Source organism: Varibaculum cambriense, from assembly GCF_022133705.1.
Taxonomy (GTDB): domain Bacteria; phylum Actinomycetota; class Actinomycetes; order Actinomycetales; family Actinomycetaceae; genus Varibaculum; species Varibaculum cambriense_A.
In genome coordinates this window covers 1-99,656 of record NZ_JAKNHJ010000010.1, presented here as the reverse complement: position 1 = coordinate 99,656, position 99,656 = coordinate 1, and the positions used below count along the sequence as shown (strand labels likewise).

Genomic DNA, 99,656 nt, shown 5'->3' with positions numbered 1-99,656 from the left:
CCGCCCCCCCCCCCCCCCCCCCCCCCCAAGCGCCAATTCCATTTTTTAGTGCGTAACCCATCCAAGGCTCCCCGGCAGGGCTAGGAAAGGAAAAATAAGTGCAACCGCTCCCGGTAGATCAGCAAGTGGCTTCGGCCGCTGATGACCTGGATCAACGGCACCTAAAATCCGATTCTGACCCCAAAGAACAGAACCTGGATGCTCAGGGAACTTCGCGCCGTCAGGACTCGGCCTCCGCATCTGGCCAAGCAACCGGCACCCCGGAGGGTGCTAAGCGATCACGAATCCCCGATCTTGCCTTCATAGCAGTATTCTTGGGCGGCATGTTGGTGTTCTTTTACCCCACTATCAGTAATTACTGGAACACCCTGCAACAAGGCCGCGCAATCGCGGAATACACCCAAACCGTAAATAAGATGCGCCCCGGAGAAATCCAGCAGACCTGGGATGAGGCCGAAGCCTATAACCGGGAACTGCTGTCCAACCCGGCGCGCTACCATCTGTCCCACTCGCAAATGCAACGCTACCTTTCCCTATTAGATGTGGGGAAAACCGGGATGATGGGTCATATCGAAATCGAAAAACTAGGGGTAGATCTACCCATCTACCACGGCACCGAGGACTCGGTACTACAGGTAGGGGCAGGGCATGTGCCCGGCAGTTCGCTACCTACCGGCGGAGCCGGCACCCACACGATTTTGTCTGGGCACCGAGGATTGCCCAGTGCCAAACTATTCACCAATCTTGACGAGCTAGAGGAGGGCGATCGCTTCGTGTTACACGTACTAGATCGTGACCTGGCTTATCAAGTTGACCAAATCCGGGTAGTCGAACCCAAAGAACTATCGAATCTAAAAATTATTCCTGGGCAAGACTACGCGACTTTAGTAACCTGCACGCCCTATGCGATTAATACCCACCGGCTACTCGTTCGCGGTCACCGGGTTCCCTATGGAGGGGACGCCGGTTATGTGGCTGCCGATGCGGTCGCTATGGATCCGGTGATGGTTTCGTTAGCCATCTCGGTGCCAGTGTTAGGAATCATTGTGGCGATCACCGTGACGCATCTGCGGCGTCGCCGAAATCAAGCGGGAGGAAAGACGGAAGCACTATGAGCAAAGCAATTAGTTTCAACCGCTTATTAGGGACGCTGGCTGCGACGCTTTTGGCCACGCTGCTGGGAATTGGGATGCTCACTCCCGCCGCCGCGCACGCTGCACCCCCGGCTGGTCCCTCAGGCACTGGTGGCGAAACCAGTGCATCCTCCGGCACTACCTCTCTGGATTTAGTAAATCTAGAAAAGATTGATCAAAACGCAAAAGGCACTATCACTCTCGATTTTCACTACGAGGGCGCGCCTTTAGCGGGGGTGAAAGTCTCCGCCTATCGGATAGCCGAGGTGAAGCGGCATTTCCCTGCACTGCCGGCCTATCAGCAGTATTTACAAGCATTAAAGTGGAATGACTTTCAAGATAAAAGCGGGGCGATTCCCGCGGGTAGCGTTGACGCCAGTAAATGGGCGGACTTCGCGGGCAACCTCGCTAACCATATCCATGCTGACCAGGTAGCGCCAGAGGCGACGGCGACCTCGGATAGCAATGGGAAAGCCACCTTTAATAACCTGAAGGTAGGGGTTTATCTGTTGCTGGCGGATCCCTTTACCAATGCGGGTGCCAGCGGGGAAACCTATGTTTTTAATCCCTCGCTAGTTACTGTGCCGAGCCTAGTTGACGGAAAACTGCAATACGACGTAAACGCAGTGGCGAAGCTAGAAAAAGTACTGCCCAAGCCGGCGCAATACCAGGTGGTTAAACATTGGCAGGACGGCGGCAACCAAACCGCGCGTCCTAAAGCAGTAAAAATACAGATTTTGCGGGACGAAAAACTATTCCAAACCATCGAGCTAAACAACGCAAATAACTGGACTTACCGTTGGGAAGACAGCGAAGGACATCGCTGGGCAGTAGCCGAACAGCTGGGAAACAGCCCCTACACGGTTAGCTACGAAAAGATTGGCCAGGCTTTCACAGTTACCAATACTTTAGTTCCCAAAAATCCCCCCAAGCGTCCTCCGTTATCAAAGACGGGCGCGAATCTAAATTACTTATGGCTAGCCCCCTTGCTGATGGTTTTAGGGGCAGGCGGAATTGCTGCGCGGCGTCGGCAAGTAGCGACGGCAGGCAGCAGTGATTTCAAATCGGAAAGCGCGACCAATTCTAAGCAAAACCGCGCAGATAGGGAGGCGAAATAGTGTTTAATCAACTCTATAAAGACCGCACTCGGCTGCTAGCTATCCTGGCGGCGCTTTCTTTCCTGGTAACCACGCTGTTACTGGCGATTCCTTCCTACTCTTTAGGCATTAAAGAGGCCAATAATCTGGGGGCAACTAACGTTTCGCGGCCGATGCGGGCGCCGACCTCCTGCCAGGTTGAACCCGGTACGGTAACTACTGAACTGTTAAAGGCCGGCGATGGAAAGGTAGCGATAGTAAATACCCAGCCCGGCGAAGATAATCCCGAGACTGAAAAGGCCGAGGCGATTACCTCGGAGAACGTTAGCCAGCGTTGGACTGGGGAAGCCTTTAGCCAAAACATCGGGATCTCCAACACGGCAGCCGCTAAAGCCAAAGTTTATCGGGTCTATTTCCGCTTTACCGCCAAAAAACCCCCTGCCGCTCCCGGCTATGTTTTGGGCGGGGAAGCTGACACCAAACTGGAGGTAGGCAAGACCTACTATCAGGCGGAGGGGGATAAGAACCCCTACACCTTTAATCAGGTGCAAGATGATGACGGTAAAGCGGTAGCTGGCTACTATTACATCGAGATTGCCGGTTCTGAAATTGGGGATGCATTCACACTCCCGGTGAAAGCCAAGCATGATTCTCCCACTTCCGCCGGTGGGGATCTGAAAGTTTGGATCGAGGAACTTACTCCCGAGGACAAAGCAGCACTGGGCAAGAAAGGCCAAGAACCCAGCTGCCAGGTACAGGAAAATACTTGGGATACTATTCGGCAAAAATATGAAGCTAAGAAAGAGCTGCTCAACAAAGACCCGCTTGATTGGTTGGATAAACCGATACCAGACGTGGTTTGGGGATCGGCGACTGACCCCAGTATTGCCTATGACCAGCAAAGCGGAAACTATTATATTAAGAACCTGCGTTACACTTTCCGCAATACCCCGGTAACCACCGAGGGAATGCCCAAAGCCAAAGTTGGTCAGGATCCCGCTGTTGATTCTACCTATGTAGATACTTTTACCCTGCCCGAAGGGGTGGAGTTTAACCCCGAATACCTAAAGAAGGTGGGGAACACTGGCTCAATTCGCGATTGGTATACCCAGATCCCAGGGTGGACAATCAGACCAGGGGACAAAGATAGCAACGGCCAATATATAACCTTAAATATTGATAATAATGGTGAAACAGTCCCGTTATTCGCCCTGCGCGGTTCCAATATTTACCTAAGTTCCCTTAGTTACCAGTTCGATCCTGCGAAGCGCACTCTAAAAATTACCTACGATGTGGGGGCAAGACAGAATAAACCAAATCTGGTTGATCGAAATGTAAAAATTCGGTTTGGTGACAACTTCTTGCTGGTGAAGGATCCAAAGCCGAATCAAACCTACAATTTGCACAATGAGTTTGCGGCAACCACCGAGTACACCCACACTGATCGCGCTTCATCTAAGGCAGCAGTCACCAACCCGGTGACCATGCAAGGCCCGGTTCCCGAGGTAACTAAGACCCACGAAGGCGGAAAAGGGCAAAGCTTCTATCGGGGCGACCCCATTGACTTTACGATTACTGCCACTAACAAGGGATCTGGCCCCTGGAAGATTAAAGAAGGTAAGGATGACGAAGGCATTATTGCCGATCACCTGCCCGAAGCCTACTACCTTGCCCCCGCGCAAATGGCCAAAATGTTTAGTGAGGACGGGGATGGCCTCACGATTAACATCACCGGCGCCCAGATCTGTGAAAACTATGTACCCGCAAAACACACCACTACCAGCGGTAAAGAGGGTACGGGGCAGGTGCATCTAGATTGCGCTAAGGCTAAGCCCGCAGATTTGAAACTAGAGAAACAAGCCGATGGGAAGATAGCGATTACCCAGGCGGGAGCGACTAAGACAGTTGATAGCACTGCGGCCGCCTTGCAGGATGCCCTAAAAGACTTGATAGTAGTGCAAGCTACTCGCTATCAAGTGGCTTGGGAAGTACCGAACCACGTGATTTACGGTGGAGACAGCATTAAACACGTGGTAAGGGCGACCGTTAAAGATGACTTTATGGCCGGGAAAGATTTTACCGAGCAGCAAACCACTAACAAAGTGAATCTGAACGATCAAGACGTTCCAGATACGGTAACTACGGTCAACTCTTTCGAGGTTAAAAAAGCCGCCTATGTGAAAAATGAGAAGGTAGAACAAAACGGAAAGCCAATTCCAGTGGGAACCGTGGTTAAATATCAACTCTCCCTAGAACGTAAAGGCGGGAAAGCCGAATATAACGCCCTGCCCTTTACCGATAAGCTCTCGGGAGCGCAAGTACTGTTAGTGCCAGTTAAAGGGGATAACGCAACTAACCCGGATCTGCAAGGGCTGAAGAAATACAACTATGACGGACAAGATTATTACCTGTTAGATAAACCAGGGACTTATAAAAATGTTCATTTCAGTGCTACCGAAAAGGTAGGCGATTCCTCTTCAAGCAAAGACTTCATTGCCGATCGCATCGAAGTGAAGAAACTTGATAACGGGGCGGGTATCGCCACCTCGACCTATTGGTATATGGCCAGCCAAGATTTTGCCAACCCGTCTAAGGTTAGCGTGGACTACCTGACCCTCACCGATCCGGAAAAGACCGGATATACCAAGGTTAAAGACGGGCACCCCGATGCGCTAAATATTGGGGGAGTCGAGTCGCCGAAATACAGCATTACCGATAAGACCGAGATGAGTATCTCCAAGCTGGGGGCAGACAAGCGGATAGTCACCAAGCGGGGCGCTACTTTTGATGAAGACTCTTTACTAAGCCAAAGCCCCCTGAATGCCGGGAAGAAGGTTACCTATCGCCTGGCTCTGTCAGTGTTTGGGGATGATCCTTTTATAGTAACTGGCAAGGACATATATGATGCGCTGCCCCCCAGTTTGCCGGGTAAACCCTGGACCAAAGACCAGTTATCCCTGGAGATTCCAGAGGGGCAAAACGGGCTAAAGGTCACTGCCGGCGACCTCAAGAACTGGAAGATTACCGATACGAACCCGGCCGATGCCTCTTCCAGTGACACCCAGCAATACCTTGTTTGGGATCAGGATCTGCAACTGGAAGTATCCGGCTCGGTATATATGTATGTAACCTGGCAGCTACCTGAGGGAGCCGACTGGGATAACTATCGCAAGAAATACCAGTCAGACACCCTATTTAACACTTGGCATGTAAAGAATGACTCCTATTCGGTAAGCCACTACCTGGGCGGAAAAGCGGGAGCTACCCTGCAAAAAGGCGTAGCTGACACCGGGGTAGTTGCGAAACAACGATATAAGTACGAAAAAGAGACCCGTTATCCGTGGGGCGGTATCGGTACCAGCAGCGGTTCAGATAATTACACCGTACTCCGACCCGATGATACTGCCAGCGGCCGGGTTACTTACACCAACTCGGCGCAAGATGAACAAACTAACCTGTACAAATATGTGCGCTACTATAACGTTTTGCATAACGACGGGGAATCGCGCCTGTACATTAATGACATTCAAGACGTCTTGCCTGAAGGCTTCCATTTCTTTGCCGGTATTGATGACCAGTCATATATGAAAAATGGTCAGTGCCACAAGAATGAAGAAGGAAACGACGTCTGCACCACCTATAAAGACTACGATACCGGTAAACCGGTGCCAGATGGGATTGGTATCAAGCTGGAATTCAGAGATGACGTCTATTACACCGGGCTATTCCCCGAAGAACAGCCCCGAGACGAAGGGTTGCCAATCCGCAAAACCTGGAGATCTAGCGCTGAAAACACTCCCGTGGATTTCCCGGGAGAAAAACCCAAAGTAGCTTCTTTGCGGGCGATAGTAGATGCGCAAAATCCGCGCCATGTAACTTTCCGCCTAGATAACTCTAAGGCCGGTTCCAATCTGGGATATGACGCCGAACGGGATAAATACTATTTGAACCCCGGGGAAACCGTGGGGTATAGCTACCTGGTAGCAGTTGCCGAAAAAGTCAAAACCGAAGATTTAAGTCGTAACCAGATCGCTATGCCCTATGACAATCAACAGGGGCAAAAAATACAAGTCAATCCCGACATTGAGATCACCTCACAGCCCTTAGGGCAGGCACCAGCCAATGACGGGGATCGCCAGATAATTGACACCAACAACGCTAACCAAAAGGGTTTTGTAGGTGGAGACGATAATACCCAGTGGCTATCCTCCCAAGTGGATCTGACTCGCGGAGCAATCTTGCCGGGAGTCTCTAAAAAGTTAGTCGCTAAAAAGAATGCGGCTGGTACCACTACTAAAGATCCCAAGGCCGCTGGATACCCGGATACTTTAACTTGGGAAGTAACCGCCCACAATGACGGAAAACAACCGATCACCGACTATGTAATCAGTGACCGTCTGGATCCCAACTATGTCTTTACCGGTACGGTTACTTACACTTGTCATCCTCCGAAGCTGGACAACACTAGCGGTGGCGGCTGGGGAAGCAATGACTGCGATGAAGGATACCAGCTGCTTACGTTCCTCGACGACTGGAAATATGACGCACAGGGGAACCCCCAGAGCGTAACCGTTCGATACCGGAATCCCGCTTATTTTTCGACTACAAACACTTTGACAGTCAACGGTGAGCCTCTGGCTGTGTTGGGGAATAGAACCGTGTTCCATGTGTCTCTCACCTCGAAAGACGGGAAGCTGCAGCTTAATGTACGGGTTGTTCCCGGTACCGATGGGCAAAAGACCCCTGGGCAAACAAGATATTCAGTTCCGGGTAATCCCCTATTGCCGGAAGGCACCGCTACTTTGCAGCTTTCGAGCAAGAATCCGAAACAAACGGGTGATTATCGGATGGTGTTCAACAATGCCTATGTGACTCCGATTGGCGAATCTTTCGACCAGGGAGCTCTTAAGCATGGTTCGAACGCTACTCAAGATCTGAAGCTATCCACCACTACCAGTGAAAACCTTAATGATCCGGGACAGCCCGATTCTACGGTTAATCCCTATTATTGCTGGAAGGACAATGCTAAAGGCGACGTGTGTGCTAGCGAGAACAAGACTAATCTCCCCAGCGTACAGGCTGACGCGTTTGTGCCGATTGCCCAAGATGCCTATACCTCCTCAATAAAGAGCGTAGAAGAAAAGGCGAAGCCGGATAACAAAGTTACTTCCACGGACGAGAAGAACTATATTTCGCTGCCCGGTCAAAGCTCATTATTCACCTATACCTTAGAGGTGAAGAACAATACGGATGACTCGATTCCGCGTATCACCCTGATCGATAACCTGCCGCAAACTAACGATAACTACACCTTTACGGGTGCCCCCGAGCGGGGATCACAGTTTAAGGTAGGTTTTGCGGATGAGCCCAATCTGACGGTAGAGGTTAAGGACGCGAATGGAACCTGGACAGCAGTAGATCCCAGTAAATACACGGTGGAATACTCCGATAAAGCTATCGGGTTCACCGAAAAAGATTGGAACGGTAGTGCCACTAGCGATTGGGGAACTGAACGAAAGGCAAGTTCCCGTTCCCTGCGCGTTAATTTGAAGGACAGCACCGATATCCTCAAGGGAGGCGCCTCCCTGCGGGTACGCTTTGACGCCAAGATCGCCGGTGGGGCAAACCCCAAGCCGGGCGACATTGCCTGGAACACTTTCGGCTACAACTACCGTGCACCCGGAGCCGGAGACTTGGACTTAGAGGCCATCCCGCTCAAAGTTGGGGTGAAAGTACCAGCCGAAATGCAATTGCTAAAGCAGGTACAAGACGAAAATAAGGAGCCGTTGCAGCTAAGCAAGGCAACGGTATATAACTTCGTGGTCTACACCGGGGAAAAACTAACCCCCGAAGAAATGACCGAGAAAACCTTGATCGAAAACCTCAAGAAAGCTGGCCGCTCCTATATTGAGGTGAAGGTACCGGTAGCCAAAGGCGCCTCGTCCTCGGAAAAGATTTCCCTGACCGCCCTGGCAGGCAAACCCGCCAGTCCCTCGGGAACCTGGACGTGGAAGAACGGGGAACGCTACACCCTGGCGGAGCTACCTCCCACCGACGGAACGAAGTTCTCTAAGTACCAGGTGGCCACGGGCAGCACTGAGAACCCGGTTGAACACCAGGGAGAATATTCCTTCAGCTATAACTCTGGCGAAAACCTTACCGTTATCGGTATAAACATCCGCAGCAAGTGGGAAATCAACCTGTTTAAAGCAGATGGAGATAACTGCGGCGAAGATGGTGCCTGCACAAACGGGCTTGCTGGAGCGGTATTCGGGTTGTATTCCCCGGATCAGTCCCAGCAGATCAGCGCCGACAAGCTGCAGGAGGTCGGCCTCGCAGGCCTAGCTGACAGTGATAAGACGGTCAAGCAGGGAGAGAAGACCTATTACCTGTCGCGCGTAGTTAAGACTACTGACAACGGCAAAGTTGTGTTCCCGGACTTAAGTGAAGCGGAATACTTCGTAAAGGAACTGAAAACTCCCGACAACTACACCGCCACCTGGAACGGACAGCTATTCCAAAAGCCGGCTCCCGGCGTGGCTGGTGAACAGCCAGGCAGTGCCGAGCATCCGGTCACGGTCAAGAACTACCAGCCCTATGAGCTGCCGAAGGCGGGAGGCGTCGGTACCCTGCCCTTCACCCTGTTCGGCCTAATGATCTGTGGGGTAGCAGTCTATGGCTGGATGCGTTATCGCCGCCGCGGGTAAAACCCGCCGGGCTCGCTGGGTGCGGTGGATACAAGTCATTTGTATCGCGCTGAGCTTGCTGCTAGTGGCGCTGCTGGGATACTCCTGGTGGCAGGGGCGTACCGGTGATAGCGAAATAGATGGCCTCCTGATTAAAACCCAGGAGGTTATCCCCAGCTCCCGCCAGGTGGGAGTAATCGCTACCCAAACCCCGGAAAATGCGAAAGAATCCGGGGCGTCCTCGGGGAAAGCAGCTGGTAAGGGGCAGGGCGGTACTGCCGATACCACTGCCCCGGGCGGTGCCAGCCCCTACCTCGAGACAGTGAACCTGTCCGGATATGAGGTAACCGGGATCTTGCAGATCCCAGATCTGAACCGCAGCTGGCCGATTATCGCAAGCGGCGATGCGGCGGCGACCGCGAAAATCCCGAGCATCTATGGGGGCAATCCCGCCAGCGGGGATCTGGTGATTGCCGATGGTGCCGACAACCAGCAGTTTTCAGGACTCAAAGATCTGCCAGACGGCTCCGAAGTAGTGTTTACCGATATTTCCGGACACGAATACCGCTACCAGCTAGCAACCGTAGAAACTGTTCCGAGCAGCAAGTTATCCGCAATTTCCCGCCACCGGGAAAGATGGGACGCGGCAATCATTACCCCCAACTTTTCTGGCCGCAGCCAAATAGTAACCCGCCTAGTAAAATCCGAAAACAACTAGGCGACTGCGTACTCTGGGCGTAGCTTAGATAAGAACCAATCCGGACGCTACCTCGGTATGAGCTGGAAAATAAGGGGTGACTACTTGTAGTCATTTTGCTATGCTGGAGGAAGGAGGGGGGGTAATAATGGTCGCTACTTCGGTTCGCATGAGCGATACGACTGCAGAAAAGCTTGATAAGTTATCGCGCCTAACTGGACGCTCAAAGTCGTATTATCTTCGTGAGGCTATTGAATCCTCCATTGACCAGTTGCTCTATGAGTACACCTTACTAAACGAAGTCGAAGAAATTCGCGCTGGTAAAGCGAAAACTTACTCCCTTGAGGAAGTGAAGGCGGAACTTGGCCTGGAAGATTGAGCTCAGCGCCCGGGCGGGTGAGGAAACTTACAGCACAAATAGGGGTGCGAACTTTCATTTGCCTGCACCTTTGCACTAAGCTGAAGGGGTTGCGTTCCGCCCTGGAAAGTCACGGCAGAGACCTGGTGACCTGCAAAAGCAGAGCATTTTGAGTCTGCCACTTTCGTGGCCAACTGGGGAGCCGGCCTCGCCGGGCAACAGGAAGAAACAACCTAAGGGGTGCATTGTGCCCAGTTTTAGGAGAACACGATGATTCAACAAGAGTCGCGACTGAAGGTCGCCGACAACACGGGTGCAAAGGAACTGCTTTGCATTCGCGTGTTGGGCGGCTCCGGGCGGCGCTTTGCAGGTATCGGTGACACCATTGTCGCCACTGTAAAAGACGCTATTCCCGGCGGCAATGTCAAGAAAGGCGAAGTTGTTAAAGCGGTAATCGTGCGCACTCGTAAAGAGCGTCGCCGCCAGGATGGTTCCTACATCCGCTTTGATGAAAACGCCGCAGTTATTATCCAGCCCAGTGGAGAACCGCGTGGCACGCGTATCTTCGGCCCCATCGGCCGGGAACTGCGTGACAAGAAATTCATGCGCATTATCTCTCTGGCTCCGGAGGTGCTGTAAATGGGAGCGAAAATAAAGAAAGGCGATCTGGTAGAGGTCATTGCTGGCCGCACCAGTGACGAAAAGAAACTGGCCAAGCGCAACGAACGTCGCGCCGAAAAAGGCCTGCCCGCCCTAAAACCGGGGGACAAGGGCAAACAAGGTCGGGTACTAGAGGTATACCGCTCCAGTGACCGGGTACTGGTCGAGGGCGTAAACATTCGTACCCACCACTCTCGCCAGGGGCAAAACCAGCAGGGACAGGTAACTGGCGGTATCGAATACCGCGAGGCACCGATTCACGTTTCCAACGTGGCGCTGGTTGATCCCAAGACTAAGAAGCCTACGCGAGTTGGGTTCCGTGAGGAACAGGCAGAACGTGGCGGCCGTCTCCGTACGGTTCGGGTGCGTTACGCGAAGCGTTCCGGGGAGGACATCTAATGGCTGAAGCAAAAACTGTGGCTCCGCGCCTAAAGGTGCGCTACCAGGAAGAAATCCGTAGCTCCTTAGAAAAAGAGTTCGGATACAAGAACGTAAACCAGATTCCCGGCCTCGAAAAAGTGGTTGTGAATATGGGTGTCGGTGAAGCCTCGCACGACTCCAAACTGATGGAGGGCGCGATTCGTGACCTGACCGCGATTACCGGGCAAAAACCGGTTGTCACTAAGGCACGTAAATCTATCGCGCAGTTCAAACTGCGTGCCGGCCAGCCGATCGGTGCGCATGTGACCATTCGCGGAGACCGGATGTGGGAGTTCGTAGATCGTCTGATCTCGACCGCTCTGCCGCGTATCCGTGACTTTAGGGGACTAAGCCCCAAACAGTTCGATGGCCGCGGGAACTACACTTTCGGTTTAACCGAACAGGCCATGTTCCACGAAATCGATCAGGACTCGATCGATCGCGTGCGGGGCATGGATATTACCCTGGTTACCACTGCGAACAGTGATGAAGAGGGGCGGGCGCTCCTGCGCGCGCTGGGCTTCCCGTTTAAGGAGGAACGTTAATGGCGAAAACGGCGCTTAAGAATAAAGCGAAGCGTAAGCCGAAGTTCAAGGTGCGTGCCTACACCCGGTGCAACCGGTGCGGCCGTCCTCATTCGGTATATCGCAAGTTCGGACTTTGCCGTGTCTGCCTACGTGAGCTCGCTCTGCGGGGCGAACTTCCGGGCGTCACTAAGAGCAGTTGGTAAAACTACTACGTTGCAGGTCTGAAACAGAAACCGCAGCGAGGAAGGGTTAGAACCCCAAAATGACTATGACAGATCCCATCGCAGACATGCTGACACGTCTGCGTAACGCCAATGCGGCGCATCTGGACAAAGTGTCTATGCCTTCATCGAAAATGAAGGCGGGAATCGCGAAGATTCTCGAAACCGAAGGCTATATTGCCAAAAGTGAAGTCAGTGATGCCCGCGTGGGCAAGACCCTCACTTTGACCCTAAAATATGGAAGCAAGCGCGAACGGGCAATCACCGGTTGCAAGCGGGTTTCCAAACCGGGTCTGCGTAAATACGTAAAATCTACTCAATTGCCCAAGGTCATGGGAGGCCTCGGGGTGGCGATTCTGTCCACCTCTTCCGGTCTTATGACTGACCGTCAGGCACAAGACAAGGGTGTAGGCGGGGAAGTCCTAGCCTACATCTGGTAAGGGGGAATAAGGATGTCACGTATTGGCAAGAACCCGATCTCCCTACCCTCCGGAGTAGAAGTAAAGATCGACGGTCTGAACGTTTCAGTTAAAGGCCCCAAGGGTCAGCTGGATCGCACTTTTACCGGACCGCTGAAGATTCGGGAAGAGGACGGCAAAATCCTAGTGGAGCGGGAAGTAGAATCCCGGGAAGCTCGCTCTTTGCACGGCCTTACCCGCTCGCTGATTTCCAATATGATCGAGGGCGTAACCAACGGTTACTCCAAAGAAATGGAAATCGTGGGTACCGGTTACCGCGTGTTGACCCGCGGCAGCGATATTGAGCTGCAGCTGGGCTTCTCACACCCGGTACCGTTCAAAGCTCCCGAAGGTATCGAATTTAAGGTTAATAGCGCGCTATCTTTCACTATCTCTGGCATTAGCAAAGAGCTAGTGGGCGAAACCGCTGCGAAGATCCGTAAGATTCGTCCTCCGGAACCCTATAAGGGCAAAGGTATTCGTTACAAGGGCGAATTCGTTCGTCGCAAGGCCGGAAAGGCGGGTAAGTAAATGTCGTATACCCCTAAAGGTAAAGGCAAATTCGTCGCTCGCAAACGCCGCCATATTCGGGTTCGTAAACGCGTATATGGTACGGCGCAGCGCCCTCGTCTGGTGGTTACTCGGTCTAACCGCCACATGGTTGCCCAGGTTGTCAATGACGACTTGGGGCACACCTTGGTTTCAGCTTCCACCTTGGAAGCGGAGCAGCGAGGCGAGAAGATGAAGAAAGTTGATGCGGCTCGCCTGGTAGGTGAACGTATCGCGAAGCGTGCCCAAGAGGCAGGCATCACGGCTGTCGTGTTTGATCGCGGTGGCAACAAATATCATGGTCGCGTTGCCGCGGTGGCTGAAGGTGCCCGCGATGGCGGTCTGAAGCTGTAGAGGAGAGGGAAAATAATGGCTGAAGAAAATAAAAACGCCGATTCCCGGGAATCCCGTGGCAAAGGCCGCGAAGACCGGGGGCGTAAGGGCCGCCGCGACAATCGTCGTGAGCAGGAAAAGAACCAGTATTTAGAGCGCGTAGTTACCATTAACCGTGTTTCTAAAGTAGTTAAGGGCGGACGTCGTTTCGCTTTCACCGCACTAGTAGTAGTCGGTGACGGTGAAGGTATGGTCGGTGTCGGATACGGCAAGGCTAAAGAGGTTCCCCAGGCTATTTCCAAGGGCGTGGAGGACGCGAAGAAGAACTTCTTCCAAGTACCGATGATTGGGCGGACTATCACCCACTTGGTACAGGGTGAAGAAGCTGCCGGTATTGTACTTTTGCGTCCGGCTTCTCCCGGTACCGGGGTAATCGCCGGTGGCCCGGTGCGTGCAGTTATGGAATGCGCCGGTATTCATGACGTGCTAACCAAATCTTTGGGTAGCGCCAACGCTTTGAATATCGTGCAGGCCACGATAGCTGCTCTAAAGATGCTGCAGCGTCCGGAAGAGGTCGCGGCGCGCCGCGGACTGCCCGTTGAGCGGGTAGTTCCGGAAGCGATGCTGCGGGCTCAAGCGGAGGCACGGGCAGAAAAAGCCGAGAAAGCGAAGAAAGACGAAGCGGAGAAAGCCGCCGCTGGTGTCGCTGAAGAGGTGAATGCCTGATGAGTAAGCTCAAGATCACCCAGGTTAAAGGCCTGGTTAATACCAACCAGAATCAGCGCCGCGTTATGCAGTCGTTGGGTCTGCGCAAGATTCACCAGAGTGTGGAACACCAGGATAACCCGGCTATTCGCGGGCAGATCCGCAAGGTTTCCCACCTGGTGCAGGTAGAGGAGATTGGTTAATGGCTGAAGATACTAAGGTAACCGAAGCAGAAGACACTGCTAAAGAGGACGTAATCCGCTTGCATGATTTGCGTCCGGCTCCCGGCTCCAATAAGCGCCGCAAGCGCGCGGGTCGCGGTGAAGGATCGCAAGGTAAGACCTCCGGTCGCGGTACTAAAGGCACCGGCGCTCGCAAGAATGTTCATCCTCGTTTCGAGGGCGGGCAAATGCCTTTGCATATGCGTCTGCCGAAACTGCGCGGATTCAAGAACCCCTTCGCTACCGTCTATCAGGTAGTGAACCTGGATCGCCTGCAAGAACTATTCCCCGAAGGCGGAACGGTCACGGTTGATGATCTAGTTTCCAAGGGAGCAGTTCGCAAGAACTCTTTGGTGAAAGTTCTAGGTACCGGGGAAATCTCGGTGAAACTGGAACTGATCGTAGACGCTTGGTCTGCTTCTGCTAAAGAGAAGATTGAAGCTGCCGGCGGTTCGCTGAGCAAGCGGGAGCAAGACTAGTTTGCACCCAGCAGTCTGACTGCAGCTGAAAAATCTAGATAGCTAGAAAATCTCGGGCGGGGAGGAAATCTCCCCGCCCGAGACTTTTACATTTATAGCCACCACAATATTGCAGCTAACTCGGTTTTCAAGTGGATTAGGTCACCAGGTTTGACATTAAACGTCGGCAAACCGCTATACTCATAATAGATTTGTTACAAAAACGTTATATGCGGGTGTCTTTACAGTGATATCCGTCCCCAAAGCTCAGGAGATATCGTGAGAAAAACCTGGTTGATGGCACCAATCGTGGTTATGGCAGCATTTGGGCTAGTAGCTGCAGATTCTGTACATCCCTCAGTAGCAGCAAACGTACCTACAGTTAACGTTTCCCAGTTAGCTAACAATATGCTGCAAGAAAATCTTTACAACCAGGCAGTATCGGTTGATGAACAGGTAAAAGTAGCTACGAATAAGGTAAGTGCTTTCTCTGCAGGCGCTTCCCCCGTTACCTCCGCGAAGAGCGAAGATGCTTCTCCGCTTGCGGCCGCCGAAACTCCCAATTGTGCCCCTCCCAGCGGGGATAGCGGGGTGCAGCCCTGGCCGCGTCAGGTACGCACTATGATTACTCAGCGTTTCGGGGTAACTAATATTGGCGGCTTGCGTCCCGGAGATCCGCGCGATCACGGTAAAGGCCAAGCTTTGGACGTAATGGTACCGGTATCCAGTGGACTTGGAGATTCCATCGCCAATTGGGCAATCGCCAATAGCGGGGATCTAAACATTAAATACGTGATCTGGAAACAAAAAATCTGGATGCCCGGGCGCAGCTGGAAAGGTATGGAAAATCGCGGTTCGATTACCGCCAACCACTTCGATCACGTACACATCAGCTTCAACAGCGGATCCGGCCGCTGCCTGTAGACACCGCCCCTTGGGAACCCCAAGGCGCAATCACGCCGCGGCCGCGCCCCAAAGGTAAGCCGCGTCTGGTGCACAGGTGCGTAGGGCGCTTCACCTTGACGACCCGAGGCACGTCCTCGGAACCAGGGGAGAAGACAAAAAATCGCTGAACCCGCGTGAACATTACCCCAAAAAGTATCTGCATGTGCTATTGCGAAGCTAAATTGTGTAGGCTTTTAAGGGTTAAAGAATTATCTTTTTTGCCGTAAACAACACAGATTGCTGGAGGCAGCTTGCTAAGCGTATTCGTACAGGCGTTCAAAACGCCCGATCTCAGGAAAAAGCTCCTGTTCACCTTGGCGATTATGGCGCTATATCGGGTCGGATCCCATATCCCCTCACCGGGGGTTAACTATCCGAACCTACAGGCCTGCCTAAAGAATAATGAACAGAATGGTCTGCTCGACTTGGTGAACCTGTTCTCCGGGGGAGCCCTGCTGTCCCTGTCAGTGTTCGCCATGGGGATCATGCCTTACATTACGGCCTCGATTATTATCCAGCTGATGCGGGTAGTGATTCCTCGTTTCGAAGACCTGCACCGGGAAGGGCAAGCCGGAAAAGCTAAAATGACCCAATACACCCGCTACCTGACCATCGGGCTCGGGGTATTGCAGTCAGTGACCATTATTTATATGGCGCGTTCAGGGCAACTGCTGCAAGGCTGCGCCCCCAGTAAACCGATTATCCCCGACCAGTCAGCGCTCAACTACTTGATCATGATGGTCACCATGACCGCTGGCACCGGACTAATCATGTGGCTGGCCGAGCTCATCACCGAAAACGGCATCGGTAACGGCATGTCCCTGCTGATCTTCACCGGGATCGTGGCGAACATGCCCGCCCACTTGCAATCGATCGGGGCTTCCGGCGGAGTCTGGAAAGTACTGGTAATCATTGCTTTGGTTGCATTGATTACCCTGGCGATCGTATTCGTGGAACAAGCCCAACGGCGAATCCCGGTACAGTACGCCAAACGGATGGTAGGCAGGCGCATGGTGGGTGGCTCTACCACCTATATCCCCATGAAAATCAATATGTCCGGGGTTATCCCGGTGATTTTCGCGGCCTCGCTACTAGCCATGCCGCAAATGATTTCCCGCTTCGGTAAACCAACCGCCGGCTGGGTCAAATGGATAAACGATAACTTCCAACACGACTCCCTGCTGTATCTGATTTGTTATGCGCTACTGGTGCTTGGCTTCGCCTTCTTCTACACTCAAATCACCTTCAACCCGGAGGAAATCGCTGACAATATGAAGAAGTACGGCGGATTTATTCCCGGGATTCGAGCGGGGGCTCCCACGGCAGACTATCTGCACTACGTAATCAGCCGGATTACCACTGCGGGCGCGATCTACCTGGTAGTGGTAGCCATGGTGCCGATCGTAGCGTTGATTCCTTTGAAGGTAACTCAGATGCCCTTCGGGGGGACTACCCTGTTGATTATGGTGGGTGTGGGTCTGCAAACCGTACAGCAGATCGATGCTCAGCTTCAGCAACACCACTATGAAGGATTCCTGAAATGAAAAAACGCCTGGTGATTCTGGGCGCCCCCGGTGCTGGAAAGGGCACCCAGGCGCACCAGATCTGCGAACTGCTGGATATTCCCACTTTTTCAACCGGCGCGATGCTGCGCGCGCAAATGCAAGCAGGCACCGAGCTCGGTAATAAAGCGAAAGAACTAATCAACCGGGGAGAGCTAGTTCCCGATTCGGTGATTAGCGCCCTGGTAGAAGCAGAACTCAAAACTGGTCGTTACCGCGGCGGTTTCTTGGCTGACGGCTACCCCCGCAACCTGGAGCAGGCACATTTCCTGGATCAGGTGCTCAAAGATATGGGAACCCAGCTGGATGCGGTTATCAACCTGGACGTCAATTTAGAGGACGTGGTGGGCAGGCTACTAAAGCGCGCCGAGATTGAACACCGCTCCGATGATACCGAACCGGTGATTCGTCGCCGCCTGCAGGTTTACCATGAACAAACCGAGCCGCTAGTGCGCTATTATCGCGAGGCCGGTCTGCTGATTAATATTGACGGTAACGGCTCTATCGAACAGGTTTGGGAAAATATTGCGGCCCAGCTGCAGTAATCAGTTAACCGCATCGGGAAGAAGATAGGTAGCCATGCTATTTGGGCGAGGCATCGAACTAAAGAACCGGACCCAATTGGGTTATATACGCCAGGCTGCCCTCATCGTTAATCAGATTCATGAGGCCGTCTGGGAGAATGCGCGAGCCGGGGTCACTCCCCGGCAAATAGATGAAATATCGGCGCAGGTAATCGCCGATGGAGGCGCTCACTCCAACTTTCTGGGATATTTTGATTACCCCGCCACCATCTGCATCTCGGTCAATGACACCGTAGTTCACGGCATCCCCGGTGACGTTCCTTTCGAGGTCGGAGACTTAGTTAGTTTCGATTGTGGCTGCTATCTGGAGCGAGACGGGAAACAGTGGCACGGAGACTCGGCGTTCTCGGTGATTATTGGGGAGGAACCAGCGCCCAAGCCGGATCCATCGATTTCCGCACACGCCTACCCCACGTCCTCAGAAAAAGAACAACTTTTAGAGATAACTCGCTACAGCACCTGGGCAGGCGTGGCGGCTATAGCTGGTCCGCGAGCCCGCGTAAATGATATTGGCGCCGCGATCGAGGACGCAGTTGAATCCTTCAGCGAACGTTTTGGTTGGACGGCGGGAATCGTAGAAGAGTTCACCGGACATGGGATCGGGACTGCCATGCATCAGGCACCAGATGTTTTTAACTTTCGGGAGGCCGGCCGGTCAGCGGCGATTAAACCGGGAATGGTGCTGTGCGTGGAGCCGATATTGACGCGCGGATCTAATCGGGTTACCACCTTGGCCGATGATTGGACAGTGAAAACCGTAGATCACGCCCTCGCCTGTCATTGGGAGGCGCAAGTTGCGGTATTGCCGGAGGGAATCTGCGTCCTCAACCAGCCGGATTTTGGGCAGGCGGCTTTGGCACCTTTCGGAATAAAACCGGTCAAACTATAGATCGTTACCGGAAATATCTCCGCCGCGCTCGCCCTCGAAAATCCTTTTGCCCCGCTTTTGGGGATACCTTTTACTGAGCGCTACCCCCTGGGTGCCTGATAGAGTCGGTTTTGAAAAGGAGGCGAGCCCATGCGTATTCCCTTCCGCAAACTAACCCGGATGATATCGCTGCTCGGGGGCAGTCAGCTCGAACAAGCTACTTCCCACCCCAATCGCCGGCGCCAGCAGCAAAAATATGTGCGTCCGGCTGGGCGGGCACGTTACCTGAACAAAGGCGATAAGATTCCTCCCTTTGCCTATGACCCGGATACCGGGAATGGAGCCGCCGACCCTGGTGAAGTGATTTGGTGTTGGGTTCCCTATGAGGAAGAGGATGGGCGCGGTAAAGATCGCCCGGTGCTAGTCATGGCGGCGTTAGCAGATGCAGTTATTGGATCCCAGTTGACCAGTAAAGATCATGATAAAGATGCCGAGCAAGAGGCGCGTTGGGGACGTTACTGGATGGATATCGGCGCTGGTGCTTGGGATTCTAAGGGGAGGGAATCTGAAGCCCGCTTGGATCGGTTGTTGCTGATTCCTCGCCGGGAAGTACGCCGGGAAGGGGCTCGGCTAGATCGCGAACGTTTTAACCAGGTAGCCGCGGCTATCCGCAAACAGCAAAGACTGAAATAGTAGGGAGCAGACAAGGGGCGTTTCGAGAGGGCGCAGAACTTAGTTATTAAGGACAGGATTTGCAACCTGCGACACGCTGATAACAGTAGAAAAGGTAAAGGCGTGACCGATCTAACCCCGTATCAGCTTTAGGTTAGTCCCGCAACTAACGTAAAGTTGACTATTGGGTTTGTGACTAGAGGGGAATAGTATACCCGCTAGTCATCCTATGTGAACAAGGTTAGTGAAGGATAGATGGCTAAAAAAGAAGGCGTTGTAGAGGTCGAAGGTACCGTAGCAGAGGCACTCCCGAATGCATATTTTCGGGTGGAACTGGAAAACGGTCATAAGGTGTTAGCGCACATCTCGGGCAAAATGCGTCAGCATTATATCCGGATCTTGCCAGAGGATCGTGTGGTAGTAGAGCTCAGTCCCTACGATTTATCGCGCGGCCGAATCGTTTATCGATACAAGTAAAGCAGCGGACAGCGAAGAAATTCGTCGCAGCTAGAGGGAAGTTATGAAGGTTCAACCCAGCGTTAAGAAGATCTGTGAAAAATGCAAGGTGATTCGTCGCCACGGCGTTGTCATGGTGATTTGCGAAAACCCTCGGCATAAACAGCGTCAAGGCTAGCCGAGAACAATAATAAGCGTGCTACCAGCACCTTTCAGATACGGAAGGTGACCCCAGGTCCGGAGGCCTGGGCCGGGAAAACGGAAGGTGGCGCGACGGCCTCCGGAAACAATGTGGAGAGAAAATTAATGGCAGCACGTATTGCCGGTGTTGATCTTCCCCGCGAGAAGCGGCTGGAAGTGGCACTTACTTACATTTACGGCGTAGGGCGCACTCGCGCTCAAAAAACGCTGCAAGAAACCGGGGTTAGCCCGGATGTACGCGTAAAAGATATTTCTGAAGAAGATCTGATTAAAGTTCGCGACTTCATTGAATCGAACTACAAAGTAGAAGGTGACCTTCGTCGTGAGGTCCAAGCCGATATTCGCCGCAAGATTGAGATCGGTTCCTACCAGGGTCTGCGTCACCGTTTCCACTTGCCGGTGCACGGTCAACGGACCAAGACCAATGCGCGTACCCGCAAGGGACCTAAGCGCACGGTTGCCGGTAAGAAGAAGGCTGTATAAGTAAGCGCAGGCACCACCTGCTGGATCTGAGAAAAGAAGGAAGATATGGCTGCTAGTTCTATTAAGAGCCGTAAGCCGCGTCGGGCTGCGCGTAAGAACGTTGTTCAGGGAAAAGCGTTCATTAAGTCCACATTCAATAACACTATCGTTTCGATTACCGATCCGTCCGGAGCCGTTATTTCCTGGTCTTCTGCTGGCCAGATGGGCTTTAAAGGATCCCGTAAATCCACTCCTTTCGCTGCACAGATGGCTGCTGAAGCTGCTGCTCGGCGGGCTCAAGAACACGGCATGAAGAAAGTTGACGTGTTCGTGAAAGGACCGGGGTCGGGTCGCGAGACCGCTATTCGTTCCCTGCAAGCTACCGGCCTCGAAGTCGGTTCCATTCAGGACGTTACCCCGCATGCCCACAATGGCTGCCGTCCTCCCAAGCGCCGTCGCGTATAAGGCGCGTCCTAACTGAAGTAGAAAAAAGAAGATAGTAAAACACTTCTGTGAGTCTCCAGGCCGTCATTTGGGAGATTTCGCAGTCTTGTCTCTAAGGCTGACCTTTGGTCAGGACGTCCGTTCCAGTCATATGGCGGGCTGGGCGACAGAAAGGACAACACGTTGCTTATTTCACAGCGACCCGTGCTATCAGAACAAGCGGTTAACGATCAGCGTTCCCGCTTCACTCTTGAACCCCTAGAACCCGGATTTGGACACACTCTAGGTAACAGTTTGCGGCGTACCCTACTTTCCTCCATTCCGGGAGCCGCAGTCACCTCGATCCGTATCGAGGGGGTGCCGCATGAGTTCCGCACTATTCCGGGAGTAATGGAGGACGTCTCCGAGATCATTCTGAACATTAAACAGATTGTGCTTTCTTCGGAGAATGACGAACCGGTAGTTATGTATCTGCGTAAAGCAGGTGCTGGGCAGGTTACCGCTGGGGACATTACCCCTCCGGCAGGCGTAGAGATCCACAACCCGGATTTGTATCTGGCCACTTTGAACGATTCTGGAAAGCTAGAAATTGAGCTGACGGTAGAACGCGGTCGCGGCTACGTTTCTGCTGATCAGAACAAGTCTGATGGGCACGAGATTTCTCGGATTCCCATCGACTCCATCTATTCTCCGGTGGTTAAAGTCCGCTACAAGGTAGAGGCTACTCGTGTAGAGCAGCGCACGGACTTTGACCGTTTGATTGTGGATGTGGAAACCAAGCCGGGACTAGCACCCCGGGATGCGCTGGCTTCGGCGGGCAAAACCCTGGTAGAGCTGTTCGGTTTGTGTCAGGAACTCAATATTGAGGCCGAAGGGATTGAGATTGGCGCTCCGCAAACGGATCAGGCGCTGGCTCAAGATCTGGCCCTGTCTATTGATGACCTGAATCTACAGTCTCGTTCCTACAACGCTTTGACGCGGGAAGGAATCAACACGGTGGGGCAACTGGTTGCTCGCTCCGAGGCCGATCTTTTGGATATCCGGAATTTCGGCGCTAAGTCAATCGAAGAGATTAAAGCGAAGCTGGCGGAAATGGGGATGGCGTTAAAGGATTCTCCGCTGCCCTCCTCGGTCAATCTAGATGATCTGACCAACTCCAGTTCGTTGCAGTTCTCTGACGACTAAGTCGGGTTTTCTCGGCGCTGAAACAATAAAGTTTTTTAGGAAAGTAAAGGAAGAAACATGCCTAAGCCATCTAAAGGTCCGCGGCTAGGAGCCGGCCCGGCACATGAGCGTAAAATCTTGGCGAATCTGGCGAAATCGCTGATCGAACACCGTTCGATCCGCACTACTGAAGCGAAGGCTCGCCGCCTACAGCCCTACATTGAAAAGCTGATCACCAAGGCGAAGAAGGGTGATATCCACAATCGCCGTATGGTTGCCCGCAAGCTGAGCACCCAGGTAGATAAGTACACCCGCGGATTCGATGCGGTATATACCCTGTTTGATGAAGTAGTTCCGGATCTGGATCCCAACCGTCAGGGCGGGTACACCCGGATTGTAAAACTGCCTGCTCGTCGGGGCGATAATGCGCCTATGGCCGAGATTTCTTTGGTCACCGAAAAGGTAGAGTCGAAAGCCAAAGTGCAGCCGACCAAGGACGAAGCTGATAAGCCTGAACAGCCGGAGGAATCCAAAGAGGCTGAAAAGGCCGAAGAAACTGCTTCGGAAGAGGCAGTCGAAACTTCGGACGCCAGCGAAGAGAACGCGGAAGCTGAAAAAGCTGAAGACGCGGACGAAGCGGCAGATTCTGAAGAATAGTTCTTTGCACTTATCCGTCACTAGCTGACGTGGTAAGTTGTGATAACTTGATGCGGGCAGTTGGCATAGATAATGCCAACTGCCCGCATTATTTATTGGTAGCAGATTTTAAGACCTGGTACTGAATCTTAGCGGTCAACCAGATCGGCAAGTAATAATCTGCCGGTAAGCTTAGAACATGGGAAAAGAGATGAGAACCCCTCTGACCTTGTCTGTTGATTGTGGCGGAGGCGGGATCAAGGCCTCGGTACTCGATAAACGCGGCACCATGGTGGCGCCTTCCCTGCGAGTTCCCACCCCCTACCCGTTGCCTCCGGAAAAGTTAATCCAGATTGTAGAGGATTTCCGCACTGAATTTAAGGCGGAAACCGATCGGATCACCGTAGGTATGCCCGGCATGATCCGCCACGGAGTAGTCATTTCCACCCCCCATTATGTGTGCCGGTCTGGGCCGCGTACCCGGGTATTACCCGAAATGGTACAGGCATGGGAAAACTTTGACCTGGCAGGTGCGTTAGAACAACAAACTTCGTTGCCCTCCCTAGTTTTAAACGATGCGGAAGTGGCGGGAGCCGGGGTTATCTCTGGTACCGGCATGGAAATGATCATTACCTTGGGAACCGGGCTCGGGAATTCAATTTGGGATGGAGGACGCCTGGCTCCCCATATGGAACTTTCCCATATGGTCGCCCGCTGGGGCTTGCTCTTCGACGATTACGTGGGAGAGCCCGAACGGGTACGCATGGGGGATGCCCACTGGTCACGGCGGGTAAGACGCGTAGTAGGGGTGCTACGCGATGCAATTATGTGGGATCGGCTCTACCTAGGAGGAGGAAACTCGGCGCACATTGTGGAATCGGTACGCAAAACCCTCGGTGAAGAAGTGGTGATCGTGCCTAATGATGCCGGTATTCGCGGCGGGGTGCGGGCTTGGGGGCTGACCACCTGATGGACGGCTCGATTCGTTTGCGCCTAGACCTGGCCTATCGCGGCGCACCGTTTCACGGTTGGGCACGCCAACCGGGTTTGCTGACCGTGCAAGGTCGCCTGGAAGAAGCGCTGAGTCTGATTACCCGCCAGCCGGCGCAGCTTACCGTCGCCGGGCGCACCGATGCGGGGGTGCATGCCCGCGGACAGGTTGCCCACTTGGACGTGACGAAAGACTTTTGGCTTTCCCTGTCCCGAGGGCGCGAGGAAAACGACCAGGTGCGAGGGGAACGGCTCCGGGCTCGTCTAGAAGGCCTCGCGGGACGCGGTTTGAACGGAGCTTTGGCAATAAAACAGGTCAGGGTGGTATCTAGGGACTTTGATGCTCGTTTTTCGGCGCTTTCTCGCACCTACCGCTATCTGATTTGTGATGATCCCCGTGCCCAAGATCCTTGCCGCTTGGATATCGCCCGCACCTCCTCGCCCCTGGAAGAGACAACAATGCAGGTGGCAGCGCAGGCGTTATGTGGCGAGCATGATTTTCTACCTTTTGCGAAACCTCGGGAGGGCGCGACTACAGTGCGCACGCTTCATTCCTTTAATATTTCCCGTCCTGGTGCCGGAATCGTACAAGCGATGATTCGCGCCGACGCGTTTTGTCACTCCCAAGTCAGGTTCATGATGGGAGCTTTAATCGAGATTGGGCGGGGTAAATACGAACCTAACTGGGTAGGGGAGCTGCTGGCTGCCGGAGTACGTGACCAGCGGGTTCCGCTTGCCGATGGGCGGGGGCTGACTCTTTGGGAGGTAGCCTATCCTCCGGAGGACGAATACGCCTTGCAAGCCCAAAAAGCCAAAGTAGTCCGTACCCTGCCCGAAAACTCGCCCTCTTAAGTGACCCAAAGCCGTAAGGTACCAAGCTAAAGACAGCTGCCCTTATTTCGCTAAAATACGATCGGAAATTCGCTCTGTTGGGTAGAGCCAGGGGGCAAAATCAACCACTTCATTTCCGCTACGGAATTTGAAGCGAGATATCTGTTTGACTGAGAGCGGCATCCTAAATTCCGTGCAAATTTCTCTTACCTGGTTCTTTTCGGAATCAGTTAGCCAAGAGTATGGATCAGAACAGCTAAAATTACCGCATACTCTTGCTAGATTCTGGGTAAACTCATTCGCTTGGGGGCTCAGGAGAGAACCTCGCGAACGGGTAAACGCCACATCAGGATCTAGCGCTACCAGGGGCTTCAACCAATAGCGAGACAGCGAGTTTAAAGCCGCATTGCGGACAGCTGGCCCGGAGGGATCTTGTTTACGTTCAGTGTTATCCCAATAAGGAGCGGTATCAGGTCCAACCCGCATTCCGTCGACTAGCCCTAAAGACGGTCCGATCAGTGCGCCTGAGGCCATTAGGTACGCATCTGGGAGTGCTTCACGTATTGTTTTCAGTCCCTCCTGGTAGGCGTATTCCCTTGAAACTGTTCGATAACGCCGTCCTACTATTGCAGCAGCGTTCAGAAAGTCCAGTTTGAAATACCTGAATCCCCACTCATAAATAGTTGTAAGGATTTCTTTGAGCCAAGTTTTCGCCCCTGGGTGGGTGCAGTCTAATCCGTAGTAGTAATCTCCCCAGTTGTAGCCAGCAGGTTCCAAATTTCCGGAAAAATCATGAATGAAATATTCTGGGTGCTCTTGGACGATTGCACTATTACCTGAGGCAATAAAAGGTGAAACCCAGATTCCGGGTGTCAGGTCGTTGTTTCTTATCTTATTTGCCAAAGCCTCTAAGCCGGAGGGAAATTTTGCGTTAGGTTGCCAATCTCCTATCCCTTTCTCCCACCCGTCATCTATTTCAAGTACCTGATATCCGCTGCGTCCAGCTGGAATGATTTCGGCTTCAATAGTTTCTTCGCTGATCTCTTCAAACCAGGAATACCAAGACGACCAAATAGTCCCTGGGTAACGGTTGAGTCGTTTGTCTTTACTACCTAGAGATTTTCTAAGGGCAGCGGCATAGGCCTGAAAAACACTCAGTTCTGTACCAATCCCAACCCACCACGAGACGTAGCTATCTTTATCGCATTTTGATGGGGCAGGATGCGCAGAATTGTCGGTTTTGTCTGGTAACTTTCTTGCGGTTAATAGATGTTCTCCAATCTCAAAATATCCAGATTTCCCTCCTAAGGATCCGATAAGCATGATGAGTTCCTTTTCCGGATCTACCTTGATTGCAGTTAATAGATACGACTGATGAACTTTGGGATCATCAGAATACGCGTCTTCGGCTGTTAGTGAGCGAGGGGGATTGTTCCAAACCCGGTAAGGAGGTTTAGTTACCGACCACCACGAGGTCGGGGACCAAGAATTCCAGCCATGTCGATAGAACTCAACATTTTTAAGGTCAGGATAGGATACCTGAATTTCCGCGCAGGTTACTGAGACACCGCTGCCGGTGGGAGGCTGTTGATTAGTTGCGTCACCAACTTGTCCGCAAGAGATATTGGCAGCTGAGCTAGAAATCTGTTCCGGAAAAATAAATTTTCCGTGCTGGTATTTTATCTTCATGATCCCGTTCCTCGTGGTGGGGGAGTAGTGTTTTACTTTTCTGCTAAGAGCTCGTTTATTTTCTCGTTCAACTCTGGAAGCGCTTTAGCGGGGTCTTCGCTTCCGCGCTCAATTCCTTCAAAAACCTTGTTTGCTTCAGAGTTAATTTCTTCAGCCTTAAAAGTGATCGGATAGTAGACCAGGTTCTTGGGGTCTTTGGTGATATTCAAGAAGGCGCTGACGTCGACTCCGTTGGCTTCATGGGCTTTAGCTGCTGCCTCTGATTGACTGGTAATTGAGGGGAACACTATTGCTTTCTTCGCAACAATGCTCTGACATTCCGTAGATGTTAAGAATTTGACCCACTGCCACGCTTTGTCTTTATCTTTGGCATTCTTGGTTATAGAGGGCGCGAGACCATTGATTATGGTTTTTTGTCCCATAGGCCCTTTGGGAAGAGGAGCGAACTTGAACTTTTGAGTCTTTGATTGAGACCAAGTATTAATTCTCCAGGAGCCGTCAGGTACTATAGCTGCTTTATTTTGTTCCATCATAGGTTCTAGACCAAGGTCGCCTGCCTTCTCAACCGGGGTAACATATCCGGCCTGAATCTGCTGCTGCCACCATTTCATGGCTTCAATCAGTTTGGGAGAATCTAAGTTGTAATGGCGACCAAACGGATTCTTATCTAAGTAGTTGAAACCGTTAGAAAGGGCGAACCATGACCACGGGCCTTGACCAACTACTCCAGAATTAGTTTCCAGTCCCCAGCCGTAAGTTTCAACATTGTTCTTGTCAAACCCGGCCTCGTCCCCGCGTTTTCCGTTCTTATCTATAGTCAAGTGAGCTATAGCTTTGCCAAAACTACCGCCATCTTGGGGATTCCAATCTAATTTCTGCAAACTAGCTTCATCAATTCCGGCGTCTTTAACGTCCTTTACGTTATAGACGAGAGCTATAGTGTCCCAGTCTTGTGGAATCCCAAAAGTTTTATCTTCGTAATTCCACAGGGATGCCAAATCGCCAGTGTATTGACTCATGTCAATCTTATCTTTTTGGATATATGGTTTAAGATCGGTCAAGACCCCTTTAGCTGCTAGTTCAGGGTATTGAGCTACGTGATTGGTAATGACGTCCGGCGCCTCTCCTGAAGATAATTGGACAGTCAAATTCTTCCAGTAATCGTCCCACCCGGTTTGCTGAATGTCGACGCTAATCCCACTTTTCTTTTTAAACTCGGCAGCACAAGCCTCGTAAGCTGGTTTTTGGTTGGGATCCCACAAACTGTAGGTGACCTTACTATTATCTGTGTCGTTTCCCTTTGTTTCCTGTGGGGCGCACCCCGCTAGACCTGCTGTGGCAAATACAGCTACACCGCAGGTCAATGCGATTGTTTTTTTCATTTCATTCTCCTTAGGGACGGCTCTACTTCGCCGAAGTAAGACCGATTGAATTAACTAGTTTCTTCCCGACTACTAAAAGTAAGATCAACATAGGGATTGTCTGCAAGGTTGCAGCTGCCATGAGACCCGCCCAGTCTGGTTTAGTAGAGGGGGAAGCTTGTTGAAAGGTAGCCAGAGCGACATTGAGTAGTCGAACGGCGTGTTCTTTACCGACCAGTTGTGGCCATAAGTATTCGTTCCACGCAAAAACTGCCTGAATAATTGCAATTGTAGTGATGGGTGATTTGCAGATAGGGACTACTACCTTGCTAAATATCGTCCATCGGTTCGCCCCATCCAGAAGGGCAGCTTCTTCTACCTCGCGAGGAATCGATAGAAAGAATTGTCGCAAAAAGAAAATGGCGAAAGGTGAAACTAGAACATAGGGTGCCAAGAGGCCGGTGAAAGTGTTTAGAAGTCCCAGATTTTTTATTAATACAAAGTTCGGTAGCACGATAAAAATCGGGGGGATCATCATTCCTGTGAGTAGGATTGCGAAGATTTTATCTCTTCCGGGGAAATGTAAACGGGCGAACGCGTATGCGGCCATTGTGGAGGTTACTACCTGGCCGAGCACCAGGATGGCGGTGAATATCAAAGAGTTACGCAGGTAGAGCCAAAAATATATCTTTGCTCCCGATCCTCCCGCGGCTAAGTCTTCTTCAGTGGTCGCAAACCCGAGTACCCGCTTGAAATTTATCCAGCTGGCATCGGTCGGGATCAAAGAATAGTCGCCGTTGAAAATTTGGGAGTTTGGAGTTAGGGCTGTGCGGATTGCCCATACGAAGGGGAGTAAGGTGACTATCAATATAAGTATTAAGGTCGTCCATCCGAGTACCTTTTCCGTGCTCAGCTTGCGCAATATATTTCTGTTTTCCATTGTTTTCCCCTCAAGTTATCCCAAGTCCGATTCGCTAGCTTTCGTTAAACGCAATTGGACGAGAGTCATAACTAAAATGATGATTAGTAAGATGACGGCCATTGCAGCGGCATATCCCATTTGGCCTTGTTGAAAGGCTTTCTCGTAGATGTAAAAGTAGATAACCCGAGTGGAATCCAGTGGTCCACCCTTAGTTGCTACGGCTACAGTGTCAAAAATCTGGAATGAGCCAATCATAGAAACCACTATCACCATCACGAGGATGGGGCGTATCAGTGGCAAAGTTATCGAGAAAAAACTTCTTGTAGTGCTAGCTCCATCTATTTTTGCGGCGTCGTAAATCATGTTTGGAACTATTTGCATTCCCGCGAAAATCAGTAGGGCTGTATATCCCATGTTTCGCCAGGAGTTAACGAGTGCAACCGTAAAGATAGCGATATCAGGATTGCCATAAAAAGCGATGGGTTCGCTGTGAACCAAAGTCAATAGATGGTTTACGAGACCTACATTGGGGTCTAGTAAAAACAAGGTGATTACCGCAATAGTAACGTTTGGTACTAGCCAGGGAACCAGTAAGAGCGAACGAACCAAGCTGGATTTGCTGATACGTTGCATTAGTACCGCTATTCCTAAACCAGCTATGGTTTGGGTAGTGATATTGACGAGGACGTAGATGACAGTCACTACCAGTGCATGAGCAAAGTGATGGTCGCCCAGTAACTTTTGATAGTTCGCAAATCCTACGAACTTTGCAGGAGAAATTAAATCCCAATCTGTAAAACTTATGGCTAGACCTCTTATCATGGGAACTAGATAAAAAACTAGGAATCCGATTACGGCAGGGGCTATGAAAAGGTATCCGGCGCGCTTCTCTGCCAGCTTTAACTTGCTAGGCTTTCTACCTGAAAAGTTCAGGGTATTAGTCTCTTTTGTTTCAGACGTACTGGTCTCTGCAGCGTCCTTGCTATTTATTAATCCGGTAGCAGTCATCCGCGACTCCTCAGCTAGTAAGACTTGCGTCACAGCAATTATTACGTTAGTTTCTTTAGTAAGTCAAGCATTTTCAGTAAATGGGGGTTTACCATTGTGAATGCTCAACGAAGAATTCAGCGGCGTACCAATATGGAGGCTGCATTACGTTACCTGACAGGCTGCTCAGATACCGTTGCCAATGTTGCAAAACAAATTGGAGTAACTCGCCCAGCGGCTGAATCAATTGTTTCTGACCTGGTTAAACTGGGATGGGTAGAAGATATGCCCGCCCCTGAAGGGGTAATCGCAATGGGTAGACCGGCTACCTACTATAAACTCTCTTCTCAAGCGGGGCATGTCCTTTCCTTAGATATTGGAGCTCATCACGTCAGTGCGCTCACAGCAGATTTAAGTGGGCATATTCTTGCTGAAAATACAGAAGATTTAGCTGAGAACACCCCTACCAAAACGCGTATAGCAGCTGCATTAACTGTTAGTAAAAAAACTTTGGAAGATACCAAGTGTGGTAAAACCTGGGTTTGTGTGACCGGAAGCCCGGGCGTTCAGTACCAGGGAAAAGTTGCCTATTTTGGCGGCAAAGGAATGCCGGGCTGGCAGGGGCTGCAACTTGATCAGGTACTTTCTGAGGAACTTGGAGTTAAAGTCACTACTGTTGGGGACTGTGCCCTAGGGGCTCGTGGGGAATCCTGGGTTGGTGCGGCTGCCAAACGTAACGACGTAGTGTTTATCCTAGCTGGAATTCGCACTGGTGCGGCAAGTGTCCTTGACGGAAGGGTGCGGGCGGGGAGTCGGGGAGCCGCAGGTTTAATTGGAGAAATTCCGCAACTAAGGTGGCGGGAGCTAGAAGCGGAAAGTTTCGCAAAAAGTATTTACACTCCTAACCAGCCTCCCGATCGAGAAACCATGTTTAGACAGGCTCGGGAAGGCAATAAACTAGCGATTGCCGGCGCAGCGAAATTCGGTGAGATATTAGGGCTGGGAACTGCCAGTATGATTGCGGTTATTGACCCTGAGTGTGTGGTGCTAGGGGGGCAATTTTGTGAATATGCGGATCTGTTTTTGCCGCAAATGGAGCAGACCATCAGAAAACTGTGTCCATTTGCGCCCTCGATTGTGGTATCCACATTAGGGAGGCGGGCTGTAGCTCTTGGGGGAATTCGATACGCCCTAGATGGTGTTTGGGATCGGATCAGGGTACATGCACTGAACTCTGATTATTTCCCAGCTGTTGATTCCGATAAATTTTGGCAATAATTTAAATAAGGAGCACTAATGATTGCAAAATCAATGAAGATTTTTCTAACTTTCGTGCTGATGATGGCACTTACATGCTACGCTGCTCTACCGGCTGTGGCTGATACGGATTTACCGGCTGAGGTTACGCAGGTGACAGATCCAGATACTCCGTCAAAACCTGGGTACTTATTGACTGCATCAGATGAGTTTAATAATGACGATATTAATCGTCGACTTTTTGCTGATAAATATTTGGAACATTGGTCAAAATCGCCAGGGACAAAAGCAAAATATGAAGTTAGTGATGGAACTTTGAAGTTAAAGATCTTGCCTGATCAGCAACCATGGGATCCAACCTATGATTCCGATACTAAAGTTTCTTCGTTGCAGACATACGAGAAGGACTACATTCACAAATGGACGGATTACAAAGACATAGCACAGTCCGTCCCCCCATTCCGAGGATTTATTCAAAAATATGGTTATTTCGAAATTAAGGCTAAAGCTGCTCTAGGTGGAGGAGTTCATTCCGCATGGTGGATGACGGGTGTAAATCAAGATCAGCCCGAGGGAAAAAATGCGAAATCTAGGGAGACAGGAGAAATAGATATTTTCGAAATACTAGGTCGAAATGGTGCTACTACTGCCCAGACGGCAATACATCCATGGGGAGACTGGCCGAATCTATGGTCTTACACATCCCGTTTTGACGATGGTAAAACTAATCTTGCCGAAAGCTTTCACGTGTATGGTTTTGAATGGGATGAAGATTTTATAAAAGTTTATATGGATGGCAAGCAAGTCTTAGCTAAGAAAGCGTCTCCAAATTATCCCATGATGACTTACTTGGGTGTGTATGAGAAACAGGATGCTTCTTCTTGGACTGGACCGTTTGATAATAGCGTGCCATATCCGAAGACCTTCGAAATTGATTACTTTCGTGCATACCAGAGAATTCCAAAGTCACTGCCTGAAAAATATAAATTATGTGATGGTGTCGTACGAGGTAAATCTATTTGTGCCAAAGAAGAAACTGTGCGTTGGGTTGGACTGGATCGGAATGATGTAACCCTTCCTCATGTATATGCCCCTACAGATGGAGAATACTGGCTAAATTTGCAATATCGAAGTGAAGAACACAGAGATTTATCAGTTGATGTTAATGGGCATCCGGTCGCTGAACTAACAAATCTAGCTAGCGGTAGTTTCAGCGGAAGACCTGCTTCCGTTGAGTTTCTGACGCATCTAAAAGCGGGTTGGAATTCTGTCCGATTCTATAACAAGCAAGATTACGCTCCCGATTTGACGCAACTCACGGTACTACGCAAGCGATAGAGTGAGTTTTAGGATCTCCTGTCAAAGTGAAATCCTCCTGACGGCTTATGTTGGTTGGAAATCCAAAGAGCCTATGGCTTATAGCTGTGCAAACTGTACATGACGTCATCAACCTATGCCTATGTGTGCAGTTCAACAGGGTATTACTTTGACCAGGTAGCCGCGGTTCCGTAAAATACTAAATGTTGTGTGTCCTGGAACAATCCAAACACGGGTGCTCTACCTGGGGTTTTGGCAAAAACAGGACGCTAGACGGAAAGAAATACGAAGTCGGGTGAAGACACTTCGGCGGCGTCCGCAACATTTTTAGGCAGTTCCTGCCATTCTGTTGTCGCGCTCTCAAAGTTCTCGCCCCCAAAGAAGAAACGAAGGCTTAAGCCCGTGCGAACTTATAATCCGAAAGCCGGTGACACCCAGGACAAGAAATGGTATGTCATCGACGCTGAAGACGTCGTTCTCGGACGACTGGCGGCCGTAGCCGCCAAGCTGCTGCGTGGCAAGCATAAGCCGACCTACACTCCCAACGAGGATATGGGCGATCACGTAATTATCGTGAATGCCGCCAAGGTCGGACTTACCGGCAACAAACGTCAGCAGAAACGCGCCTACCGTCACTCCGGATATCCGGGTGGCTTGAAATCTGTAACCTACGGTGACTTGTTAGCTAAGAAACCGGAAGTTGCGGTAGAAAGAGCGGTGCGCGGCATGGTTCCCCACACTCGGTTGGGACGTGCCCAGATGAAGAAGCTGCATGTATTCGCGGGTGCAGAACACAACCACGCGGCGCAGCAGCCAGAACCTTACGAAATTAAGAAAATCGCCCAGTAGCCCTGAGCCAAAACCCTGAGGAGAATTGTGGCTGATACCACCGAAAACGAAGAGCTGTTGGAGGAGAATGCCCCCAGCTCTTACACCACGGAAACCCAGTCGGAGTCGACCGGCTCCGGACAGTCCGTGACCGCTCCCGGCATTGGGCTGGGACGCCGTAAAAGCGCAGTTGCGCGTGTCCGGTTGGTGCCGGGCAGCGGCGAATGGAAGATTAACGGCCGGACTTTGGAGAACTATTTCCCGAACAAGCTGCACCAGCAGCTAGTGCGGGCTCCGTTTACCCTGCTAGATCTCGAGGGACGTTTTGACGTTATTGCTCGAGTCTCTGGGGGCGGCACCTCCGGTCAAGCCGGAGCGGTGCGCCTCGGCATTGCCCGCGCACTAAATGAAATCGATCGGGAAGCGAACCGTCCTGCCCTAAAGAAGGCAGGATTCCTAACCCGCGATTCACGCGCTGTTGAGCGTAAGAAGCCCGGCCTCAAGAAGGCGCGTAAGGCTTCGCAATACTCTAAGCGCTAAGCTTTCACGCTTATATATTTTGCCCGGTAAAGGCGGTTTATTCCGTCCTTACCGGGCAAAACTATATCAAAATAATGCGGTCCGATCGTAGGGCAGAGATTGATATAAAAGCGAATATTACTTGCTAGTGTTTGCAAAACTCTATACATTAGCCTTCTTCTGGTGTTAATCTGAACTCGAGAATAGGAAGGTAGAAATATGGCGAATACAGCAGCTGTTTATGCTCGCATAGACCCAGAGCTTAAAGCAGAAGTAGACGACATTCTTTCACGCCTAGGGGTCACGCCCTCTTCGGTGGTACAAATGCTCTACAGTCAGATCAAACTAACTAGAAGTATTCCGTTCGGGATAAAACTTCCTGCAAAAGCGCCTCTTTCGCTGGCGGAACTCACTACTGAGCAGCTAAGTGCCGAACTGCAGAAAGGTTACGATTCTCTTCTCGCGGGAAAATCCTATTCCGGAGAGCAAGTAGATGAACTCTTAAGTAAAGAGTACGGAATCTAATGGCTAACTATCTGATCATTTATTCAGATGAGGCCCTGCAAGATTTAAGAGAAATCTTTGAGTACATTGCTGGAGAGCTGCGGGAACCGGCGATAGCGGCTGCTCAAATAAACCGGATTCGCGAGCAGGTACGTAGTCTTGGACATTTCCCTGCTCGCAATAAAAAGGTCGCCTGGGAACCCTGGCGCAGTATGGGAATGCGACAGATGCCGGTCGATAATTTCATTGCCTTTTATACCATCGACGATACCCAACCCGCAGTTCAGATTGTTCGTATCTTCTACGGTAAACGAGATATTCAGAGCTATATTCGACAGCCGTCCGGATGACTTAGATCTTGCGGAGGTAGACGTTTTCTAGGCGATGCTGGGCGTCTTTACGCAGGATTAGCGTCGCCCGCCCTCGGGTAGGACGAATCTGTTGCTCCAGGTTGGGCAGATTTATGGAGGTCCAAATATCGAGGGCGATCTGGCGCGCCACCGAATCCGAAATGCCGGCATAAACCTGGAAATATGAGTTGGGATCAGAGAAGGCCGATTCCTTTAACGACAAGAAACGCTCCACAAACCACCGTTCAATATCCCGGGTGCGGGCATCAACATAAATCGAAAAATCAAAAAAATCACTGACTGCCAGGGATTTGTGATCATATAACCCGCTGCGTCCATCATCTTGATCCAGCTTTTTCTCCAGGTTAGGCAGATCTTGATGTCCCCGGTAAAACCAAGCGGGCTGCAGCACGTTGATCCCTTCTAGGATCAAAATATCGGGGCTGGCAACAGTCACGTATTTATCCGGCACCACATCATAGGTGACGTGCGAATATACCGGCGCTTTCACCTCCGGCTCCCCAGCTTTTACCTGGGTAACAAAATTCAGGAGGGCGCGGCGGTTATAGGACTCGGGGAATCCTTTCCGGGCTACTAGCCCCCGCCGCTCCAACTCTGCGTTCGGATACAAAAATCCATCGGTCGTTACTAAAGCGACCCGCGAGGTTTCCGGCCAGCGGCTAAGCAGGTTTTGCAGAATCCGGGAAGTGGTGGATTTCCCGACAGCCACGGAACCAGCAACCCCAATAATGAAAGGGATTTTTCGCTTCCGGGGCCGCCCGAAGAATTCTTGCTGATCGCGTCCCAGGGCGCGAGAATGTAAAACCCGGTAACGCAGCAGCGCTGACAGGGGGCGATATACTGCGTCTGCCTCCTCTAAATCAATCGGATCACCCAACGCTGCCAGGGAACGCAAATCGGCCTCGGTAAGCGGCATCGGGGTTTTAGCGGCGAGGGCGCGCCAAGCGTCCCGATCAAATTGTTCATAAATGGATTTTGCTGGCATAACTATTAGGCTCCGCTAGGTTGGATCCGCTCAAAACTTGCGTCGATTCGGTGTTTCCTGCCTCCCGCCAGTGCCCCTCCAAGAAAAGCCCTGGCGAGACGCAGAACATAAAACTTACAAAGACAGACGCTCTTTTACCACCCCAGCTAGGTGCTCACAAACCGCATCGGCTTGTTCTTGGGTAGCGGCCTCTACCATTACCCGCACCAGCGGTTCGGTTCCCGAGGCACGGAGCACTACCCGCCCGGTATCGCCCAGCTCTTCCTCGGCTTTAGCGATTTCTGCCCGCAACCCGGCATCATCGGTGCGGGTCTTGTCCACGTTCGGTACGTTAATCAGGGTCTGCGGTAAGCGTTTTACGAACTCGCAAATCTTCTCTAAAGGTTGACCAGCGTCTTTAACTGCCCGGGCGATGCATAGCGCGGTCAGAATCCCATCCCCAGTGGTGGCGTGGTTACCGTTAATCACGTGACCGGACTGTTCCCCGCCCAGGACGAATCCTTGTTCGCGCATTTTTTCGAGGACGTAACGGTCACCAACAGCGGTCTGTACGGTGTTGATGCCTTTTTCTTTCATCGCCAAAATCAGCCCCAGATTCGACATAATCGTGATCACTAGGGTGTTTCCGGTTAGCTCGCCTTTTTCCTTGAAGTAGGCGGCTAACATTCCCATGATTTTGTCGCCATCGACCAGGTTTCCTTGGGAGTCAACTGCCAGGCAGCGGTCGGCGTCACCATCGAAAGCCACCCCGAAGTCACATCCGGCAGCTACCACTTGGCTCTGTAACTGTTCGGGGTGGGTAGAACCGCAATTGTCGTTAATATTGCGTCCATCAGGGGAGGCGTTGATTACTACGGTGTCGATTCCTGCCTCTTGTAGTGCCTCGGGACCTAGATGGGAAGCCGCACCATTGGCGCAATCCACGGCTACACGCAGGCCAGAAAGATCCCCCACTGCCCGCACCAAGTGTTTAATATAAAGCTTTTCGGCGCTTTCCCGCTCTTCTTCAATCTCTCCGACCTTATCGCCGGTGGGGCGGTCAGTATCCTCACCCAGCAGCTGTTCGATCTGATCCTCGATTGCGTCAGGGAGTTTATAGCCGCCCCGGGCAAAAAATTTAATCCCGTTATCTGGCATCGGGTTGTGAGAGGCAGAAATCATGACTCCCAAGTCGACGTCAGCTTTCGCGGTCAGGTAGGCGACGCAAGGAGTGGTTACGACTCCGATGCGGTTAACGTCCACGCCCTCGGAAGCTAGACCCGCCGAGATCGCGTGGTCCAGAAAATCGCCGGACATGCGAGTGTCCCGGGCAACGATTGCCCGCAATTTTTTGCCCTTCGGCGCATCTTTGCGTACCTGTTTTGCAGCGGCTCGTCCCAGTTCCAAAGCCAATTCTGGGGTTAAATCTCTATTTGCTAGGCCGCGCACTCCGTCGGTCCCAAAAAGTCTGCCCATTTTACCTGTCTTTCAACTAGCAGAATCTGACTTTCTCAGCCTACCCCACCAAGCCGGGATGGTTTTGTCAAGCAACCAACTGTCGGCGATAATTCGTATTTACACTGCTTAGGCGCGCGAGATAGCAATGAGGAACAACTCGTGAAAAAATCTATCTCATGTGTGGAATCTTAGGAATGGTAGGGCGAGAGCCCACTAAAGATGCAGAAGAAGTGATTATGGGGGGTCTGTCCCGCCTGGAGTATCGCGGATATGACTCCGCGGGGATTGGACTAGCTACCCCCGGTGGTATCGAGATTCGTAAAAAGAGCGGAAAGCTCGCGAATTTGCGGGCAGATTTGCAGGAAAATCCCCTGCCGGAGGCTTTCGCGGGGATTGGGCACACTCGCTGGGCTACTCACGGCGGACCGACAGATATTAATGCCCATCCCCATGCTTCTTCCGACGGGCAACTCGCGGTAGTACATAACGGCATTATCGAAAACGCCGATAACTTGCGTCGCGTCCTCGAAAATCAGGGTTTCAGTTTCGTTTCTGAAACCGATACGGAAGTAATCGCGAATCTGCTGGCAGCATCCTATTTAGCTGACGAGGGCGCGGGTACGTCTCTCGGGGAGGGCGCAGCTGAGGTACCTGCTCCGGTGCTAGATAAAGCCCAAGTTTCCGCGGAGGTCGCTGGCGGGGCGCACTTGGCGGCGGCGCGGCTATCAAGGGCGCTACTAAAGACTATGGCGCAGCTGAAAGGGACTTTTACGATTTTGGCGATTCACCGGGATGCCCCCGGCATGGTGGTTGCCGCACGGCGCTCCTCGCCACTGGTTATCGGGGTAGGCGAAGACTGCAACTACCTCGGTTCGGACGTTTTAGCTTTCGCCGATCACACCAAAGACTGCCTAGAAATTGGGCAAGACGAACTGGTGATGGTGACCGCCCAACAGGTGCGGGTAGCCGACAGTGCCGGCAAAGAGGTTACTCCCAAGCAATTCACCGTGGATTTTTCAGTAGACCGCACTTCTAAGGGCGGGTGGGGTACTTTCATGGAAAAAGAAATCCATGAACAACCTCAGGCAGTTACTGCCACTTTGCAGGATCGAACCGATGCGCAAGGCTACCTGACGCTAGATGAGCTGCGTATCAGTCAAGACGTGTTGCGGCAAGTAAACAAAATGGTGATTATTGCTTGCGGCACTTCCGCCTATGCTGGACAGGTTGCCCGCTATGCGATTGAGCATTGGTGCCGGATTCCGGTAGAGGTCGAGCTGGCCAGCGAGTTCCGTTACCGTGACCCGGTTGTTGACCAGCGCACCTTAGTGGTGGCGATCAGCCAGTCCGGGGAAACCATGGACACCATTATGGCGGTGCGGCACGCGCGCGAACAGGGCGCGAAAGTGCTGGCGATCGTGAACACCCCCGGTTCTACGATTCCTCGCGAATCCGATGCGGTGCTGCTAACCCATGCCGGCCCAGAAATTGCGGTAGCTTCCACGAAAGCATTCACTGCTCAAATCACTGCCTGCTACCTGCTGGGGCTGTATTTGGCGCAGGTACGTGGCAATAAATATATTGATGAAATCGCGGATTACCTGGAAAAACTGGCGGCAGTGCCCCACAAGATGCAAACCCTGCTCAATCAAATAGAACCGGTAGTAGAGGTCGCTAAACGCTATGGCAGCGAACTTAAATCCACGATTTTCTTAGGGCGGCATGTGGGCTATCCGGTAGCCATGGAGGGAGCGCTAAAACTAAAAGAAATCGCTTATGTACATGCGGAAGGCTTCGCCGCCGGAGAGCTCAAACACGGCCCCATCGCCCTAATCGAGCCGGGACAGTTCGTGTTTGTGGTAGTGCCTACCCCGCGCCGTCCCGAGCTGCACCAAAAAGTGCTTTCGAATCTGCAGGAAGTACGCGCTCGCGGCGCGATAACCTTGGTAGTAGCGGAAGAGGGCGACGATAAAGTCGACAAATACGCTGACCATATTTTCCGGGTTCCCAGCACCCCCACCCTCTATCTGCCTTTGCTAACGGTGATTCCGCTGCAAGTATTTGCCTGTGAAGTAGCCAAGAGCAAGGGCTACGACGTAGATCAACCGCGCAACCTAGCCAAATCGGTGACCGTGGAATAGTCAGCAGGAAGGAAATCTGGCGGCATGATTGAGGCATTCGAGAAACAGACAGTAAGGGAAGCTGAAGCCAAAGTAGTAGCCGAGCATCCACAAGGATCACTGATGAAAAAGGCGGCTGGCGAAGTCAGTGATACTACTGTCGAATTTCTACTTGCCCGCGGTGCCAAAGTTGAGGAGACCCGGATTCTGGGTTTAGTCGGCGGCGGCGATAACGGGGGCGATTGTCTCTATGCTCTGTCCTATCTGGCGAAACTGGGGTATCCCTGCCTCGCGTTACTGCTGACAGACAAGCCGCATGAAAAAGCGCTGGCAGCGGCAGAAAAAGCGGAAGTAACTATCGAGCGGGTGGATTTAGCGGGCAGTAGCCGCCAGATTGCGCGCCTTACTTCCCGCCGCGCCCGCGCCGCCCAGGTATGGATTGATGGCCTGGTAGGAACCGGGGTAAACGGTAAATTACGCGAACCCTTAGCGCAGGTAGCGCAGGAATTGAATCGCTTATATGAAACTCGGCGTTTAAAAGTGCTGCGGGTGGCGATCGATATTCCCTCCGGGATTTTCACCGATGACGGGCGCCTGCCCGGTCCTTTCCTGGCAGCTGACGTGACCGTAACTATGGGAGGACGCAAATCCTCCTGCCTGCTTCCTCCGGCCGCCTATCAATTCGGGCAAGTCCGGCTGGTAGATCTGGGTTTGCCAATGAAAGAGGCGCGGCTAGCCCGCCTGGAGGCAAGTGACGTGGGGGCTTTGTGGCCGGTTCCTGGCGCCGAAGACCATAAATATACTCGCGGGGTAGTACAGGTAGTTGCCGGTTCTTCCGCCTTCCCCCTAACCGGGGTGATGTGTGTTGAGGGCGCGGGCAGAGCCGGTGCCGGGATGGTGCGCTATGTGGGGCCCGAGGATGCGGCCTTCGCAATATTGTCTCGTTTCCCGCAGGCAGTTTCCGGTGCCGGCAAGCATCAATGCCTGCTGGCAGGGCCAGGTATTGACCCTAAAGATTCTGCCCGGGTACGCGAAGCGATTAACCAAGCGGTACAGGCTGCTACCAGCGGAATTCCCCTGGTGCTGGACGCGGGCGCTATTGATTTTTATCCCCAAATTGTGGCGCAAGTTCCCGGGGGGCAGCTTAGTCACCGTGCGGTGCTTACCCCGCACGCGGGGGAGGCGGCGCGTCTACTTTCTACCCTAGGAGCCGGAGGAGGACGTGGCGGGGTTACTCGCGCCGAGGTGGAGGCCTCTCCGGCTGCCTGGGCGCAGTTCTTAGCGGATAAAACCAGGGCAACAGTATTGCTTAAAGGGGCAGTAACTGTGATTGCCAGTCCCGAAGAAACTATGTTTAGCCAGGCCGGGGCGCCTTTTTGGACGGGCACTGCCGGTTCAGGTGATGTACTTGCGGGCATCACCGCGGCAGTATTAGCCCAACACCAAGCCCGCGCAGAGCAATCGGGGCGCCGCCTGACTCCTTCCCAAATGTCAGCCGCGGTTGCCTCGGCTGCCTGGGTACATGCCATGGCAGCCCGCAAAGCGGCGGGACTTCCGTTTACCGGTGACGATCTGTCCGGCGGGGCGTCTTTGGGAGCACCGATAGTGGCTACCGATATTGCCCGCCAGGTTCCCCGGGCTATCGCCTATGCTTTGAGCCAAGCCTAGAGCGGTATAGTCATGGTCATGGATACTGATTTTCCGGCGCGCGCGATTATTGACCTGTCGGCACTGGAAAAAAATCTGCAACAGCTGGGCAAATGTGACCCGAATGTGCAGGCAATGGCGATTGTAAAGGCCAATGCTTACGGGCATGGAGGCGCGCAGATTGCGCTTGCCGCCCTTAAGTTCGGGATCAAATGGTTTGGGGTGGCGCAGCTCGCGGAAGCAATGCAATTGCGCAAGGCACTGAAAGATTTTCCGCAAACCCGCATTTTTACTTGGATTTTTAGTCCCGATGCGGATTTGGAAGCCGCGATTAAAGCGGAGCTGGATATTGCGGTTTCTAACCCTGAAACCCTACTGCGCGTTGCCAGTGCCGCCCGGGCTGCGGGTAAGAAAGCCCGCATTCACCTGGCGGTGGATACCGGGATGGGACGCGAGGGGGCACTGCCTGAAAAGCTCGCTCCATTACTTTCGGCGGCAGCGCTCGCCAGTGAAGAAGGCACCGTAGCAGTTAGCGGGATCTGGTCGCATTTAGCGCGCGGAGACGAAGCCGGAGCGGGAGAAGAAGCAACTGCGCGCCAGCTGGCTACCTTCCAGCAGGCGTGCGAACTTGCTTTCCAACGCGGTTTTACGCAGCTAGTTCATCACCTCTCGGCTTCTTCGGGACTGCTGTGGCATCCGCAGGCACATTTTGACCTGGCGCGCTATGGGATCGCCATGTACGGCCTCACCCCGAATCCGGAACGTGCCACTACTGCCAGCTTGCAGCTCACCCCGATTATGCGTTTAGAGGCCGATTTGATCAGCGTCAAGAAACTGCCTGCCGGGCATCCGGTTTCCTATGGGGGAACTTGGGTGGCGCCCCAGGATACCTATATCGGGATTGTGCCGTTGGGATATGCGGATGGAATTGACCGCCATGCCTCGGGAAAAATCTGGGTCGCCGCCAACGGACAGAAATACCCACAGGTAGGCCGGATTTGTATGGATCAATTCATGGTGGATTTAGGTAGCGGCGAGGAGGACAAACCGCCGCTGGCAGCCGGCGCGACGGTGCGGGTGTGGGGAGATGGCTCCCAAGGGGAACCCACCGCCGACGATTGGGCGAAGGCCGCCGAAACCATAAACTATACGATTGTTACTGGCCTTAATCCTCGGGTGCCGCGAGTCTATATCTAGGAGGAAACATGTCCTTTACTATCACCGTTAATTCTTCCGAGCAGACGCGCGCCGCGGGAGAGCTCTTAGCCAAAAACCTCCGGCGTGGTGATTTAGTGATGCTCTCCGGAGGGCTAGGAGCTGGTAAAACTACTTTTACTCAGGGAATAGGATCTGGACTGCAGGTTAAAGGGCGGGTTTCTTCCCCCACTTTTATCGTTGCCCGGGTACACCCGTCCCTGACGGGAGGACCGGATCTGATTCATGCCGATGCCTATCGGATCAAAGATTTAACCGATCTAGAAACCCTCGATTTGGACTCCACTTTGGATCAGGCGATTACCGTCATCGAATGGGGAGAAGGCAAAACCGAACAGCTGTCGGCTGATCGCCTGGAGATCGAGATTCATCGGGAACAAGGAGGGATCGCTACCAGCAGTGATGGGGTAGTAGATCTGGCGGAAATGGATGATGGGAAACGGACAATCACTATCCGCCCGCTGGGGAAGCGCTGGGAAGGAACGGACTGGGAACAGATTTTTTCCGCGTTTGAGGACGGACAAGAAAAGTAGGTAATAGTATGCGGATTTTATGTATTGATACTTCGCTGGGTGCTTCGGTTGCCCTGTGGGATAGTGAAGCCAAGACCCCGGTGTTAGCTAGCCGGTCTAGCCAAGATTCCCGGTCTCATGCTGAGCATCTTTCCGAACTGGTAAGTGAGGTAGTGCAAGAAGCTTGCGGGTGCGCCCTCGCGAAAGCCGGTATTGAGGCGGTGGCAGTAGGACGCGGCCCGGCTCCTTTTACCGGATTGCGTTCCGGGTTGGTTACTGCCCGCACGATTGGTTATGCGCTGGGAGTTCCGGTGATTGGGATTAGTTCCCTAGATGCCCTGGCACGCGCAGTATTAGATCTGGTTCCGCCCACGCAAGAAGTCTTTGTGGCTACCGATGCGCGCCGTAAAGAGGTTTATTGCGCCCAGTATCGCGCGGACGGCCCCGATGATGTTTGCTGCCTGTGGGGACCGGAAGTGGGCAGACCCGCTACTTTCGCTAACCGAGCGGCGACTCCCGAGCTGATTGTGGCAGGAGCAGGCGCGAGGCTTTATCCCCAAGACTTGGCGTTAAATCCCGGGCTCCCTACCGAGGTAGAGGCGGCAGTCCTCGGCCGGATCGCGCAGGTACGCTTGGCTGGGAAGTCAGCTGATGAGTTACTCGATACGGTATCTCCCCTGTATTTGCGCCGCCCGGACGTGCAGCCTCCAAATAAGGGAAAATAGGGGTTTTGTGAGTAGCTGCGTTTCTTTAAGTCTCGAGGACGTGCCCGCGCTGCTCGCCCTGGAGAAAGCCTGTTTTGGGGGAGAGGCTTTTACTGACACGCAACTGCGGCAATTGTTATCGGCCCGTTACGGGCTAGCCATGGGAATTTGGGAGGATTCTCTGTTGGTGGGGGCAGCTCTCCTGGAAGTGTTAGTTCCCGAATCTGAGTTACATTCCCTGGCAGTGTTGCCCGGAAAGCGTCGCCGCGGACTGGGAGCCGCCCTCTTAAAATCTGCTCTCAGCGCTGCCCGCAAACGGGGAGCAACTGAAATGTTTTTGGAAGTGCGTCGCTCTAACCAGGCTGCGATCGCACTTTATGAACGCGCCGGTTTTGCGGCCTTGAGTGTGCGCCGCGGATATTATTCCCATCCCCGCGAGGATGCGTTGGTAATGCGTAAGCGCTTAGCGAGCCCGTCTCCCGGGCCGATCGGCGTAGAAATAACCTCCCCTTAAGCACCAGGGAAATGTATTTAACAACTTCAAGCTTTCTCAATTGTTTAAAAAATCCCTGCTTCTATTATTTTCTTGCTGGAAATCCCCACCTGGTTTTTCCTTCCTCACCCCGTCGATTATTCCCCGATCTTTGCAGGTAAACCCGGAATAGGGTGCTAGTTCTTATTTGGTTTTTTCGCGGCTTTTTCTCTATCTAGCCCCAAATTCCTAAGTCTTAGAAAACCGGTGGGTTAGCCTGTGAATCGTGGCCAATACAAAAGAAATTCAGAAGAGGCGAAGCTGGAACACCCTGGTCTTCGCGAAGCAGTGCATGGCTGTTACCGGCATATTTTTTGTACTGTTTGTGTTAATGCATTCCTACGGCAACCTGAAGATCCTGGCGGGGCCTGATGCCTACAACGGCTATGCCCACCATCTACGGGTCTTCGGTGCCCCTATCCTGCCTTATGAAGGTCTGCTTTGGATTCTGCGCGTACTGCTACTTGCTTGCGTTGTTATCCATATGATCTGTGCCTTCTACCTCTGGCATCGCGCCAGCAAGGGACGAGGCTCTCAGAAGTACGTAGTCAAACAGAATGTGGTTAACAACTACGCGACCCGAACCGTACGTGTCGGATCCGTATTGTTAGTGCTGTTTATCTTCTTCCATATCTTCCATTTCACCACGAAGTGGGTGCAGATTGGCGCAGCTGATGCATACAGCTCTGCCACCTGCAAGGTAGACGGGGTAATGATTCCGGTAGCACCGTGGAACATGATGGTAACCACGTTCTCGCCAGCTAACTGGTGGACGCTGATCATTTACCTGGGTGCGGTAGCGATTGTGGCGCTGCACGTGGGGCACGGCGTTTGGTCCGCCCTGCAAACTATGGGTTGGATCCGGGAAAACACGCATAAAGCGACCGTTTATATTTCCGGGATCGTGGGGCTATTGCTGTTCGCCATGTTCGCCATCCCACCGCTGTATCTGGTAATCACCAACCCCGCTCCGGTGGCGTGTTAGTTAGGGAAGGATGCGTAAGATGACTGAACAACAAAACCTAGTCGACGGTCTGTACACCGTTGGCGAACCGATTGCTGACCAGAAGGCACCGCTCGAGGTGCCGATTGAAAAATGCTGGAAGCAGCGCCAGTTCAATGCGGCGCTGGTTAACCCGGCTAACCGTCGTAAAATCAAAGTGATCGTGGTAGGCACCGGCCTGGCAGGGGGCGCCGCTGCTGCTTCGCTAGGCGAAATGGGCTACCACGTCGATGCTTTCTTCTACCAGGATTCTGCTCGTCGGGCGCACTCGATTGCGGCTCAGGGCGGGATTAACGCGGCGAAGAATTATCGCAACGACAACGACTCTGACTATCGCCTGTTCTATGACACGGTTAAGGGCGGAGACTACCGCGCTCGGGAAACTAACGTTTACCGGCTGGCGGAAGTATCTGCCAATATTATTGACCAGTGTGTAGCGCAGGGAGTACCTTTTGCCCGCGAATACGGCGGCCTGCTAGATAACCGCTCTTTCGGTGGGGTGCAGGTATCCCGTACTTTCTATGCGCGGGGTCAGACGGGTCAGCAGCTGCTGATCGGCGCCTATCAGGCGCTGCAGCGTCAGGTCAACGCGGGCACCGTGGTATCTCACTCCCGTCACGAAATGGTAGAACTTATCGTTTCGGACGGTCGGGCGCGCGGGATTGTGGCTCGCGATATGGAAACTGGTGAACTGGAAACTTTCACTGCCTCGATTGTTATTTTGGCGACCGGTGGTTATGGGAATGTTTTCTTCTTGTCCACCAACGCTATGGGGTGTAACGGTACTGCTGCTTGGCGGGCTCACCGTAAGGGTGCCTATTTTGCTAACCCTTGCTATACCCAGATCCACCCGACCTGTATTCCGCAGCATGGTGATCAGCAATCTAAACTCACTTTGATGAGTGAATCCTTGCGTAACGATGGACGTATTTGGGTTCCCAAGAAGAAAGAGGATTGCAAGAAAGACCCGCGGGAAATCCCGGAAGAAGATCGTGACTACTACCTAGAGCGTATCTATCCCTCTTTCGGTAACTTGGTTCCTCGCGATATTGCGTCGAGGCAAGCCAAGAATATGTGCGATGAGGGTCGCGGGGTAGGTCCGGAGATTGACGGCGTTGCTCGCGGTGTTTACTTGGATTTCGCGGATGCGATTGAGCGTATGGGTAAGGAAGCTGTTTCTGCCAAGTACGGCAACCTGTTCGATATGTATAAGCGGATTACCGATGACGATCCTTATGAGGTTCCGATGCGGATTTACCCGGCGGTGCACTACACCATGGGTGGGGTTTGGGTTGACTATGACCTAGAGACCACTATCCCGGGGCTGTATGTGGGCGGGGAAGCTAACTTCTCTGATCACGGTGCTAACCGTCTGGGTGCCTCTGCTTTGATGCAGGGTCTATCTGATGGTTATTTCGTGTTGCCGAATACGGTAAATGACTACCTGGCTCATACCTTGGATTGGCAGGATTTGCCGCAAGACCATCCTGATGTGGTAGCTGCCAAAGCCCAGGCGCAAGAGCGTATTGACCGCTTGATGGCGATTGAGGGTACCCGTTCGGTGGACTCTATCCACAAGGAACTTGGCCACATTATGTGGGAGTACTGCGGGATGTCCCGTACCCGTGAGGGGCTGCAGAAAGCTATCGGCTTGATTCGGAACCTGCGTAACGAGTTCTGGACCAATGTACGGATCCCGGGCAAGAAGAGCGGCGAGATGAACCAGTCGCTAGAACGCGCCGGTCGCTTGGCTGACTTCCTAGAGCTAGGCGAGCTGATGTGTATCGATGCGCTGCATCGTGAAGAATCCTGTGGCGGCCACTTCCGGGAAGAACACCAAACTCCGGAAGGAGAGGCTATGCGTGACGATGAAAACTTCATGTATGTAGCCGCTTGGGAATGGAAAGGTGAGAATCAGCCCCCTGTCCTGCACAAGGAGGATCTGATTTACAACAATATCGAGGTCAAGACAAGGAGCTACAAGTGAACATCACTTTGCGAATCTGGCGTCAGGCTGGCCCAGACGCCGAGGGAGCTATCCACGAATATCAGCTCCACGGAGTTAGCGAGGATTCCTCTTTCCTGGAAATGCTGGACATCCTCAACGAGGATCTATTTGCCCGCGGGGAAGAGCCGGTCGCCTTTGACTCGGACTGCCGCGAGGGAATTTGCGGTATGTGTGGCCTGGTGATTAACGGGGTTCCGCATGGAAACCATTCCCCGGATCCGAAGGATAACGCCACCACCTGCCAGCTGCATATGCGTTCCTTCAAGGATGGGGACACTATTACCATTGAGCCTTGGCGCTCTAAGGCATTCCCGATCATTAAGGATCTGGTGGTTAACCGCAACGCTTTGGATCGTATTATTCAGGCGGGCGGATACATTTCGGTTAATACCGGCGCCGCTCCGGATGCACATGCCACCCCGGTTCCCAAGAAGGATGCGGATCGGGCTTTCGAGGCCGCGGCCTGTATCGGTTGTGGAGCGTGCGTGGCTGCCTGCCCGAACGGTTCGGCGATGCTATTTACCGCTGCGAAAGTGACTCACCTGGGTCTTTTGCCGCAAGGTAAACCGGAGAATCTCCGGCGGGTTACCCAGATGCTTAACCGGATGGGTGCTGAAGGATTCGGTGGATGCACCAACTTTGGTGAATGCTCGGCGGTATGCCCCAAGCAGGTTCCGCTGGACTTTATCGCGGTGCTAAACCGGCAGCTCGGCAAAGCTGTTCTATCTGGAGTTTAAATCTGCAGTTAACAGTTAAATAGCCGTTCTTTTGCATGGCCAAGGCGGGCTCGGAGATTTTCTCCGAGCCCGCCTTCCATATATTTGAGGATCTGCCCCTGTAGCTAGCAGTAAAATCGCTGCATCTTTTAGCCCCGTATACTATTAGCTACCTGACTTAGCTGACCGTCCTCCTATATTGCAGCTGAAGCGGTACTTACCTTTTCCTTTGCCTTTCACTTTGGTGATTAGGGACGCACCCAGGAGTTTTCGCAAAAGTTCAGAGGCCGGGGAGGGGGTTATCCCCAATATCTCCGTTACCTGAGAACGCGAGAAAACGTCCTCGTTCCCGAAGAAATCGTAGAGTTTTTGGGCGTGCCGAGCCGAGACTGGACTGAGCCCCTTCCAGGCAATGTCCTGATTTTTTAATCTAATGTCCTGATTTTTGACCTCAATGTCCTGTTTTTTGGTGAAGCCCCATGCCTTGAAGAAGCCATGTCCGGATGCTGTTCGAAGAGAGTTACTACAGCTAGAGGCGATATCGTTAGGCCGAGAATCTGGGGTATGGGTAAAATGGGGACTATGAGTGAACCGCTGATCCTGGGAATCGAGTCTACCTGCGACGAAACCGGCGTGGCGCTGGTGCGCGGGGGAAAACTACTGGCAGATCGCACTGCTACCTCGATGGACGAGCATGCTCGTTACGGGGGAATCATTCCCGAAATTGCGTCCCGGGCGCACCTGGAATCTTTCCTGCCCACTTTGCAGGCTGCCTGTGAAGAGGCCGGGGTAGCGTTAAGCGAGGTAGACGCGATTGCCTGTGCGGCAGGTCCCGGACTTGTGGGGTCGCTAACCGTGGGTATTTCGGCGGCTAAAGCCCTGGCGCTTTCGCTAGATAAACCGCTGTACGGCGTAAACCATGTAATCGGACACCTGGCGGTAGATGCCCTGGTAGAGGGGGACTTTCACCCACCCTTTATCGGGCTGATCTGCTCGGGGGGACACTCGAACCTAGTACTGGTGCGCGACCTCGCCACCGATATTACGGAACTGGGGGGCACACTTGATGATGCCGCCGGGGAAGCTTTCGATAAAGTAGGGCGCCTGCTGGGTACCCCTTATCCGGGAGGTCCGCACGTAGACCGCTTGGCGCAGGCGGGGGACAAGAAAGCTATCCGTTTCCCGCGGGGACTCGCGGCCGGAAAAGACAAAGAACGTCACCGCTATGACTTTTCGTTCTCCGGTCTAAAAACTGCGGTTGCCCGCTATATTGAGGGGCTAGAGGCTACCGGGGAAACTATTAACCGCGAAAACATTTGCGCCGGATTCTCCGAGGCGGTAAATGATTCCCTGACCAAGAAAGCGGTACAGGCAGCTCAAGATTTTGATTGCCGCGAAATCGTGGTAGGTGGCGGTTTTTCCGCGAATTCGCGCCTGCGTGAGCTGCTTGCGCAACGCGCCGAATCTGCGGAGATTACCGTGCGGATTCCTCCGATTCGTTTCTGTACCGACAATGGTGCTCAAATCGCTGCCCTAGGCGAGGCGCTAGTGAAAGCGGGAATGCCGCCCTTGCCAATAGATTTCGGCCCTGACTCTCAGATGGCGCTCACCCAGATTTACATGGCTCCGAGCCCTGAGGATACGGAAAAACCAGCGACTAAGACCAACAGTCCCCAAGAAAAGCAGGTAGATGCGGAGAGTATCTATCGAAAGGTGAAAGAAAACATGGCGAAGTCATTTGACCAAATGCGTCCCGGGTTGGAAAAGGCTGCCGACCGGATTAAACCACTGGTAGAGCAGGGACGTGAATATGCGGAAGAAACCGTGGAGAAGGCACGCCCCTACGTAGAGCAGGCGGTAGAAAAGTCTCGCCCCTACGTGGAGCAGGCGGCAGAGAAAAGCCGTGAATATGCGGAAGAAACCATGGAGAAGGCACGCCCCTACATGGAACAGGCGGCGGAAAAGGGGCGCGAATACGCCAAGCAAGCACAGCAGCGCCTACACGAGCGTTCGCAGGCGAAAAAGTCAGATCCGGATGAACCGTCCGTGACGGTCGAGCCGCCCGATGATGTGGAGCCCCGCCGATAACTCTATCGGGGTCTGAACGGGCAGTCGGCAAGAAGCGCCGGGCTATCGTCCTGAGGTTTCGCCGCGCCCTCTAGCACGAGGCACCGGTGCGCTCCACTTACCCGGGTTAGCGCTACGGTTACGGTGCGGGGAGTCCAGTCCCGCTGCTTTTTGGGCATTACTCTTTTGCGCCAGGCAGCAATGTCGAGGGCGACTCCCCGCTTTAGGACATCCAAGCGAGTAGCCTGGCGGGAGCGCAAGTAAGAGCTAATCACCTTGGTTTTCAAAGGTAGGTTTTCCACTATCTGGTAGCAGTGCAGTGCCGGGGCGTCGTCGCCGGTGGGAAGAGTGTTTCCAGTCAGATAAGCGATTGCGCTAGATACTGGCGCGGCCTCTAAACGGTCGCAAATGTCAGGTAAGATTCCGGCGCGAATAATCGCAGGATCGGGATCGAAAAGATAGTGCCCCAAGCTAGCTGCCTGCGGAACCTGCACGTGGCTGTCTCCCGGATTGCGGGCACTAGCGCAGCGGAATTGGGTTACCCCGCCGCCCTCGATGATTAGCGCCGAACGTCCGGGGCCTTCGGGGGCAAGTCCGGGGGAATAGAGGGCGCACTCTACCAGGTCGCCCGCTACGCTCACCCATTGGGCGTGGTAGCCAGCTGGCAGGTTAGCGAGATCAATGCCGGGCGCTATTTTTACTGCCAGATAGGGTGCGCGCTTTCCCCATTCCAATACTGTCCCGAAGGGCGGGGACCAGGCGGCAGGGGAGAGGACACGTCCGGTAGCGGCGCGGCGTGCCGGATCCACAAACAGGGCGGGCAGAGTTTTCTGGGCGACAAGGTGCTCGGCACTTGTGCATAGAACTTGGGCACCTGGCTGGTCAGCAAGGTTAATCGCCGCACAGGTGGCGGCCGCCGGGCTCTGATCGACTGCGCGAAAATCTGGGCAGATGCGTGCCAGTTCCAAAGAGTCGGCGCCAATCCCGCACCCGAGATCTATCAGGCTGGTAACGCCGGCGGCTGCAAAACGTTTAGCTCGCTGCCTGGCCACAATTCTCCGGGTCGCCTGTTCCAGCCCGTCGCGGGTAAACAAACAGTTCCTGGCCTGCGAGCTCCCCATTTTTTCCTGGGCTTTCTCCCGCAGTTTCCATTGGGTCTGTAAAGACGCAACCAGATTTGCCGGGTAGTGCTGGCGCAGGTGCTTAGCGATAGCTGCTGTTTCGGAGGGGTCTGGGGCAGGGTTTTCTTGTAAAAGCTGCCAGCCGGATTGGGTGGTAAGCGCCGCTACCATCGGATCCTCTACTGGTGGAAAATGCGCGATTAGCTGCCGCAGCTGCGGGTAACTAAGTAGCGGCTTGGCAGTAACCATAGTTTTCTCCCCTCTAACACTTTTAGTTTAACCGAGCTGGCCTCCTGGTCGTTTCGCAATGTTGAAGCGGGAAATATCTGGATTCGCCGAGGGCGTAAGCTAAACCTGGCACTCAGCTTGATTGAGTGCCAGAATACACTTAAGCTAAATAGTGCATTTGGAGTTGTAAGACTCCAGACTGGCACCGGAAATCTGGCAACCCGCGACGTCAAAGTTCCGGTACTAAAACCGAAAAGTTTTTGGAAAAAGAAAGGGAGGTCTGCAGTGTCAGTCTCCATTAAGCCGTTAGAAGATCGCGTCGTGATTCAGCAGGCAGAAGCGGAACAAAAGACCGCTTCGGGTCTGGTTATCCCCGACGCTGCTAAAGAAAAGCCGCAGGAAGGTAAAGTAATCGCGGTGGGACCGGGTCGCGTTGATGACCAGGGTAACCGGGTTCCGATGGATGTTGCCGAGGGCGACAGCGTGATTTACTCCAAGTATGGCGGTACCGAGGTCAAGTACGGCGGGGAAGAATACTTGATTCTTTCCGCGCGTGACATTTTGGCAAAGGTTGAGCGCTAAGCATTAACGTGGCCGCGCGGTTTTCGCGCCATTAAGCCATAAAGCAATCGGCGGGGTCGGAGAAATCCGACCCCGCCTTTTGTCTGCTCTTGCCGCTGCGGGAGCAAGCGTTGCAGTGATGAAAAAAGTCGGGGGAGAGAAAATCTCGCCCCCGACTTTAAAGCTATTTAGTTGTTATTTCGCCACGCGGAACTACTTTTCTTTCGGCGCCGGCAAAATCACGTCGCGGACTAGTTCCTGCAGGTCGGTGTTGGACTTGAGGAATCCGCGGAGGGTACGCACCGTGGGGCCGAAGGTGTCGAACTCTTCGACGCTCATGCCATCTACCTCGTAGGCGCGGCGGAAATCTTCCACCTTCATCAAAGTTTCCATGATTTCGTCCGCTACTGGCTCTTCGAAGCGCGGCTCGTACTGGTAATCGGACTCTTGGATCCGCTTGGACCAAGCAAAAGGCGGAGAAATAACGATGTCGCCACCAACTAGCTCGGTGTACTGCATGGTGTTACGGAAGGCCGCAACTAGCATGCGGGAACGCAAGCCCCGTTTTTCGAACTCGGCAGCAGCCTTCTTGACTGCAGCGATTCCGCCCCATTCCAGGTGTCCGGGGTTTAGAACCAGTTTGTCGCGGTTTGCGCAGATCTTCAGCCAGTCATCGAGACGGCCAACCATCAAGGTTACGACCGGACCCATAGTGGAAATGTCTTTGCCTTCAGCTTCGCGCCGTTTCAGACCGCGCTCAATGGCTTCACCGGAGGCAACTGCCTGGGGAACGGAGAAGGACACGGTTACGTTCATGGATACGCCCCGGTAGGTGGCGTCCTCGATAGCTTCAATCCCAGTCTTGGTGGCAGGTACTTTTACCACAATGTTGGGAGCCATTTCGGAGAACTCTACTGCCTGGTCGGCTAGTGCCTTGGCGTTGCGGTAGTTCGCCGGATCGGTCTGCACCGAGAGGCGACCATTACGTCCATTGGAGGCTTCGAAGGCTGGTTCTAGCAGCTTAGCGGCCTCAATGGACATATCTTTAACAGCCTGCCAACCGATTTCGGATTCGGTGGCGGTGGGCATGCTCTCGGCAATCTTTTTGATGCGAGGAGCCCAGATGTCTAGGTGCTTGGAAATAGTAGTGTAAGCAATGGTTGGGTTACAGGTCGCACCTACTCCGCCCCAAGAGATCGACTGACGTAGTTCTTCCAAATCGGAAGAATCGTTCCACAGCGCGGTCTTTGAATTCTTGGCTGCATCTAGCAGGGGACCGGGGGTCATCTTAATCTCGGTCATTGAGTCTCCTTCGTTCTTTAACGGACACCGCCTTCGGTGCCGGTTCCCTTCCAGGTTAAGGGGAAAAAACTATAGCGTCAAGACTTTGACAGGACAATAGAGCAAAGAGGGAGTGAGCTTCGTCACTAAAGGCTGACGGTGAAGCGATATCTAGAGGCGCGATAAACGTGATCCCCGATTTCAATGGGAACCCCGGATTGGTTGTAAGCAATGCGTCGCATACTCAAAATTGCAGCTCCCCGTGATTCTTGTAGGATTTCTGCTTCCTCGCTGCTGGCTTTACGGGCGGAAATGGTTTGCGAAGCACTGACCACTTCGTGCCCGTGGCTGCGCATAGCGTCATAAAGTCCTCCCGAACGTAGCTCCTTTTCGGTGGGGGCAACTTCCGAGGGAAGGTAGTTGGTCATAATCGCTAGTGGCTCGCCATTGGCAAGGCGCAAGCGCACAACTTTGATAACTGTTTGTCCTTCTTCAAGGCGTAGATCCTCTGCAATCTCTTGGCTGGCCTCGACCTCTTCATAGGAAATAACCTTGGTGGTGGGCTTTTGTCCGGAGTCTTTTAAGTCGTCATAGAGGGAAGACAGTTTAACCTGACGGTGTATTTCTTTAGGGGCAACAATAGTGCCTACCGCGCGTTTGCGTACCACCAAACGTAAATCAACTAGCGATTGCAGGGCGCGCCGGGCAGTGGGGCGCGATACTCCCAGGCGGGAGGCCATCGATAACTCATCTTCAAGTTTTGCTCCCGGCGGGATAGTGCCGTCTAGGATTAACTCCTTAATGGGTTCAGAAATCTGGTGGTACAGGGGAATGGGAGAGGAATGGTCGAGCTCAATATCGGTTACATAGGTTTTGAGCGTTGCCATGGGGACTCCTTCCTAGGGCGCTTTCAGGCTACAATAGCGCTCATTGTTATATAGCTATTACATTAATGTAGAATACACCTAAAATTAAAGTTGAAGGCATCTTTGGTTAAGGGTGCGTAATTGATTTTTGTCACCCGTTCGGTGGTTCTAGAACTCGAAATTTGAATTTCAGGCTTCCCCTCGCTATAGAACTTTGCTAGAATGTCATTACAAAGCGTCGCAGCTTTGTGGCAACCATCGCGCGTGGCGCTGACAAGGTAGTCAACAACGATGCAAAAAGGGGATCGCTGGTATGAACAGTTTTAAGATGCCGGCCGTAGACGTGCTTACTATTGGGCGCTCTGGGATAGACATTTATCCGCTGCAGACCGGAGTAGGGCTCGAAAAGGTGGAACAGTTCGGAAAATTCTTGGGTGGCAGTCCCATGAACGTAGCGGTAGCAGCCGCGAAGCTGCGCCACTCGTCCGCGATTATCACCGGAGTGGGCAAAGATCCTTTCGGTAAGTTCGTGCGTTCCGAGATGCGCTCTTTGGGGGTGTATGACACCTATGTGGTGGATAATCCCAACTTTGCCACCCCGGTAACGTTTTGCGAGATTTTCCCGCCCGACGATTTCCCCCTCTACTTCTACCGGGAGCCTTCTACCCCTGACCTGGAGTTAACGGAAGCAGATATTCCCGAGGACGCCGTGAAAGACGCCCGGATTTTCTGGATTTCCGTTACCGGCCTCTCGGAAGAACCCTCGCGCAGTGCCCACCACCACGCCCTAGACCTGCGGGATTTAGGAGACAAAGATAAATGGACGATTGCCGACTTAGATTACCGCTCTACTTTCTGGAGCGATGAAGAAACCGCTCACCGCGAAGTGGAGCGAATGCTAGAGAAAGTTTCAGTCGCAGTGGGCAATAAAGAAGAATGCCGCATCGCGGTGGGAGAAACCGAGCCGGATCGCGCCGCCGACGCCCTCCTGGAGCGGGGAGTAGAAATCGCGGTAGTTAAGCAGGGGCCCCTGGGAACTTTGTGCAAGACCCGGGAAGAGCGGATTGAAGTCCCCGTAACTCCGGTGAAAGTCACCAATGGACTGGGTGCGGGCGATTCATTTGGAGGATCGCTTTGTCACGGATTACTCTCGGGCTGGGAACTACCGCAGATTATTTCGGCGGCCTCCACCGCCGGGGCGATTGTAAGCTCCCGTTTGGAATGCTCCACGGCGATGCCTTCTGAACCGGAAATCTTAGACATGATTTCCAAGAACCCGCAGTCCGCTCCGATTATTACTAAGAGGTAAGACGATGGGACAGCTAATCTCAAAACTGGCAGAAATCCGTACCTTTGAACCGGAACGGATAGCGAAAACTCTGCAAAACCGTCCTCGTCCCAGCCTGAAAGAAGCGCTACAAGGAAAAGACGGTAAACCGGAAAAACTGATGGTCATTGCTTGCGACCACCCGGCGCGCGGGGCGCTGGCAGCAGGAGACGATCCCTCCGCCATGGCCGATCGGGAAGAATTGCTGGCGCGCTGCGTGGAAGCGCTCTCGCGACCGGGAGTAAACGGTTTCTTAGGGACCGCCGATATGATCGAGGACTTGGCACTGCTGGGCGCCCTCGATAATAAAGTGGTTTTCGGATCCATGAACCGCGCCGGACTAGCGGGAGCTAGTTTCGGGATGGATGACCGCTTCAACTGCTACGACGCTCAAGGCGTGGAAGATGCCGGTTTGGCCGGGGGAAAAATGCTAACCCGGGTCAACTATGCAGATGCAGGCACCGTCTCCACTTTGCAGGCGACTGCCCGCGCCATCGATGAACTGGCAGAGCGAAAACTGATGGCGATGGTCGAGCCGTTTATTTCGGAAGGCCCCGCTGAAAAAGTTAGCAACGTCCTCACCCCGGAAGCTGTTATCAAGTCGATGGCGATAGCGGCTGGGCTGGGGCGTACCAGTGCCTATACCTGGTTGAAACTTCCTTGCGTTGCCGAGATGGAACGCGTCATGGAAGCTACTACACTTCCCTCTTTGATCCTAGGGGGAGAAGTATCTAAGGATCCCGATGCCGCCATGCAGTCATGGGGTAAAGCTTTGCGGCTGCCCAATGTCTTAGGGTTGGTCATCGGTCGTTCACTATTATTCCCGGCCAGCGGCGATGTGGCGCAGGCCGTAGACGAGACGGTAGGTTTGCTATGAGTAATAACGAAAATTATTTATTCCGCGACGGTCAGCTAAAAAATGGCCAGTACGAATTGGATTTAACCCCGGAAAAAGCCGGTTGGGAGTTCTCGGGACTGAAAGTCTTGAATCTGCCGGCGGGAGCCAGCCAAGAGGTCACCTCCGGTAATTCGGAACTGCTGGTTTTACCTCTCGAGGGCGGCTGCACGGTTAAGGTTGGCGGTGAAACTTTCGAAATCAAGGGACGTAAGGATATCTGGAGTGAAATCACCGATTACCTGTACGTACCGATTAACACCACCTTTACGGTGAGCAGCGAAAAGGGCGGGCGGTTCGCGCTGCCCAGCTCGAAGGCCAATAACGAAAAACCGCTGCGCTACTGCCCCCAGGATGAAGTCATCTCCATGATTCGCGGTAAGGGCGACTGCACCCGGGAAGTCCACAACTACACGATGGGCAATCCGGTAGAGGTTGACCACGTGCTGGTCACCGAAGTGATTACTCCCGGTGGTAACTGGTCTTCGTATCCTCCTCACAAACATGATGAGCATTCCGAAACTGAACGGATTTTGGAAGAAATCTATTACTACCAGGTAAAGCCGGCTGCCAATGGCACTACCGGAATGGCACTGCAACGCATCTACCCCTCTAAAGGACACACTATTGATGTGTGCGCCGAGGTACACAGCGGAGATGTAGTAGTAATGCCGCACGGTTGGCACGGTCCGTCCGTAGCCGCGCCCGGATACCACCTGTATTATTTGAACGTAATGGCCGGCCCTGCTGAGGACGCCACCTGGCTGGTAACTATTGATCCCGACTATGTCTGGCTCACCGAAGATTGGGGTGGCGGCGAAGTCGACCCCCGTCTGCCCATGACCAACGCCACCATCAAGGAGGACTAAGGATGGCAAAATTTGAGACCGTTCGCCTAACCACCGCGCAGGCGACAATCCGCTTCTTAATCAACCAGTATTCCGAGCGTGACGGCAAAGAATACCGCCTGATCCCGGGTACGTTCGGGATTTTCGGACACGGCAACGTGTGTGGCATCGGTCAGGCACTGCTGCAAAACGAACTAGATTCCACCCCTGATGGGGGTGTAATGGAATACTACATGCCGCGTAACGAGCAGGGCGCAGTCCATGCGGCCGCGGCTTTCGCTAAAGCCAAGAACCGGCTGCAGACGCTGGCAGTTACCACTTCGATTGGTCCGGGCGCCTTGAATATGGTGACTGGCGCGGCGCTGGCCACCACTAACCGGGTGCCGGTATTGCTGCTGCCTTCTGACCAGTTCGCTACCCGCTACCCGGATCCGGTGCTCCAGCAGTTGGAGGATCCGCGTTCTTTGGACGTAACCGTTAATGATGCGTTCCGCTGTGTCTCACGTTTCTTCGACCGGATCAACCGGCCCGAACAGCTAATGCCGTCCTTGATGAACGCCATGCGGGTACTGACTGACCCGGCCGAAACCGGAGCAGTAGTGCTGGCAATGCCGCAAGACGTACAGGCCGAAGCCTTCGATTGGCCGGTAGAAATGTTCGAAAAGCGGGTTTGGCATGTACGCCGCCCGGCAGTATCTGAGACCGAGATGGCGCGGGCGGCAGCGATTATTAAGTCGGCGAAGCGTCCTCTGATTGTTTCCGGTGGGGGCACGATCTACGCGGAAGCCTCCCAGGAGCTACGCGATTTGGCGAGCGCTACCGGGATTCCGGTATCCGATACCCAGGCCGGTAAAGGCGCCATCAACTATGACCATGAATGCGCCGTAGGGGGCGTCGGCTCTACCGGTGCCAATAGCGCAAATCATTTGGCGGATAAAGCAGATGTGGTGATCGGGGTGGGTACTCGCTACTCGGACTTCACTACCGCTTCCCACACCCAGTTCAAGAACCCGGATGTGCGCTTTGTAAACATCAACGTGAAAGCCTTCGATGCGGCTAAACACGCGGGTGAAATGGTGGTGGCTGACGCCAAGTTGGCGCTGGCTGCTTTGAAAGAGGCACTCGGGGATTACCGGGTATCCGAAGATTACAGCCGCGAGATCGCCAGCGAGCGCGAAGACTGGTTCGAAAAGACCGCCGAATGCTACGGGGCGCACGACCAAGAGCTGCCGGCGCAAACCGAGGTGTTCGGGGCTCTTAACGACATGATGGGCGACAACGATGTGGTGATTAACGCCGCCGGGTCGATGCCAGGCGATTTGCAGTGCCTGTGGCAAGCGAAGACTCCGGTGCAATACCACGTAGAGTATGCCTTTAGCTGCATGGGATACGAGATTCCCGCGGCTATGGGGGTCAAGATGGCGTTGCCGGATTCGGAAGTGGTGGCAATCGTTGGGGACGGAACCTACCAGATGCTACCGATGGAACTGGCGACGGTGGTGCAGGAAAACATCAAGGTTATCTATGTTTTGTTGCAAAACTACGGGTTCTCGTCGATTGGTTCGCTTTCGGAGTCTCACGGCTCTCAGCGTTTCGGAACTCGCTACCGGATGGGTGATGGCAATCCCCATAACGAGGACGGGGAGCTACTGCCGGTAGATATCGCCAAGAACGCGGAATCTTGGGGAATTAAAGTGCTGAAAGTGCACACTATCGAAGAGTTCCGGGATGCCTATCGCCAGGCGGAGAAATCTGAGCGGGCAGTGATGATTCATATCGAGACCAACCTGTTTGGTCCGAACCCGCCGAACTGTTCGTACTGGGACGTGGCGGTGCCGGAAGTTTCGCGCATTGAATCCACCCAGCAGGCTCGGAAAGAATACGAGGAAGCGCTGGTGGATCAGCGTCACTACTGGAAGCAGTAGCCAATAGTCTCTGGCAAATCTAATAGTGAATGAGTCGGGCTAACGCCCGAAAGTTCCGGGGCAGAGAGCCTTTTGGGATAACCCCCCAAAAGCTCTCCGCCCCGGGAGTATTTTTATGGGTGGGTGTATTAGCCCCTATCGGGGATTATCGAGTTCAGTCTGGCTTAAAGATGCGGTTTTCGCAGCGCTAGGGTTCCAGGATCCCCTTGGTTTGCTGAGTGAAGAAATCTTCTAAGGACTGGGAATAATACTTAGTTAGGTGGTCATGATCCATATAAACGTAAAGATTACCGACCAAGGGACTGCACGCATCGTTGGGACATATCTGCGGCGATAAATCCACGAAATGGAAACCAGGGTTTTCTACAGGCAGACCGTTAAGAGTCTTCGAATACACCTGTCCATAGGGGACGCCACAGGACTGGGGATTAGGGACTGACACAGCGCACTCATAGATATTTTGAGAATAATTAGGGGTGTCGCGCATCCCTATTACCTTTATCCCCTTTGTCAGGAACTCGGACACGACATCGGGGTGACCAGGTAATACTTGATCAGGGCTACCAGGTTGCGTAAGCGTGGAAACCATAATCACCGCATCGGGTTTTGCCTTATTTAACGCCCAATCCAATCCGGCTTGTACCCATTTTTTGCAGGTATCGTCATGGCCGTCAAAGTCACGGGAGATCTTGCAGCCTCCCATTAGCAGCGCGGCTAAATTCCAGTTGCGTTTCTCTGCCGTTTTTTGGATAGCGGGCAGATACTGCTCGGCATGGGAATCACCAAATACCAGGACATTAGCACCATCAGTACCTTCCTGGTGAAGCTGACGACAAGAATTGTTATGACCGGCGGCTTCTCCAAAATCTGGTGCCCCAGCAAATGCGCTGTCACATTGGTACGGCAGGCTTGCCCACTGTTTACCTAGCTCTCCAGGAGCGGGCAAGGGATCTTCTTTAAAACTGCTGGACGGATTTTTCTGTAGGAGGATTCGCGCGCCGGGGTGACTAGAAACTGTGACGTGCTTGGCGGGAGAGATTCGCTTGTTTATCTGCCAAGAGGCGGTAGCAATGCCACCGGCACCAACCGCCAAAGCCAAGACAATAACGCTGACTTTATGCAGCCAGGTCTTATTGAATAGTTTCAGGGAACGTACCGGGTTATCAACCAGCTCGGTTAGAAGGACTGCTAGCCCTAAGGAAACTAGGAATAAGAATCCGCCCTCGAAAAGAGAAAGGTTAGCCTGCTGACGCGCACCCATATAAACCGCGAAGATTGGCCAGTGTACCAGGTAAAGGGCGTAGGAATTGTCCCCGATATATACCAGAGGACGGCAAGACAACAGCCGTGCCGAGCTGGAGTTCGAATCACTGCGAACAAATAGCATTACTAGGCATGCTGCGACTATGGGCAGGATGCAGATGGGACCGGGGTAGGTGCCCACGGAGAGCAGACCGAAAACCACGATGATTGCGATGGAAAACCACCCCAGGGCGTCATGCCATTTGGATCCGGCCTTAACCCTGTTCATAGCAAGAGCCGCTAAAACTCCGATCGCGAACTCCCAAAATCGAATGCGAGTGTCGAAATAGTATTGTGAAGCGGTACCGTCGAAAAACTTTACTAGTAACCAGGCAAATGAAGTCAGGGCTAAGAGAGAAAAAACAGTGAAAATCCCTTTGCGGACGGAGATTTTTAATTTGCGGCAGAGCAGGGCGGTTACCGCGAAGACTACCGGGAAGATTAAGAAAATTTGTCCTTGGACTGCGATGCACCACATATGCATTAGCGGAGAGGACAGGGAATGGTCAGCAGCAAAATAGTCGACTAACTCTGACTGCAAATACCAGTTTTGGTAGTAAAACAAGGATGGCCAGGACTGGTTGATGATCTCCATCCACCTGGTCTTCGGTAGATACTTGATGGTTAACGCGATCGCTAAGAGGATGGTGACCACCAAGGGAGGAAGCAGGCGGCGGAATGTTTGAATCCAGCGTTTGCATACGGAATAACTCTTACCAGCATCGGATCCGCGGATAAAGGAATCTGCTAAAAGGAAAGCAGAGACCATGATGAATACATCCACCCCGATGGGGGAGCCTACCTGCCAGGCGTGGAACACTATGATTTGCAAGGCGCAGAGGGCGCGCAATCCTTGAATTTCGGGGCGGAAGCGCCGGGTCTTGTCATTTACAGCATTGGCAGGAGAACTCATATCGGTGATCTTTCGCTAGGTGAACCTGCTAAGGATGCTATTGCAGCACGATAAATATATGCAATCTACTGTCATATAAAAACCGGCTTGGGTGAGGTGCATCCTCACCCAAGCCGGTAGTTTAATTTTTTACTTTCTATGTATTTAGGCGAAAGGTCGTGATTTTTCGTCTAGGGTCGCAATCGCTGTTGCTGGTAGGTTCAGGCTGACGGAAGCCACCAGATCCTTTAGCTGCTCCGGATTACGTGCGGACGCAATCGGGGCAGCCACGCCCTTGGCGCGCAGCCAGGCGAGCGAGACTGCAGTGGGGGTAGAACCGAGTTCCTCAGCCACCTTCACCAGGGTATCTACCAGTGCAAAAGATTCAGGGCGATTGTATTCCGATAGGAAATCGCTGCGGTCTTTGCCGGCCAGGTCTTCTGCTTTACGGTATTTTCCAGTGAGGAAGCCGGAAGCCAGCGAGAAGTAAGTGAACTCGGCAACCCCGAACTCGCTGCAAATAGGCTGGTAGTTTTCTTCAAACTCTTTACGGTAGACTAGGTTGTATTGATTTTGGATCGCGACTGGTGCTGACAGGTTCTCCTCTTTAGCAACCTGGAACCATTCGCGCATCCGGGCAGGGGAAAAGTTTGACATGGCCACGTAACGGATCTTGCCCGCTTTTACTAGCGCATCGAACGCCCTCGCCATCTCGGCGATAGGGGTCTTATTGTCATCGAAATGCGCGTAATACAGGTCGATGTAGTCGGTCTGTAGCCGTTTGAGGGAAGCCTCACAGGCAGCCTGAATATTTTCGGGGGACAGACCGGGAAAATCGGGGTGTTGGCTAACCTTAGTAGCGATAACAACCTGGTCACGTGCTTTGCGCTCGCGCAGCCATTCGCCAATTACGGTCTCGGATTCTCCGCCTTTTAGCCCTTCGCCCCAGGCAGAATAAACATCGGCAGTATCAATGAAGTTCCCGCCTGCTTCCCGGTACGCATCTATTACCGCAAAGGAATCATCCTTATCGCTAGTCCAACCAAAAGTGTTAGCCCCTAAAGCCAGTTCAAAAACTGAAAGTTCCGTGCCCTTAACCTGGTACATTATCTCCTCCAAAAGTAATTGTACTGTCAATTGACATGATACTAGTTTCGCAAAGATGAGGGCGGAGGAAGAGATATGCAACTTCTTAGCTACCGCTGATGCCTTTGAAAGCTGTCTAAGAAATTCACGTTTCAGGCTAGTCTGACTCCAAAAGTACTCGAAACTGGATAGTCTGTTAATAGTAAAACAGACAGTTGTCGCAGTGACGGTAACTTAATTCGAATACATCGGGGTTGAATGCTGGAATAACTGTTGATAATGACGGTCATTTGCCTGGAAGTTAGACGAGAAGCTTAGAGGGGAATATCGATGAAACCATTGGTATCAGTATTGGTTCCTATATATAACGTAGAGAAGTACTTGTCGGAATGTTTGGGAAGTTTGGCTGCACAGGACTTCAAACAAGCTGAGTTTATCTGTATTAATGATGGATCAACAGATGGCTCACGTGACATCATCGAGCATTTCCTGAATAAGGATTCCCGTTTTAAAGTCATTGACAAGGAAAACTCTGGATACGGCGCGTCCATGAACCGCGGGCTGGAAGCAGCGCAGGGCGATTATGTAGCGATTTTGGAATCGGATGATTTCATGGAAGAGGATGCGCTTAGCAAACTACACCAGGCTATTAGTAGCACCGGAGCAGATGTGGTTAAAGCTAACTTCTGGATGTACTGGTCTATTCCCATAAAGCGTAACGAGTTTTTTGAGGCGATACCGGGAAGGAAGAGCGAGAAAATAGCTGATCCCGCCAGCGATCCATTTATTTTTTATACTAAGCCTTCGATTTGGTCTGCGATTTATCGTAAGTCTTTCCTGGATACAGAAAAAATCTCGTTTTTAGAAACCCCCGGTGCTTCTTTCCAAGACACCAGCTTTACTTTTAAAGTTTGGGCTTCCACCCACAAGGTCTACTATTTGCATGATGCATTTGTGCATTACCGGCAAGATAACGAAAACTCTTCAGTAAACTCTCCTGGTAAAGTGGACGCTCTGTTTAATGAATATCGGGAGATTAGCCGTTGGCTGGAAACCGATCCTGAAAAGCAGAAGACGTTTTCACCCGTAAAAGTCAAGATGCTTTACGATGCGTTGATCTGGAACTATGAAAGAGTCGCCGCGGAGCACAAGGTGGAGGTGTTGCGTAAAGGACGTGCAATGTTCCTGGACGATTTTACGCAGGGAAACGTGGACATTCGGTTGTTCGAGCCCTGGAAGTTGCTGGATATGCAAAAAATTATGATTCTTCCGGAAAAATACCACCATGATAGGAATCGGGGGGAAGCCTTAAGCCATCGAGTTGGTAGAGTAATTCAAGATCGCGGCTTTGTAGGCTTTGCCTATGCCGGTGGGGTAAAAGTATTCAATAAAGGGAAGGGACTTTTAAATCGTGCCAAGGATATCTGTAATCGTACCCGTTTATAACGTTGAGAAATATCTACCCCGATGCCTAGAATCTATCCGGAAACAAGATTTTTCTGATTTAGAGATTATCTGTATTAACGATGGTTCTTCAGACGCATCATCGTCTCTGTTAGAGATATCAGCGCAGCTAGATCCAAGGATTACGGTTATTAACCAGCCGAATAGTGGTGTATCTGCTGCTCGTAACCGGGGGTTGGACACTGCAACTGGTGAGATCATCATGTTTGTGGATGCTGATGACTTTCTGGTACCCGGTGCCTGCAAAGTGGTGGCACAAGCCTTTGCCAATAATAAACCAGATATTTTAACCTTCGGCGCCAGCGGGATTACCTTTGGGCAACCTTCGCCCTGGTTAAGGAACGCTCTTTCCCCCAAGCAGTCAGTGGCGCACGGGTTTGATAAAAACTTGTTTAAAAAGGCTAGAGAAAGACCCTATATTTGGCTATCAGCTTTTTCCCGTTCATTCATCGACAAGCATTCTTTACGCTTTGACGAGGAGTTGGCGATTGGGGAAGATCAGTTATTCTATTTAGACGCATACGCTAGAGCAGAGTTGACGGTTACTATCGAAAAAACGCTCTATACCTATAGAGCTGAAAGAACCGGATCTGCCATGTTTTGGCAGATACAAGATGCTTCTGAGATGTTTGAGAAGCATCTTCTGCTAGCTAAAAAGGTATTTCAACATTGGAACCAGATGGGGCTATTCTCTCAATATAAAGCTGAATTATTGGGATGGTTCCTGGGGTTCGTGTCCTATGATGCGTTCCACGCAAAAAATTCTGTTGAGGCGCTCCAGAAGCTAAGGGAGATGGTATACAAAAACTTTGGAAATCCCACTAAGCTCTCTCTGGATATGCCCTCTAGAATGGCTCTGCGTAACTTGCGAGATCCAAAAGATCCCTTAAGGTATCTGAGGAATCTGGCTGTATTGGCGGCCAGGATCAAAGAAAATCCGGCCACCAACACCTTGCTGGCTGTTGATAAGTTCGGGAAGCTAGCCCCTATTCACTTGCTGCGCGCAATCGCGAAACGTATTATCCCTGCAAGCAGTCTAACTCAATACTGGAGAATCATAGGAGCACACGATACGACTTACAATGCTATCGAGGATGCGCAAGCCTATATTCGGTTAATAAACGAGTCATCGTTAACGAAAAGTCGGGGGTTAACGCCTCCAAAGGAAGAATACGATTGTTCTTGATCAGAACGGGCTTAACGCTCACATCCGTCATAGCGTAGCAATCTAGCATCGCCAATTTGTTTGACAACTTTGAAATAGGACAAGTGGTTAACATCGAGAGCTGGATACTGGTGTTCGATTCCCCAGCCGCTTCCTCTCCACAGGTACTGGTTTTTAAGATCCAGTAGATAGCCTGCGTGTGTGGCTTTGACATTTATGCATACCTGAGGGTTTTCCTGGGGATCTAGAATCTTCGCCAATATCTCTCGGTTTTCTGGGTAAACATTCGCAGATATCTTTGGAAACACCGCTCTGCGCTCTCCGATTGCCCAAGTGAAAGTACCGCCCTCCCAGGGATTTGCCAGCACGGCATCATCATCTGGGATGTACTTTGGTAGAGAAAAAAGCAGTTCTAGCTCGTCGGTGTCGATTAGTTGATATCCATTAGTACTAGGTTTCGGAATCTCAAAAGCCGAGAATATCCACGGTCCTGTAGATTTAAGAGAGGGTGGTCCCCAAATGACAAAAAGAGATAGGCATGCCATGTAAAGAGGAAATGCCATTACCCTCGTCTTAACGGAACGGATTTTAGGAACAAACTTGAGGATTAAACTCCAAATCCAGGCGGCTCCGATTGCGGCGAGAGGAACCGCGACAAATACGAGAGGCGCAAATACTCGCGGAGCATCGTTGTACCAGACCCCGACGAAGTAGCGTCGCAAACTGATATTTTGCATACCGGTGACTACTAGGTAGTAGAACGCTAGAGGTACCCAAGTAAAACACAGTAGCCACTGCCTCGGAAAACGAGAAATTTTAAAGAATCCCATCCAAACTAAAATAGTTAAAGGCGCTAAGAGCAGTAATGTGTACTGGAAAGAGTTGTTGAAACCGGTGCCGCCGGTTAATAAGAGCAGATCTCGTACACCTTGTCTATAGGTTCCAGATACCGGGTTGAAGTTATGTGCCTCCGGACCTCGCATAGCGTGAATGAAACCTATATGGTAACAGAATCTATCCCAGGAAACGTATATTCCAAACCAAAGCAGGGACCAGCCCAATACGAATAGAGCTTGTATTACTCTATTTTTTTCCGCGCTAGCTAATCTTTTCAATATTGCGCGAAGCGTAAACCACCAGGTAATAACCACGAAGAATATTGCGATTACGAAAATAGAATTGGGATGGCTGACAGATGCTGCGGTTATGGCTATTACCGCTAAAAATAACTTATAGGTAATCTGGCTAGGCCATTTTCGTAAACAGTTAATTAATAGTGCGGCACAAAGAGGGATAAAAGCATAGCCCAAAAGATTCGGGTACAAAGTCCCATATCCAATGAATCCCATGGGAAATTGGGGGAAAGCCAGTGATAGAGGAATCGATAATGTAGCTGCAACCTTATTTCGGGTGACCTCCGAAGTAAAAGTGTAAATGCTAAGTGGCCAAACCAAGAAAGCAATTACAACCGTTAATGCGTTGGTAGCCACAACCACGGATCTACTGCAGGCACTAGCTATCAAGGACACAAGGCCATGCCAAGCAGCGGGATAATAACCACTGGGGTCAGTTCCGACAAGGTTCGTAGCTAGGGTAGAAGCGTTGCCGTTTTGGGTGAACATCATCGCCAGATTCAGATGAAATGCATTATCCCAGCTCTGAGCAAATGCTCCCGGTAGTTTAATGACGGTAGCGAACCAGATAGTGGCAAGAATAAAAACCGTTACTACAGCGGCAGGAATCTGCCACTTGTTCTTTGAGCTAGTTACCGCCTGCGCGGAAACATCTATTTGATAATCACCCGGAGCAGCACGAAGTTTGTTATGTACCGACTTTCCCATCCAGCAGACCAATAGGAGCAATAGGGTAGCCGCTAGCAGTGGTAAAAATCCCCAGGTGACACCAATTTTTCCTGCAGCGATCGCAGTCACAGACGCGATCCCGACAGAAGCCGCGGGTGCCCAAGCCCAAAGCCATTTATTCCGCAGGCCTACAAGACGACCAACAGCTAGCCCAGGAACGAATACTGTCGCTAAGGCAACCAATAATGGGAGTGGAAATAGCCACCAGTTATAAAAGAATTGTTCCGGAGTAGCCGGGCTAAAAATATCCATGGAGCTCGGGGCGAAGTTTTAGTGGGAAGCCTGATCCCCAATAACCATGCGCGGGGTACCTTTCCACAGATGCGGATCGGTGACCCGGCGACCATCAAATAACAGCTTGATACCGGGCAGATCCTTCGCGCTGATGGTTTTATATTCGGCGTGGTCAGCCTGCACGATCGCGGCGGTAACTTCCTCGCCTAGGTGGTAGGCATCCCAACCGAAGCCCGCTAGTTCCTCATCGCTAAACATGGGGTCGTGAACCAGCACCTTCGCTCCCCGCTTGCGCAAGGAGTCAACGGTAGTGAACACTCCCGAGAACGCGGTTTCTTTAACTGCCCCCCGGTAGGAAGCTCCCAGTACAACCACTTTGACACCCTCGAGATTCCCTAGCACTTCCTCTACGCGGGAAACTACGTATTCGGGCATCCCAGCGTTATATGTACGCGCGGTACGAACTACGGAGGCATCGGGATCGGTAGAAAGGTACAGGCGCGGGTAAACCGGAATGCAGTGTCCGCCAACCGCAATCCCAGGGCGGTGAATGTGAGAATATGGTTGCGAGTTGCAGGCATCGATGACTTTTTGCACGTCAATACCGACTTTGTCCGCGTAGACGGCAAACTGGTTCGCCAGCCCGATATTAACGTCCCGGTAGGTAGTTTCTGCCAGTTTCGCCATCTCAGCGGCCTCGGCATTGCCCATGTCCCAAACTCCGTTTTCACGCGGCAGGTCGGGGCGCTCATCAAATTGCAGCACGCTTTCATAGAACTTGATTGCTGCCTGGGTACCCGTCTCAGTTAGCCCGCCGACCAGCTTGGGATAGCGACGCAAATCCTGGAATACCCGCCCGGTTAGTACCCGTTCAGGAGAGAACACCAGGTGGAAGTCTTCGCCCTCTTTCAAACCAGAAATCTCTTCAATCAGCGGCTTCCAGCGGCCTCGGGTAGTGCCTACTGGCAAAGTGGTTTCATAGGAGATCAAGGTTCCGGGGGTTAGGTGTTCGGCGAGGGAACGAGTAGCTTGATCCATCCACCCGAAATCTGGCTGCCAGGTTTCGTCATTAACAAAGAGCGGAACCACCAAAACGATGGCATCTGCATCTGGGATAGCGTCTGCGTAGTCGATGGTGGCGCGCAGCTTTCCCGCAGGCACCAGCTCAGAGAGTTTGTCTTGCAGGTGAGCTTCCCCAGGAAAAGGCTCTTTAGCCTGGTTAATTAGGTCAACAGTTTTTTCGTTAACGTCAACCCCAATCACTTCCTGTCCGCTGGAGGCAAACTGTACTGCCAGGGGCAAGCCGATCTTTCCCATTGCCACAACTGCTACGCGCATGAAAAACTCCTTTGAGGTCTTCAACAACTCAACAAACTGTGAGTCTATTTTACGCGGGAATGGGCAAACAGTTCACATTCCCTGCTGAGAGAAAATAACTTATCCAGGTTTTCGCTGCTCACGTAGTCCCTGTTTCTTTTAATGATGTAAAAATATTAATCTAATCCTTATATACTGCAATTGTCCCCATACAGATCGTGGAGTGAGGTCTCAGTTATGACTGGTAAAAGCAGAATGATTAGAGGGCTGACGTGTTTCACGGCAGCCGCCAGTTTAGTTTTGGCAACGGTGCCTGCCTATGCTGAGGAAGTTACGACTCCTGCATCTCCGCAGTCTCCTACATCTACAGAAAGTGTTAGTACGGACGGTTTAGATACTCCGAATCCAGCCCAAGATGCTAACGATGTCGCCGATAACACTGGTAACGATGGTTTGGAAATCCAAGATTCCGGCTCAGAAACCTCTACCCCCCAAGCGGCGGAGAATTCCATTCAAATCCCCTACACAGGGTCTACAGTAGCGCCGGGTTCGTTGGCTTCAAGTAATAACCGGCCGTTGACTAGCCGGTGGTACACAGGAATGCGTTTCGGGCAGCCCCGGCAAATTGGAAATGGTTGGGGGAAAGACGGGGTTCTGGCCATGAATGATTACACAGGTAATCGCCGGGCCGATTTATTTTATTTTCTCGAGAAAGAAAACAATGTTATTTTTCGCCTTTATGAAGGTACATCGGGCGGAGGTCTCAGAACGATAGGGGATATTGGACAAGGCTGGGGAGCCTTCGATTCGATAACATCAGGAGACGTTAATCACGATGGTAAGACTGATCTAATCGCTAGAAAAAATAATGGTGACCTCTATTTATATCTGGCTTGCAGAAGTTCTTACTGCTTTAATTCCGGCGTGAAAATTGGCAACGGCTGGTCTAGTATGCGTTTTCTTACCTTTATGTCGCGAACCGTGGGCAACAAGACAGGAATCTTAGCGGTAGATCGTGCGGGACAGATGCATATCTATCCTTTCCTAGATGGGCGAGGTAGATTTGACGCGCCGGTAAGGCTTGGATTTGGGTGGAACAACATAACAAGAGTTATGAGCACCGGTGATGTCGATCAAAATGGAAAATCAGATTTCTTAGCAACTGATTCTTCAGGCTATTTGTACTTATACAGGGCTAGTGGCGGTGGTACTGCATTTTCCTCAGGGTTGGTGGGGAACGGTTGGAATGTTATGTCCCAAATTATGCCAATTGATATTTCACTAGGCGGTGGAATAATGGCGATTGACCATAAGGGACTTTTGCATCGGTACCCCCTGATAGGTTCTTCATCTGCCGCTGGCTGGCGTCCCCCGGCTCGTTATTTGCAGCCCGTTAGCGCAATTCGCGCTCCGGGAACAACGGTGGTTCCGCGCCGCGGCTGGAATGGCACGAAGGTGCGGGAAGTGCGGGCTCGTATGGGTGTGGGGGTACCACTGAATGCGGGAATGACTTTTGATCAACGTACCGAAAATGCGGTCAAACGTTTTCAACGAAAAATTGGGGTAAGCGCCAACGGAGTTGTCGATCATCGGACATGGGTAAGTATGACTTCTCGCTCTTGGACTATGGATAATTTCCAATTGAATCCGGTTCCTCTGAGAGCCAATCGTAGCCAACGCGTGAATGCGATGATTTCATTCGCGAGAGGACAAACTGGAAGCCCGTACACTTGGGGCGGTGCCGGAGGCTATGGCGATGGCTATGATTGCTCCGGTTTTGCGTTACAGGCTCTATACAGGGCGGGTATCGATCCGCAACCTATAAATGTTATTTCCCATGCGGCGCCAACATACCGCACGTCGAAAGAACTCTACGCGCATCCTCGCCTGCAAAAAGTTGGGTTTGGTTCCCGACAGCCAGGCGACTTGGTGTTTTGGCAAGGACGAGGTGGCATCTACCATGTCGCAATTTATGTGGGATCGAACCAGATTATAGAGTCTAACTATGGTCATGCCCGGCAACGAGGTCTCTATAACTGGGGTAGTATAGCTCCCTATGTTGTCCGTCCCTTGGCGAGCTAAGTATATTTCCCAACCCTAGTTAGTTTTTGGAGGCTGTTATTGCTAGCAATGCAAGGTAAAAAACGGTTTGCCCTGGCAGCAGTTGCCATCCTGACGGTGGTGGCGCTCCTAGCGGCTTGGTATTTTTGGTATCAATCAGACCGGGAATCTCTTCCGCAGCCAACCGGCCCGCAGATTAAGGTATCTGTTGGTCCGAACGCCAAATTGCCGGAGATACGAGCCGGCTCGCAGGGGTGCGCTGCCCTGGATAAGGTTTTGAGTGATCTGTTGCAGCAAACCCCACAGGGGAAAGCGTTCACAGGGCGCGTTGCCCAGGTACAGTCTCAGCAAAAGGATCCTGACTCTGGAACTGAAAATGCAGCACCTGAGTGGGCGAAATTTCTCCAGATTCTTCCGGAGCACTACTCAGAGTTTGAAACTGCTGCAGGTAAAGATGACGCTGCTAACAAGGCATTAAGAAATATGCGCGAGATTGTCAACCTGGAACCGCAACTAATTACGGGAAAGATTCCCGAATATACCGACGGGCCGGCGGCGCAACGCCAGCTTGAAGAGGGTAAAACTCCCGAACAGAACCCAGAATATGTTAAGAAGTCAGAACAACTAGATAAACTGCTAGATCAGGTTAGCTGGTGTATGCCCACGTGGCCAGTTCTTTTTGGATAGCCAATTGTGTTTTCGCTAATGTTCGCCAATAAACTGAGTTTTATTGAAACTGGTGAAAGGTATGGTTATGACCCGTATAGTTGACAGCGCAGATGTTTCCCCCGAAGCTCAGATTGGGGAGGGATCCAGCGTTTGGCATTTGGCGCAGGTGCGTGAGAATGCCAAGCTGGGGAAAAACTGCATCATAGGGCGCGGAGCCTATATCGGCGAAGGCGTACATATGGGCGATAACTGCAAAGTGCAAAACTACGCCCTGGTTTATGAGCCGGCATCCATAGAGGACGGAGTGTTTATCGGGCCGGCAGTGGTGCTGACCAATGATCATTACCCCCGGGCGATTAACGAGGACGGTTCGATTAAGTCTGCTTCCGATTGGGAACAGGTGGGGGTCACTATTAAGCAAGGTGCGGCAATCGGTGCGCGTTCAGTGTGCGTAGCTCCAGTAACCGTCGGCGCCTGGGCACTGGTGGCGGCCGGCTCAGTAGTCACCAAAGATGTTCCCGAATATGCCCTAGTAGCCGGGGTTCCAGCCCGCCGCATTGGCTGGGTAGGGCCAGCCGGAGTAAAACTAAAGTCAGTTCCGGGCGAGGAGGGCGTGTATGAGTGTCCCCAGTCTGGCAAACGTTTCCGCCAAGTATCTGAAAACAAGTTAGAGGAAATCTAGACGAGGTATTTGCGGTGGGCATGCGTCGCGGTTTCGTTAGGATAGTTTCTCGGATCTATTTGCCTGAGGCTGCTGCTGCCTCTTTTCGCTTGGCGGGGGTAGCCAAGGCTCTACGGGAAAAGGGCATAGAAGTTGAGGTAGTGACCACTACAGCGCCATCGGGTCTGCAAGTTGCCGATCAAGATCGGGTACGGCGTTTCCCGGTACTGCGCGATAAAGAAGGATATGTACGCGGGTACCTGCAGTATCTCAGTTTTGATATTACCGCATTTTTTCGAGTTTTATTTTCGCCTCGCGCTACCGTGACTTTGGTTGAGCCTCCCCCTACCACCGGATTTTTCATGCGGATTGTCAGTAAACTCCTGGGTGTTCCCTATGTGTATTACCTGCCAGATCTGTGGGGGGCAGCCAGTGCGTCTTTCGCCCCAAAAATAGTGGTTAAAGTGGTAAAAGCTTTAGAGGCATTTGCGGTTAGGGGAGCAGCGGCTGTCATCGCAGTTAATGAAGAGATTGCTGAGACTGCGCGAGCAATGGGTGCAAAATCGGTGCATCTGATTCCTAATGGAATAGATACTGATACCTTTACCGATGAAGTTGAACCGATATCTCGCGTTGAGAGAGAAAATATTTGTTTAGGGGACGCGCCCTATTTTATTTACACCGGTACCGCATCCGAATGGCAAGGTGCCAGCATCTTTATCTCTGCTCTGGCTCAGGTTATAGACAAAATTCCTCACCATCTAGTGTTCCTCGGTAAAGGCAGTGACTGGGATTTACTTAAAGAACAGGCAGCAAAACCGGAACTAAAAGGGCGGGTGCACGTCCTGGAAACACTTCCTCCAGGTGAAACTGCCCGCTGGATAGCGGGTGCGGATGCTGGGCTTGTATCTATAAAAGCCGGAGTTGGATACGACCATGCCTACCCTACGAAAGTGCTCTCTACCTTAGCGTGTGGAACTCCGGTGATTTATGCGGGGCCCGGACCGGCACGTGAAGATATTGGAGCTCATTGCCTCGGGATTTGCGTAGATTACTCTGCTATCAGCGTGGCAAAGGTCTTTCAGGAAATCATTAATTTACGGTCTAATGTCGTAAGTTTCGCAGAACTGCGACAATGGGTGCTAGAAAATAAATCTTTAGCTAAGAGCAGCCAGAAAGTTGCTCAAGTTTTAAAAAATAACTCTGGCAAGTAATTTTAGTTAAAACCTATCAGCGCTTCAGCCACTCAGTTTCCAATACTTTAGCACTCATAGCCCCAGTATGAATCTTGGAAACGTATTCTTTCTGGGCTTTCAGCAAGTTTTCTCGCATGGAATCATCCGCGAGTGACTTTAATACTTCGACAAGAGTGTCTGGATCTGCTTGGACGATAGGTGATTCAATGCCAGTTTGTTGCTTAATAACTTCTCGCACATGCGGACTAACATTTGCAACTGCTAGGCACCCTGAACATATAGCTTCCAGTGCGGTTACCCCATAGGAGCCTAAAGTTAATTGCTCAACTAAGACATCTAAACCTGAGAGAATCTTGGGCATAGCTGCTCGTGGAATTCCCTCAAGTAGCTTTGGCTCGATTAACCCAGAACCTGAAAATTCATCAAAAATAGGATGAATATACTCGGTACCCTTTAACCATCGTCTGCTGGGGATGTGCCCAACTCTGAGGGTTGGGTGCACTTTGGGAACAGGTTGCTTAGATATCCATTGTTCTGGTTTTACTACCAAGGGACACCAGTGGGCATTTGGGAGATCGTCCAACAAATCGGGAGTAGTCACAAAAATCGGTATCCCTAGGGACTCGATTAATTCGCGATTGGCGTCTGCTTTGCGTTGCAGCAAAACGGTTTGTTGATTTGTATTTGCGAAAGGCGACCACTCATGGCGTTTGGCGTGACCACTCGGGTTGCGAGTGTCAGATCCGTGAGATAGAAAGGCAACCGCTATACCTCTTTCCTGCAACGCACGGACTTCGCGGTATACGTTGAAATTGAAAAGCCGACCAAATAGCGAATTTTCTGCCTCTATCAATACATGAGTAAACCCGCATACTTGCTCAAACTGTTTCTTGGCCCATTCTTTAGATAGCGCGTAGGTTCCATAAGTTACCTTGCTATCTGCATTGAAACTCAAGACTCCCCCAAAATCAACGGTCATCGCATGAGCTGCCACATCACTAAGGTTGTCTTCTAACGCTCGAGCCAGCTCCCATCCTTGCCCAGCAAGATTAAAAGGGGCAATAAGGACACGGGTTGGAGCTTTAGGAACAGTAACAGTTTTTGGGTTCTGTTCAGCGCGATAACCACGCAACCTTGTAGCCAGCGGGAATAAGTAGGAGCCGGGGCCAGCGGTCTTAACAACCTCAAATATAAATGAAGCCGGAAGTTTTGAGATAAGTTTTTCCCTAATTCTGGTGATATTGATAGCCATCAGTCGATTCCTGTTTTCGCGCCTACATATTCAGCAGCTCCAGGAGGACATAAGGTTTGTGCAACCTGGCGAGCACGGGTTGTCCAAGTATTTTCCATGGCTGCAGCAGCTGCTTTAGCTGCTTTTTCTGCTATTTCTTCTGGATGTTCTTGCAAATGCCTCAAAATGTTGGCGATAGCTTCGTCCTCATAGTCAACTACCCAGCCGGCATCGTATTTACTGACTATCCGAGCCGCTTCGGTTCCGGCGCTGACCAGAATAGGTCGCCCTCGGGAAATATATTCGAATAACTTTACTGGGGCTGCAAAGTCACGATAGGGGGTAGGCTCAACCAATAACACCGCAATCTGAGATTGTGCGTACAGAGGTGCCAGTTGCCAAGAATCCAAATGATGTGGATGGATATTTTTTGATTTCAGGTTCGAATCAGTCTGGATAGCTGTCTTCCATTGTGGTTTTCTGGTAACCAGCTCTAAGTTTATGTTGGGGTTACCCGCGACAGCTTTTATCAGTTTATCTAGGCGGTAGTGACCTCCTATGCCTCCGACATAAAACAAACGCAATGGGTGAAGTTGCTCGGGAAGGGGGAGGACGCTGTCATCGTCTCCGGCCGGGGGTAGAGCACTGAATGATTGGGCCGCATCCAGCCCCATTACCTCCGCCATTTTTAGAGACGGCAAGAATAAGTGAGCGTTATTTCGTTGATATCCGCACATATCTAGGCGGTGTAATAGCGGCGAAATTCGACCGATTAGATCTTTTGCCGCGAACTGGGGGAAACGCCAATAAATATCTCTATAAAAGACCCCGATAGGGATGTTGTGCTGGTGAGCCTGACGCATTATTCGATAATCCAGCGTTGGTGCAAAGCCATCTTTAATACTGGTAGCAAAGAGGTTTGGTTGGGTGGAGTTCTCAGAATAAAAAAAATCTGGGCGCAATCCTGACTTGAGAGTTTTTCGTAAGGACTTTAAGGCCTGTCTCCTTTGCGGAGTAGTTCCAGAAACGTCGATGACATCGTAGCCGAGGGTCTTAAATGCTTCTCTCATCCGCAAAGGACGCAGACGTGAGGCCGAAGTCGGGTTCGTTTCCATGGGATAGGGAGCGTGAAAAATCATAACTTTCGACATTAGCTAGGCCCTTTCTCTAGTTTAATTTCCCTCTTAGGCAGTTTAAATATCTATCTATGTCGCGTATAAAGGGCATATGCGAAGGAAGCCACATAAAACAGCGGCCAATGTGTCCTTACTAGACGTTTTGCAGTGGTTTCGGGAGTGAACGGAATAGTCAGCAGTTGTTTATCTATTCGAGCTAATACTCCGGTGTGTATCAATTTAGTTATCCGCATTTTCCGGGGAATACCCGACCATGATGCGATTAGATCACGGCAGTTAAAGATATTTAGCATATTGACTCCGGCGAGTCCGTAGGCAATATCGCTTTGCACTCCCCAGCGGCAGCAATCATTCTCCAGAGCTACTAAATCGAAAGTGTATTTTCGCATCGACTGCGGAATACCGTCTAGGTAGTTTTTAAGAATTTGTAGACTAATTTTGCTCGAATTGTAAATACGAGCGCGAATAAAACAAGGTCCTGCTAAACGGGTAGGAATGGCGTTACCGGTTACGCTTTTACCAACTTGATCAATGATATTGCCGTTTATTAGGGCTCTGGAACCAAAGTGCTTCCTATAGGTGTGAGCCAAAGAAAGGACATAGTCGTTGGCATCAGATCCTATAAGGCTACTTATAGTGTCACGTTGTTCAACCGGCATATCTTCATCGTGCAGAACCGTGTGCGATAAGTCGTAAGTGGCACATAACTGTTGTGACCTAAACAGATCTGGGGTTTCTGCACTGAATCCATCATGGCGGAAAGTAAAACATGGAAGCTCTGGATTTACCGTTTTCCCTATCGCCATATTTAGTCGACTATCGTAGCCAGCAGTCAAAGGACATACCAGGTCGTAGTAATGAGAATATTCCTTGAAAATATTCTGTGCAGTTATAAAGGTGTCTTCAATTATTTCTTCCGCGTTATTCTGGTGTGGCCTATGCGGCCAGGGTTGACGCCGTGCCTGCATAGTTTGTAAATCTAGTAGGTGGTTTGGCAACAGCACCCTGATATTCTTCGCAGCGGTGGAATCCGCAGGATAGGGCTGACCCGATGGAACACCAGCGGAAAGTTTATTCCATCTTTCATCAGTTAATGCCACCACTTGTCGCTCCACTAATGGTTTAGTAACTGCAATAGATAAAAACTTGGGATCAGTGGAATAGTAGGTAGCCAGCGTACAGGAGGCATCTCCCCACAGCCACAGCCTGTCGTTAATTTTTACGATAACAATGTATTTACCGGCGAAGCGACCCGCAGCAGCATATATTTTCGCTACTGATTTTTCGGAAGAAATTTTCGCAAGGTAGCCAGGAATTTCTTCACGCGAAAGCTGCGCACGTGAATCAATACATAACCCGACGATGAAAACCTGTATTCCGTTTTTTTCATCCGCACCTTTCAATACCGAAGTATTCGACGTGTAATTTAGGACTGCTTTATTGGATATTGTTTGGTGACATGAAAACTCTGAGTCGGGATTAGAAGTTAGTGAATAGGTGAAAACCGCCGTCGTGAGTAAATCTTTTTGAGTTACGGTTTGCAAAGTCATATATAAATATCCTTAGATATGCCTAGATGAGCGATTTCATAATCTGTTCAATGTTTTTCGCCTCATTTTCGAAGCAAAGTTTCTGGGCGGCACTATTTGTATTTTGTTTAAACCCAATAATTTGATCTCTATCCAGCGAACGGAGTGTCTCAACAATATTTTCGTTGGAGAACCCGGAAGATACTACCCCTACCTGGAATTCCTCTACGATGTTTGCCATTTCCTTTGTCGGACCAACTGCAATAGCCAGGCGTGCCTGGATGAAGTCAAAAATCTTATTTGGCAATGCCAGTTCGGCGTTGATGGAATAGGGGGGAATCCAATAGATCCCCACATCGTATTGATTTAGTGCTGTGGGAAGCGCAGCCGGTTTTACTGGGGAATTGAATTTTATCCGTGGGCAATCTTTCGCTTGTTCCTTTAGCTGCGAAAGATACTTTCCTCTATCGTTGCCAGGTACTAGATAGAGGTCTAGGGTAAAACGTTCCCCCGCAGCCTTGACTGCAGCAATCATATTTTCGATGTTTCGTCCGGCAACCGCACCTCCTGAGTGAACCAGCCGGATCGGACCATCGTTCGGGTTTTGTGAGGGAGTTAAGTCTGCAAAAGGTGCCGCGTTTCGAATTAAGGTCGGTCGTACTCCGAAATTCTTGTCGTATAACTTAACGATCTCCTTGCCAACAGTGCTTACTGCCTGGCACCTGGGAAGATAAGTCTTACAAATATGAGTCATTAAGGGAGCAACTAACAACCGCCAAGAGGTAACGTGCGTGCGTTCTGCGGGCGCCCACTCATGCATATCCGCCCAAATAGGCTTTCCCCGAGCCACGTGAAAGGCTAAAGGTAGCGCGCGAGCGTCATTGGCGACTACAGCATCGAACGTGCGATCCCCTAAAAGACGGATTGCTTCTTTATTGCCGGGAGCCGCTAATTCGGCCGCTTTATGCATATGTAAGGCTAATTTTAAGACGCCTAGCGGCGTTTGCGGCAGCGAGGGATAACGGTCAGCTATCTGTAAATGCTCATCTACAAAGGCTGGTTTCGATCCATAACCGATAGAGGTCACGTGACCGAAAGGACTGATTGCACTTAGTTCCCTTAGTACCCGAGCATCCTTGGCAATATTCGAAAAGGAAATCACCAGTATTTGTTTTTCGCTCATACCCTCAAATATATCGAACCAATATGCTTGTTAGGTATTAGATAGCTGTTAACAGCAATCCTGCCGCTACATTTGCTGTTGGAAGAAACAGTTAATAATGAATTACCCAATACATCTTGGCGGGATGAGGGTGTCTTCCCCCCAGTTTCCGCTAGTAAACGCTTTTGTCCACAGGCCTAAGGTGGAAGCGCCACTTAGCATCTTGCATAGCTGCCCGGTTTTTCGAGAGGGAGTGAGGGCTTCAAAAGCCATTGGGTGATCAAGCATTACCTGAATAGAGCGGTATCGGTTAAGAACTTTATCTGCGCGGATGTAGCGCATAATTTTCAAAAGAACATCTTTGAAATGGGCATTCATCTGGGTTGCAGGAGCGTGAAAGTAGTTCACTTCCTTACCTGATTGCTCAGCATAAATCCTATTGGTGAAGTCGGCATACCATTTGCGGTCAATGGTTAGAGTTTCACTTCCCTGTAACAGCGCATTCCATACTTCGGGTTCTAGCATGGGTAGAGCCCAGGAATAATTGAAATACTCATAGCTGCACATTGAATTGTTTATATATTTGGCTTGCCGTTCTTTAAGGTTGAACCACTCAATGAGTTCCTGAATGCTGCGTGCGTCCTTTGGGTAATTTACATACTCAATTGCTTCCTGTAAGGCATCTCTCCAAGCGCTAGTCTTGCCTACCTTAGAGCTGCGTCCTTGAAGAAAGGTGTGATGAGCAAGCAATGCCTGCTGGATTTGGGTAAAGTCAGCGTGAGTGGTAATCAATTCCTCGTCATGAGTGTTTCCTACGATAGTATGTCCAGGTAGGAAGATTGCGTCCTGATCGACTAGTCCTTGTTTACGCATAACCGATAGGGCGTACCAGTCCTGAATGTGGGGGAGTGAAGTGCCCTTCCAGGTGGCACGTAAGAAATCAGCTGAGTGGCTGCGCCAAGCCTGGCGAACTTTCTGTGGATTCAGTACCACGTTGAACCATTCAATTCCTAGAGCACTTGCTACCTGCTCAGAAATAGAGGTTTCGGGGGAGTCAGGCTTGCCATAGGTAAAGGTTTTTATGTTTGGGGCTTTTAACTTTTTCAGCCATGCTGCTAATAGTCTCGAGTCAAGTCCACCAGATAGGGGAATAACCAGTTGGCGTCCTTTAGAATTTTCAAGTAACCGAGTTAAAACTGTATCCAGAGAATCGGAAAATGTCTTCTCCAACTCTGCCGGAGTGGATGTCGGATTTTCTGAGTAATGATAAGAAAATAAAGGCCTGCGCTTTACCTGCCCATCTGGGGTGAGAGATAAACATTCGGCTGCCTGGGTAGCTGAAACATTAGCCACAAGAGTTGACGATCCTAGAGTGAAACCGGCGCACTCAAAGACAGTATTTTGCTCACGGTCGCTTTCCCAGGGAATTTGGTAACGAAAAGTTTCTATGTCGTCGGTAATCAGCCAACGCCCATCTTGGTAGGTGAAACATAGAGGGTGGGAGCGGGTGCGGTCGGTTGCTATTGATACTTTTTCATCGAGCTCTTCAACTATCGTCCAATGCCCCGGTAAACCAATTAATGAATCTTCTGTGAGTTTCGCGGGGAGCGCTGCAACTTGCTCCTGGGTAGGAGCAATCATCGACCAAACATGTCGTTTGCCAGCGTTTGTAGTGTGCCAATGTGGAGATTTTAATATGAGCTCGGTGTTTCGCACTTTTTCTTCCAGTCAGATCGCGTGTTGCACTTAGGAATTCCTTTATTGCCTACCCTATAAGATGCAGGCTAGAACTTATTGGTTGGCGGATAATCACGCTCTTTCCAGCTTCTCCGCAGTAGGGGATTTCCCCGTTCTACAATTCCATAACAAAGCTATCTCTTAAAAATAATAAGGAGCACATTCCTACGCCTAAATTTTAGCTAAGGACAGGTTCCTCGCGATGGGGGGCTTCTCATGCAGAATAACTACTAAACAGCATGTCCACAACTTTCTCAGCGGCTTTGCCATCCCCGTAGGGCGTTGCGCTTGTAGTTTCAGCTTGAGGCCGCTGTGCGGCCTTTATCAGGGGAGCACCGGGCTCAACTAGCTGGTTCCAGCCCAGTTCTACGGTTTCAACCCACTCGGTCTCCGGACGCACCGTGGTACACATGGTTCCCAGTAAGAACGCTTCCTTTTGTAGCCCCCCCGAATCTGTTACTACTCCTGCTGAGTGTAGGGCGGAGGCTACCAGTTCCGGATAGGCGAGAGGGCGATGTGCAAGTAGGTTCCTGCGTCCCAGTTCAATACCGTGTTCTTTACACTTTGCCACCAGCCGTGGGTGCGCCAATATAACTGTCGGTAAATCTAGGTCAGCTAAGGAATTGAGGATCTGTTCAAGGCGGGCTTTATCGTCGGTGTTATCAGGGCGGTGAATGGTGGCCAGCCGATATGCGCCCTCAGAAAAACCAAACTCTTCCATGATCGGGGAGGGCTTATCCTTAACCTGTTCCTTAACCTGTAAGACCACATCGGTCATCACGTCTCCGACGACTACGGTGCGCTCCGCTAGGCCTTCGTGACGTAAATGTTCGGCGGCAACCGCAGTGGGAGCCAGTAACAGGTCAGCGGCGTGATCGGTTAATACCCGGTTGTGTTCTTCGGGCATTCGCCGATTAAACGAGCGCAGCCCAGCCTCTAAATGGGCTAACGGTAGATGCAGTTTCACAGCTGCCACTGCGGCGGCCAGGGTAGAGTTCGTGTCCCCATAGACTAAAATCCAATCCGGTTGATATTTCTGCAAGACCGGTTCGATTGCGATCAACATTTTTCCGGTTTGTTCTCCATGGCTTCCGCTGCCTATCCCCAAATGCTCATCTGGGGAGGGGATACCCAGGTCACGGAAGAACACGTCCGATAGCATCGGGTCATAATGCTGCCCGGTGTGGACAATGATGTGTTCCACCCCCTGTTTTTGCATCGCCTTCGCGATCGGGGCAAGTTTAACGAACTGGGGGCGCGCACCAACTACAGATAAAACCTTCATAGGGTCATTCTATGTTTAACTGCCACAGGAAAGAATCTAGCTTAGGTGGCGGGTTTAGTTTTCAACATGCCGCGATCAAACTTCTTAGCAACATCAAACGCCATTCCCAGCATGAAGAGCAACATCGCGGCCATAGTTAAGCTCATGATGGTTACGGTTTGCAGCATGGGGAGAGGAGAGAAAGCTAAAATTAATAAGGGAATAGTGCAATAAACTATGGAGAAAACTAACATTCGTCCCTGAGTTTCTGTTGCCAAATAGATATTAGAGACAGGAGAAGTAACTACTGTTACCAAGATCCAAGGGGTAAGGGCACGTGCATAGTATCCGGCTTGATCCCATTGCGGACCGAAGAGAAACACGAATAGCCACGGTGCCAGTAGAAAAACGAGGGCAAAAATCGGAATAGCAAAAAGTATTAGTTTTTTACTGACTGTCCTTACCAGAGGTGTCATTTCTCCAGGCTTGGCAGTAGATAAACGTTGGTAAAACACCTGAGTTATTGAAGCGGTTATAAACCCCATTGGGACTTGCAGGATTCCCTGTGCTTTGGTGAATTGCCCCAAAATCCCAGCACCTGCTAGGCCAACTATAAGACTCATTCCATTGTTGCGGACACCTTCCACGAGTGCGTTAGGGCCGTTTAGTAGCGGCATCTTTCGGTAGCGAATGGCAAGGGTACGCATAGGAGGAACTTCTTCTGATGGATTAAAACGTAGTTCTTCGCGAGATTTCCACAGCAAGATGAATAAAGCGAAAGCTTGACCGGTGATTGTTCCTAAGAACAACCCCACCACGGAAGGAAAAATAAAAAAGAATCCCAGCTGTAGCATCGCAACCCCAGTGGTTTGGATAACTCTATTTATTGCGATTAGCTGGTAATTGGTTTTTCGGGTGAGCCAATACTGCAGATTCGCTAGTTCTGCTATCTCGTAGACGGAAATACCAGAAAAAAAGAGACAAATAGTTAGAGGCTGGGAGTGGTAGGTTTTCCCTATCCATCCCGCGCTCGCGATACATAACAGAGAAGTTATTATTGAGATAAAAACAATGCATCTACGTGCTAAACGTTGGATTTGCTTAGCTACTGTATCCGATTTTGGAAGAACTATTGCTAGGTCATAACGTAACGAGGCTATTGTCGCGGCCAATGCGGTTATTGAACAAAATATTGCAAAATGTCCGAAATCGTTAGGGGTATACAGGCGGGCTAAAGGGATAGATAATGCAATTCCTATTACTTGGGCTACAGCGGTTCCAGTGACCAGAGTTAGTACCTGACTAATAAACTTGTTTCGCCGCAGGGGACCAAGGATTGCTTCAAGTAACCTTCGCAACTATTCCTCCTTTCGATTCTGTAATTCTGAGGTATACCCCAAATCTAGACGAGCATCTCTTAAAACCGGGAATTTTTGGCGCTAAGTACAAAACTTCATGCTAAATACCCCGCCGTATCTTTGTGTTCATTATTATCAATGCAGCCTCAAGCTTTTGGAATGTTATGTAACTCTCTGTCAGTTTGCTACCTGGTTTCGAGAAAAACTTTGTAGCTTGCTGCTAAGCACATGGGAGAAGGCTGTATACGACATAGTTTCCAGGCGTTGTGATTTTCTGTGGTAATAGATTTGCTGCAAAAACTTTCTTGAGGGGGTGTTTGCGCCTAACTATTAGATAGATACTGCGCGGCAATTCTTTTTGCTAGGCAGGAGAACCTTCGGTCAAAAAGTTGAACGACAGATAATTCATGTAAATATTTAAATGTGAATGTCAACGATTATAGTAAGAATATGGGTACAGGTAAGCGTTGCAGGCTTTTTTATTAATTGCACTAAAAACACGGGGATTGGCGTCATCGCTGCTGTGATGGCCGTACTGCTTCTAATCATGGCTAACTCGTTGCCTACCGGCAGAATGGCTGCACACGTTACCGAGTCCATTCCTATGTATATTCATGAAGGGGATTATCCGAGCGAAGTACCAGGATCGCCAGGACGCGTGCGCGATAACTTTACTGAAGCAATTATGTTAAATATGGCTATATATCCCAGTTCCAATAGCCCTTTCCAGAATGCACTATCTAGTCATCTACTTGCAGGAGACCCCGCCTCGTCAGTAGACACGGCTCGAGTAGTAAGTCTTAAATATGCGTTATCTAATTTTAGACGATCCTAAGTATGTTGCCAAGGCAGACACCTACTCCAGATATTGGCATGGTTATTTGGTGCCATTAAAGTCTCTACTTTTAATATTAAATACAGCAGAGATTAGATTTCTTAATCTCGTGTTTCAACTAGTCCTGGTTGGGATGAACTGCGCTCTTATAGCTAAAAAAAATAAGCCCAAAATGGCATTGGCCTTTCTAAGTCCTTATGTACTTTTGAATCCAATAGCGACACCATTAAGTTTTCAATATAACAGTGTTTTTATTGCACGACCTTGGGAACGTTGGCGGTTTTGGTAGGTCACAATTATTTTCAAAAACATAAACTTTGGCCGGACTTTTTCATGATTCTAGGAATGGCGGTTTCATTTTTAGATTTTTTAACCTATCCGGTCTTAGCGTTAGGTATCCCTCTCGTTATGTATGTAATAGTTCGCCAAGAAGCCGGTATTCTTAAAATCATCGGACTTTCTTGTTCTTGGGCTGCTGGCTATATCGGATTTTGGTCCCTCAAGTGGATTCTAGGTGCAATTTTTGCTGGTAAACCGCTTAGTAGCGTTAAGGAATATATACTGTTCAGATTGGATAGTTCGGGACGGGGAGAAGATCTTGCTAATCGGTACGCCTTCAACCGTTTAGACGGTGTTAAGAATAACGTAAATGAAGTTACTTAAAGCTCACCCATAATTTTAGTAGCCCTGATTGTTCTTTTACTGTTGTTATTATTGATCATTCTAAGAGTAATACAGTTCGATCGTTCAACAGCTTTCGCCAGTGGGTACAATCTGTGTATAGCTATAATTGCGATGTATCCCTTCATCTGGTATCTCCTGGTACTCAACCACTCTGCCATTCATTCATTTTTTGTGTACCGCGATCTGGGGGTGTCGTTATTTGCGGTCTTAGTAATAGCGGTACAGTTTATTTCCAAACGCTCCAGGGCGGGGGAGAATATCGGGAATCTTTCAAATGTAAATACGTTATTTTCCCGGATGCGAGATTAAGGGTGTAATCGCAATACAAAGCAGGGATTCGACAGACAAACCTACTTTCCTCATCAGCGTTTTTGGGTTAAGACCCCAAAATCTGCGCAACTAATCCTCCTACGTTGTTTCATACCTGGTGTACACCTCAAATTTAGACGACCATCAATCAAAATCTGGAATTCCCTTCCTATTGCTTGCGGATATTTCTAGGAAAATGAGTTATTAGAAAACTATGTTCTTCTCGCATTTTTTGATGAATAGAGCCGCGGGTGCTGAGCCTCCGTTCTCGTTTTTGATATAACGGGAGAGATCAAAACAAGCAGGCTCGCAAATCTCACGGATTCCGAAAGGAAAAGCAATGGTATCTTCGGCGGTGAAAAAACGTCCTCGCCTGGACTCATTAACGGGTTTGCGCTGGTGGGCTGCTTTCGGGGTATTTGCCTATCATATGGCGAATCTAGCCCCGCTTCGACATCAAAATTTTTTTAACGTTGGATACACAGGAGTTTCATTTTTCTTTGTGCTCTCAGGATTCGTTTTAACTTGGTCACAAACACCCGCCACTGGTGTGAGACAGTTCTGGTGGCGTCGCTTTGCCCGGATATGGCCGGCTCACATCTGTGCTTTATTGCCATGCGTCGTCATCTTTTATTCCTTTCACCCCGATCCCAATAGTCCCTGGGTAAAAGAATTTTCAGTTCCGATTCTTTTGCTATCCGTGGTTCTTCTCCAGGGTTTCTTCACCAACCCGGTGATTCTATTTTCCGGAAACCCAGCTGCTTGGACACTGTCCTGTGAAATGTTTTTCTATTTTTTACATCCGCTAGTCAGTCCTCGCGCGGGTATGCATAAGAAGCACTCTGTTTTAATGCTGGGAGTAGCACTGTTGGTAGGAATAACATTTTGTCTACTTCGTTGCAAAGGAGTAATCCTGCCGCCACCCCTTGAAAGGCTCTGGGAGTTTTTCCTTGGGATGGCTTTGGCGCATCTTATGCGAAAAGGTACCCGAATACGATTTCCTGCCTGGACAGTCTACGGGTTACTAGGATTCGTAGTTGCCTACTATTGGATTCTTAACTCGCATTTTGGGCAAGCCACCGGAATCCTTTTCACCAGCCTACGCATTTTTACCCCGGTGATTCTAGCCAGTTTGTACACCTTAGCAATTGGGATTTGCGCAACCGCTGACTTGGATAAAAAACGCTCACCATTTCGAAGGTGCCTATTGGTTACTGGAGGTGAGTGGTCTTATGCTTTCTACCTGGTACACGCTACAGTTCTTTACGGAGTGCGCAGCCTCACCGGGGTGGTGCCCTGGGGTGTGTACACTATTCCACTTTGGATTGGGGTATTTCTTCTTTCTCTACTGGCTGCAGGATTACTGCACCTTGCAATCGAAAAACCTATAGAGAAAAGAATGCGCAGATGGGGCGATAAAAAATTCCCTCCTAGAATGAGCTAAGGAATTTGTAATCAGGTGTCGACCCTAGTCACTGGAACCGCCTTAGCTCATGGGGATTGGAGCTGCCAGGTGGAAGAGCCGGTGCTATTTTGCCGACTCCAGAATTTCTTCCACTACCTTCAGGGCTTGCAGCGCCTCGGACATAGAGACATGCTCACTGCCTTTGCCTAAAATCGCGTCCCGGAAGTGTTCGTGCTCTACTCGCAGTGGTTCGCGCTTGGGGATCTCGTAGCGGGTCACTTCGCCCTCGGAAACTCCTCGGAAGTTAGCGACCTGGGTCCACTCCACCGGAATTGATCCGTTCCGATAGAAGGTGAGGTCACCCATCATAGTATCGGCCACCAGGGCACCCTTTTCTCCAATCACAATGGTCTTGCGATCTTTGAAGGGGCACAGCCAGTTCACCAGGTTGTTTACCAGCACTCCGTTTTCCAGTTTGCCGACCACATTGACCATGTCCTCATTTTCGCGGCCTGATCGGTAAGCGGTTACCGCCGAAACTGACGCATAGTTTGATCCGGCTACCCAAGCAGTTAAATCAACATCGTGGGTAGCTAAGTCTTTGACTACCCCCACGTCCGAAATCCGAGCCGGGAACGGAGACTGGCGGCGGGTAGAAATCTGGTAAACCTCACCCAATTGTCCCGCAGAGATCCGTTTCTTCATTTCCAGGAGGGCGGGGTTGCAGCGTTCCACGTACCCGACGGCTCCGACTAAAGAGGCCTCTGTGAACGCTTTCACAATCCGTTCTCCGGATTCCGCATCGGTAGACAGCGGCTTTTCTACCAGGGTATGTACCCCGGCTTCGGCCAGTTTCAACGCGGTTTCCTCGTGGAAAACGGTCGGGACTGCTACTACGCAAGCGTCCAGCCCTTGCGCAATCAGGGCGTCTATATCGGGGAGGACTTCCATCCCCTTGGAAACCCCAAACTTATCGCCAGCCGGGTCAGCCATCGCTACCAGGTCAACTCCGGGCAGTTCGCGGATATTACGTACGTGGTGCCGGCCCATCGAGCCGATACCGATAATTCCGTAACGCAGGTTCGCCATGTTTTATGCACCCGCCTTGGCTAGTTTGTTGACTGCTTCCACGATCCGCTCCAAATCGCCTTGCGAGAGGGAGGGGTGCACCGGTAGGGATAGGCATTCTTTTGCGGCCTTTTCGGTGTGGGGCAGTTCCAGACCTTTGGCGTAGGGGGCGAGGGAGGGTAGGCGGTGGTTAGGAATCGGGTAGTACACGCCGGAACCAACCTGGTACTCATCTTTCAGAGCAGCGGCAAAACCATCACGGTCTTCGCTAACCCGGATAGTGTACTGGTGGTAAACGTGCTCAGCCTCTGGAGCCACCGGCGGAACCTTAACTCCCTGCAGATTTTCGTTTAGGAACTTCGCGTTGGCGCGGCGCTTTTCCATCCAATCGGAAACCTGAGACAGCTGCGCCAGGCCAATGGCGGCATTGATATCGGTCATCCGGTTGTTCAGACCCACTAGTTCGTTAGCGTAGCGCTTTTCCATACCCTGGTTACGAATCATCCGGGCTTCACGTGCGAGTTCCTCGTCCCCGGTGGTGATCGCCCCGCCCTCTCCGGCGGTCATATTCTTGGTGGGGTAGAAGCTGAAAGCCCCGAAAGCCCCGAAGGTGCCAACCTGCTGTCCGTTCCAGGTAGCGCCATGTGCCTGGCAGGCATCCTCGAAAACTAGGAGGTTGTGACGCTTAGCAATATCCATAATAGCGGTCATATTCGCCGGGTGTCCGTAAAGGTGAACCGGCAAGATAGCGCGGGTTTTCGGGGTAATGGAGGCTTCAATCGATTCGGGATCCAGACAGAAGTAGTCGTCCTCGATATCGGCAAAAACCGGGGTAGCGCCGATAATCGCTACCGAGTTTCCGGTGGCCGCAAAAGTAAAGGAGGGAACGATTACTTCGTCACCAGGTTTAATCCCGGCAGCCAGCTGCCCCACATGCAAAGCGGAAGTACCCGAGTTAACCATTACTGACTGCTGACCATCGCCGCTAGCCATCTGAGCAGTGAACTTTTCTTCGAATTCTGCAACCCGCGGGCCTTGTGCCACCATGCCGGATTTTAGAACCGCATCTACCGCGGTGCGTTCTTTATCGCCAATAATGGGTTTTGCGGCGGGAATAAACTCTGCAGTCATTAGTTAAGTAACCTCCTGGGTCTGGTGCGGGATAGCCCTTCAAGTCTGATGATCTTCAGTCAGCTTCCCTGTTTCATCACCATTATAAGTGCGAGAGTACCCGGCGCCTATAAGAAAAGTGCTGATTGCTTGTTATTCTAGGAAAAGAAAGCAATTGGCACGGAAAAGGTAATAGCAGACTATGGCAGCTAGAGATGACACCTGGGTCATCATTCCCGTATATAACGAAGACCAGGTGATCGGGCAAGTAGTTAAAGATCTGCTCCCCACCTTTCCCCATGTGGTCTGCATAGATGATGGTTCCCGGGATAAATCAGCTGCGGTCGCGGCGGCTGCCGGTGCTACCGTTATCCGCCACCCCGTGAATCTGGGGCAAGGCGCAGGGCTGCAAACTGGGATCGAATACGTGCGGGGATTCACCCGGGCGAAATACCTGCTGACTTTCGACGCCGACGGGCAACACCGGGTAGAGGACGGCCTGGCGATGGTGGAGCAAGCCGAAAAAGAAAACTTGGCGATAGTTTTCGGGTCGCGATTTTTATCTTCCCAAACCCAGGTGGGTTGGTCGAAACGTTTGGTGCTAAAAACTGCGGCGCGGGTGACTGCCCGCCGCACCGGATTGCAACTCACCGATGCTCATAACGGGTTGCGGGTACTCCGCCGGGATGCCTTCGAGCAAGTAAACCTGCTGCAAAATCGGATGGCGCACGCCTCGGAGATAGTGGCGCAACTGGCGCGGACGGGACTGCCCTGGACAGAGCATAGTGTGTTTATCCGTTATACCGATTACTCCAAAGCCAAGGGACAATCTCTGCTTAACTCCATAAATATCCTCACCGAATTGCTGATCAAATAGGGGTGAATGATGCTAATAAAAATCCTGCTGATTGTTTTGGTGTTGCTTCTTTCCCTCTATATGTTTAAGGCCAACTTGGGAGCAAAACAGACCGCCTGGCGGCGCCTGGGGATATTAGCTTTTGCGGTTGCCGCAGTAGTAGTGGTGATTTTTCCCGGGATTACCACCACGGTCGCACGTTTTGTAGGGGTTGGACGCGGCGCCGACCTCCTCTTGTATGGACTGGTAATAGTGGTTCTTTACAATATGTTGATGCAGGCCAAGCAGCGTAATGCCGCGGAGCGGCGCCTTACAAAACTCGCCCGGGAAGTAGCAATCACCCATACTGTCCTCGGGGAGGACGAGAAACGAGTTCCCTCCGCTGTAAGTGGTAATCCCACTGAATCCATTTCCAACGTCAGCGGTGATGGCGCACCTCAGCAGCCAAGCGAACACAGCTAACGCCAATGAACAAAGCTAAATGGGTAAATCTGGTCTACCGCTCCGGTAGGGATCCACAAAAATATTGATTCCGTCCGCCCGCTTCTATTTAACCCCTCCCGCCCCCATTTCCCACCCCTAAACCGGCGAGCCACCAACGGCCCCAATCCACCCCTCGCAACCTACGCAAGCTTACAAAGGCGCCCTAATGTCAGTTCACCTGCTTAAATAATTGTTGTAACAATTTTCCGAAACCTCTTGACCGAAACGATCATGTCGGCTATCGTGGCAATACCGAACCGATTCGGTAAGGTTTTCGGTAAATGAGTAGATAGCGGGAAACCGGTAGCACTATCGGCGATCCTGCAGCCAATACGCCGGCGGAGCAGCTGGTAAGGCGGAGGAAAGGACACTGCGATGGCGCAGAGTAAAGCAATAAATACCAACGATCCCAAATATTCCAAATTGTCCATCGGGGTTTGCCCCGACCAGTGGGGCGTATGGTTCCCCGAGGACGAAAAGCAAATGGATCCCCGGCAAGCTTGGGAAGAAATGGCAGAAGCCGGCTTCGAAATTATCGAAACCGGGCCGTTCGGCTATTTCCCCACCGATCCTAAAGAACTACAAAAATGGTGCGATGAATTCGGGATGAAGGTAGTCGCCGGTACTGGCTGGGGGATTCTCCACAAGGCCGAAGCCTGGCCGGAAACTTTGAAGACCTTCCGCGCCATCGCCGAGACTCATGCGGCAGTCGGCGCCGAATACATCGTGCATCTTCCTCCGCTCTACCGTGATGACAAGACTTGGGAATGGACAGATGATCGCGTCCTGTCCGATGATGCCTGGAAGCTCTATGTGGAGCACGCCAACGCCCTCGGGCAAATGCTGCTGGATGAATACGGCTTGAAGATGGTACTGCACCCCCACGGAGATTCCCATATCGAAACTCCAGAGGAAATCGCGCGTATTTTTGACGCCACCGACCCCAGGTACGTAAACCTCTGCCTGGATTCCGGTCACGTAGTTTACGGCGGCGGCGACCCGGTAGAACTGATCAAGAAATACCCGGAGCGGATCACCTACGTACACATCAAGGCTTTCGATGAAGCCATCACCAAAGAGGCACACGAAAAGGACTGGCCCTTCGGCGAGGCCGTGGCTAAGGGAGCATCGGTATGTCCTCCAAAGGGACTGCCGGAAATGCATGAGTTCGTGGACGCACTCGCGGAACTAGATCGCGAAATCTACTGTATTTGCGAGCAGGACTGCTACCCGTGCGAGCCCTCATTCCCGAAGCAGAACGCTATCAACATGCGGGAATACCTGGCCAGCTGCGGACTGGGTCTGAAGTAACTATCCACCACTTACCTGATGCCGCGGGAGCGGAGTGATTATTCCGCTCCCGCCGGCGTCTCCATTCAGCGGCTGTGAAGTCGCGCCTGGTCGCACTGAGGCCACCAGGCAAATCACTCATAGGGGAGAAAAATGACATTAAATATTGGCTTGATCGGTGCGGGGGGCATGGGACGTGCTCACGTGGAACGGATCGAAAACGAACTGACCGGCGGCAAAATTGTAGCGGTCGCCGATCTAAACCTAGATGCCGCGAAAGAAGTAGCGGACAAAGTTGGCGGCAAAGCCTACGGCTCCGGCGAAGAACTAATCGCGGATCCGAACGTAGATGCCGTCTTGATCGCCACCTTCGGTCGGGTACACAAGCCCGATGTAATCCGGGCGATTGAGGCTGGAAAATACGTGCTTTGCGAAAAGCCGCTGGCAACCACGGCAGAAGACTGTCGCGAAATTATGGAGGCCGAACAAAAAGCCGGGAAGAAACTGGTAACCGTTGGGTTTATGCGTCGCTTTGACCAGTCTTATGGCATTTTGAAAGCCAAGATGGACTCCAAAGAGCTGGGTGAAACCACCATGGTGCACTGCCGTCACCGTAACCCCACTGTTCCGGAAAACTACCTGTCTTCCATGGCGATTGATGACACCGCCATTCACGAAATCGATACTTGCCGCTGGCTAACCGGTGAAGAAATCGTGAACGTGCGGGTAGATATTCCCCGCTCCACCAGCTACAAGTTTGAGCAGCTGACCGACCCGATCGTAGTGGTCATGTACACCGAATCCGGGATCCGCATCGATGACGAAGTAAATGTCAACATTGGCTACGGCTACGACATTCAGTGCGAAGCGGTAATGGAACAGGGCACCGCTTACCTGGGGGATCAAGAAAAAGTGTATGTGCGCTCTAGCCAGGAACGCGCCAACGCCATCTGCCAGTCCCATATCGACCGTTTCCACGATGCCTTCAACCGCGAGGTGCAGCAGTGGATTAACGCCGCCAGCGAGGATCGCCACACCGGCTCCAGCTCTTGGGACGGATACGCGGCCACCTGCGTGGTGGATGCCGCCCTGGAATCCTTAGAATCACGTGAGTCCAAACTGGTCTCCGTGGAATTAATTGAACAGCCCGAGTTCTACAAATAACCTGGATCGCTCTTAAAGGAGAAAAAATAATATGAGCAATGATGCTTATAAGGAGAAGCTGGCAACCCCGCCCTCTCCCGAAAAAGTTAAAGAGATGGTGGCCAATACCCCCATGTCCGGGCCACATCGCGGCACCGTAATTTTGGCTGCTACCGCCACTTTCGGGTCGCTGCTATTTGGGTATGACACCGGAGTAATCGCCGGCGCTTTGCCCTATATGTATATGGACAATGTTGCCGGAGGCCTGGGGCTAGATGCCCTGCACGAGGGTTGGGTCAACGCCATGCTCGCCATCGGGGCAGCCTTCGGCGCCTTGATTGGCGGCTGGCTCACCGACCGGCTAGGACGACGTACCAACATCATGATTTTGGCGGTCATCTTCCTGGTTGGCACCCTGGGTTGTACCTTCAGCCCCAACGTGTGGGTGATTTACCCCTTCCGCTTCATTCTCGGTTGGGCAGTAGGCGGCGCGTCCTCCTCGGTTCCGCTCTATCTGGCGGAAACTGCTCCGAAACGAATCCGCGGTCCGCTGGTAGCAGTAGACCAGTTCATGATCGTGTTTGGGCAGCTAGTTGCCTATATTTGTAACGCCGCCCTCTCGCAGGCGCATAACGCACCTGAAGCAACCGTGAAAGCTATTAGCGCAGGCGCTGTTTGTCCTAAAGGTGCCCCGGATGCCGGTAAGGCCGTGCAGGCCGGTGGCACTTACACTTGGGACTGTCTGTCTGGCCTTTCGGATACCGTACGCGAGACGATGGTGCTCTCTGGCGGTAACGGTAACGCCTGGCGTTGGATGCTGGTAATCGCTACTATTCCCGCCGTGTGCCTCTGGGTAGGTATGCGGGTCATGCCGGAATCTCCGCGTTGGTATGCCGCTAACCAGCGTTACTATGAAGCCATTGGTGCTTTGAAACGCGTGCGTGACACCGATGAAGAAGTAGAGTTCGAAACCAACGAAATGATCGAACTGCACCGTAAAGAAGAGGAAGAAGAACAGTGGAACTTCTCCCGGATTTGGAGTACCCCCTGGACCCGTAAAGTGCTAATCATCGGGGTATTCCTGGGAATCTTCGATCAGACCACCGGGATTAACACCGCTATGTGGTACATGCCCAAGATTCTAACGGCCGCCGGTTTTGATACTGGCCAGGGCATTATGCTCAACGTGGTCACCGGTACTTTCTCTGCAGTTGGGTCCGCAGTTGGCTTCTTGCTGATTGCAAAACTCTACCGCCGTACGGTAGGTATCTACCAGGAAACCGGGGTCGCGATTTCCCTCTTGGTACTGGCCGGAGTGTTCTACTGGGGTATTGAGCCCCATATGGATGCCCACGGCAACGTGGCCAGCGATATTCCCAACTTCTTGCCGTGGTTGGTGCTGATTTTGGTGTCGGTATTCCTGTTCATCAAACAGTCGGGAACTATTCACTGGGTGCTGCTGTCTGAAATCTTCCCGGCGAAGATCCGCGGGGTCTCGCAGGGAATCTCGGTTTGCGCCCTCTGGATTTTCAACGCGATTGTTGCGGGAACTTTCCCCTGGATGATCGAGAACCTGGGTGGCTCTGGCACCTACCTGGTCTTCGGAATCATCAACGTGATTGCGTTGTGCTTCTACATTAAGTTCGTTCCGGAAACCAAGATCTACACCTTGGAAGAGGTGGAACAGAACCTGGAGGCTAAGTACTCCAAGTAATAGCTATATACCCAGCTATCGCCCTGGCCTGTCAGCAAACTATTCGTTAGTTCGCTGGCAGGCCAGGGTTTTTATTATCTGGCTTTATTTCCAAATTTACGAGGGCGCACGCGAGTTTCTCGGAGGGGGGCAGGTTCGATGCGCTCAGCTGGGGCGCTTTCTCTATAATCCGGGTAAGGGATTAGCTCGAACCCTTGTGTAATTATGTACTACAAATATATAATTATTATCTAAAAATAAACCCGAGTGGGAATTGAAGTGGAAATATATGTAAATCCTAGAATCCAAGCACGCCACCCAGATATGAGCCCGGCAATGGTGAGGGAAGCGTGGAATACCACCCTAAGATGCATTCCCCGTGATACTGATCCCGTCCAATGGGTAGGGGTTGGCATCGCGGACGGGAAGCTAATCGAATATATTGCCATCGAAAATAACGATGAAACCTGGCATATTTTCCATGCCATGAAAGCGAGTAAAAAGACGTTAAGAGAGGTAGGGCTAGAGCGATGAAATGGACGGCCGCAAACGGAACAAGCTACAGTGACGAACAAGTCGAGCAGTGGGCTAAGGCGCAGGAAAGTGAAGCCGAATACAGCGGCAAACACCTTACCCCCGCGATGCCTGGTCGGCCGGTTAGCGTCGGGAAAAATGCTCAACCTTTTACGATCCGCCTAGACGAAGCACGTCGAACCAAGATTACTACTATAGCCAAGGAACTCGGGACTACCCCCAGCCATCTGGTACGCGACCTTATTGATGCTTTGTAGCCACGGTAGATAAAACTAAGACTTAGGATCTAATATTTCATCCTGAGAGAGGGGGAGCTCGGGGCTTTGTGTCCGCTGCCTTTCGCGGTCTTTTAGCGCTACTTTTTGCAGGTGGTGGCGCGCTGCAGCAGCGAGGGACGAATCGCGATTTCTTGTCCGGGCCCCCCCGAGGCGGCGTAGCGCTTAGCCAAGGCGGTAACGGCCTGTTCACCCAACTGATCCGCATGTTGGTCGATCGAAGTAATCGAAAACTCTTCTAACTGTCCCAAATAGGTGTCGTCATAGGTAATTAACCCACAGTCTTTACCTGGTTCCATTCCGAGGGCGCGCAGCGCGGTACAAGCTTCAATCGCGATCAGATTGTTGTGCGCAATAAACGCTGGCCGCTTGGCCACCGATCCTTCTAGGCATTGGCGAATCTGTTCCCCCGGTTCCAGATCTGGTACCAGAGCTTGAAAACCCGGGAAACTTTTGTGCTTTTTTCGTAAAGATTCAAAAGCAGCTCGCTGCACTTTGCGGCGGGTAGCTACTGCTTGATCAACGCTTTCCGGACTGGATAGGGAAAAGATACGGTCGTATCCGCACTCGGCTAGATGAGCGATCGCTAGCCTGGCTGCTGCTTCCTCGTCCATATGGATAGAGTCTATTTTTCCTGCCACGTACTTTAACCCCAGCACCGCCAGGGGGAAGGTTTCCGATAGGTGCGCCAGGCGCTCTTGGGAGGAGGCCGGGGAGATGAGGATGACCCCGATAGTCTGCATTTCCTGGTAGCGGTTTATCAGGTTCCATTCTTTTTCCGGATCCTGGCGCGCAGTAGAAACCAAAGACAAAAGTTTGTTTTCTTCTGCTGAAAGCCGCAGCGCGTCCTCGACCTCTTCGAAAAAAGGGTTTTGCAGGTCGGGCAGGATTACCCCGAGGAGATCGGTTCCGGAGGTCGATAAAAACGCGGCATTTTGATTGCGCACGTATCCCATATCAGAGGCAACGCGCAGAATGTTGGCTTTAGTTTCCGCATTAACCCGCGGGGAATCAGATAACGCCAGGGAAACTAACCCGCGTGACACTCCCGCCTTGCGGGCTACATCTGCTTGCGTGGGGCGAAAACTCATGCCTTAAGTATATAAGTAACGCGTGTGAAAAATTCGGTTGACTTGGGGACATAGTTAGGAATCATTCCTCTCAGAATCAACGGGAGCGGGATTAAAAAAGATTTTAGAAAATATTGGAAAATAGCTCTTGATTTGTAGAAAAAAGTCCTTTACTATGGACAGCAGTTAACACGTGTTAATGCCGGTTCGTTGGGGCGGCTGTCCAAGCGTTCTCGGTACTAACGGAACTCAAAGAGGAGAAAAAATGACTAAAGAAACTCTATCGGTGGCGGTGATCGGTGCGGGTATGGCCGGGCGGACCCACGCAGATGGTTGGCGGCGAGCCAATACCGTATTCGCGTCAGAGCTACCTCGGCTGCGTCTAGCTACTATCGCGGACGCCTATCTTCCTTTCGCGGAGGCTGCCGCCCGTGACTACGGGTATGAAAAAGCTACTGATAACTGGAAAGACATTGTAGATGACCCCGATATCGACATCGTTTCCATTGTGGTGGGCAACAAGTTGCACCGCGAAATGGCCGAGGCGCTGGTGAAAGCCGGCAAACATGTCCTGTGCGAAAAGCCTTTGACCGATAACCTAGAGGACGCCAAGGCGATGGCAGAGTTTGGGGCAACCGACAAAGTAGTAACCGGTCTGGGCTACTGCTATCGCCGCAATCCCGGTCTGGCAAAAATCGCAGAAATGGTGCAAAGCGGCCAGCTGGGGGAAATTACCCATTTTGACGCGCGTTACTGGTGTGACTATGGCTGTGACCCGAACACTCCGATCGCATGGCGCTATAAGGGGCCGATGGGCTCGGGCGCTCTCGGAGATGTGGGCAGCCTTCTAGTTGATACCTCCGAATTTATTTGTGGCCCTCTGAAGGCGGTCGCTGGTGCCCAGCTTTCTACCGTGATTAAGAAGCGTCCCCCGGCTCTAGAAGGAGTTGCAGGAGGACGCGGAGCCTCCTCGCAGGCAGAAGCGACCGAAATCGTAGAAAACGATGACGTTGCCACCTGTACCCTAAAATTTGAAAATGGCATTATTGGGACTTTCTCGGTTTCCCGGGTAGCGTTCGGATCTCCGAACTCCATGCAAATCACCGTTAATGGCACCAAAGGAATGGTGTCCTTCGATATGGCGCGCGCCGGCGAAATCATGGTTGATGACCAAACCGCTCCTGCCGGATTGGGCGGGCCGCGCCGCGTCCTCGTCAACCCTGACTTCCCTTACTTCAAGGGCGGATCTTCTATGGACTTCGGGGGAGTGAGTGTTACGCAAATCCAGCAGTTCGTTTACCAGGCACATGCTTTCTTAGAGCAGGTAGCCGGGGTTAAAGACGGATTGCCTCCCACCCCGGACTTTGCCTACGGATACCGCTCCATGCGAATCCTCGACACTATTGCTAAATGCGCAGCCAACGGTGGCGCCGAAATGGAAATCAAATAACCAAAATAACGAAAAGGAGAAAAACCATGGCTATGAATCTAGGTGCTTACACCGCTTGTCTACACAACTTCACTCTGCCTGAGGCGCTCGATCATTTGAAATCCTTCGGGCTGACCGGCGCGGAAGTAAATGTGGGGGGCTTCATTCCCTCCCCGCACTGCCCGGTTGATTTGCTGATCGGTTCAAAAACCGCCCGCGAAGATTACCTGGGGATTTTCGAAGAAAAAGGAATGCGGCTCGCCGGCCTGAACACCTCCGGTAACGTACTGGACCCGCTGCCCGATGTGGGGCCGCGCCACACCTATGACCTCAAACGCGCCATCGAACTGGCCGGAAAACTCGGGTCGGGGAAATCGTATGTATGTCCGGGCTGCCCGGCACCGACCCGGACGCCAAATATCCGGCATGGGTAGTTAACCCTTGGAACGGTGAACAGCTAGAAGTCCTGGAATACCAGTACTCGGTGCTAGAAAAATTCTGGAAAGAAATGGACCAGCGCGCCCAAGATGCAGGCGTGAAACTGGCTTGGGAACTGCATCCCACCAACACCGTGTTCACCCCCACCCAGTTCCTAGAGTTCGACGAACGGGTCGGAGGCTTCAAGAACATTGGGGTAAATATGGATCCCTCCCACCTGATGTGGCAGGGGATGGACATTATGAAGTCGATTTAACTGCTCGGTGACAAGATCGTGCACGTGCACGCCAAAGACACCAAGATCGAGCCCGGGGTAGCCACTCGCGGGGTACTAGATCCTTCCTTCGAGCCGGTTCCCGAGGACGAATCCGCGCGCACCCCCGTAGGGATGGATCACTACTGCTCCTCCTGGCCCTCTGATCCCGCCTGGCGCTTCGTTGCCATCGGTGAAGGTCACGACGTGCCCTGGTGGAGTGAGTTCCTAGCGGCGATCGCCAAGATCGATCCGGAAATGAACATCAACATCGAGCACGAGGATGCCGCCTACGATCAGTTAGAAGGCATCCGCCTCGGGGCAGAAAACCTGATCGCCGCGCAGAGCGCCTAGGAAGAAACCGGTCTAGTGCCGCGTCCGTCTGGGGTGGCAGCGGCCTAGCGCCGCACCTGCCGCACCGGGCGAATCGATACCATTTCCACCATCGCATTTTCGGGAGAATCAATAGCGAAACGAACCGCTCTGGCGATAGATTCCACCGTCATATGATCGGCGGGATCATAGTAGCCAGCGTCCTCTTGCAAAACGTGTTGCATATCGGTATCGACTCGCCCGGGGTGGATAGAGGTGACCCAAACGCCCAGTGGTTGGAAATCAATTCTCGTTATCGCGGTACTGCTTTAAATCTTCCTCAGTTCCCTCAAGCTTCTTTTTCTTGTGTTGTTTGGCAACTTCGCCCGCAAAATCTGGAACATACTTCGAAACCGCCACCGAGGGGCGCACGTATCCACTGGAGTTAGGGCGCGGAGGTAGCTTGATCGGCTCCGCATCGCTTTGAATCTCCGTATAGGGGATAGATTCTAGGAAATGGTGGATCATATTTAGTCGCGCCTGCTTTTTGGAATCAGAAAGCACGTGATGCCAGGGAGCCACCGAAGTATCTGTATGTACCATCATGTCGTCTTTAGCACGCGAGTAGTCTTCCCAGCGAGTGATGGATTCTAAATCCATGGGGGAGAGTTTCCACTGGCGTAAAGGATCACCGAGTCGAGATTTGAAACGCTTGTACTGTACTTTATCTGACACGCTGAACCAATATTTACGCAGGTAGATCCCGTCTTCGACTAGCATTTGTTCGAAGATGGGGCATTGGCGCATGAACAGTTGCACCTGGTCAGGGCGGGCAAATCCCATCACTTTTTCCACCCCCGCCCGGTTATACCAAGAACGATCGAAGAGGACGATTTCGCCGGCTGCGGGCAGATGCTCGATATAACGCTGGAAATACCATTGGGTTTCTTGCCGCTCCGTCGGTTTAGGTAGCGCCACGATCCGAGCCACCCGCGGGGAGAGATATTCGGTCATCCGTTTAATAGTGCCGCCTTTACCGGCCGCATCGCGTCCTTCAAAAATAACTACGATCCGGGCGCCGGTAGCTTTCACCCACGTTTGTAGCTTTCCGAGTTCTCCCTGTAAACGGTAGAGCTCGGCCTCATAAACTTTATTAGGGATTTTCTGTACCTTGATTTCGTCAGCTTCACTAATCCCATGTTCGCTTTGATTCATCGATATCTCCTGGCTTGGCGGTAATTCTTAGCGTAGAGCAGGGGAGCGCTGTGTGGAGGTAAAACGGGAAGAATATTTTTAGGGCAGGAGTGGTAAAGAGTAGGCAGGCGAAGTGAAAACAAGCTAGTTTTAAAGTATGGAATTTAAAGTCATTGACCATCCGCTGGTGAAACATAAACTGACCATTCTGCGAGATAAAGACACCCCCTCTTCGGTGTTTCGGCAACTGGTTGATGAACTAGTTACCCTGCTTGCCTATGAGGCAACTCGGCATGTGCGGGTAACTCCCAAGCAGATCGAAACTCCGATTCAACCCATGGAAGGCGAGGTAATCTCGACTCCCCGTCCAATCGTGATTCCGATTCTACGAGCCGGACTGGGGATGCTCTCTGGCATGACTGCCTTGCTACCCACGGCAGAGGTCGGTTTCCTGGGGATGAAGCGGGACGAAGAAACTTTGGCGATCGAAACCTATGCGAATCGTCTGCCCCAGGATTTAACTGATCGGCAAGTGTTCCTGGTTGATCCCATGCTGGCTACCGGCGGCACCTTGGTAGCGGCCATAGATTACGCTCTGGAGCGAGGCGCGCGGGATGTTACCTGCATCTGCTTGGTGGCGGCGCCAGAAGGGGTTAAGCACGTAGAAGAGCATATCGGCCAGCGAGCGGACGTTACCGTGGTAGTGGCGGCTCTGGATGAAGGGCTTACCCCGCAGGCTTATATTCGCCCGGGTCTGGGCGATGCTGGCGATCGTTTATACGGGATCGTAGATCAGTAGTAGCGCGTATGGTCGTCGAGCGCGGTTGCGTGGCAGCGTGCTGGTGACGCTGTGTAGCGAGGCTTGGCGAGGCTTGGCGAGGTTACGCGGCGGTGATTGTTTTGTCGCGGCGGCAACGCGAAGCGTCTAGCCGCGGGAGTGATCACATTTCGCGCCCAAAGTTTAGTTCTGGCGGACAAATCCGCTAAACTTTTGAAGGTCTGTTAACTCAGATGCTGGTAGCGGTTCCTCGCGCTTCGCGAGATTCCGCAACCAATGAATAGGTGGCGTTTTCTCGCTTTTCGCCTCAGGTACCTTCGGTGCCTTCGGCCGCGAGTAACCGCACCAACAACTGAATACAGTACCTGGTAGCGTGTCCGAGCGGCCGAAGGTGCAGCACTCGAAATGCTGTGTGGGGCAACCCACCGTGGGTTCAAATCCCACCGCTACCGCAATGTGATGTCCCGTGACATGTGTCCGCATATGTCGCGGGATTTTTTGGGTTTTTGGGGTGGGTGTTTCGGGTCATTTGTCCGTTTTGGGTTTGGGGTGTTTCAGGACATTTGTCCGTTTTTTGGTTGGTAGGTTTTGTTGGGGTTGATGGTGTGTTCGGCGATGATTTCCCCGGTGTGAAGCGTACTGGGTTTTGTTCCTACTCGTTTTTGAGAGGATTAGGGATATGTCTAAGAGGTATTCTCAGGATTTTAAGGATCGTGCGGTGCGGTTGCTTTGTGATCGGTTGGCTGCTGATGGTTCGTGTTCGCAGTGGAGGGCGGTTAATGAGATCGCCCCGAAGCTGGGGGTTGCGAATGAGTCTTTGCGGCGTTGGTATGAGCAGCATCTTGTGAACACGGGTGAGCGGCAGGGGATGACGCGTGAAGAACACGAGGAGGTCAAACGGCTTAAGCGTGAGGTTGCTGAGCTGCGGCGGGCGAATGAGATTTTAAAGACGGCTTCGGCTTTTTTCGCAGCGGAGCTCGACCGACCGGCCCGATGATGATCGCCTATATTGACGCATATAAGGATCGTTTCGGGGTCGAGCCGATTTGCCGGACACTGAGGGCTAGCTTGGAAGGAGGG

At 51.8% G+C, this 99,656-nt stretch carries 94 protein-coding genes, 1 tRNA gene and 1 pseudogene; 71 read left to right on the top strand and 25 right to left on the bottom strand.

What is annotated here, in order from left to right:
* Positions 1-98 precede the first annotated feature (98 nt).
* The 28 genes from L0M99_RS06240 (at position 99) to truA (ending at position 24,359) form a co-directional block, all read left to right on the top strand.
* On the top strand, positions 99-1,115 hold the full coding sequence (locus tag L0M99_RS06240) for a class C sortase (protein ID WP_024059760.1): 1,017 nt from the start codon (positions 99-101) through the stop codon (positions 1,113-1,115).
* Positions 1,112-2,251 carry a Cna B-type domain-containing protein gene (locus L0M99_RS06235; protein WP_024059759.1) on the top strand — a complete coding sequence of 380 codons (1,140 nt, stop codon included), beginning with the start codon at positions 1,112-1,114 and terminating at the stop codon, positions 2,249-2,251. Before L0M99_RS06240 ends, L0M99_RS06235 begins: the two co-directional genes overlap by 4 nt.
* Entirely contained in the window at positions 2,251-8,937 is a 6,687-nt protein-coding gene (locus L0M99_RS06230; RefSeq protein WP_238128094.1) for a SpaA isopeptide-forming pilin-related protein, read from the top strand. The genes L0M99_RS06235 and L0M99_RS06230 overlap by 1 nt, the downstream gene beginning before the upstream one ends.
* Complete coding sequence (locus tag L0M99_RS06225; protein ID WP_024059757.1) at positions 8,906-9,634, top strand: sortase; 729 nt, start codon at positions 8,906-8,908, stop codon at positions 9,632-9,634. Before L0M99_RS06230 ends, L0M99_RS06225 begins: the two co-directional genes overlap by 32 nt.
* A gap of 100 nt (positions 9,635-9,734) precedes the next feature.
* Positions 9,735-9,992: a type II toxin-antitoxin system RelB family antitoxin gene (relB, locus tag L0M99_RS06220; RefSeq protein ID WP_337954207.1), complete on the top strand. Its 258-nt coding sequence runs from the start codon at positions 9,735-9,737 to the stop codon at positions 9,990-9,992.
* A 249-nt stretch (positions 9,993-10,241) separates the two neighbouring features.
* Positions 10,242-10,610, top strand: coding sequence for a 50S ribosomal protein L14 (gene rplN / locus L0M99_RS06215; protein WP_024059755.1), 369 nt, complete (start codon positions 10,242-10,244; stop codon positions 10,608-10,610).
* Positions 10,611-11,030: a 50S ribosomal protein L24 gene (rplX, locus tag L0M99_RS06210; RefSeq protein ID WP_022864702.1), complete on the top strand. Its 420-nt coding sequence runs from the start codon at positions 10,611-10,613 to the stop codon at positions 11,028-11,030.
* A gap of 17 nt (positions 11,031-11,047) precedes the next feature.
* Positions 11,048-11,596, top strand: a complete 549-nt coding sequence (gene rplE / locus L0M99_RS06205; protein WP_425304310.1) for a 50S ribosomal protein L5 — start codon at positions 11,048-11,050, stop codon at positions 11,594-11,596.
* Positions 11,596-11,781: a type Z 30S ribosomal protein S14 gene (locus tag L0M99_RS06200; protein ID WP_022864704.1), complete on the top strand. Its 186-nt coding sequence runs from the start codon at positions 11,596-11,598 to the stop codon at positions 11,779-11,781. Before rplE ends, L0M99_RS06200 begins: the two co-directional genes overlap by 1 nt.
* A gap of 59 nt (positions 11,782-11,840) precedes the next feature.
* Positions 11,841-12,239: a 30S ribosomal protein S8 gene (gene rpsH, locus L0M99_RS06195; protein ID WP_024059753.1), complete on the top strand. Its 399-nt coding sequence runs from the start codon at positions 11,841-11,843 to the stop codon at positions 12,237-12,239.
* 12 nt (positions 12,240-12,251) lie between these two features.
* Entirely contained in the window at positions 12,252-12,788 is a 537-nt protein-coding gene (gene rplF, locus L0M99_RS06190) for a 50S ribosomal protein L6 (RefSeq protein ID WP_024059752.1), read from the top strand.
* Positions 12,789-13,160: a 50S ribosomal protein L18 gene (rplR, locus tag L0M99_RS06185; protein WP_024059751.1), complete on the top strand. Its 372-nt coding sequence runs from the start codon at positions 12,789-12,791 to the stop codon at positions 13,158-13,160. It begins immediately after the preceding gene.
* Between the two features lie 15 nt (positions 13,161-13,175).
* Complete coding sequence (rpsE, locus tag L0M99_RS06180) at positions 13,176-13,865, top strand: 30S ribosomal protein S5 (protein WP_024059750.1); 690 nt, start codon at positions 13,176-13,178, stop codon at positions 13,863-13,865.
* Positions 13,865-14,047 (top strand): 50S ribosomal protein L30, encoded by a 183-nt coding sequence (gene rpmD / locus L0M99_RS06175; protein WP_022864709.1) that lies wholly within the window; start codon positions 13,865-13,867, stop codon positions 14,045-14,047. Before rpsE ends, rpmD begins: the two co-directional genes overlap by 1 nt.
* Positions 14,047-14,544, top strand: coding sequence for a 50S ribosomal protein L15 (gene rplO, locus L0M99_RS06170; protein WP_238128092.1), 498 nt, complete (start codon positions 14,047-14,049; stop codon positions 14,542-14,544). The genes rpmD and rplO overlap by 1 nt, the downstream gene beginning before the upstream one ends.
* 258 nt (positions 14,545-14,802) lie before the next feature.
* Positions 14,803-15,447 carry a hypothetical protein gene (locus L0M99_RS06165; RefSeq protein WP_024059749.1) on the top strand — a complete coding sequence of 215 codons (645 nt, stop codon included), beginning with the start codon at positions 14,803-14,805 and terminating at the stop codon, positions 15,445-15,447.
* A gap of 272 nt (positions 15,448-15,719) precedes the next feature.
* Entirely contained in the window at positions 15,720-17,012 is a 1,293-nt protein-coding gene (gene secY, locus L0M99_RS06160) for a preprotein translocase subunit SecY (protein WP_024059748.1), read from the top strand.
* Positions 17,009-17,575 carry an adenylate kinase gene (locus L0M99_RS06155; RefSeq protein WP_024059747.1) on the top strand — a complete coding sequence of 189 codons (567 nt, stop codon included), beginning with the start codon at positions 17,009-17,011 and terminating at the stop codon, positions 17,573-17,575. The genes secY and L0M99_RS06155 overlap by 4 nt, the downstream gene beginning before the upstream one ends.
* A 34-nt stretch (positions 17,576-17,609) precedes the next feature.
* Complete coding sequence (gene map / locus L0M99_RS06150) at positions 17,610-18,503, top strand: type I methionyl aminopeptidase (RefSeq protein ID WP_024059746.1); 894 nt, start codon at positions 17,610-17,612, stop codon at positions 18,501-18,503.
* A gap of 129 nt (positions 18,504-18,632) precedes the next feature.
* A complete protein-coding gene (locus tag L0M99_RS06145; protein ID WP_024059745.1) occupies positions 18,633-19,175 on the top strand; it encodes a type II toxin-antitoxin system PemK/MazF family toxin in 543 nt (180 codons plus the stop codon).
* A 234-nt stretch (positions 19,176-19,409) separates the two neighbouring features.
* A complete protein-coding gene (gene infA, locus L0M99_RS06140; protein ID WP_022864716.1) occupies positions 19,410-19,631 on the top strand; it encodes a translation initiation factor IF-1 in 222 nt (73 codons plus the stop codon).
* Positions 19,632-19,674: 43 nt separating this feature from the next.
* A complete protein-coding gene (gene rpmJ / locus L0M99_RS06135) occupies positions 19,675-19,788 on the top strand; it encodes a 50S ribosomal protein L36 (protein WP_024059744.1) in 114 nt (37 codons plus the stop codon).
* 128 nt (positions 19,789-19,916) lie between these two features.
* On the top strand, positions 19,917-20,294 hold the full coding sequence (gene rpsM / locus L0M99_RS06130; RefSeq protein WP_024059743.1) for a 30S ribosomal protein S13: 378 nt from the start codon (positions 19,917-19,919) through the stop codon (positions 20,292-20,294).
* A gap of 45 nt (positions 20,295-20,339) precedes the next feature.
* Positions 20,340-20,738 (top strand): 30S ribosomal protein S11, encoded by a 399-nt coding sequence (rpsK, locus tag L0M99_RS06125; RefSeq protein ID WP_024059742.1) that lies wholly within the window; start codon positions 20,340-20,342, stop codon positions 20,736-20,738.
* A 162-nt stretch (positions 20,739-20,900) separates the two neighbouring features.
* Complete coding sequence (locus tag L0M99_RS06120; protein WP_024059741.1) at positions 20,901-21,902, top strand: DNA-directed RNA polymerase subunit alpha; 1,002 nt, start codon at positions 20,901-20,903, stop codon at positions 21,900-21,902.
* Between the two features lie 57 nt (positions 21,903-21,959).
* Positions 21,960-22,538: a 50S ribosomal protein L17 gene (rplQ, locus tag L0M99_RS06115; protein ID WP_024059740.1), complete on the top strand. Its 579-nt coding sequence runs from the start codon at positions 21,960-21,962 to the stop codon at positions 22,536-22,538.
* A 190-nt stretch (positions 22,539-22,728) separates the two neighbouring features.
* Positions 22,729-23,487, top strand: a complete 759-nt coding sequence (locus L0M99_RS06110) for an ROK family protein (protein WP_024059739.1) — start codon at positions 22,729-22,731, stop codon at positions 23,485-23,487.
* Positions 23,469-24,359: a tRNA pseudouridine(38-40) synthase TruA gene (gene truA / locus L0M99_RS06105; RefSeq protein WP_038110273.1), complete on the top strand. Its 891-nt coding sequence runs from the start codon at positions 23,469-23,471 to the stop codon at positions 24,357-24,359. The genes L0M99_RS06110 and truA overlap by 19 nt, the downstream gene beginning before the upstream one ends.
* 42 nt (positions 24,360-24,401) lie before the next feature.
* Here truA and L0M99_RS06100 read toward each other — a convergent pair whose 3' ends face one another.
* The 4 genes from L0M99_RS06100 to L0M99_RS06085 are packed head-to-tail and all read right to left on the bottom strand — an operon-like array spanning position 24,402 to position 29,351.
* Positions 24,402-26,027, bottom strand: a complete 1,626-nt coding sequence (locus L0M99_RS06100; RefSeq protein ID WP_024059737.1) for a glycoside hydrolase family 36 protein — start codon at positions 26,025-26,027, stop codon at positions 24,402-24,404.
* A 32-nt stretch (positions 26,028-26,059) separates the two neighbouring features.
* The gene (locus L0M99_RS06095) at positions 26,060-27,409 is read right to left on the bottom strand and encodes an ABC transporter substrate-binding protein (protein WP_238128091.1); all 1,350 of its coding nucleotides are present in this window, start codon (positions 27,407-27,409) and stop codon (positions 26,060-26,062) included.
* A gap of 22 nt (positions 27,410-27,431) precedes the next feature.
* On the bottom strand, positions 27,432-28,328 hold the full coding sequence (locus L0M99_RS06090; protein WP_024059735.1) for a carbohydrate ABC transporter permease: 897 nt from the start codon (positions 28,326-28,328) through the stop codon (positions 27,432-27,434).
* 15 nt (positions 28,329-28,343) lie between these two features.
* Positions 28,344-29,351 (bottom strand): carbohydrate ABC transporter permease, encoded by a 1,008-nt coding sequence (locus L0M99_RS06085; RefSeq protein WP_238128090.1) that lies wholly within the window; start codon positions 29,349-29,351, stop codon positions 28,344-28,346.
* Positions 29,352-29,414: 63 nt separating this feature from the next.
* Here L0M99_RS06085 and L0M99_RS06080 point away from each other — a divergent pair, with 63 nt between their 5' ends.
* From L0M99_RS06080 to L0M99_RS06055, 6 genes are all read left to right on the top strand, one after another.
* Complete coding sequence (locus L0M99_RS06080; RefSeq protein ID WP_024059733.1) at positions 29,415-30,575, top strand: ROK family protein; 1,161 nt, start codon at positions 29,415-29,417, stop codon at positions 30,573-30,575.
* Between the two features lie 18 nt (positions 30,576-30,593).
* Entirely contained in the window at positions 30,594-31,892 is a 1,299-nt protein-coding gene (locus L0M99_RS06075; RefSeq protein WP_024059732.1) for a family 16 glycosylhydrolase, read from the top strand.
* Between the two features lie 381 nt (positions 31,893-32,273).
* A complete protein-coding gene (gene rplM, locus L0M99_RS06070; protein ID WP_238128089.1) occupies positions 32,274-32,720 on the top strand; it encodes a 50S ribosomal protein L13 in 447 nt (148 codons plus the stop codon).
* A 27-nt stretch (positions 32,721-32,747) separates the two neighbouring features.
* Complete coding sequence (gene rpsI / locus L0M99_RS06065; RefSeq protein WP_024059730.1) at positions 32,748-33,239, top strand: 30S ribosomal protein S9; 492 nt, start codon at positions 32,748-32,750, stop codon at positions 33,237-33,239.
* 198 nt (positions 33,240-33,437) lie between these two features.
* Positions 33,438-33,743, top strand: a complete 306-nt coding sequence (locus tag L0M99_RS06060; protein ID WP_238128088.1) for a type II toxin-antitoxin system RelB/DinJ family antitoxin — start codon at positions 33,438-33,440, stop codon at positions 33,741-33,743.
* Positions 33,743-34,072 (top strand): type II toxin-antitoxin system RelE/ParE family toxin, encoded by a 330-nt coding sequence (locus L0M99_RS06055; protein ID WP_238128087.1) that lies wholly within the window; start codon positions 33,743-33,745, stop codon positions 34,070-34,072. Before L0M99_RS06060 ends, L0M99_RS06055 begins: the two co-directional genes overlap by 1 nt.
* A 1-nt stretch (position 34,073) precedes the next feature.
* On the opposite strand, the gene coaA is transcribed toward L0M99_RS06055, so the two are convergent.
* On the bottom strand, positions 34,074-35,078 hold the full coding sequence (gene coaA, locus L0M99_RS06050; protein ID WP_024059727.1) for a type I pantothenate kinase: 1,005 nt from the start codon (positions 35,076-35,078) through the stop codon (positions 34,074-34,076).
* A 114-nt stretch (positions 35,079-35,192) separates the two neighbouring features.
* Positions 35,193-36,533 carry a phosphoglucosamine mutase gene (gene glmM, locus L0M99_RS06045; protein ID WP_238128086.1) on the bottom strand — a complete coding sequence of 447 codons (1,341 nt, stop codon included), beginning with the start codon at positions 36,531-36,533 and terminating at the stop codon, positions 35,193-35,195.
* Positions 36,534-36,691: 158 nt separating this feature from the next.
* Here glmM and glmS point away from each other — a divergent pair, with 158 nt between their 5' ends.
* The 10 genes and pseudogenes from glmS to tsaD all read left to right on the top strand — a co-directional run.
* The gene (glmS, locus tag L0M99_RS06040; RefSeq protein WP_238128085.1) at positions 36,692-38,656 is read left to right on the top strand and encodes a glutamine--fructose-6-phosphate transaminase (isomerizing); all 1,965 of its coding nucleotides are present in this window, start codon (positions 36,692-36,694) and stop codon (positions 38,654-38,656) included.
* Between the two features lie 24 nt (positions 38,657-38,680).
* Positions 38,681-40,303 carry a bifunctional ADP-dependent NAD(P)H-hydrate dehydratase/NAD(P)H-hydrate epimerase gene (locus L0M99_RS06035; protein ID WP_024059724.1) on the top strand — a complete coding sequence of 541 codons (1,623 nt, stop codon included), beginning with the start codon at positions 38,681-38,683 and terminating at the stop codon, positions 40,301-40,303.
* A gap of 18 nt (positions 40,304-40,321) precedes the next feature.
* A complete protein-coding gene (gene alr, locus L0M99_RS06030) occupies positions 40,322-41,479 on the top strand; it encodes an alanine racemase (RefSeq protein ID WP_238128084.1) in 1,158 nt (385 codons plus the stop codon).
* 8 nt (positions 41,480-41,487) lie between these two features.
* Positions 41,488-42,030: a tRNA (adenosine(37)-N6)-threonylcarbamoyltransferase complex ATPase subunit type 1 TsaE gene (gene tsaE, locus L0M99_RS06025; protein WP_238128083.1), complete on the top strand. Its 543-nt coding sequence runs from the start codon at positions 41,488-41,490 to the stop codon at positions 42,028-42,030.
* An 8-nt stretch (positions 42,031-42,038) separates the two neighbouring features.
* Positions 42,039-42,734 carry a tRNA (adenosine(37)-N6)-threonylcarbamoyltransferase complex dimerization subunit type 1 TsaB gene (tsaB, locus tag L0M99_RS06020; protein ID WP_238128082.1) on the top strand — a complete coding sequence of 232 codons (696 nt, stop codon included), beginning with the start codon at positions 42,039-42,041 and terminating at the stop codon, positions 42,732-42,734.
* Positions 42,735-42,741: 7 nt separating this feature from the next.
* Complete coding sequence (gene rimI, locus L0M99_RS06015; protein ID WP_238128081.1) at positions 42,742-43,227, top strand: ribosomal protein S18-alanine N-acetyltransferase; 486 nt, start codon at positions 42,742-42,744, stop codon at positions 43,225-43,227.
* 244 nt (positions 43,228-43,471) lie between these two features.
* Positions 43,472-44,230, top strand: coding sequence for a succinate dehydrogenase (locus tag L0M99_RS06010; protein WP_238128080.1), 759 nt, complete (start codon positions 43,472-43,474; stop codon positions 44,228-44,230).
* Positions 44,231-44,249: 19 nt separating this feature from the next.
* Positions 44,250-46,235: a fumarate reductase/succinate dehydrogenase flavoprotein subunit gene (locus L0M99_RS06005; RefSeq protein ID WP_238128079.1), complete on the top strand. Its 1,986-nt coding sequence runs from the start codon at positions 44,250-44,252 to the stop codon at positions 46,233-46,235.
* The gene (locus tag L0M99_RS06000; RefSeq protein WP_022864740.1) at positions 46,232-46,993 is read left to right on the top strand and encodes a succinate dehydrogenase/fumarate reductase iron-sulfur subunit; all 762 of its coding nucleotides are present in this window, start codon (positions 46,232-46,234) and stop codon (positions 46,991-46,993) included. Before L0M99_RS06005 ends, L0M99_RS06000 begins: the two co-directional genes overlap by 4 nt.
* Positions 46,994-47,554: 561 nt before the next feature.
* Positions 47,555-48,601 (top strand): annotated as a pseudogene (gene tsaD, locus L0M99_RS05995) (tRNA (adenosine(37)-N6)-threonylcarbamoyltransferase complex transferase subunit TsaD); the annotation flags it as partial.
* Positions 48,602-49,062: 461 nt separating this feature from the next.
* Here the strand turns inward: tsaD and L0M99_RS05990 are convergent.
* On the bottom strand, positions 49,063-50,409 hold the full coding sequence (locus L0M99_RS05990; RefSeq protein WP_238128078.1) for a class I SAM-dependent methyltransferase: 1,347 nt from the start codon (positions 50,407-50,409) through the stop codon (positions 49,063-49,065).
* Between the two features lie 264 nt (positions 50,410-50,673).
* Here L0M99_RS05990 and groES point away from each other — a divergent pair, with 264 nt between their 5' ends.
* On the top strand, positions 50,674-50,970 hold the full coding sequence (gene groES / locus L0M99_RS05985) for a co-chaperone GroES (RefSeq protein ID WP_022864743.1): 297 nt from the start codon (positions 50,674-50,676) through the stop codon (positions 50,968-50,970).
* Positions 50,971-51,162: 192 nt separating this feature from the next.
* Here the strand turns inward: groES and L0M99_RS05980 are convergent, their stop codons facing one another.
* On the bottom strand, positions 51,163-52,251 hold the full coding sequence (locus tag L0M99_RS05980; RefSeq protein WP_238128077.1) for a transaldolase family protein: 1,089 nt from the start codon (positions 52,249-52,251) through the stop codon (positions 51,163-51,165).
* Positions 52,252-52,376: 125 nt separating this feature from the next.
* Positions 52,377-53,117: a GntR family transcriptional regulator gene (locus L0M99_RS05975; protein ID WP_238128076.1), complete on the bottom strand. Its 741-nt coding sequence runs from the start codon at positions 53,115-53,117 to the stop codon at positions 52,377-52,379.
* A gap of 292 nt (positions 53,118-53,409) precedes the next feature.
* Here L0M99_RS05975 and iolC point away from each other — a divergent pair, with 292 nt between their 5' ends.
* Genes iolC through iolD form a run of 4 tightly spaced genes read left to right on the top strand, consistent with a single transcriptional unit; the run spans position 53,410 to position 58,091 of the window.
* Positions 53,410-54,405: a 5-dehydro-2-deoxygluconokinase gene (gene iolC, locus L0M99_RS05970; RefSeq protein ID WP_238128075.1), complete on the top strand. Its 996-nt coding sequence runs from the start codon at positions 53,410-53,412 to the stop codon at positions 54,403-54,405.
* 4 nt (positions 54,406-54,409) lie between these two features.
* Complete coding sequence (locus tag L0M99_RS05965; RefSeq protein ID WP_238128074.1) at positions 54,410-55,300, top strand: Cgl0159 family (beta/alpha)8-fold protein; 891 nt, start codon at positions 54,410-54,412, stop codon at positions 55,298-55,300.
* Positions 55,297-56,187: a 5-deoxy-glucuronate isomerase gene (gene iolB, locus L0M99_RS05960; RefSeq protein WP_238128073.1), complete on the top strand. Its 891-nt coding sequence runs from the start codon at positions 55,297-55,299 to the stop codon at positions 56,185-56,187. The genes L0M99_RS05965 and iolB overlap by 4 nt, the downstream gene beginning before the upstream one ends.
* A gap of 2 nt (positions 56,188-56,189) precedes the next feature.
* Positions 56,190-58,091, top strand: coding sequence for a 3D-(3,5/4)-trihydroxycyclohexane-1,2-dione acylhydrolase (decyclizing) (iolD, locus tag L0M99_RS05955; RefSeq protein ID WP_238128072.1), 1,902 nt, complete (start codon positions 56,190-56,192; stop codon positions 58,089-58,091).
* A 187-nt stretch (positions 58,092-58,278) separates the two neighbouring features.
* Here the strand turns inward: iolD and L0M99_RS05950 are convergent, their stop codons facing one another.
* Together L0M99_RS05950 and L0M99_RS05945 are read right to left on the bottom strand one after the other, a co-directional pair.
* A complete protein-coding gene (locus tag L0M99_RS05950; RefSeq protein WP_238128071.1) occupies positions 58,279-60,306 on the bottom strand; it encodes an acyltransferase family protein in 2,028 nt (675 codons plus the stop codon).
* A 144-nt stretch (positions 60,307-60,450) separates the two neighbouring features.
* A complete protein-coding gene (locus L0M99_RS05945) occupies positions 60,451-61,392 on the bottom strand; it encodes an aldo/keto reductase (RefSeq protein ID WP_024059708.1) in 942 nt (313 codons plus the stop codon).
* A 309-nt stretch (positions 61,393-61,701) separates the two neighbouring features.
* Between L0M99_RS05945 and L0M99_RS05940 the strand changes: the two genes are divergently transcribed.
* Together L0M99_RS05940 and L0M99_RS05935 are read left to right on the top strand one after the other, a co-directional pair.
* Positions 61,702-62,817, top strand: coding sequence for a glycosyltransferase family 2 protein (locus L0M99_RS05940; RefSeq protein ID WP_024059707.1), 1,116 nt, complete (start codon positions 61,702-61,704; stop codon positions 62,815-62,817).
* Positions 62,783-64,021, top strand: a complete 1,239-nt coding sequence (locus L0M99_RS05935) for a glycosyltransferase family 2 protein (RefSeq protein ID WP_024059706.1) — start codon at positions 62,783-62,785, stop codon at positions 64,019-64,021. The genes L0M99_RS05940 and L0M99_RS05935 overlap by 35 nt, the downstream gene beginning before the upstream one ends.
* 11 nt (positions 64,022-64,032) lie before the next feature.
* On the opposite strand, the gene L0M99_RS05930 is transcribed toward L0M99_RS05935, so the two are convergent.
* Positions 64,033-66,114: a DUF6541 family protein gene (locus L0M99_RS05930; protein ID WP_238128070.1), complete on the bottom strand. Its 2,082-nt coding sequence runs from the start codon at positions 66,112-66,114 to the stop codon at positions 64,033-64,035.
* Positions 66,115-66,132: 18 nt separating this feature from the next.
* Positions 66,133-67,434 carry a nucleotide sugar dehydrogenase gene (locus L0M99_RS05925; RefSeq protein WP_024059704.1) on the bottom strand — a complete coding sequence of 434 codons (1,302 nt, stop codon included), beginning with the start codon at positions 67,432-67,434 and terminating at the stop codon, positions 66,133-66,135.
* Between the two features lie 216 nt (positions 67,435-67,650).
* On the opposite strand from L0M99_RS05925, the gene L0M99_RS05920 reads away from it, so the two are divergent.
* The 4 genes from L0M99_RS05920 (at position 67,651) to L0M99_RS05905 (ending at position 72,018) form a co-directional block, all read left to right on the top strand.
* Positions 67,651-69,495 carry an NlpC/P60 family protein gene (locus L0M99_RS05920; RefSeq protein ID WP_238128069.1) on the top strand — a complete coding sequence of 615 codons (1,845 nt, stop codon included), beginning with the start codon at positions 67,651-67,653 and terminating at the stop codon, positions 69,493-69,495.
* Between the two features lie 48 nt (positions 69,496-69,543).
* Complete coding sequence (locus L0M99_RS05915) at positions 69,544-70,161, top strand: hypothetical protein (RefSeq protein ID WP_238128095.1); 618 nt, start codon at positions 69,544-69,546, stop codon at positions 70,159-70,161.
* 67 nt (positions 70,162-70,228) lie between these two features.
* Positions 70,229-70,825 (top strand): acyltransferase, encoded by a 597-nt coding sequence (locus L0M99_RS05910; RefSeq protein ID WP_238128068.1) that lies wholly within the window; start codon positions 70,229-70,231, stop codon positions 70,823-70,825.
* A 20-nt stretch (positions 70,826-70,845) separates the two neighbouring features.
* On the top strand, positions 70,846-72,018 hold the full coding sequence (locus tag L0M99_RS05905; protein WP_024059701.1) for a glycosyltransferase family 4 protein: 1,173 nt from the start codon (positions 70,846-70,848) through the stop codon (positions 72,016-72,018).
* Positions 72,019-72,034: 16 nt separating this feature from the next.
* Here the strand turns inward: L0M99_RS05905 and L0M99_RS05900 are convergent, their stop codons facing one another.
* From L0M99_RS05900 to L0M99_RS05870, 7 genes are all read right to left on the bottom strand, one after another.
* Positions 72,035-73,252: a glycosyltransferase gene (locus L0M99_RS05900; protein ID WP_024059700.1), complete on the bottom strand. Its 1,218-nt coding sequence runs from the start codon at positions 73,250-73,252 to the stop codon at positions 72,035-72,037.
* Entirely contained in the window at positions 73,252-74,382 is a 1,131-nt protein-coding gene (locus L0M99_RS05895) for a glycosyltransferase family protein (protein WP_024059699.1), read from the bottom strand. Before L0M99_RS05895 ends, L0M99_RS05900 begins: the two co-directional genes overlap by 1 nt.
* A 50-nt stretch (positions 74,383-74,432) precedes the next feature.
* On the bottom strand, positions 74,433-75,917 hold the full coding sequence (locus tag L0M99_RS05890; RefSeq protein WP_024059698.1) for a hypothetical protein: 1,485 nt from the start codon (positions 75,915-75,917) through the stop codon (positions 74,433-74,435).
* A gap of 22 nt (positions 75,918-75,939) precedes the next feature.
* On the bottom strand, positions 75,940-77,079 hold the full coding sequence (locus L0M99_RS05885; RefSeq protein WP_024059697.1) for a hypothetical protein: 1,140 nt from the start codon (positions 77,077-77,079) through the stop codon (positions 75,940-75,942).
* 102 nt (positions 77,080-77,181) lie between these two features.
* Entirely contained in the window at positions 77,182-78,774 is a 1,593-nt protein-coding gene (locus tag L0M99_RS05880; RefSeq protein WP_024059696.1) for an asparagine synthetase B family protein, read from the bottom strand.
* Between the two features lie 235 nt (positions 78,775-79,009).
* A complete protein-coding gene (wecB, locus tag L0M99_RS05875) occupies positions 79,010-80,080 on the bottom strand; it encodes a non-hydrolyzing UDP-N-acetylglucosamine 2-epimerase (protein WP_024059695.1) in 1,071 nt (356 codons plus the stop codon).
* A gap of 41 nt (positions 80,081-80,121) precedes the next feature.
* Positions 80,122-81,417, bottom strand: coding sequence for a lipopolysaccharide biosynthesis protein (locus L0M99_RS05870; protein ID WP_024059694.1), 1,296 nt, complete (start codon positions 81,415-81,417; stop codon positions 80,122-80,124).
* A 1,099-nt stretch (positions 81,418-82,516) separates the two neighbouring features.
* On the opposite strand from L0M99_RS05870, the gene L0M99_RS05865 reads away from it, so the two are divergent.
* Together L0M99_RS05865 and L0M99_RS05860 are read left to right on the top strand one after the other, a co-directional pair.
* Positions 82,517-82,915, top strand: coding sequence for a hypothetical protein (locus tag L0M99_RS05865; protein WP_238128067.1), 399 nt, complete (start codon positions 82,517-82,519; stop codon positions 82,913-82,915).
* A 670-nt stretch (positions 82,916-83,585) separates the two neighbouring features.
* Positions 83,586-84,689, top strand: a complete 1,104-nt coding sequence (locus tag L0M99_RS05860; RefSeq protein WP_024059691.1) for an acyltransferase family protein — start codon at positions 83,586-83,588, stop codon at positions 84,687-84,689.
* Between the two features lie 84 nt (positions 84,690-84,773).
* On the opposite strand, the gene L0M99_RS05855 is transcribed toward L0M99_RS05860, so the two are convergent.
* Positions 84,774-85,739 (bottom strand): Gfo/Idh/MocA family protein, encoded by a 966-nt coding sequence (locus L0M99_RS05855; protein ID WP_024059690.1) that lies wholly within the window; start codon positions 85,737-85,739, stop codon positions 84,774-84,776.
* 3 nt (positions 85,740-85,742) lie between these two features.
* Positions 85,743-86,849, bottom strand: a complete 1,107-nt coding sequence (locus L0M99_RS05850) for a DegT/DnrJ/EryC1/StrS family aminotransferase (protein ID WP_024059689.1) — start codon at positions 86,847-86,849, stop codon at positions 85,743-85,745.
* A 181-nt stretch (positions 86,850-87,030) separates the two neighbouring features.
* Between L0M99_RS05850 and L0M99_RS05845 the strand changes: the two genes are divergently transcribed.
* The 7 genes from L0M99_RS05845 (at position 87,031) to L0M99_RS05815 (ending at position 93,084) form a co-directional block, all read left to right on the top strand.
* Complete coding sequence (locus L0M99_RS05845) at positions 87,031-87,705, top strand: glycosyltransferase family 2 protein (RefSeq protein WP_238128065.1); 675 nt, start codon at positions 87,031-87,033, stop codon at positions 87,703-87,705.
* Positions 87,706-87,714: 9 nt separating this feature from the next.
* The gene (locus L0M99_RS05840; RefSeq protein WP_238128064.1) at positions 87,715-88,146 is read left to right on the top strand and encodes a DUF2304 domain-containing protein; all 432 of its coding nucleotides are present in this window, start codon (positions 87,715-87,717) and stop codon (positions 88,144-88,146) included.
* A gap of 396 nt (positions 88,147-88,542) precedes the next feature.
* On the top strand, positions 88,543-89,478 hold the full coding sequence (locus tag L0M99_RS05835) for a sugar phosphate isomerase/epimerase family protein (protein ID WP_024059686.1): 936 nt from the start codon (positions 88,543-88,545) through the stop codon (positions 89,476-89,478).
* Between the two features lie 132 nt (positions 89,479-89,610).
* Entirely contained in the window at positions 89,611-90,621 is a 1,011-nt protein-coding gene (locus L0M99_RS05830) for a Gfo/Idh/MocA family protein (protein ID WP_024059685.1), read from the top strand.
* A gap of 31 nt (positions 90,622-90,652) precedes the next feature.
* Positions 90,653-92,314 carry an MFS transporter gene (locus L0M99_RS05825; RefSeq protein ID WP_024059684.1) on the top strand — a complete coding sequence of 554 codons (1,662 nt, stop codon included), beginning with the start codon at positions 90,653-90,655 and terminating at the stop codon, positions 92,312-92,314.
* 246 nt (positions 92,315-92,560) lie between these two features.
* Entirely contained in the window at positions 92,561-92,827 is a 267-nt protein-coding gene (locus L0M99_RS05820; protein ID WP_238128063.1) for a hypothetical protein, read from the top strand.
* The gene (locus L0M99_RS05815) at positions 92,824-93,084 is read left to right on the top strand and encodes a hypothetical protein (protein ID WP_024059682.1); all 261 of its coding nucleotides are present in this window, start codon (positions 92,824-92,826) and stop codon (positions 93,082-93,084) included. The genes L0M99_RS05820 and L0M99_RS05815 overlap by 4 nt, the downstream gene beginning before the upstream one ends.
* Before the next feature lie 98 nt (positions 93,085-93,182).
* Here the strand turns inward: L0M99_RS05815 and L0M99_RS05810 are convergent, their stop codons facing one another.
* A complete protein-coding gene (locus tag L0M99_RS05810; RefSeq protein ID WP_024059681.1) occupies positions 93,183-94,193 on the bottom strand; it encodes a LacI family DNA-binding transcriptional regulator in 1,011 nt (336 codons plus the stop codon).
* A 244-nt stretch (positions 94,194-94,437) separates the two neighbouring features.
* Between L0M99_RS05810 and L0M99_RS05805 the strand changes: the two genes are divergently transcribed.
* The 4 genes from L0M99_RS05805 to L0M99_RS09920 are packed head-to-tail and all read left to right on the top strand — an operon-like array spanning position 94,438 to position 96,646.
* Positions 94,438-95,622 (top strand): Gfo/Idh/MocA family protein, encoded by a 1,185-nt coding sequence (locus L0M99_RS05805; RefSeq protein ID WP_238128062.1) that lies wholly within the window; start codon positions 94,438-94,440, stop codon positions 95,620-95,622.
* A gap of 26 nt (positions 95,623-95,648) precedes the next feature.
* Positions 95,649-96,035, top strand: coding sequence for a sugar phosphate isomerase/epimerase family protein (locus L0M99_RS09930; RefSeq protein ID WP_024059679.1), 387 nt, complete (start codon positions 95,649-95,651; stop codon positions 96,033-96,035).
* Entirely contained in the window at positions 95,984-96,295 is a 312-nt protein-coding gene (locus L0M99_RS09925; protein WP_024059678.1) for a sugar phosphate isomerase/epimerase family protein, read from the top strand. Before L0M99_RS09930 ends, L0M99_RS09925 begins: the two co-directional genes overlap by 52 nt.
* An 18-nt stretch (positions 96,296-96,313) precedes the next feature.
* Positions 96,314-96,646: a hypothetical protein gene (locus L0M99_RS09920; RefSeq protein WP_024059677.1), complete on the top strand. Its 333-nt coding sequence runs from the start codon at positions 96,314-96,316 to the stop codon at positions 96,644-96,646.
* Positions 96,647-96,690: 44 nt separating this feature from the next.
* Here the strand turns inward: L0M99_RS09920 and L0M99_RS05795 are convergent, their stop codons facing one another.
* Together L0M99_RS05795 and ppk2 are read right to left on the bottom strand one after the other, a co-directional pair.
* Positions 96,691-96,849, bottom strand: coding sequence for a hypothetical protein (locus L0M99_RS05795; RefSeq protein WP_024059676.1), 159 nt, complete (start codon positions 96,847-96,849; stop codon positions 96,691-96,693).
* 58 nt (positions 96,850-96,907) lie between these two features.
* Positions 96,908-97,819: a polyphosphate kinase 2 gene (ppk2, locus tag L0M99_RS05790; protein WP_024059675.1), complete on the bottom strand. Its 912-nt coding sequence runs from the start codon at positions 97,817-97,819 to the stop codon at positions 96,908-96,910.
* 136 nt (positions 97,820-97,955) lie between these two features.
* Here ppk2 and upp point away from each other — a divergent pair, with 136 nt between their 5' ends.
* The 3 genes from upp (at position 97,956) to L0M99_RS05775 (ending at position 99,573) form a co-directional block, all read left to right on the top strand.
* Entirely contained in the window at positions 97,956-98,597 is a 642-nt protein-coding gene (gene upp, locus L0M99_RS05785) for a uracil phosphoribosyltransferase (protein ID WP_024059674.1), read from the top strand.
* A gap of 346 nt (positions 98,598-98,943) precedes the next feature.
* Positions 98,944-99,028: transfer RNA gene (locus L0M99_RS05780), tRNA-Ser, on the top strand.
* 227 nt (positions 99,029-99,255) lie between these two features.
* Positions 99,256-99,573: a transposase gene (locus L0M99_RS05775; RefSeq protein ID WP_238128061.1), complete on the top strand. Its 318-nt coding sequence runs from the start codon at positions 99,256-99,258 to the stop codon at positions 99,571-99,573.
* Positions 99,574-99,656 lie beyond the last annotated feature (83 nt).

Bases quoted from the DNA above. Each gene is read 5' to 3' on its own strand.
- L0M99_RS05830 (WP_024059685.1), top strand. From the start codon at position 89,611: ATGACATTAAATATTGGCTTGATCGGTGCGGGGGGCATGGGACGTGCT.
- map (WP_024059746.1), top strand. From the start codon at position 17,610: ATGCTATTTGGGCGAGGCATCGAACTAAAGAACCGGACCCAATTGGGT.
- L0M99_RS05965 (WP_238128074.1), top strand. From the start codon at position 54,410: ATGGGACAGCTAATCTCAAAACTGGCAGAAATCCGTACCTTTGAACCG.
- L0M99_RS05825 (WP_024059684.1), top strand. From the start codon at position 90,653: ATGAGCAATGATGCTTATAAGGAGAAGCTGGCAACCCCGCCCTCTCCC.
- rplF (WP_024059752.1), top strand. From the start codon at position 12,252: ATGTCACGTATTGGCAAGAACCCGATCTCCCTACCCTCCGGAGTAGAA.
- L0M99_RS06110 (WP_024059739.1), top strand. From the start codon at position 22,729: ATGAGAACCCCTCTGACCTTGTCTGTTGATTGTGGCGGAGGCGGGATC.
- L0M99_RS06035 (WP_024059724.1), top strand. From the start codon at position 38,681: ATGATTGAGGCATTCGAGAAACAGACAGTAAGGGAAGCTGAAGCCAAA.
- L0M99_RS05980 (WP_238128077.1), bottom strand. From the start codon at position 52,251: ATGACCGAGATTAAGATGACCCCCGGTCCCCTGCTAGATGCAGCCAAG.
- L0M99_RS06200 (WP_022864704.1), top strand. From the start codon at position 11,596: ATGGCGAAAACGGCGCTTAAGAATAAAGCGAAGCGTAAGCCGAAGTTC.
- L0M99_RS05835 (WP_024059686.1), top strand. From the start codon at position 88,543: ATGGCGCAGAGTAAAGCAATAAATACCAACGATCCCAAATATTCCAAA.
- L0M99_RS05810 (WP_024059681.1), bottom strand. From the start codon at position 94,193: ATGAGTTTTCGCCCCACGCAAGCAGATGTAGCCCGCAAGGCGGGAGTG.
- L0M99_RS05860 (WP_024059691.1), top strand. From the start codon at position 83,586: ATGGTATCTTCGGCGGTGAAAAAACGTCCTCGCCTGGACTCATTAACG.
- L0M99_RS06100 (WP_024059737.1), bottom strand. From the start codon at position 26,027: ATGAAGATAAAATACCAGCACGGAAAATTTATTTTTCCGGAACAGATT.
- L0M99_RS06155 (WP_024059747.1), top strand. From the start codon at position 17,009: ATGAAAAAACGCCTGGTGATTCTGGGCGCCCCCGGTGCTGGAAAGGGC.
- L0M99_RS05920 (WP_238128069.1), top strand. From the start codon at position 67,651: ATGACTGGTAAAAGCAGAATGATTAGAGGGCTGACGTGTTTCACGGCA.
- rplN (WP_024059755.1), top strand. From the start codon at position 10,242: ATGATTCAACAAGAGTCGCGACTGAAGGTCGCCGACAACACGGGTGCA.
- L0M99_RS09925 (WP_024059678.1), top strand. From the start codon at position 95,984: ATGTCCGGGCTGCCCGGCACCGACCCGGACGCCAAATATCCGGCATGG.
- L0M99_RS06235 (WP_024059759.1), top strand. From the start codon at position 1,112: ATGAGCAAAGCAATTAGTTTCAACCGCTTATTAGGGACGCTGGCTGCG.
- rplO (WP_238128092.1), top strand. From the start codon at position 14,047: ATGGCTGAAGATACTAAGGTAACCGAAGCAGAAGACACTGCTAAAGAG.
- alr (WP_238128084.1), top strand. From the start codon at position 40,322: ATGGATACTGATTTTCCGGCGCGCGCGATTATTGACCTGTCGGCACTG.
- L0M99_RS06090 (WP_024059735.1), bottom strand. From the start codon at position 28,328: ATGGAAAACAGAAATATATTGCGCAAGCTGAGCACGGAAAAGGTACTC.
- L0M99_RS05940 (WP_024059707.1), top strand. From the start codon at position 61,702: ATGAAACCATTGGTATCAGTATTGGTTCCTATATATAACGTAGAGAAG.
- L0M99_RS05840 (WP_238128064.1), top strand. From the start codon at position 87,715: ATGCTAATAAAAATCCTGCTGATTGTTTTGGTGTTGCTTCTTTCCCTC.
- L0M99_RS05845 (WP_238128065.1), top strand. From the start codon at position 87,031: ATGGCAGCTAGAGATGACACCTGGGTCATCATTCCCGTATATAACGAA.
- L0M99_RS05900 (WP_024059700.1), bottom strand. From the start codon at position 73,252: ATGGCTATCAATATCACCAGAATTAGGGAAAAACTTATCTCAAAACTT.
- L0M99_RS05990 (WP_238128078.1), bottom strand. From the start codon at position 50,409: ATGGTTACTGCCAAGCCGCTACTTAGTTACCCGCAGCTGCGGCAGCTA.
- L0M99_RS06225 (WP_024059757.1), top strand. From the start codon at position 8,906: ATGGCTGGATGCGTTATCGCCGCCGCGGGTAAAACCCGCCGGGCTCGC.
- L0M99_RS05805 (WP_238128062.1), top strand. From the start codon at position 94,438: ATGACTAAAGAAACTCTATCGGTGGCGGTGATCGGTGCGGGTATGGCC.
- ppk2 (WP_024059675.1), bottom strand. From the start codon at position 97,819: ATGAATCAAAGCGAACATGGGATTAGTGAAGCTGACGAAATCAAGGTA.
- L0M99_RS06145 (WP_024059745.1), top strand. From the start codon at position 18,633: ATGCGTATTCCCTTCCGCAAACTAACCCGGATGATATCGCTGCTCGGG.
- tsaB (WP_238128082.1), top strand. From the start codon at position 42,039: ATGCGGATTTTATGTATTGATACTTCGCTGGGTGCTTCGGTTGCCCTG.
- L0M99_RS09930 (WP_024059679.1), top strand. From the start codon at position 95,649: ATGGCTATGAATCTAGGTGCTTACACCGCTTGTCTACACAACTTCACT.
- iolC (WP_238128075.1), top strand. From the start codon at position 53,410: ATGAACAGTTTTAAGATGCCGGCCGTAGACGTGCTTACTATTGGGCGC.
- tsaE (WP_238128083.1), top strand. From the start codon at position 41,488: ATGTCCTTTACTATCACCGTTAATTCTTCCGAGCAGACGCGCGCCGCG.
- L0M99_RS05930 (WP_238128070.1), bottom strand. From the start codon at position 66,114: ATGGATATTTTTAGCCCGGCTACTCCGGAACAATTCTTTTATAACTGG.
- rpsE (WP_024059750.1), top strand. From the start codon at position 13,176: ATGGCTGAAGAAAATAAAAACGCCGATTCCCGGGAATCCCGTGGCAAA.
- glmS (WP_238128085.1), top strand. From the start codon at position 36,692: ATGTGTGGAATCTTAGGAATGGTAGGGCGAGAGCCCACTAAAGATGCA.
- L0M99_RS05905 (WP_024059701.1), top strand. From the start codon at position 70,846: ATGCGTCGCGGTTTCGTTAGGATAGTTTCTCGGATCTATTTGCCTGAG.
- glmM (WP_238128086.1), bottom strand. From the start codon at position 36,533: ATGGGCAGACTTTTTGGGACCGACGGAGTGCGCGGCCTAGCAAATAGA.
- L0M99_RS05815 (WP_024059682.1), top strand. From the start codon at position 92,824: ATGAAATGGACGGCCGCAAACGGAACAAGCTACAGTGACGAACAAGTC.
- iolB (WP_238128073.1), top strand. From the start codon at position 55,297: ATGAGTAATAACGAAAATTATTTATTCCGCGACGGTCAGCTAAAAAAT.
- L0M99_RS05775 (WP_238128061.1), top strand. From the start codon at position 99,256: ATGTCTAAGAGGTATTCTCAGGATTTTAAGGATCGTGCGGTGCGGTTG.
- L0M99_RS05895 (WP_024059699.1), bottom strand. From the start codon at position 74,382: ATGTCGAAAGTTATGATTTTTCACGCTCCCTATCCCATGGAAACGAAC.
- L0M99_RS05950 (WP_238128071.1), bottom strand. From the start codon at position 60,306: ATGAGTTCTCCTGCCAATGCTGTAAATGACAAGACCCGGCGCTTCCGC.
- L0M99_RS05915 (WP_238128095.1), top strand. From the start codon at position 69,544: ATGCAAGGTAAAAAACGGTTTGCCCTGGCAGCAGTTGCCATCCTGACG.
- rplR (WP_024059751.1), top strand. From the start codon at position 12,789: ATGTCGTATACCCCTAAAGGTAAAGGCAAATTCGTCGCTCGCAAACGC.
- L0M99_RS05890 (WP_024059698.1), bottom strand. From the start codon at position 75,917: ATGACTTTGCAAACCGTAACTCAAAAAGATTTACTCACGACGGCGGTT.
- L0M99_RS06095 (WP_238128091.1), bottom strand. From the start codon at position 27,409: ATGAAAAAAACAATCGCATTGACCTGCGGTGTAGCTGTATTTGCCACA.
- iolD (WP_238128072.1), top strand. From the start codon at position 56,190: ATGGCAAAATTTGAGACCGTTCGCCTAACCACCGCGCAGGCGACAATC.
- L0M99_RS05855 (WP_024059690.1), bottom strand. From the start codon at position 85,739: ATGGCGAACCTGCGTTACGGAATTATCGGTATCGGCTCGATGGGCCGG.
- L0M99_RS05945 (WP_024059708.1), bottom strand. From the start codon at position 61,392: ATGTACCAGGTTAAGGGCACGGAACTTTCAGTTTTTGAACTGGCTTTA.
- infA (WP_022864716.1), top strand. From the start codon at position 19,410: ATGGCTAAAAAAGAAGGCGTTGTAGAGGTCGAAGGTACCGTAGCAGAG.
- L0M99_RS06075 (WP_024059732.1), top strand. From the start codon at position 30,594: ATGATTGCAAAATCAATGAAGATTTTTCTAACTTTCGTGCTGATGATG.
- L0M99_RS05795 (WP_024059676.1), bottom strand. From the start codon at position 96,849: ATGCAACACGTTTTGCAAGAGGACGCTGGCTACTATGATCCCGCCGAT.
- coaA (WP_024059727.1), bottom strand. From the start codon at position 35,078: ATGCCAGCAAAATCCATTTATGAACAATTTGATCGGGACGCTTGGCGC.
- rpmD (WP_022864709.1), top strand. From the start codon at position 13,865: ATGAGTAAGCTCAAGATCACCCAGGTTAAAGGCCTGGTTAATACCAAC.
- rpsK (WP_024059742.1), top strand. From the start codon at position 20,340: ATGGCTGCTAGTTCTATTAAGAGCCGTAAGCCGCGTCGGGCTGCGCGT.
- L0M99_RS06005 (WP_238128079.1), top strand. From the start codon at position 44,250: ATGACTGAACAACAAAACCTAGTCGACGGTCTGTACACCGTTGGCGAA.
- L0M99_RS06060 (WP_238128088.1), top strand. From the start codon at position 33,438: ATGGCGAATACAGCAGCTGTTTATGCTCGCATAGACCCAGAGCTTAAA.
- rpsM (WP_024059743.1), top strand. From the start codon at position 19,917: ATGGCAGCACGTATTGCCGGTGTTGATCTTCCCCGCGAGAAGCGGCTG.
- L0M99_RS05925 (WP_024059704.1), bottom strand. From the start codon at position 67,434: ATGCGCGTAGCAGTTGTGGCAATGGGAAAGATCGGCTTGCCCCTGGCA.
- L0M99_RS05975 (WP_238128076.1), bottom strand. From the start codon at position 53,117: ATGGCAACGCTCAAAACCTATGTAACCGATATTGAGCTCGACCATTCC.
- L0M99_RS05910 (WP_238128068.1), top strand. From the start codon at position 70,229: ATGACCCGTATAGTTGACAGCGCAGATGTTTCCCCCGAAGCTCAGATT.
- wecB (WP_024059695.1), bottom strand. From the start codon at position 80,080: ATGAAGGTTTTATCTGTAGTTGGTGCGCGCCCCCAGTTCGTTAAACTT.
- rplX (WP_022864702.1), top strand. From the start codon at position 10,611: ATGGGAGCGAAAATAAAGAAAGGCGATCTGGTAGAGGTCATTGCTGGC.
- rpsH (WP_024059753.1), top strand. From the start codon at position 11,841: ATGACTATGACAGATCCCATCGCAGACATGCTGACACGTCTGCGTAAC.
- relB (WP_337954207.1), top strand. From the start codon at position 9,735: ATGCTGGAGGAAGGAGGGGGGGTAATAATGGTCGCTACTTCGGTTCGC.
- rpmJ (WP_024059744.1), top strand. From the start codon at position 19,675: ATGAAGGTTCAACCCAGCGTTAAGAAGATCTGTGAAAAATGCAAGGTG.
- L0M99_RS05885 (WP_024059697.1), bottom strand. From the start codon at position 77,079: ATGAGCGAAAAACAAATACTGGTGATTTCCTTTTCGAATATTGCCAAG.
- upp (WP_024059674.1), top strand. From the start codon at position 97,956: ATGGAATTTAAAGTCATTGACCATCCGCTGGTGAAACATAAACTGACC.
- L0M99_RS05850 (WP_024059689.1), bottom strand. From the start codon at position 86,849: ATGACTGCAGAGTTTATTCCCGCCGCAAAACCCATTATTGGCGATAAA.
- L0M99_RS06055 (WP_238128087.1), top strand. From the start codon at position 33,743: ATGGCTAACTATCTGATCATTTATTCAGATGAGGCCCTGCAAGATTTA.
- rplQ (WP_024059740.1), top strand. From the start codon at position 21,960: ATGCCTAAGCCATCTAAAGGTCCGCGGCTAGGAGCCGGCCCGGCACAT.